A 114,247-nucleotide genomic window follows, 5' to 3' on the forward strand; every position below is an offset into this window, starting at 1 on the left:
GAAGAGTTGATCGCGCGGCTCGCGCAAAAGGCGCGCGCGGCCGGCATACACCTGATCCTGGCCACGCAGCGGCCGTCGGTGGATGTCATCACCGGCCTGATCAAGGCCAATATTCCGACGCGTATCGCGTTTCAGGTGTCGTCCAAGGTGGACAGCCGCACCATTCTCGACCAGATGGGCGCCGAGACCCTGCTCGGTCAGGGCGACATGTTGTACCTGCCGCCGGGCACCGGCTATCCGCAGCGGGTGCATGGCGCGTTTGTGGCCGACGAAGAGGTGCACGGCGTTGTCGAGTATCTCAAGGCGTTCGGCGAACCCGACTACGTGGAGGGACTGCTCACCGGCGAGGCCGAGGCCGACGAGGAGGGCGCCCAGGCGGCGAAAGCCGCCCAGGGGCCGGAAAGCGATCCCTTGTACGATGAGGCGGTGGAAATCGTCATGCGTACCCGCAAGGCATCGATTTCGTCGGTGCAGCGCCACCTTCGCATCGGTTATAACCGCGCGGCCCGGTTGATCGAGGAAATGGAAGCCGCCGGGCTGGTCAGCGCGATGGAAAGCAACGGTAACCGCACCGTGCTCGTTCCGGGGCGGGATTTTTCCTGAGGAGACGCGCTCATGAGCGCCATGCTGGACAATCTGCTCAAACTGATCGACGGACCCCGTGACGGATCCCTGTTGCGTTATGGCATTGCCAACGAGCTTGTGAGGCTTGAGCGGTTCGCCGAGGCGGTCCCTCATCTGGAACACGCCATCGCGAGCCAGCCCGATTACTCGGCCGCCTACAAGCTGCTGGGCAAGGCGAGGCTGTCGGCGGGCGACGAAGAGGGCGCCCGCGATGCTTGGCGGCGCGGCATCGGCGTCGCCATGGACAAGGGCGACGTGCAGGCCGCGCGGGAAATGACGGTGTTCGCCCGCCGCCTGGACAAGCGCCGCGATACCCCGCAGGGTTGAGGGCTAAGCGGGGGCGGCGTCAGCCAAGCCGGCGGGTCTGTCCCGGCCGCAGTACGTAAAACTCGTTCTCGCCGATGCCGGCCGCCGCGCGCGCCCGCGCCAGTTCCCGTGGCGGCTCATCGAGGGATTCATCGGTTAGCTCGAAGGTCCCCCAGTGGATGCCCAGGCTTTCGCGCGAGCGCAGCCGGCGGTGGATGTCCACCGCTTCGAACGGGTTGATATGCTGGTTTTTCATGAACCAGCGTGGCTCGTAGGCGCCGATGCCCAGCGCGCAGAAATCGAAAGGGGCGAAGCGGGCGGCGATGTCGTCTATGTCGCGCGAGTCGCCCAGATCCCCGGAAAAGAACGCTCTCCAATCCCTGTCGCCGATGATCCAGCCGCCCCAGAGCGTGGCGTTGCGGTCGAACGGTGTGCGAGCGCTCCAGTGTTGCACCGGAACAAAGGTCAGTGCCACCTCTCCGATCGCGGCCGACTCCCACCAGTCCAGGGCAATGATGTGATCGGCCGGCAGGAGCGGCAGATTGGCGCGAAACCAGGCATCCATGCCCAGCGGCACGAAAAACCGCGGCGGACCGTCTTTCTGGGCGGCGAGCCGGCGAACGCTGGCGCGGTCGAGGTGGTCGTAGTGATTGTGCGACAACAGCACCGCATTGATGTGCGGCAGCGCATCCAGCGCAACGCCCGGAGGCTGGTGTCGCCTGGGGCCGGCGAACGGCAGTGGTGAACACCGCTCGGAAAACACCGGATCGGTGAGCAGATTGAGCCCGGCGGTCTGCCACAGCAGAGTGACATGGCCGATGAAGGTCACGGCGCGCTCGCCGCGGTTCGCCTGAAGAAAACCGAGATCGGCGGGCAGGCAGGACAGGTCGTCGAGTGGCGGTTTGGGCAGGCCCGCCGCTTTGCGTTCGCGCCGCCAGCGGGCCAGATCGCCCGGTCCGGGTCCTCCGTGAGGGTAGTTGTTGCGAAAGCCGGACGGTGTGTGATGGCCCCGGTCAGGGTTGTAATGGACATTGCGGTGCGGATTGCCTGTCAGCCATTCGGTCAGTGCCGCCAGTCCGTTGCGTAGCGCCATATCGTCTCCTGTTCAACTGACCTGCCACGCTAGCGTATTCATCGGCGCGAGGCAATCGGTTCGCCGCGGCGGGATGCCCGCCGGCTGTTTCGGGGGCGGGAATGCGGTATCCTGCCCGGTACGCTTCACAGGGAAAAAACCATGTTCAGAAAACTGAAGGACAAGGGTACCAGCAAGGCCCTCGCATTGTGGCTGGAGGGCCGGCTGGCGCGCTACGGCGAGCTGGTCGACCTCGATATCGATAGCCGAGAGCGCCGGGCCAGTCTGGTACTGCGCCCTCTGGGCGAAGCGGGCGAGGTGGTGTTCACCGTAACGCGCTACGAAATCAGGCGGGACGACAGCGAGTGCCGGCTGGTCGTTTGCGCCGTGGACAGCACCCGGCCGTGGCTTGCCAATCTGGCCGAGGACTGGCTCGTCGGGCGCGAGTTCGCCATTCCCCCGCTTGCCGCCCTGGCCCTGTGAATCAGTCGATCAGGCGCATCTTGACGTTTTTGCCCTTGATCTTGCCCGCCAGGCGGCCGATGACGCGCGGGGCAACGCGGCGGTCGATCGCGACGTAGCTGGCGAAATCGAAGACATTGATCTTGCCGACTTCTTCGGCTTTGAGTCCGCCGTCGCCGGTGAGGGCGCCGAGAATGTCGCCGGGACGGAGCTTTTCCTTGCGGCCGGCATTGATGTTGAGCGTGATCATCGGCGGCACGAGCCGGGCGTCCGGCGCGGGCGCGAATTCGCTGGTGTCGCGCCAGACGACTTTGTTTTCCTGATAGGACTCAATGAGTTTGACCCATTTCAGATCGGCATCGGCGGCCAGGGTGACAGCCAGTCCTTTCTGTTCGCCGCGTCCGGTTCGGCCGATGCGGTGCACGTGGATTTCCTGATCGCGCGACACGTCGACATTGAGCACCAGATCGAGCTCCTTGATATCCAGACCCCGCGCGGCGACATCGGTCGCCACCAGTACCGAACAGCTGCGATTGGCGAACTGCAGCAGGATTTCGTCACGGTCGCGCTGTTCGAGATCCCCGTAGAGGGCGAGCACCGAAATGCCTCGTTCCCGAAGCGCGTCGGCCAGCTCCCGGCAGTGAATCTTGGTGTTGCAAAATGCCAGCGTCGAAGTCGGGCGCAGGTGGAGCAGCAGATCGGCGACGGTTTCGTTGCGGCGCCCGGCATCGACTTTATAGAACCGTTGTTCGATCTTGTCCGGATTGTGCAGGGACTCGACCCGGATCTCGACCGGCCTGATCAGCAGCGGGGCGGCCAGCCGTTTGATCGAATCCGGGTATGTCGCGGAAAACAGCAGGGTCTGGCGCCGTTTCGGGCAGGCCCGCGCGATGTTTTCGATATCGTCGTAAAACCCCATGTCAACCATGCGGTCGGCTTCGTCCAGCACCAGGATTTTCACGGTGGACAGATCGAGCGTGCCTTTGCCCAGATGGTCGCGGATGCGCCCGGGGGTGCCGACCACGATATGCGCGCCGTGCTCCAGCGAACCGATCTGCGGACCCATCGGCACGCCTCCGCACAGTGTCAGCACCTTGATGTTGTCCATGTAGCGCGCGAGGCGGCGCAGTTCCTTGGCAACCTGATCGGCAAGCTCCCGGGTCGGGCACATCACAAGGCCCTGCACGGCGAACCAGCGCGGGTTGAGGGCATGCAGGACACCCAGGCCGAACGCGGCGGTTTTGCCGCTGCCGGTTTTGGCCTGGGCGATCAGGTCGCGGCCTTCCAGCGCGGCGGGCAGGCTGGCCGCCTGAATCGGCGTCATCTCCAGATAGTCCAGCGAGGCGAGGTTGGCCAGGCAGTCGTCGCTCAGGGGCAGCGAGGCAAAATCTTTCGTGTTCACAATGACTTGGTGTCCATTTCAAAGGGCGCACAGTGTATCACAGGCCGGGCGCGGGGCCTAACGTCCCGACAGGTAATGGCGCAGGGCGTCGATGGCGTGGCGTACACGGGCCGGCAGTTCGCGGGTGCGCGTCACCGCGAAAACGCCGAGCGCCGGCGCCCGCCAGTCGGGCAGCACGGGCAGCAATCGGCCGGATGCCAGCTCCTGCGTGATTTCCTGCGTCGGTTGCAGCGAGACACCCAGGCCGGCGAGCGTGAAGCGCCGTGTGGCGATGATGCTGTTGCTGCGCAGGCGGGCGACCGGACGGCAGGTTTCCGTACGCCCGTCGGCATGTGTCAGTGTCACGGCGCGTTCCTCGCCCAGCGCCAGCCACTGGGCCTTCTCCAGATCGCGCGGGTGGCGGATGGCGGGGTGGGCGGCCAGGCAGGCCGGCGCCGCGCACAGCATCATGCCGGTGTCGGCCAGATGACGCGCGATCAGACCCGGCGTCTGCTCTCCCAGACGAACGGCCAGGTCGATGCGATGCGCCACCAGATCGATCTGTTCGTCATGCAGCAGCAGCTCGAGGCTCAAGCCCGGGTTGGCGGCGAGCAACGGGGCCAGGGCTTCGGGCAGGATCATGCCGCCAAAACCGACCGGCGCGGAAATGCGCAGTTCCCCGACCGGCGCATCGCGCATTTCGTCGAGGCGCTGGCGGACCTCCCGGGCGGCCTCGAGCATCTGACGGCAGCCGCGGTAATACGTCGAACCCGCCGTGGTGAGGGTGAGCTTGCGGGTTGTCCGGTGCAGCAAGGCCACACCACTGTCCGTCTCCAGGCGGCGGATGTGTTGGCTGACGGCCGAAGGCGTGATGCCCAGGCGCTTGGCCGCGCCATTCATCGAGCCTTCCTCGACGACCATGGCGAAAACCGCCATGCGCCGCAATTCTTCGTAGACAGGGATCATTGTTAAGTAAAACTACATTGTTAAAGCCATTTTAGACGGATTATCAAGAAGGACGCCAGTCCGTACACTGTGCTTCATGGATAGCGGCATCGGCCGCTTCGTCACCGACCAGATACAGAAGGAGTCACCATGAATATCGCTTTGATCGGCGCCACCGGCTTTGTCGGCTCGGCCATCCTGGAAGAGTTGCTTTCCCGCGGTCATCGGGTCACCGCCATTGTCACGCGTCCCGAGCGTGTGCCGGTCCGCGACGGTGTCCGCGCCTTGGCGGCCGACGCCACCGATGCCCGCACGCTGGCGGCGGCGCTCGCCGGGCACGATGTCGTTGTCAGCGCGTTCAATCCGGGCTGGGGCAAACCCGATATCCGGACCCTGTTCGTCCAAGGCAGCCGCGCGATTCTCGACGCGGCCCGTATTGCCGGCTTGCGGCTGATCGCGGTCGGCGGCGCCGGCAGCCTGGAGATTGCGCCAGGCGTGCAACTGGTCGACACCCCGGAATTTCCCGCCGAATGGAAGGACGGAGCGTTGGGCGCGCGCGAAGCGCTTGAGCTGTTCCGGGCCGAAACGGCCGTCGACTGGGCGTTCGTGTCGCCTCCGGTGTTTCTCGAGCCGGGCGAACGCACTGGCCGCTACCGGATGGGCAAGGATCAGGTTCTGTTCGGCGAGGACGGGCCGGCGCGCATTTCCGTCGCCGACTTCGCCGTGGCGATCGCCGACGAAGCCGAAACACCGCGGCATCGCCGCGCGCGCTTCACCGTCGCGGAAGAGGTCACGGTGGCGCTGTGCCCGCTCGATGGCGCGTGCTGACGGCCCCAACCGGGTTTGGGGTATACTGGCGGGTTCCAGAAACGTCAGGATGCCTTCATGTCCCACTCTCCCGATTCTCCCGCGCGGGTTGCCGTCATCGGTGCCGGCCCGGCCGGCCTGATGGCCGCGGAGGAACTGCTCGCGCTGGGGTGCCGTGTCGATCTTTTCGACGCGATGCCCTCCGTCGGCCGCAAATTCCTGCTGGCCGGAGTGGGGGGCATGAACCTCACCCATTCGGAGGATTTCGAGTCTTTTCTGTCCCGTTACGCCGGACGAGCCGCGCAGTTGCGGCCCTGGCTTGAGGCGCTGGATGGCGCCGCGCTGCGCGAGTGGGCTCACGGACTCGGCGTCGAAACCTTCGTCGGCACGTCCGGCCGGGTGTTTCCGAAGGAGATGAAAGCCGCGCCGCTGCTGAGGGCCTGGCTTGCGCGTCTGCGCGGCGCGGGCCTCGCGATCCATGTCCGTCACCGCTTCCTCGGGTGGGATGATACGGGGGCCTTGCGCCTGGCCGGACCCGATGGCGAGATTGCCCGGCGCGCCGATGCAACGATATTGGCGCTGGGCGGGGCCAGTTGGTCGCGCCTCGGATCGGATGGCCGGTGGGTCGAGCCATTGTCCGCGGCGGGGGTCGAGATCGCTCCCCTCGTGCCGGCCAACTGCGGTTTCGACTGCGCCTGGAGCGAATACTTTTCCGGGAAGTTCGCCGGACATCCTCTCAAAACGGTCGCCGCGCGCGGCACTGCGCCTGACGGCACTTCCGTCATGCGCAAAGGGGAATGTGTGGTCACCGCGACCGGTATCGAAGGCTCGCTGGTGTACGCCGTGTCGGCGCCGCTGCGCGACCGCCTGCTTGCCGGGCAACGGGCGGAACTGGTGCTCGATCTGTTGCCGGATCGCGACGCCGCCCGTCTTGCCGCCGAAATCGCAAGGCCGCGCGGCGCGGCCTCGCTCGCCAACCACTTGCGCAAAACCACCGGTCTTGATGGCGTGAAGGCCGCGCTGTTGCGCGAGTGCGCGCCGCCCGACCGCTTTGCCGATCCGCAGCGCCTTGCCGCCGCCATCAAGTCGCTTCCCGTACCGCTCGTTGCCCCGCGTCCGATCGATGAGGCCATCAGTTCGGGCGGCGGTGTGACCTTTGGGGCGCTCGACGACGGATTGATGCTCAAGGCGCTGCCCGGCGTGTTTTGCGCCGGCGAGATGATCGACTGGGAAGCGCCGACCGGCGGGTATCTGCTGACCGCCTGCTTTGCCAGTGGACGTGTGGCGGCCCGCGGTGTTCACCGCTGGCTGCGGTACAACGAAAAGGTCTGACGCATTTGCCCCGTGCATTCCACGTAAATTGTCTACACTGGCTTTAGGGACAAAAGATGCCGTCCGTGGTATCGGACGGCGCACGGAGGAGAGCGTTATGAAGCTTGCCGAGTTCAATCGTCTGGTCGACAGTCTCGGACTTAACCCGCGTGCCCGGGAGGCGGTTCGCCTGATGGAGATCGAAGGCATGACCTGCCGGTCGGCCGCCTGTCAGCTGGACATCAGCTTGTCCACCGTGTCGCGCGCCCATTCGCGATTTTGCCGGGCCGCCTGCACCTGTGCGGCGCTGATTCCCCTGTTGCACGCCGGGCATGCGCGGCAGCGTGCCCGTCCGCTGCGCTAAGTGGCGCCGCGCGCAATGATATAACTAAAAGTCAGTTATATAATTCTTTTGATAATTTCCGGTAATTAATCGGCGAGGGTAGACTTGCCCTCATGACAGGACAAGTTGATTGACATAACGTCCTGCGTCCCTTACCGAGGATTACCATCATGACTCTTTCCCGACTCGCCGTCCTCGTGGCGGCCCTGTCCACTGTCGCCGGCCCGGTCTTCGCCGATCGGCTCGACGATATCCGTAAAGCCGGCGTCGTGCGTGTCGCCGTGTTCGACAGCAATCCGCCTTTCGGCTTCCTGGATGGTGCAAGCCGTCACCTCAACGGTCTCGATGTCGAGTATGCCCAGGCCATCGCCAAAAAGATCGGTGTGAAACTGGAGCTTGTGCCGACGAATCCGGCCAACCGCATTCCGCTTCTGGTTTCCGGCAAGGCGGATCTGGTCGCGGCCAATTTCACGGTAACCGACGAGCGGCGCAAGCAGGTGGATTTCAGCGTGCCTTATTTCGCCTCCGGCCAGCAGTTCATCGTGCGAAAGGGTACGCTCAAGAGCGCGGCCGGTCTTGCCGGCATCCGTGTCGGGGTGGACAAGGGCACGACCCAGGAAGTGACCCTGCGCGAGAAGTATCCGAAAACCGCTCTGGTCGCGTATGACGATACTCCGCTCGCGTTCGCCGCCTTGCGCAACGGCAATGTCCAGGCCATCAGCCAGGATGGCTCGAAGCTCGCCGCCTTGCTGGCCAACGCGCCGGACAAGCAGAAGTATGAAATCGCGCCGTTCACCCTGACGCGCGAATACCAGGCGATCGGTCTGCCGCGAGGTGAGTCGAAACTCCTGGCGCTGGTGAACCAGACGCTTCACGATCTCGAGAAAAACGGTTCCGCGGCGAAAATCTACGACCGCTGGTTCGGTCCGTCCGCCAAGGCGCCGTTGCCGCGCGACTACCGGATCGGCGACAAGCTCTGAGCATGACCCCTCCCGCATGGCTCGGGCAGGGTTGGCTCCCTGCCCGGCAACTGGCATTTCTGGCGGACGGCCTCGCCCTGACGGCGACGCTGTCCCTTCTGGTTTGCGTGGCGGCGACGTTCCTGGGCACCGCTCTTGCCGCGGCCGCCGGCTCGCGCGTTGTCCTGCTGCGTTATCCGGCGCGCGCCTTCGTGCTGCTGCATCGCAATACCCCGCTGATGGTGCAACTGCTGCTGTGGTATTTCGGCGCGCCGGGGCTTCTGCCGGAGAAGGCGATGTTCTGGCTCAATACCCCGCATACGCTTGAAACCCCGGGAGGCGTGTCGTTGTCCTGGCCCTCCTTCGAGGTGCTCGCGGCGTTTCTGGCTCTGACTTTCTACGCGGCGAGTTTTATCGCCAAGGAGGTGGAGGCCGGACTGGCGGCGGTCGCCAGCGGCCAGCGCGAGGCGGCCCGGGCATTGGGACTCGATGCCTGGCAGGCGTTTCGCTGGGTGGTGCTGCCCCAGGCGCTGGCCGTCATCCGCCGGCCGTTGATCGGACAATACACCGGAGTGATCAAGAATACTTCGCTGACCATGGCGATCGGGGTGGCCGAGCTGTCCTACCGCTCGCGTCAGGTCGAGAGCGAGACGCTGCTGGCGTTTCAGGCTTTCGCCGTGGCCACCATGCTGTACCTGGCGCTGATCCTGGCCTGGCAATGGCTCGGGCGGGCGCGGGAACCGCAATGGAGGGGCGGGCGATGATGTTGTCCCTGATTCGAGACAATCTGGATTTCTTCCTGCTCGGCAGCGGCCCCGGACCGGGCGGCTTCGTACTGACCCTGCTGATGAGCCTTGCCGCGGGTCTGGCCGCCAGTGTGCTGGGGCTGGCCGGCGGTATCGCGCTGACAGTCGGCGGGCGTTCTGTCGTGATGGCGCTGGAGGCGGCCACCGCGGTGCTGCGCGCCATTCCGGTGGTGATGCTGATTTTCTGGTGTTATTTCCTGCTGCCGGTGGTGTTCGGCATCGATGTGCCGGGCATCGCCACGGTGATCGCGGCGCTCGCCCTGATCAGCGGCGCCTACCTTGCGCAATCGGTCAGGGCGGGGATAGCGGCCATAGGCCGCGGACAGTGGGAAGCGGGCCGCTCGCTGGGTCTTGGCACGCGCAAGGTGCTGACGCTGATCATTCTGCCGCAGGCGCTGCGCGTGATGCTGCCGTCCTTCGTCAATCAGTGGGTGACGCTGGTCAAGGACACCTCGCTGGCCTATGTGGTCGGTGTCGCGGAACTGACCTTCGTGGCGACCCAGGTCAACAACCGCGAGCAGGTGTACCCCCTCGAGATCTTCGCCTTCATCGGCCTGATGTACTTCCTGCTGTGCTCTTCGCTGTCGCTGCTTGGCCGGCTTGCCGGCAGGAAATGGCCGGTCCGGGCGGCGTAGATTCACGCCGGCGACGCCGGTGGTGCCCGAAACAAAAAACCCGGCCATAAGGCCGGGCAAGAGGGACTGACAAGTGCTCAGATCACCCACAGGTCGGTGAAGGAGTTGACCGGCGTGGCCATCAGGCGCGCGGCGTCGCTGCACAGCGCATAGATCGCGTCCTGCTGGCGCGCCGGGAAGCGCCGCGCGAGATTGGTGCGGAATTTGGCTTCCAGCAGCGGAATGCCGTCGCCGCGGCGGCGCTGGTGGCCGATCGGGTACTCGCAGACCACTTCCGGCAGCACGGTGCCGTCGTTCAGTTCCACGGTCAGCGCGTTGGCGATGCTGCGTTTTTCGGGATCGTGGTAGTCGTGGGTGAACGCCGGATCCTCCACGCATTCGATCCGCTCGCGCAGCGCGTCGATGCGCGGGTCGCGGGCCACCTTGTCCTCGTAGTCCTCCGCCGTGAGCCGGCCGAAGATCAGCGGCACGGCGACCATGTACTGGATGCAGTGGTCGCGGTCGGCCGGGTTGTCCAACGGGCCTTTCTTGTCGATGATGCGCACGCAGGCCTCGTGGGTGCGAATGGTGATTTTCCGGATGTCGGCCGCGGATTTGCCCATCTTGGCCAGCGTGCCGTGCAGGGTCATCGCGCACTCCACGGCGGTCTGGCTGTGGAATTCGGCCGGGAAGGAAATCTTGAACAGCACCTTCTCCATTACATAGCTGCCGTAGGGGCGCTGGAAGGCGAACTCCCTGCCCTTGAACAGCACATCGTAAAAGCCCCAGCCCTTGGCCGTCAGCACGCCGGGGATGCCCATTTCGCCCTTCATCGTGAACAGCGCGAGGCGCACCGCGCGGCTCGTCGCGTCGCCGGCCGCCCAGGACTTGCGCGACCCGGTGTTCGGCGCGTGGCGGTAGGTGCGCAGGCTCTGGCCGTCCACAAAGGCCTGGGACACCGCGTTGACGATGTCGTCGCGGGTGCCGCCCATCAGTTTCGCGCAGACGGCGGCCGAGGCGACCTTGACCAGCACCACGTGATCGAGACCCACCTTGTTGAAAGAGTTCTCCAGCGCGATGCATCCCTGGATCTCGTGCGCCTTGATCATCGCCTCGAGGACGTCCTTCATGGTCAATGGCGTCTGCCCACGGGAGACGCGCTCCCGGCTGACCCAGTCGGCGGTGGCCAGAATGCCGCCTAGGTTGTCGGACGGGTGGCCCCATTCGGCGGCAAGCCAGGTGTCGTTGAAATCCAGCCAGCGGATCATCGCTCCGATGTTGAAAGCGGCCTGAACCGGATCGAGCTGGAACTGGGTGCCGGGCACGCGGGCGCCGTTGGGCACGATAGTGCCGGGCACGATCGGGCCCATCAGCTTGGTGCAGGCGGGGTAGGACAAGGCTTCCAGGCCGCAGCCGAGGGTGTCCATCAGGCACAGGCGCGCGGTGTTCCAGGCTTCGTCCGACGTGATGACGGTGTCGGCGACATAATTGGCGATGTCGACCAGCACGCGGTCGGGGTCGGGACGGACGTTGGGAATGGGGGCAGACATGATGTTTCCTTGTGCGATTGCGGGATAAGTCAACGTTGATCGATCGGCACGAAGCGCTGGTCTTCGGGCCCGATGTAATTGGCCGACGGGCGGATGATCTTGCCGTCCTGGCGCTGCTCGACGATGTGGGCGCACCATCCGCTGGTGCGCGAAATCACGAACAGCGGGGTGAACATGGCGGTGGGCACGCCCATCGCGTGGTAGCTCACCGCGGAGAACCAGTCCAGATTCGGGAACATGGACTTGACCTCCCACATGACCGATTCGATGCGCTCGGCGATGTCGAACATTTTGGTGTCGCCGGCGGTTTTGGAGAGCTGGCGCGCCACCTCCTTGATGACCTTGTTGCGCGGGTCGGATACGGTGTAGACCGGGTGGCCGAAACCGATGATCACTTCCTTGTTTCCGACGCGGGCGCGGATATCGCCTTCGGCCTTGTCGGGGTCTTCATAGCGTTGCTGGATCTCGAAGGCCACCTCGTTGGCGCCGCCGTGCTTGGGGCCGCGCAATGCGCCGATGGCGCCCGCCACCGCCGAATAGACGTCGGAGCCGGTGCCGGCGATGACGCGGGCGGCGAAGGTCGACGCGTTGAACTCGTGTTCGGCGTAGAGGTTGAGGGAGGTGTGCATGGCGCGCACCCAGTCGTCGGACGGACGCGTGCCGTGCAGCAGGTGAAGGAAGTGTCCGCCGATCGAGTCGTCATCGGTCTGCGTCTCGATGCGCCGCCCGTTGTGGCTGAAGTGGTACCAGTAAAGCAGCATGGAGCCGAGCGACGCCATCAACCGGTCGGCGATCGCGCGCGCACCGGCCGTATTGTGATCGTCCTTTTCCGGCAGGCAGCAGCCCAGAACGGATACGCCCGTGCGCATCACGTCCATCGGGTGGGCACTGGCCGGCAGGGCCTCGAGCGCGGCCTTCACGCCGGACGGCAGGCCGCGCAGGGCGCGCAGCTTCGCCTTGTAATGGAATAGCTCGGCGCGGTTGGGCAGGGCACCGTGGACGAGCAGGTGCGCCACTTCCTCGAATTCGCAATGCCCGGCAAGGTCGAGTATGTCGTAGCCGCGGTAATGCAGATCGTTGCCGCTGCGTCCTACCGTGCACAGGGCCGTGTTGCCGGCGGCGACGCCGGACAGTGCCACGGACTTCTTGGGTTTGCCGGTCAGTACCACTTCACTCATGCTGTTTCTCCTCGATGGGTCGCGTTGTCATTCTCGGGGCGGGCCGTCAGGACTCTTTCTGGAACAGCTCGTCCAGTTTGCGTTCGTAGGCGTGATAGTCCAGGTGGTCGTACAACTCCGCGCGGGACTGCATCATCGGCACGACGGCGGCCTGGGTGCCGTCGCGGCGGATCGCGCCGTAGACTTCCTGCGCGGCGCGGCTCATGGCGCGGAAGGCGGACAGCGGATAAAGCACGAGGCCAACGCCATGGCCGGCGAGCTGTTCCGTGGTGTAGAGCGGTGTCGCGCCGAACTCGGTGATGTTGGCGAGCACCGGGACTTTCACGGCATCGGCGAAGCGGCGGTACATCGCCAGATCCGTCATCGCCTCGGGAAAAATCATGTCGGCGCCCGCCTCGACGCAGGCGATGGCGCGCTCGATCGCGGCGTCCAGCCCCTCGACCGCGAGCGCGTCGGTGCGCGCCATGATCACGAAATCGGCGTCGCGGCGCGCGTCCGTCGCCGCCTTGACGCGGTCGACCATTTCATCGCGGCTGACAATGGCCTTGTTCGGCCGGTGTCCGCAGCGTTTTTGCTGCACCTGGTCTTCGATGTGCACGGCGGCGACGCCGGCTTTCTCCAGGCTGCGCACGGCGCGGGCGATATTGAACGCGCCGCCCCAGCCGGTATCGATGTCGACCAGCAAGGGCAGGTCGGTGACATCGGTGATGCGCCGCGCGTCGGTCAGCACATCCTCCAGGGTGGTGATGCCAAGATCGGGAATGCCGCAGGACGAGGCCGCCACGCCGCCGCCGGACAGGTAGAGGGCCTTGAAGCCGGAGTGCTCGGCAAGACGCGCGGCATAAGCGTTGATGGCGCCGACGACCTGCAGCGGTTTTTCTGACTGGACGGCGGCGCGGAAACGTTGACCGGGGGTTGGCATGTGGGGACTCCTCGCGGTGATGACGACGTAATGGCCATGATTCTAGCAAGTGCTTGGTTGGAGTGCAAATGCTCTATCCGGGCGAGGCGCCACCGGCCATTCAAGTTTCCGGCCGATTCTGATAATGTTCCGACTTTCGGGGAACTTCAGGGTTTTTCCCGTTGTCTAGTCCCTGTCCGAATTGAGTGGCCATGCCGCGACGACCAAAGAACAGGACAATCAGGGAGCAAGAATAACGACATGAGTGATCGGGATATCGATCAACAGTTGGTGGAGCGTGCGCAGCGCGGCGAAAAGCGGGCCTTCGACCTTCTGGTCTCCAAGTACCAGAGGCGGTTGGGCCGCTTGTTGTCGCGTTTCGTGCGGGACAGCCACGATATCGAGGACGTGACGCAGGAGGCCTTCATCAAGGCGTACCGTGCGCTATCCTCGTTTCGTGGCGAAAGTGCGTTTTACACTTGGCTTTACCGCATCGGAATCAACACCGCGAAGAATTTTCTCAGCGCCAACGGCCGCCGGCCGGTGATGCAGTCCGAGATCGAGGATGACGAAGGCGAGACCTTCGACATGGGCTCCCAGTTGCCCGACTTCAATACGCCGGAGTCGGAGCTGATGAACAAGGAGATCCTCGCGACGGTGAACGCGGCGGTGGAGCGCCTGCCCGAAGAGCTGCGCACCGCCATTACGTTGAGGGAAATGGACGGTTTGTCCTACGACGAGATAGCCAGCGTGATGGATTGTCCCATCGGGACGGTCCGTTCGCGAATCTTCCGTGCCCGCGAGGCCATTGCGGCAGACCTGCGGCCGTTGCTGGATACGGCCAAAAACAGAAGGTGGTAATCATGAAAGAATCGGTTTCTTCACTGATGGACGGCGAACTTGACCGGCAAGGTGCCGAACGGGTGCTCGCGGCCATGAAAGACGACGAGTCGCTCAGGACGGCCTGGAGGGAGTATCACCTTATCGGCGATTCCCTGCGCGGCAACCGCCTCTCTTCGCTCGACGTGACGCGCCCCGTGTCGGCGCGCCTTGCCGAGGAACCCACCGTTCTGGCTCCCCGCCGCTGGATGCCCCGCCAGGTGCGCAATCATCCGCGCACGGCCGGCGCCGCGCTCGCCCTGGCGGCCAGCGTGTCCTTCGCCGCCGTCGTCGCCTGGCAGCAACTGGGCAACGGCCTCTCCGCCGCGCCCGGCATGTTGGCCGATCGCGGCGTTCCGGTCACCGCGGTCCAGCAGGTCTCGGACAACGAGGATCCGTACTTCCTGGCTCACCAGGAAATGGCCACCGAACAGGATATCGTCAAGGTGTCCTATGGCAATGGAGCGCATCGTTGAGAGCCGTTCTGCTTGCAGCCGGTCTTGCCGCCACGGGACTGGCCCACTCCGCCTTCGCCAGCGACGAAGACTGGCAACTCCTGAAAAAAGCCGAGCTGGCTGGCGGCAGCCAGCCGCTTTCCGCCACCTACCTGCACCAGATGAACGGGATGCTGGAGACGTTCCGGCTGTTCCGTTCCGGCAGCCCTGACGCCATCGTCGAGCGGCGCATCTCCCTTGACGGGGTGCCGCGCGAGGTGATTCGCCAGGGCGACGTGCTCACCTGCTACGCCCAGGACCGCAAGGCGCTCAACGCGGCGAAGGTCAGCGCGATGCGTCTGTTCCCCGACGTGCTGTCCGAGCATCTGGATACGGTGTCCCAATCGTATGCCGTCAAACGCCTGGGCCGGGACCGCGTCGCCCAGCGCGATTGCAATCTTCTGGAGCTGAGGCCGCGCGACCGCCAGCGATTCACCGTAAGGCTCTGTCTCGATACCGCCACCGCCTTGCCGCTACGAATGGTGACGCTGTCGCCCGGCAACGACACCGTCGAGCAATACACCTTCACCGAACTCGACCTGACTCCTCCGCGCGATCGCCAGCAGTTCAAGCCCCAGTACAAGGTGTCGGCGCGCATCAAGGGGGCGGGACAGGCGGCGGCCAGCGCGCCCGCCGCGCGCGAAGCGGCCATGGTCGACGTTCAGGGGCTGCCGCCCGGATTCCGCATGCTGCGGGCCGTGCAGCGCAGCTTGCCGGGCAGCGACAGGGCCGTGCGCCATCTGGTGTTTTCCGATGGGCTGGCGATGCTGTCGCTGTTCATCGAACCGGTGCAGGGCGAAGCGAAGCCGGACAGGGCGATCAACCTGCACGGTGCGATCAGCATGGTGGCGGTGTCCTCCGGCGGACAGCAGATCACTCTGGTCGGGGATCTGCCCGAATCCGCGCTGGCGGCGATGGCGAAAAACATCCGGGTCCAGTCCCGTTAGCGACTCGCCAGCGCGCTGCGATTCTTATACCATTGTCAAATCAAGCTCGAAACAGTACGTAAGGTGAAGAACATGTCGTTCAAAAAAATGCTTTTCACGATTGCGCTGGGCGTTTTTCTGGCGGCGCAGCCAGCCATGGCCGCCATCCCCGGCAACCTGCCCGACTTTACCGGTATCGTTTCCGAAGAGGGGCGGGCGGTCGTGCACATCAGCACGACCCAAACGATCCGCGAGGCGGTCGGCGGCGTGCCCGAACAGTTGCAGGGCGACCCTTTCTTCGAGTTCTTCAAGCGTTTCGCTCCGCCGCAACTGCGTGAGCGCAAGGTCGGCTCGCTCGGATCGGGATTCATCATTTCGCCGGATGGCTATGTGCTCACCAATGCCCATGTCGTGGCGCGCGCCGACCAGATCACCGTGTCGCTGACCGACAAGCGCGAGTTCAAGGCCCGGCTCGTCGGCTCCGATGCGAGAACCGACATCGCCCTGCTGAAAATCCAGGCGGACCGCCTGCCGGTGGTGAGGCTCGGCCGCTCGGCCGACCTGAAGGTCGGCGAATGGGTGCTGGCGATCGGCTCTCCGTTCGGCTTTGACAATACCGTCACATCGGGGATCGTGTCGGCGCTGAACCGGCTCCTGCCGGACGAGACCTATACCCCGTTCATCCAGACCGACGCCGCCGTCAATCCCGGCAATTCCGGAGGTCCGCTGTTCAACCTCAAAGGCGAGGTGGTCGGCATCAATTCGCAGATCTTCAGCCAGTCCGGCGGATTCATGGGTATTTCCTTCGCGATTCCGATCGATACCGCGATGGAGATCACGGCGCAACTGAAGGCCAAGGGCAAGGTCAGCCGCAGCATGATCGGCGTGATGATCCAGGACATGAGCCGCGAACTGGCCGCGTCGTTCGGCCTGTCGTCCCCGGCGGGCGCGCTGATCAGCCAGGTGGGGCAGGGCGGACCGGCGATGAAAGCCGGCTTGCGCTCCGGCGACGTGGTGCTGAAGGTCAATGCGACGCCGGTCAACACTGGCGCCGATCTGCAGCGCGCCGTGACGGCGCTGCCGCCGGGCAGCCGGCTGACGGTGGAGCTGTGGCGCGACAATGCGCGCAAGACCCTGACCCTGGTGACCGAGGAACTGAAGGAAGAGGATCCTCGGCTGGCCGCCCGCGAGTACCGCGGCCGTCAGGATCCCGGCGCGCGTGAAGATCCCGCCGCCAATCGGCTTGGCCTCGTGGTCGGAGAGCTGTCTCCGCAGCAGTTGTCGCGTCTGGGTATCCGCTACGGTCTCGTGGTGCGCGGGGTGCGCGGCCTCGCCGCCAAGGCGGGCCTGACAGCCGGCGACGTGATTATCGGCGTGGGGGCGCGCGACCTGACTTCGCTCAAGGACTGGGACGCGGCGGTCAGCCATGCCCAGAAAGCCGGCGCGCTGGCGCTCAAGGTCCAGCGCCAGGGCCAGACCCTGTTCCTCGCGCTGCCGATGACCGAGAAAGAAGAATGAAGCTGACGCTGTATTTTCGTGAATACTGCAGCCTGTGCCATGCGATGCTGGCCGAGCTGGCTCCCTGGAAGGCCCGCTACGGCTTCGAGCTCGACGTGATCGACGTCGATGCGGATCCGGCTCTGGAGGCGCGCTTCAACGAGCTCGTGCCGGTATTGATGGAAGGTGAGACAGAAATCTGTCATTACCATCTGGATGCGCAGCGCCTGGCTGCACATCTTGGCGAAATCAGCTAAAATCCGCGGCAGTGTGAGTGGCTTGAGGGCACGCGTGCGTGCCCTTCTCTATTTTTGCTGGATACCGATGAAAAACATTCGAAATTTCTCGATTATCGCCCATATTGACCATGGCAAATCGACCCTGGCCGATCGCTTTATCCAGTTTTGCGGCGGCCTCGACGCGCGGGAAATGAGCGAGCAGGTGCTCGACTCGATGGATATCGAGAAGGAGCGCGGCATTACCATCAAGGCGCAAACCGCCGCGCTCAGTTACAAGGCCCGCGATGGCCAGATCTACAATCTCAACCTGATCGATACCCCGGGGCACGTCGATTTCTCCTATGAAGTCAGCCGTTCCCTGTCCGCCTGCGAAGGCGCGTTGCTGGTGGTCGATGCCTCGCAGGGCGTCGAAGCCCAGACGGTGGCCAACTGCTACACCGCCATCGAACTCGGTGTCGAAGTGGTGCCCGTGCTCAACAAGATCGACCTGCCCGCCGCCGAACCCGAGCGTGTCTGTCAGGAGATCGAGGACATCATCGGCATCGAGGCGGTCGACGCGGTGCGGGCCTCGGCCAAATCCGGCATCGGCATCGAGGACATTCTGGAGACCGTGGTCGCCAAGATTCCGGCTCCGACCGGTGACGCGGAGGCGCCGCTCAAGGCGCTGATCGTCGACTCCTGGTTCGACAACTATGTCGGCGTGGTGATGCTGGTGCGCATGGTCGACGGCAGCCTCAAGCCCAAGGACAAGATCCGCTTCATGGCGACCGGTGCCGAGCATCTTTGCGAACAGGTCGGCGTGTTCACGCCCAAGTCCGTGCAGCGCAAGGAACTGAACGCGGGCGAAGTGGGCTTCGTGATCGCCGGCATCAAGGAGCTGAGTTCGGCCAAAGTGGGCGATACCATCACCCTGGCCGCGCGTCCGGCCCAGTCGCCGCTGCCCGGCTTCAAGGAAGTGCAATCCCAGGTGTTCGCCGGGCTTTATCCGGTGGAAAGCCACGATTACGAGTCGCTGCGCGACGCCCTGGAAAAGCTGCAGCTGAACGACGCGGCGCTGCGCTTCGAGCCGGAAGTCTCCCAGGCGCTGGGATTCGGTTTCCGTTGCGGCTTCCTGGGGCTTTTGCACCTGGAGATTGTCCAGGAGCGCCTCGAGCGCGAATTCGACATGGACCTCATCACCACGGCGCCGACCGTGATCTACGAGGTTCTGCTCAAGGACGGCACGATGATCGAGGTGGAGAATCCCTCGCGTCTGCCCGATCTTGGCAAGATCGCGGAAATCCGCGAACCGATCATCACGGCGACCATTCTCGTGCCGCAGGATTATGTCGGCTCGGTGATGACCTTGTGCAACCAGAAGCGCGGCGTGCAGCGCAATATGCAGTACATGGGACGCCAGGTGATGCTGACCTATGATCTGCCGATGAACGAAGTGGTGATGGATTTCTTTGACAAGCTCAAGTCCACCAGCCGCGGTTACGCGTCGTTGGACTACGAGTTCAAGGAGTTCCAGACGTCGGACCTGGTCAAGCTCGATATTCTCGTCAACAGCGAGAAGGTCGATGCCCTGTCGCTGATCGTTCATCGCGCCACCTCGGTGTACCGCGGCCGCGAACTCGCCTCCAAGATGCGCGAATTGATTCCGCGCCAGATGTTCGACATCGCTGTTCAGGCGGCGATCGGCAGCCAGATCATTGCCCGCGAAACCATCAAGGCGCTGCGCAAGAACGTGCTGGCGAAGTGTTATGGTGGCGACATTACGCGGAAGAAAAAGCTGCTCGAAAAGCAGAAGGCCGGCAAGCGCCGCATGAAACAGGTCGGCAACGTTGAAATTCCGCAGGAGGCCTTCCTCGCCATCCTGCAAGTGGGGGACAAATAAGTGTTCGAAAACATGTTCTGGGTGTTTGTCGCACTGATCGTCATCGGTGTCGTGCTGATGCTGGTGTCGGGTAAAAAGGCTCCGGGAGCCAAGGAACATCCCGCCGCCATGCAGTGGGGGTCGCTCGCGGTGCTCGTCGGGGTGTTCGGCGCCCTGACCGATTACTGGAGCATCACCGCCGTCATGCTGCTTCTTGTTGTGGTGTGCGGTATCGCGACGGCCTGGGACAAGTGGGTGGCCGAGCCGCGCCGCAAGGCCGAGGGCGCCGAGCCGGGCTTTTTCGCGGAAAACGCCCGGGGTTTTTTTCCGGTGCTGCTCGCGGTTTTTCTGCTGCGCTCCTTCGTGGCCGAGCCGTTCGTCATTCCTTCCAGTTCGATGCGACCGGGGCTCGTGGTCGGGGATTTCATCCTGGTCAACAAGTTCACCTACGGCATTCGCGTGCCGGTGCTCAATAACGTGCTGATGCCGGTCAACAAGGTCGAGCATGGCGACGTGATGGTGTTCAATTTTCCGGTCGATCCGAAAAAGAATTTCATCAAGCGCGTGATCGGTCTGCCGGGCGATGTCATCGAATACCGCGACAAACACCTGTCGGTCAACGGCAAACGCGTCGCCGATACCCCGGATGGCAGCTACGAGTACCGCGAACCTGCCGGCTCCTTGCACGCCGACCGCCTGGTCGAAACTTACAACGGCAAGAGCTATGCCATCCTCAATATGGCCGACAAGGCGCCGGTCCTGTTGTACGGCGTGAGGGATTTTCCCGCGCGCGACCAGTGTCAATACGACGAAAACGGCTTCATCTGCAAGGTTCCCGAAGGCAAGTATTTCATGATGGGGGACAACCGCGACAACAGTGATGACAGCCGCTACTGGGGATTCGTCGACGACAGCCTGGTGGTGGGCAAGGCTTTCATGATCTGGATGAACGTCAGCGAGCCTTCCCGTATCGGAACCCTGGTCCGCTAACGCCTTTTGGCGCAGTGTGACATGACAGCCTGATGTTCCGTGTCGTGGCGGAGCATCAGGCGCAACTTTTTTGGCAAAACCGTGACACAGACTGACAATCGCTTCCGTCGCCTGCTGGCCGCGCTCGACCATGAGTTCGCGCGGCCGGAACTTTTGCGTCAGGCGCTGACGCACCGCAGCTTCGGTACACCGAACAACGAACGCTTCGAATTCATCGGCGACAGCATCCTCAACTACACGGTGGCGCGCATGCTGTTCGACCGCTTCCCCGCTCTGACCGAGGGGGAACTGTCGCGGTTGCGCGCCAACCTCGTCAATCAGGGGACGCTCGCCGAAATCGCCCACGAGCTGGCGATCGGTGATTTCCTGTTCCTCGGCGAGGGCGAGCTCAAAAGCGGGGGCTTCAACCGTCCATCGATTCTGGCCGATGCGGTGGAGGCCACGTTCGCGGCGATCAGCTTCGACGCGGATTTTCTGGAAGCTGAGCGGGTGGTGCGCCGTCTGTATGCAAGCCGGGTCGAATCCATCGATCCGAAAAGCCACGCCAAGGACGCCAAGACCCGGCTCCAGGAAGCCCTGCAGGCCAGAAAACTGCCGCTGCCGCGCTACCGTATTCTGTCGCAGAACGGCGAGGCGCATGAGCAATGGTTCGTGGTCGCCTGCGACCTTGGCGATATCATGATCGAAACCCACGGCGAGGGCGGCAGCCGCCGCGCCGCCGAGCAACAGGCGGCCGAGAAAGCGCTGGCCGAGCTGGAGCAGAAGGCCCTTCCGGGGCGGAAGAAAAAATGAACGATACCCACGATTTTCACTGCGGCTTCGTCGCCATCGTCGGACGTCCGAATGTCGGTAAATCGACGCTGATGAATCACCTGATCGGGCAGAAGGTCAGCATCACCTCGAAAAAAGCCCAGACCACGCGGCATCGCGTCAATGGCATCCATACCGAGGCGGATGCGCAGTTCGTTTTCGTGGATACGCCGGGTTTTCAGACCTTCCACCGCAACGCGCTCAACGATGTGCTGAACAAGAGCGTGAAGGACACGCTCTCCAATGTCGATTGCGTGCTGTTCGTCATCGAGGCGATGCGCTGGACCGGCGCCGACCGCGAACTGTTGCCGCTGTTGCCGCGCAACACGCCGGTGCTGCTGGTGATCAACAAACTCGACAAGGCGAAAGACCGCGCTGCGCTGTCGGCGTTCATCGCCGAAGTCGAAGCGGAGTTCGCCTTCGCCGGCGCCGAGGTGGTCAGCGCCAAGCATGGCCAGCGCCTCGTCGAATTGCTGGACCGTGTCCGGCCCCATTTGCCCGAATCGCCGCCGCTCTATCCCGAAGACATGGTGACCGACAAGAGCGAACGCTTCCTCGCCGCCGAGATCGTCCGGGAAAAACTGTTCCGCTACCTCGGGGAAGAGCTGCCCTATTCGATGAACGTCGAGGTCGAGCTCTTCGAGACGGAAGAGAGCGGCATGCGGCGCATCCATGTCGCGATCCTAGTCGACAAGGAAGGGCAGAAGAGCATCGTCATCGGCAAGGGCGGCGAAAAACTCAAAAAAATCTCCACCGAGGCGCGCCTCGATATGGAAACCCTGTTCGACGGCAAGGTGTTCCTGCAGACCTGGGTCAAGGTCAAGAGCGGCTGGGCGGACGATGTGCGCTTCCTCAAGCAGTTCGGGCTTGACTGACGCCGGGGGCGCGGTTTCTCCATGAGTAGTCACGCCAGCAGCGGCAAGATCGATCGTCAGCCCGGTTATATCCTGCACGCGCAGCCGTATCGCGAGACCAGCCTGCTTCTGGACGTGTTCACGCGCGATCACGGCCGGGTGGCGCTGGTGGCGCGCGGCGCGCGGCGCCCCCGCGCCGAGCTGCGCGGTCTTTTGCTGCCCTTGCAACCGCTGGAGCTGTCCTGGTTCGGCAAGAACGAAGTGCGCACGCTGCACTCGGCCGACTGGACCGGCGGAGTCCCACAACTGGCGGGGCTCGCGCTGATCAGCGGTTTTTACCTCAACGAGCTGGTGGTCCGCCTGACCGCCCGTGACGATCCCCATCCCGATTTGTGGCCGGTGTTCGACCGCGCGGTGCGCTCGCTCGCCGGATCGCGTCCGCTTGCGGAAACCTTGAGGGTTTTCGAGCTGGGTTTGATTTCGTCACTTGGCTATGCTCCGGAGCTCAGGCAGGATTGTCACGGAGCGGCCGTGCGTGCGGACGCCGTCTATGTCTGCCGTTCGGGGCATGCCCCCGAGCCCGGGACAGACATGCCTCCTCCGCCGCAATCGGCCGAAATCGCCGGTGCCACTTTGCTGGCGATGGCCAATAATGATTTTTCCGATGAGCTGACGCGCCGTCAGGCGCGCGGCCTGATGCGTCTGATTCTGTCCGATCTGCTGGGCGGAGGGCGCCTGGCGACGCGCGATTTGCTGCAGGCGCTCAGCTTTTCCGGTGAACCCAACGATATAAAGGAATGAGCATGATTCTGCTGGGCGTGAACATCGACCATGTGGCGACACTGCGCAACGCGCGCGGAACCCGTTATCCGAGTCCGATCGAAGCGGCGCTGGTGGCCGAAACGGCCGGCGCCGATCTGATCACGCTGCACTTGCGCGAGGACCGTCGCCATATCCGCGATGCCGACGTCGCGGCCATGCGCGCCGTCATCAAGACCCGGATGAATCTGGAAATGGCGCTGACCGACGAGATGCTGGCCCACGCGCTGTCGGTCAAGCCCGACGATGTCTGCCTTGTCCCGGAAAAGCGCGAAGAAATCACCACCGAGGGCGGGCTTGACGTGTTACGCTATTTCGATCGCGTGGAGGCCTTCACCCGACGCCTCAATGAGGCCGGTATCCGTGTCTCGCTGTTCATCGATCCGGACCGCGCCCAGATCGAAGCGGCGCACAAGGCCGGCGCGGGTGTCATCGAACTGCACACTGGCGCTTACGCCGATGCCAAAACCCATGACGAACAGGCTGCGGAGCTGGAGCGGGTGCGCGAGGCGGCGGTTTTCGGCGCGGAGTTGGGCCTCGTGGTCAATGCCGGTCACGGCCTGTCCTATCATAATGTCAAGCCGGTGGCCGCGATTGCGCAAATCCGTGAACTGAACATCGGCCACGCGATCGTTGCCCAGGCGCTCTTCACCGGCTTTGCCGAGGCGGTGCGCCAGATGAAGGCCCTGATGATCGAGGCCCGTTCCGGCCGCGACGCATGATCCTCGGCATCGGCAACGATCTGGTCGAGATCGCCCGGATGAACGCGCTCGTGACCCGCTGGGGGGAGAAGGCGGGACGCCGCCTGCTCGCTCCGGTCGAAGAGGCGGATTTTCGGGCTGCCGCCGATCCGGCGCGTTTTCTGGCCAAGCGTTTCGCCGTCAAGGAAGCCTTTGCCAAGGCGATGGGCACCGGTCTGCGCGATCCGGTGCTGTGCACCCGCATCGGTGTCGTGCACGACACCATGGGCAAGCCGCAGTTGTGGCTGTCCGCCGAGGTCGCGCGCTTTGCCGCCGAACGCGGCGTGCTGCGCCACCATGTTTCGATCAGCGACGAGCGCCTGTACGCGCTGGCATTCGTCGTTCTGGAAGGAAGCCCCTCATGACCGATACCCTGTCCCTGCCGCGCGGCCCCGTGATGGTCGATGTGGCCGGCCTCGTCCTGACCGAGGAAGAGCGCCGCCGTTTATCCCATCCGCTGGTGGGCGGCGTGATCCTGTTCCGCCGCAATTTCGCCTCTGTCGCACAACTGGAGGCGCTGACCCGCGAGATTCATGCGATCCGCTCGCCGGCGCTGCTGATCGCCGCCGATCACGAAGGCGGACGTGTGCAGCGTTTTCTTGACGGATTCACCCGCTTGCCGCCGATGGCGCAGTTGGGCCGGATGTGGCACAGCGATCGCGAAGCGGCGATCGCCGAAGCGAAGAACACCGGCTACGTACTGGCCGCCGAGCTGCGCGCGGCCGGCGTTGACCTGTCGTTCACCCCTGTGCTGGATCTGGATCACGGCCGTTGCGCGGTGATCGGCAACCGCGCTTTCGATGCCGACCCCGCCGTGGTGGCCGAGCTTGCCTCGGCCCTGCTCGAAGGGCTGGCCGAAGGCGGCATGGGCAGCTGCGGCAAGCATTTTCCCGGACATGGCTGGGTCGAGGGGGATTCGCACCATGTCATCCCGAGCGACGAACGCGCGTTCGATGATCTGATGGCGCAGGACATCGTGCCATTCTCGAAGCTCGTCGCGGCGGGCCTGACCTCCGTCATGCCGGCGCACGTCGTTTATCCTTCCGTCGATCCGCTGCCGGCGGGGTTTTCCGCATTCTGGCTCAAGACCGTGTTGCGCGGACGCCTGGGATTCGACGGAGTGATTTTCTCCGATGACCTGTGCATGGAGGGCGCCGCGGGCGCCGGCGATATCGTCGATCGCGCCCGTGCGGCATTCTCCGCCGGCTGCGACATGGTGCTGGTGTGCAATCGTCCGGATCTGGCCGACCAGTTGCTCGCGCGGCTCGACGCCGATATCGCCCCGGAACTTGCCGGCCGCCTTGAGCGGATGGCGGGCAAGGATACGGCCGAAGTCTGGCGGGCGCGCATCCGGGATGCCGCCTTCGACGCCGCCCGCGAACGGGTTCGGCGCCTTGGCATGCCGGACGGGGCGCTTGCCGGTCCGGCGGTCGGCGAGGCTGTCTGAGTCAGGCGCGCCACAAGGTCGCGAGGAAACCGCTGCGCACGCCGCCCGCCGCGGCGTCGCTCGGTTCCTCGATACGATAGGCCGACTGGCGTGTCTCCCTGATCAACGGTTCGCCATATGGCGGACCGTCGTTTTTTCTCAACGCGGCCACGCGCGGTGCGTTCGGCTTGCTGCCGCGCGCGATGACCACACCGATTTCCCCGTTAGCGAGCCGCACGAAGCTGCCGGGCGGGTAGATGCCCATGCGCCGGATCAGTAATGTGGTGAAGGCGCTGTCGAATTCCGCATCCTTGCGCTGGTAAATCTGCCCCAATGCCGTGGCGGGCAGCATGGCCGCCCGGTACTTGCGTGGCGTGAGTTTGGCGCAGGCGATGTCCGCCATGTGCAGCAGATGCGCGGGTGGCAGTATCGCTTCCCGGGACAAACCAAAGGGATAGCCCCGGCCCGACCAGGATTCATGATGCGTTTGCACCAGGGTATGCCAGAATTCGTCCTGTACCCCGGCTTCGCGCAGGATGGCCGAGCCGAGCAGCGGATGGCTGCGCACGCTTTCACGCTGATCGTGGCTGAGCGTATCCGACTGGGCGAACAGCGCGTTCTGTTCTTCGACCTGGGCGATGTTCATGGTGAGCGCCGCGGCGATCAGGGTCTGCCGGTGATTGTCGGGCAGGCTCATGGTGTCGGTCAGGACCGCGAGCAGGCTGGCGGTATGCAGAGCGTGGGCCGGGGCGTATTCGCCGAAGGGAACCAGAAAAATCGAGGCGATCAGGGCGTCCGGCTGGGCGCGGGCAAGGTGGCGCAAGGTATCGGCCAGTTCGCGGACGGCGGATTCGAAGCGCGGCATGGCCAGCGGATGGTGAAGCAAGCCGCGGGTGCGTCGCAGCAGATAGCGCATCTCATCGAGAATATAAACCCGTTCGCCGCCATTTTCGGTCCACACGCGGGGGGGCGGAAGCTCCTCCTCCGGCGCTTCGACATAACCCAGGGTGGCCAGACGGGCTTTCTGCTCGGACGTAAGCACGTAATGGCCGCGCTTGAGCAGCAAAAAGCCGTTGCGGGCATAAACATCGACCGGCAAGGAGCGGCCGACTTCCAGAAGAGAGGCCTCGATGCGGGCCGTTTTAAGGGGTGGGGCGTCGTCCTGGCTCATTGAACTGTATTTTTCCGACAATTTTGGTGAATCCGCTGTCGTGGACATCCTAGAATGTCATTATCGTGAGATACGCGCGCGCCGACAATGCCGCGATGAACCGTCAATGCAAAGGAGTCTCGTCATGTCTCTCTTCACGGGAAAAACCGTCGCCCTGGTGGTGTGCCTGGCGTTGCCGTTTTCCGCTTGCGCGCTGGATAAGCCGGTGGGCAAACCGGTCCTGACCCTCAGCGGCAAAATCACCGTCCGCAATGAAACGGACAAGGCGGTGTTCGATATGGCCATGCTGGAAAAACTCCCTCAACGCAGTTTTTCCACCCATACCCCCTGGCACAAGGAAGCGCATACGTTCACCGGCCCCTTGCTCAAGGATGTGCTGGCGCAGGCCGGCGCGGAGGGGAAAAACCTCAAGGCTCTGGCGATCAATGATTACAAGACGCTGATTCCGGTCGAGGACGCCATGCGTTTTGACGTGATCATCGCGCGCCTGATGGACGGCAAACCGATGCCGGTTCGCGAAAAGGGGCCGCTTTTCATTATCTACCCGTTCGATTCGAGTGAGATGCTGCGTTCCGAACTTTACTACGGACGCTCCGCATGGCAACTGAAGGCTCTGATCATCGAATGAAATTGCGTATTCCGGAGGGTGGGCTGCACTTCCGGAGTTTCCGCCGCTGGGTGATCGCGATCGTTCTTGCGCTGGTCTCTGTGTTTGTCGCCATCACCTGGCTGCAATTCCGCCAGTTCGGCCTGCTCAGCGGCACCGCGCAATTCAGGGATGACAATACCAGCTGGAGTTTTTACCAGCTGGAAAACGAAGCGCTGAAATTCCTGATCACCTCGCGTGAAGCGCTGGCAAGCCCCGATGAGCCCGATATCGACGCGCTGACGGTGCGTTACGATATTCTGTATTCGCGGGTCGGTGTCGTTCAGCAAGGGCCGGGGCACCTGCTGATGGCCGGCGATGCCGCCTACGAGGGTACGATCGCCCGTCTGATGGCGCTATTGGATGCCGAACAGGCGTATTTTGCCGAGCAGGGCGCCAAACGCCTGACACGCGCCCAGTTGGCCGGAATGACCGAGCGGCTCGCGGCGATGGGCGAGGAAATCCATGATCTGACCCTGTCGGCGACCGCGCGCGCGGCGGCCCGAATCGACGAGCGCAATACGGCGATCCGCGATCAGGTCAAGGCGAGCCTCGCCCTGACTATTGTCCAGTGCCTGCTGATTTTCCTGTTCGCCTGGATCGCCATGCGGCAATTGCGCATGCTGACACGCCGCCAGGAGCAACTGGAGACCCTGGCGCGGGAACTGGAGGAAAAGGGGCTTGAGGCCCGTCTCGCCAATCGCGCGAAAACCGCTTTCCTCGCCAATATGAGTCATGAGATCCGTACGCCGCTCAATGGCATGCTCGGCATGCTGGCACTGCTCAAGGACACGCCAACCAGCGCCGAGCAGGATGATCTGATCGATACGGCCCGGGAGGCCGCCGAACATTTGCTGTCGTTGCTGAACAATATTCTCGATTTGTCGCGCATGGAGTCGGCCAAGCTCGAGGTCGTGCCGATACCAACGGATCTGCCGCTGCTGATCCGTCAGGTCGAGGGACTGATGACCCGTCAGGCGGTCGCCAAGGGGCTGATGATGACGGTGTCGGTGGACGGGAGTGTGCCGCAATGGGTGCAGGTCGATCCGACACGTCTGCGCCAGATCCTGTTCAATCTGCTGCACAATGCCATCAAGTTCACCGAGCGTGGCGCGGTCATGCTCAATGTCGAGGCCTCGAAGCTCGGTGACGGGCGAGACGAAGTCCGGCTCATCGTCGCCGACACCGGAATCGGCATGGACGACGCCACGCGCCAGAGGCTGTTCCAGCGCTTCACCCAGGGCGATTCCTCGACCATGCGCCGGTATGGTGGCAGTGGCCTGGGACTGGAGATTTCCCGCAGTCTTGCGCGGCTGATGGACGGGGACATTATTGTGCAAAGCGAAGAGGGGAAGGGCAGTGTGTTTACGGTGGCATTGCCGCTTTCCCATGCCGACGCTCCTGTATTCACCGATGTCCAGCCCGATGACAGTCCGCTTCCGGTTCGCGGGTTGTCGATTCTGGCGGCCGACGATAATCCGGTCAATCGCAAGTTTCTCGCCGGCATCCTCAAGAAACTCGGCCATCGGGTCCAGTTCGCCCAGCATGGCGCGGAAGCCGTGGCGCTGGCGGCCTGCGAGCCGTTCGATGTCATCCTGATGGATCTGCACATGCCGGTGATGGACGGCATGGAGGCGCTGGCGGAAATCCGCCGGTTGCCGCCGCCGCTGTGCTCCGTGCCGGTGGTGGCCGTGACAGCCGATGCCTTCGCGGAAACGCGCGACCGGGTCATGGCCGCCGGAATGGACGGTTTTTTGAGCAAGCCCCTCGACGTGGAGGCGTGTCGGCGGGTTCTGGCCGAGTTGTGTTCCGCGGGCAGGGATGTCATGGACGTGGTCGACGCGCAGCCCGGTTCCTCCGATGGCGATGCGCCGCCGGCCTGGCTGGATGCGGCGACGGCCGGGGAGTTGCTGGAAGTGCTGGGGCGCGACAGCTATGCGGATCTCCTGGAGACGTTTTTCCGGGTGGAGAACCCGACAGCGGAGCTGGGCGAGGCTTTGTCCGGCGGCGACGTTGTCCGGCTCAGGGACAGGGCCCACGCGCTCAAGGGATCCGCGCTAAATCTTGGCTTGTCGGATATCGGAAATCTGGCCCGGGATATCGAGCAGGCGGCGCGTCAGGGCCGGATCGACGGAATCGAAGGGCGAATCGTCGCGCTCGGGGCGGCCTGGGATGACACCCTGGCCGCCGCCCGGCGCGACGGATGGATCGGCGGCTAGCGCGGCAGATCGTTCCAGACCTTCTGCAATCGCTTGAGCGACACCGGGTAGGGGGTCTTCAGTTCCTGGGCGAACAGCGAAACGCGCAGTTCCTCTATCTGCCAGCGGAACGCCAGCAGGGCTTCGGACGGCGTGTCTTCGCTGTTGACTCGGGCTTCCCAGCTATCCCACAACTGGCGGATCTCCTGAGCGCGCTGGCCATCCCGTTGCGGATTGGCCGGTTGCTTGTCCATGCGCAACGCCATCGCTTTCATGTAACGGGGCAGTTGCGACAGCTGCGCCCAGGGCGTCGCCGCCAGGAATCCCTTGTAGACCAGGCGGTCAAGCTGCAGCTTCAGATCGGCGCCGATGCGGTGGCGCGGCAGTTTCTGGCTTAGCGCATGGTATTCGGCGGCGATCTGCGCGAGATATTGCGTCACGGCCTGGGTCACCGCCGGCAGGCGGGTGCGGGCCCGGGACTTCTGGTCGTTGAAGGACTTCTCGTCGCGCGGCGGCTCGTCCTCGCCGATGAAGGCGCGGTCGCAGATGGCGTCCAGCGCGTCGCGCATCAACTCGTCGGCATTGCACACCCCGCGCAGTTGCAGGGCGATCTGGGTGATGCCGGGCAGACCTTTCCCAAGCTGTTTCATCTGCTCTTTGAGCTGCAGCTGCAGCAGCCTGACCACGCCGCGCCGATGCGCCGCGTCCGCCGCCTCGCGCGTATCGAACAGGCGGATGGCGACCCGGTCGTCCTCCAGACTCAGCGCGGGGTAACCTGTCAGTTGCTGCCGTCCTCGGGCGAACTGCAGGCTTGCCGGCAAGGCTCCGAAATCCCAGGTTTTGACATCGTCGCGCTCGATATCGAGCGTGGTGTCGCGGAACGTCAGTTGGGCGGCCTGGCCGAACTGGCGCTGCAGTGCGCCAAGGTCCCGGCCCATGCCGATTTCCTGCTTGCCGTCGTCGATGACGCGGAAATTGCAACGCAGGTAGTCGGGCAAGCCATCGTCGGAAAAGTCGTCGATGGTGACTTTCTGCCCGGTTTCTCGGCGGACGAATTCGGCCAGTTGCGGCAGCAGCGGCGCCGCGCGATCCGGTTCGGACGACAGAAAACGCGTGATGAAATCCGGAACGGGCACGCAGGCGCGGCGCAGTTCCTTGCGCAGCGATTTGACGAGCGCCTGAAGTTTCTCCCGGAGCATGCCCGGCACCAGCCAGTCGAATGTCGCTTCGTCAAGCCGGTTGAGGATGGCCAGCGGCACATCGAGGGTCACGCCGTCCAGCACATGCCCGGGTTCGAACCGGTAGCGCAGGCGCAGTCGGCCGTCCACGTGCTCGAGCCATTCCGGGAACTGGTTTTCCGTGACGTGCTGCGCGGCGTGCCGCATCAGCTCTTCGCGGGTCATGAACAGCAGGCGCGGTTCGGTTTTCTCCGCCTCGGCGCGCCAGGCTTCGAAACCGGCCGCATCGACCACGTCCGCCGGCACGCGTTCGTTATAGAAGGCGAACAGCGCCTCTTCGTCGACCAGCACGTCCTGGCGCCGGGCCTTGTGCTCGAGCTGCTCGACATCGCGGATGAGCTGCTGGTTGCGCTGGAAGAACGGGGCGCGGGTCGCGTAGTCCATGGCCACCAGCGCGCCGCGGATGAACAGTTCGCGCGCCTCTTCGGGGGCGATGCGCCCGTAACTGACCGGGCGGCGAGGCACCAGCGTCAGTCCGTACAGGGTGACGCGCTCGCTGGCGACCACTTCGCCGCGGCTCTTTTCCCAGCGCGGCTCGAAGTAATGGCGCTTGATGAGGTGCGGCGCGAGCGATTCGATCCATTCCGGTTCGATCCGTCCGACACAGCGCGCGTAAAGGCGGCTGGTTTCGACCACCTCGGCGGCGACCAGCCACTTGGGCTTGCCTTTTTTCAGTCCCGAGCCGGGAAAAATCAGGAAATGGCTGCCGCGCGCGCCGAGGTACTCGTCGCTTTCCTGGGTTTTCATGCCGACATTGCCGATCAGGCCGGTCAGCAGCGCCTTGTGCAGGTTTTCGTAGTCGGCCGCCTCGCGCGCCTGGCGCTGTTTAGGGGTCAGGCCGGACAGATCGGCGGCGGGCGCCGGCGCGGTTTTCAGCCCCATCTCGTTGGCGATCTCGCGCAATTGCCCGTGCAGTTCGCGCCACTCGCGCATGCGCAGCCAGGACAGGAAATGCTCGTGACAGAGATTGACCACCTGACGGTTGGAGCTCTTGTGACGCAGCGCGTCGTCGAAGAAGTGCCACAGGTTCAAGTACCCGAGAAAATCCGAGCGCTCGTCGGCGAAGCGCGCCTGGGCCCGTTCGGCGGCGTCGCGCGCTTCGAAGGGGCGCTCGCGCGGATCCTGGATGGACAGCGCCGAAGCGATGATCAGCATCTGGTCGAGGCAGCCGCGCTCGGCGGCGGCGAGCAGCATGCGGCCCACGCGCGGGTCGACCGGAATGCGCGCGAGCTCCTTGCCGACCGGTGTCAGTTCGTTCTTGTCGTTGACGGCGCCCAGTTCGGTGAGCACCTGATAGCCGTCGGCGACGAGGCGCGAGGAGGGCGGTTCGATGAAGGGGAACTCGTCGACGCGCCCAAGGCGTAGCGATGCCATGCGCAGGATCACCGCCGCGAGGTTGGAACGGACGATTTCCGGGTCGGTGAACGCCGGGCGGGCGGCGAAGTCCTCTTCGCTGTAAAGGCGCACGCAGATGCCGGCCTCGACGCGGCCGCAACGGCCGGCCCGCTGGCGCGCGGCGGCCTGGGCGATCTTTTCGATCTGCAGCTGTTCGACCTTGGCGCGCGGGCTGTAGCGGTTGATGCGCGCCAGGCCGGTGTCGATCACATAGCGGATGCCCGGCACGGTCAGGGAGGTTTCGGCGACGTTGGTGGCGAGCACGATGCGCCGTCCGCCCGATGGCCGGAAAATCTTCTGCTGGTCCTCATGGCCCAGGCGCGCGAACAGCGGCAGGATCTCGTAGCCGTTCAGGCGCGCCTTGCGCAGCTTTTCCGCGGTTTCGCGGATTTCCCGCTCCCCGGGCAGGAAAACCAGGATATCGCCCGGACCCTGGCGCGAAAGCTCGCCGGCCGCGTCGACCACGGCGTCTTCCATTTCCATTTCCCGCTCGTCCTCGTCGCGCTCTTCAAGCGGGCGATAGCGGATTTCCACCGGATAGGTGCGTCCCGAGACTTCGATCACCGGAGCGTTGTCGAAGTGTTTCGAGAAGCGTTCCGCATCGATCGTGGCCGAGGTGATGATGATTTTCAGGTCGGGGCGGCGCGGCAGCAACTGCTTGAGGTAGCCCAGCATGAAGTCGATATTGAGGCTGCGCTCGTGCGCTTCGTCGATGATGATCGTGTCGTAGGCTTCCAGATAGCGGTCGGTCTGGGTTTCCGCCAGCAAAATGCCGTCGGTCATCAGTTTGACGACGCTGCGTTCGGACAAGCGGTCGGTGAAGCGGACCTTGAAGCCGACGTGTTCGCCGAGCTCCGAGCCGAGTTCCTGGGCGATGCGCGCCGCCACGGAGCGCGCGGCAAGGCGCCGCGGCTGGGTGTGGCCGATCAGCCCATGAATGCCGCGTCCCAGTTCCAGGCAGATTTTGGGCAGCTGGGTGGTTTTGCCCGACCCGGTTTCGCCGCACACGATGGTGACCTGATGCCGGGCGATGGTATCGCGGATCGTTTCGCGTTTCTGATTGACCGGCAGATCCTGATCGAAAGTGGGGACGGGCAGGGCGGCGCGGCGCGCCTGAACGCGCGAAACCGAGCGCTCGATGCGCGCGGTGATGTCGGCGAGCAGCCGGTCGTGCGGAGCGTTCTTGCGAAGTTTGTCCTCAAGATCCCGGATCAGGCGCCGGATCGGATGGCGATCGCGCAGCAGGCAGTCCGCGAGGGCGGACTTGAACGCGGCGACGGGGTGGGAAGCGGTCATGGAAGTCTAAAGAGCGGTGCGTTCGTAAAAGCCGAAGTATACCACTGTCCGGCCGGGTATTTCTTGGGGTATCGGGAGCTGGAAGGCTACACTGGCATTATGGGAGACCGTGTCCGCCCGCTGCCCTGATCGAGGAGCCCGACCATGATGACGTTCCTGACCGGCCGCTGTCTGTGCGGCGCCATCCACTATCGGGTGTCCGGGCCGCCCCTGACGGTCGACCATTGTCATTGCGCCAGTTGCCGCAAGGCCAGCGGCGCCCCGTTCGTCACCTGGTTCACGGCGAGGGCGTTCGATGTGGACTGGCGCGGCGCGCCGCTCGCCTGGTATGTCTCTTCAGTGGGGGCGGAAAGGGGGTTTTGCGGGCGCTGCGGCTCCACGCTGGCTTATCGCCATGACGCGGAACCCGAGGAAATCGACATCACGGTCGCCACGCTCGATCATCCGCAGTCCCTGACTCCTGAGCACCACCTTTGCTGGCGCGAACACCTGCCGTGGGTCGAACCGGACACGCTCGGGCGACTGCCGCTGTTCGAGGGAACCAAGGACAACGCCATCTACCGGCAGACCCGCCGTCACAGCAGGGGTGACTCCGACGTGACGATGCCGTCCTCGTCGGCGTAGAGCCAGTGCCCGGGGACGAAACGGACGCCGGCGAACACCACCTGAACATCGCTTTCCCCGCCGCCGCGCTTCACGGATTTGAGCGGATGGGTGGCCAGTGCGCGCACGCCAAGCGGCAATGCGGCAAGCGCGACCGAGTCGCGGATGCAGCCATTGATGACCACGCCCGCCCAGCCATTTTTCACGCCAAGCTCGCCCAGCTGGTCGCCCAGCAGCGCGCAGCGCAGCGAACCGCCTCCGTCCACCACCAGCACGCGTCCGCGTCCCGCTTCGGAGAGCCGTTCGCGCACCAGCGAGTTGTCCTCGAACAGCTTGAGCGTGGCGATCTCGCCGCAAAAGCGCGGCCGTCCGCCAAAACGCAGGAAAACCGGACTGGCGATACCCAGCTTCTCGGAGAAGGCATCGCACAGATCGCTGGTCATGAATTCCGTCATCGTTACCTCCTCCTTGCCGTCACCGGGTCAGTTCAGCCGCAGCGGGACGAACAGGGTATTGTCCATGCGCCGCACGAGCAGCGCGATATTGCCGCGCGAGTCGGCCAGCGCCTTCTCGAACTGCTTCACGGTGGCGACCTTGGTCTGGTTGACACCGATGATGATGTCGCCGTGCTGCAATCCGGAACGCGCGGCCACGCCTTGCGCCTTTTGCACCAGGAGTCCGCCGGACAGGCCGAGCTGCTGGAGCTGGGCGGCGCCCAGTTCGGCCACGGTGAGTCCGAGTTTGCCGAACTGATAGCTTTGCCCCTGCGGCCCATCGGCCGGCATATCCTGGATGGTTTCCTGCGACAGTTCGCTCAGGACCGCATCGAGATTCTTTTCCTGGCCCTTGCGCCAGACGAGCAGGCTGATCTTGTTGCCCGGTTTCATCGTTCCGATCACCACCGGCAGCTCGCGCGAACTCTCGATGGCCTTGTCGTTGACCTTGAGGATGATGTCGCCGGCCTGGAGTCCCGCCTTGTCGGCCGGTCCGCCCGGTTCGACCCGTACCACCAGCGCGCCGTGCGCGCCGCCAAGGCCGAAGGATTGCGCGAGCGGCTGGCTGACTTCCTGGACATTCACGCCCAGTTGCCCGCGGCTGACCTTGCCCTTGGCCTTGATCTGGTCGGCCACGCCAATGGCGAGGTCGATGGGAATGGCGAAGGAAATGCCCATGAAACCGCCCGAACGGCTGTAGATCTGCGAGTTGATGCCGACCACTTCGCCTTTCAGATTGAACAGCGGGCCGCCCGAGTTGCCGGGGTTGATCGCGACGTCGGTCTGGATGAAGGGCACGTAGTTCTCGTCGGGCAGGCTGCGGCCCTTGGCCGACACGATGCCGGCCGTCACCGAGTTCTCGAAGCCGAAGGGCGCGCCGATCGCCGCGACCCATTCGCCGACCTTCAGCTGGGTGGGGTCGCCGATTTTCACGGTCGGGAGGCTCTTGGCGTCGACTTTCAGCACCGCCACATCCGTACGCTTGTCAAGACCGATGAGCCGCGCCTTCAGTTCGCGCTTGTCCGTCATCATCACCTTGATTTGCGGACTGCCCTGCACGACGTGTGCGTTCGTCATGATGTAGCCGTCCTCGCTGATGATGAAGCCCGAGCCGAACGATACGCCTTCGTTCGGACCGTCCTGGGGACCCGGCTGTTGGGGCTGCTGCGGGATCAGCCGACGGAAGAAATCGTAGAGGGGGTCGTCCTCGGGAATCGAGAAGGGCAGTTCCGGCTGGGGTTGTCCGCTCTCTACCCGGTTCGCCTGGATGTTGACGACCGCCGGACCTTCGCGGTCGACGAGCTGGGTGAAGTCCGGCAGCAGCATCGCGACACGGCCGTTTTCCTGGGCGGGAATGGCGACCGGCGCGGGCTGTTCCTTCTTGAAGAAGCGCTCGACCTTGTCGCAGCCCGTCAGGGCCGAGGCGGTCAACGTTGCCACCAAGAGAGTGCGAAGACAGATATTCACCAGATCGTCCTTTTTCCGTGGAGCCAGGAGAAACTACGTGGTGGCATCCTTCCGGTGTTTCAAGTTTGCGAAGTTAGCCTGATTGTATCAGAGCCTTCATCATAGCGGTTTGGCGGGATATTCACACAGGGCGCTGATCGGGCAGCGCTCGCACTCCGGACGACGCGCCTTGCAAATATACCGGCCGTGCAGGATCAGCCAGTGGTGCGCGTCGAGACGGAACTCCGCCGGCACCACCTTCATCAGTTTGTCCTCGACCGCGCGCACATCCTTTCCCGGTGCGAGCCGCGTGCGGTTCGCCACCCGGAAAATGTGCGTGTCCACCGCGATCGTGGGTTGGCCGAACGCGGTGTTGAGCACGACGTTGGCGGTCTTGCGTCCGACCCCGGGCAGCGCTTCGAGCGCTTCGCGGTCGGCGGGCACTTCGCCGCCATGCTTTTCCAGAAGCAGCCGGCAGGTGGCGATGACATGGCGCGCCTTGGAGCGGAACAGGCCGATGGTCTTGATGTATTCGCAAAGGCCGTCCTCGCCGAGCGCGAGGATGGCCTCGGGCGTGCCCGCGACCGGAAAGAGCCGTCGCGTCGCCTTGTTGACGCCGACGTCGGTGGCCTGGGCGGACAACAGGACCGCGATCAGCAGCTGGAACGGGGTGCCGTATTCGAGCTCGGTGGTCGGATGCGGATTGACATCGCGCAGAATGCGAAAAATGGCCTGGCGTTTTTCCGGGTTCACTCGGGGTCCTTCGGTGAGGTGCGGGCCGCGTCGCGCTCCGCCCGCAAGGCGGCGGCGCGTTCCATCGCGGCGCGGATCAGCGCGGTTTTGTCATCGGCGGCCGGCGCCGCGCCGCGCGCTTCCCGGGCGCGCTCCATCGCGCGGCGGATCACTTCGTCGCGGTCGGCCGCGGCCGGCGCGACCGCAGCCGGGGCGGCCACCCGGGGGGCCGCCGGAGGCACCGCGGCTCGGCGGGCCAGGCGGAGGGCTTTTTCTTCCCTGTCGCGCGCCTGTCGCCGCTGCCGGTATTCGTAGCGGTATTCGGCCTGGCGGGCCCGGGCGAGCAGGCGCTCCCGTGTTTCGTCGTTCGGGTCGTCCACCGGCACAAGATCGATGCAGTCCACCGGACAGGGGGCGATGCATAATTCGCAGCCGGTGCACTCGGCGGCGATGACCGTGTGCATTTTCTTTGCGGCGCCGACGATGGCGTCCACCGGACAGGCCTGGATGCACAGTGTGCAGCCGATACAGGTGTCCTCGCGGATCACCGCCAGCGCGCGCGGCCTGGGTTGGGGCCCGCCCGGGTCGAACGGAATCGCCTCGACGCCGAGCAGCCCGGCCAGCGCGCGGATGCCCTCCGTGCCTCCCGGTGGGCAACGGTTAACGGCCTCGCTCCCTTGCGCCAGCGCTTCGGCATAGGGAAGACAGCCAGGATGCCCGCACTGGCCGCACTGGGTCTGCGGCAAAAGGGCGTTGATCCGGGCAACGAGGCTGGGGTTGGCTGACATGGCGGACGGTTCTGTGTCGAAACCTGTCATTATCCGTGCTGGAGGGACGCCGTTCAACTCCCGGATCCGCGCGTCAGTCCAGCAGCGTTTGCGACAGGTGGGTCTGCAGTTTGCGCGCCTGGCGCAAGGCCTCGCGCAGGATACGGTGCTCCAGCGCAGTGAGGGCATCCGGATCGATGAGGTTATCGGGTGTCCGATCGTTTTCCAGCTGCCCGATCTGGTGCCTCAGGCGCATTTCCTGGATGAAGCGGAAGCTGTCCGCCCAGGCTTCCGCGTCCCGTTCCGGGAGATCCAGTATGCGCGAGGCCTGCGCCAGCCGGTCCAGGGTGCGGGTGGCGGGGCAACTGGCCGACAAGGCGAGAATGCGCGCGCCATCGACGAAAAACCGCGCAACGTCGTCCTTCAGGTCGAGCAGGCCGCGGCTGGGCTGGATGCGTCCCATCCATCCGAGCGGCGGGCGGCGGCGCAATACCAGATCGGCCATGCCGCGGATACAGCGCGTGGTCCGGTGAAAATCGCCCTGGATGCGTTCGCGCAGCTGGTCGGCAAGGAGTCCGTCGCCCCATACGGCGCGCAGATCGAAATAACCGTTGGCCGTGTCGATGGTTTCCGGAGAGGGATGGTGGATCCAGTCGCCGAACGCGCGCTGCCATTCCTCGACGGTCAGGCAGTGGTTGTCCGCGCCGGCCATGGTGCCCTGCGGACACAGCGGTATGCCGCAGCGCGACAGCATGGCGTTGATTTCCCTGGCTCGCGACATCGCCCAGCCCCGGTGCTCGGTGAGTTTGGCCGGTTCGTCGACGGCGATGATCAATCCGTTGTCCTGGTCGCTGGCGAACGTTTGTTCGAGTCGTCCTTCGCTGCCGAAGGCCAGCCAGCAGATCCGGATGCCGAGTTCCTCCGCCCCGGCGAAGCCCAATTCACACAATCGGCCGGTCAGACGGTCGGTGAGCGTGGCGACCAGCCGCGTGACCGCGTCGGCCTCCATGCCCTGGCGCAACAGCACAAGGGCGAGCTGCCGGATATCGCGGGCGATGCCGATCAGTTCCTCTTCGTCCCGGCTTGCCGCCAGCCGCGCCAGCAGTTCATGAAAATCCAGCCGGGTCAGGCGGTAGAGGTCCTGTTCGGTGACGATGCCGGTCAACACGGCGTCATCGCAGACCATCAGGTGCCTCGCCCGGCCCCCGGCGAAATGCAGGACGGCTTCGGAGGCGAGCGTGCGGTCGGGAAGGAGGGTAATGTCGGTGCGCATGACGCGCGACAGCGGGGTGGTCAGCGGGGTCGATGTCAGCATCAATTCCGGGAGCTGTTCCTGGCAGACCAGTCCGACCGGATTTCGCTTGGCATCGACAATGCCCACCGCGCCGATGCGATCGCGCCTGAACAGTTTGAGCGCGTCGGCGAGGCTGTCGTGCGGCGCGAGACATGGCGGCGGTCCGTCGAGCAGTTGGCGCAACGGGCTTTGCAGCGCGGCCTGCAACGCGGCCCCCGGCCGCGACAGTTCGCGCGAGCGGGTCAGCAGGCTGGCCAGCCGCCGCGTGCAAAAGTCGCTGAAGGCCGGAACGCTGGTCATGACCTCCCTGAACGCTTCCACGGTCAGGCCGGCCAGCCGCGTGTCGCATTCGGCGACGTAGCGGTTGGAAGCCGCCCGCTCCGCCAGGGCCGCGCCAAGGGGAAACATCTCGCCGCCGGTGAGGGTGGCGAAGCGCTGGTGCCGGAGCGCGTCCTCGGCCTGCACCACGCCTTCGAGCACGATCCATACCGTATCGGGTATTCCCGAGTCGGGAGACAGGATGCATTCTCCGGCGCGCACGCGCCGCTCCCGGAGCCGGACAAGCAATGCGCCGAGCGCCTCCTCGGGCATGCTGGCGAACGGCTCGTGCGGGGCGAGAAGGCGCCGCCAGGCGGGATGGATGTCGCTATCGGCAACCTGGGTCATGAACGTGTCTCGCGAAACGTGATGTTTTTATCATAGCCGCCCGCCGGCAAAGGGCCAGCGGGCCGACGGCTTCATTGGCCGAAGGTGAAGGCATAGGCTTCCAGACCGGTATCGTCGGTGCGGATGTCGAGCACACCGGTTTTGGCGGTTTTCTGGTCGATGAGCTCATAAAGCGCGTGGCGCGCCACCGTCAGCCTGCCCCCGGGCGCATCCTTGCCGGCAAGGCTCCCCACCGGAAATCCGTTGAGTGTCAGTGTCGCGCGCACCGGAGTTCCCTTTCTTGAGCCGAGCACCAGAAACACTTTGCGTGCCTTGAAATTGAGCCTCAGCACCGCCCCCTTGCCCGCGGAGGCTAGGTTTTCCGGGCCGCTGGACCAGACGCCGCCCAATGCCCAGTTGTCGTGCGGCAGGATGTCGGGCAGCCGGTAATGTCCCTCCCTGTCGCGCGCCAGGGATTCCGTGCCGCCGAACCGGTTGGTGCGCTCGTAACCCAGATAGGTTTCCGGTGTCTGGTCCTGCGAATAGGATGGCGGCTCGGGTTTTGCGCCGGGGTCGGGTTTCAGGCCCAACTGGGCGCGGATGGCGTTTTCCGTGACATCGTAGCGCCCCTCGCCAAAATGGGTGTAGACCACCCGGCCCGCGCGGTCGATCAGGTAGTGCGCCGGCCAGTAACGGTTGCCGAAGCGGTTCCAGGTCTCCATGGAGTTGTCCAGCGCCACCGGATAGCGGATGCCATACTGCGACAGGGCGGCGCGCACATTGTCCGGCTGTTTTTCGAAGTCGAATTCCGGCGAGTGTACTCCGATGATCGTGAGCCCCTTGTCGCGGTATTTTCTGTCCCAGGCGGACAGATAGGGCAGGGTGCGCACGCAGTTGACACAGGAGTAGGCCCAGAAGTCGATCAGCACCACCCGTCCGCGCAATGCCTGCAACGTAAGGGAGGGGCTGTTGAGCCAGGTCGATAGGCCGGCCAGTTCCGGGGCGGAGTAGGGGGCGACCGCGCCCGCCGGAGCCGCGGCCGGGGCGAGACACAGGACGAAGGCAAGGCTCAGGGCCGGGATCGGCCGGAAGAAAGCCATCATGGCATTGTCAACTTTTTGTCCGGAACAAAGTTCAGGGTAGCACCGTTGTTGCCGTAACGCAGCCCCGATGGCGGGGGCCATCGTCGAAAATATGCCCCTGGTGCCCGCCGCAGCGGGCGCAGTGGTACATCCCTTTGCGCTTTTCCCCGATCAGCGGGCTGGTGTACGGCGGTTCCGTGCCTTCTTCGCGCAGTACATGGTATTGCGCGGGCGTCACCGTTTTTTCCATTCCTCGTCGCTTAACGCCAGGCGGCCGACGTTTTACGCCGGGTCGTCGGACAACAGGGCGGGAGCGGGCAGCAGACCCACGCCGCCAGCCATGCGCGCCAGGAAGCGCCTCCTGTTCATGTCATCGCCCTCCTTGTCGGCTGTATAGGCGAGCCCGCCTGGCTGAAACCCGGAAAAAAGCCCGGCGCATGGCCGGGCAGGGACAGGTCGTTTCCGGTGGGAAGCTCAGTTGGCGGCTTCCTGCAGCTGGGCGAGGATTTGCGGATTCTCCAGCGTGGAGACGTCCTGCACGATTTCCTCGCCGCGCGCCAGCGAGCGCAACAGGCGGCGCATGATCTTGCCCGAACGGGTCTTGGGCAGGTTCTCGCCAAAGCGGATCTCGTCCGGTTGGGCGATTTTGCCGATCTCGTGCGCCACCCACTGTTTCAGGTTGTCGGCGACCTTGCGCGCCTCGTCGCCGGAAGGTCGGGATCCCTTGAGCACCACAAAGGCCACGACCGCTTCGCCCTTGATGTCGTGAGGTTTGCCCACCACGGCGGCTTCGGCGACCAGCGGATTGGCAACCAGCGCCGATTCGATTTCCATGGTGCCCAGCCGGTGTCCGGAAACGTTGAGTACGTCGTCGATGCGGCCCATGATCCAGAAATAGCCGCTCTCGTCGCGATGCGCCGAATCGCCCGCCAGGTAGTACTTGCCCTCGAATTCGTCGGGGAAGTAGGTTTTCCGGAAGCGGTCGGGGTCGCCCCAGATGGTGCGCACCAGACTCGGGAACGGTTTTTTGATCACCAGGAATCCGCCCTTGCCCGGTTCGACCGGCGCGCCGGACTCGTCGACGATGTCGGCCATGATGCCCGGCAGCGGCAACGTGCAGGAGCCCGGTTTGGTCGGTACCGCGCCCGGGGTCGGGGCGATCATCGCCGATCCGGTTTCGGTCTGCCACCACGTGTCGACAATCGGGCAGCGGCCGCCGCCGACCACTTCGTAATACCACATCCAGGCTTCCGGATTGATCGGCTCGCCCACCGTGCCCAGCACGCGCAGGCTCGACAGGTCGTATTTCGCCGGCAGGTCGGCGCCCAGCTTGATCAGCGAACGGATGGCGGTCGGCGCGGTATAGAAGATCGACACCTTGTGCTTCTCGATCATGCGCCAGAATCGGCTGGCGTCCGGATAGGTCGGCACGCCTTCGAAAATCACCTGAGTCGCGCCATGTCCGAGCGGGCCGTAGGTGATGTAGGAGTGCCCGGTGATCCAGCCCACATCCGCCGTGCACCAGTACACGTCGTTGGGCTTGTAATCGAAAATCCAGCGGAAGCTGTTGAGCGCCCCCAGCAGGAAGCCCGCGGTGGAGTGCTGGATGCCTTTGGGTTTGCCGGTGGAGCCTGAGGTGTAAAGGATGAACAGGGGGTCTTCGGCGTTCACCCATTCGGGCTCGCATTCTTCGGCCTGGCCTTCGATCAGCTTGTGCCACCAGACATCGCGGCCTTCCGTCCACTTGGATGCGCCGTTGTTGGTGCGCTGGTAGACCACCACACTGGAGACCGATTCGCAGCCGCCAAGCTCGAAGGCTTCGTCGGTGGTCGCTTTCAGGGCCACGGTCTTGCCGCCGCGCAGTCCTTCGTTGGCGGTAATGACCACCTTGGCGCCGGCATCCTGCACCCGGTCGCGCAAGGCGCCCGCCGAGAAACCGCCGAACACCACCGAATGGATGGCGCCGATGCGGGCGCAGGCCTGCATCGCGACAATCGCTTCGATGACCATCGGCATGTAGATCACCACGCGGTCGCCCTTCGCGACGCCAAGGCTCTTGAGGCCGTTGGCGAACTGGCAGACGCGCCGGTGAAGTTCCGAATAGGTGACACGGGTCACCTCGCCGTCGTCCGCTTCGAAAATCAGCGCGATCTTGTTGGCGTTCAATGGCAGGTGACGGTCAAGGCAGTTGTAGGAGACATTGAGCACGCCATCGTCGAACCATTTGAAGAAAGGGGCGTTGCTGTCGTCCAGTACCCGTGAGAACGGTTTTTTCCAGGCGATCAACTCGCGCGCCAGATCCCCCCAGAACGACAGATAGTGGTCGTCCGCCTGTTCGCACAGGGCGTTGTACGCTTCCATGCCGGAGATCTGCGCCTTGCGGCGGAAATCGTCGGATGGCGGGAAGCTGCGGGTTTCCTTGAGGATCGACTCGATGGTGGACATTGACATCTCCTTTGTTGCTATCGTGTTGGCGGCCCGTCCGCCTACCGCCGGACGGGCTCGATACGTTTAATGCTTGGAGGCGCCGGTTGCGCCGATGCCGGTCATGGCTCGGACGAACTGTGCCGTGAAGCGGGATTTCTCTTCTTCGGCCTGGCGCGAGGTGTCCAGAACCGAAATCAGCCAAGTGCTGACGAACGCCAGTGTCATGGAAATGATGGCCGGGTTCTTGTACGGGAAGAGGGGGGCCTTGTTGTGCAGGACATCGACCCAGACCGTCGGACCCAGCACGATCAGCACCACCGCGCTGATCAGACCGATAAAGCCGCCGATCACCGCGCCGCGGGTTGTGAGACCTTTCCAGAACATCGACAGGAAAAGCACCGGGAAGTTGGCCGAGGCGGCGATCGAGAAGGCGAGGCCGACCATGAAGGCGATGTTCTGCTTCTCGAACACCAGTCCCAGCACGATGGCGACGACGCCGAGCACCAGCGTGGTGATTTTCGACACGCGGATTTCATCAGCCTCGTTCGCTTTCCCTTGCTTGAAAACCGAGGCGTACAGGTCGTGGGACACCGCCGAGGCGCCGGACAGGGTCAGACCCGCGACCACCGCGAGGATGGTGGCGAAGGCCACGGCGGAGATGAAACCCCAGAACAGATCGCCACCCACCGCATGGGACAGGTGGATCGCCGCCATGTTGTTGCCGCCGATCAGTTGGGTGACTGTTTTGCCATCCTTGACGATGGTTTCGGTGAAACCCGGCTGATTGAGAACCAGCATGATGGCGCCAAAGCCGATGATGAAGGTCAGGATGTAGAAGTAGCCGATGAAGCCGGTCGCGAAGAATACCGATTTGCGGGCTTCGCGGGCGTCGGCCACGGTGAAGAAGCGCATCAGGATGTGGGGCAGGCCGGCCGTACCGAACATCAGGGCCAGTCCCAGCGAAATCGCGTCGATCGGATTGGAGGCCAGTCCGCCGGGCGACATGATCGCCGCGTGTTTCGGATGCACTTCGGTGGCGGTGCGGAACATCGTTTCAAGGCTGAAACCGGCGCTCTTGAGCACCATGAACGCCATGAAGGTGGCGCCGGAGAGCAGCATGACCGCCTTGATGATCTGTACCCAGGTGGTGGCCAGCATGCCGCCGAACATCACGTAGAGCACCATCAGCACGCCCACGGAGATCACCGCGGTGGAGTAGGGCATGCCGAACAGCAGCTGGATCAGCTTGCCGGCGCCCACCATCTGGGCGATCAGGTAGATGGACACGGTGACCAGCGTGCCGGTGGCCGCGAACGAGCGCACCGGTGTCTGCTGCAAGCGATAGGAGGCCACGTCGGCGAAGGTGAATTTGCCGAGGTTGCGCAGCCGTTCGGCGACGAGGAACAGGATGATCGGCCAGCCGACCAGGAAGCCCATCGAGTAGATCAGGCCGTCGTAGCCTTTTTCATACACCATGGCGGAAATGCCCAGGAACGAAGCGGCCGACATGTAGTCGCCGGCGATGGCCAGCCCGTTCTGGAATCCGGTGATGCCGCCGCCGGCCGCGTAGAAGTCGCTGGCCGAACGGGTGCGCCGGGCCGCCCAGTAGGTGATGCCCAGCGTGGCGGCCACGAAGAGCAGGAAGATCACGATCGCGGTGGTATTCACCGGCTGTCGTTTGACTTCACCGGCGACGGCATCCGCGGCCGCGGCGAAAACAGGGAGCAGTGCCAGGGGCATGCCCCACCACAGGGAGCGGGTTTTCATCAGCGCGACTCCTCGATGATTTGCTGGTTGAGCTGGTCAAATTCGCTGTTCGCCTTGCGCACGTACACCCCGGTCAGGGCGAAGGCGGCAAGGATGATGAAGATGCCGACGGGAATACCCAGCGTAATGGCGGATCCCTGGAAGAGCGGAGTGCCCAGGGTCTTCGGCGAAAAGGCCAGTGTCAGGATGAATCCGTAATAGACAACCAGCATGATGATGGACAGTTTCCAACCCAGACTTGTCTTCTTGTGGACAAGTTCGATGAACTTGGGATTGGACTGTACTTTCTTGAGCACATCCTCGTTCATAGCATCCTCCTTTTGTAGTCAGCGCCGCTGCGGGCCGCTTGTCATGAAACATAATGGAGCGCGAAAGTCCGTGGCTAATCGCATTTTTTGATCGGAATAATTTGTGAATGTAATGATGCGATGCAAAAATTGATCAAATACAAGCCTTTGCGATGGTGTTTGTGCTCTATTTGTGTTTGCCAAACCGGGGATTTTTCAACTGTTTTAATGGACAGGGGGCTTGTAAATGACACCGGACTCGTCCGAGAATGGGAGGGCGGCCGGATAATAAAAAGACTTGGGGCGCGACCCCCTTGTCATTGCATCGAGGACAGCAGTCTGGATGGAAATCTATCAGTTGAGAACCTTCGTCACTGTCGCGCAGCAGGGGCACCTGACCCAGGCGGCGGAGCTGTTGCATTTGTCTCAGCCGGCGGTGACCGCGCAGATCAAGGCGCTGGAGGAGGAAATCGGCATGCCCCTGTTCGAACGCACGACCGGGGGCGTTACGCTGACTCTGGCCGGCCAGGAGCTGCTGCCGCGCGCTCAGTCCATCCTGGCTTCGGCGCGCGACATCCTCAATCATGCCCGCGGTCTGAAAGGACAGGTGGCGGGCAAAGTGCAGATCGGCATCACGCTGACGCCCGAAACCCTGCGTATCGGACCGTGGGTGGCCTCCCTCATCGCGCGCTATCCGCTGCTTGACCTGCGTCTTCAGCACGGAGTGACCGGCGACATCCTCAATCTTGTGCGCAAGAAAGAACTGGACGGCGGTTTTTTTCTTGGCAAGAACCCCTACGTCAATGTCCACACGCTCAGGCTGGGCGTTTTGTCATGGGTATTGGCGGCGCCTCCCGACTGGGGCGCGAAGGTGGAGGGGGCGAATGCCAGGGAGCTTGGCAAGTTGCCGTGGATCGGCATTTCGCAGTTTTCCAGCCTGTCGCGCATTACCTCCGAGCTATGGCGCGACATGAATATCTCGCCGCGCAAGGCGGTCGAATGTGACCATCTCGCCTCGATCCAGGCTCTCGTATCGGCCGGCGTCGGCCTGGCGCTGGTTCGTGAAGACGAGGCCATGACCAGGGCGGCGGCGGGCGATCTGTGCATCGTTCCGGGCTACCGGCGCGAATCGGACCTGCAGTTCGTTTACCCGGCGGATCGGGAAGGCGACCCTCTGCTGGCCATCCTCCTCGACGAAATGGCGCGAGTCTGGGAGATGTCCCCCGCGCCGGCATCCGGACGCTAAGCGGAGCACACCATGGACAGAATCCTGTGCGGCAAGAGCTGGGAAAACTATTGGCAATCGGTCAGGCACACCCATCAGCGCTGGTTGTCGGCGCAGCAGGACATGTTCCGGACCTGGACCGCGGCCTGGCATTCCGGTATGGCCGGCGAAGGGGAGGCGATGAATCGCCATCTGGACGGGGGGCTGACCGCCGGGATGGCGCTGGTGCAGGCTCAGGCCGATGCCCAGCGGGATCTGATGTTGCTGGCGGAGAAGGCGCTGGCCGAGTTTCATGCGCGTATGCTGTCGTCGTGGCAGCCCGCCGACCATCCCCCTCTCGACGCGGTGCGCGCCGCCATGCGGGTCGGTCAGGTTTCGTCGACGGCGGTGTCGCGCATGTCGCGCCAGGTCGGCCATTTCGCCGCCACCAACCTTTCCCAGGCGACCCTCAACGCCACGCGCCAGATGCAACGCGCGCTGCACCCTTCCCGGCGCGGCAAATAACCCTTTCCGCTACCGGGTGTATCGCCGGCCGGAGGGCGGCTATCATCCGGGTATGACCCCTTTTGCTTCCGTGAACTTCGGACGGCGCCTCGAGGCGCTGCCTGGCGAAATGCTGCGCCGCGTCCGGCCGCAGCCGTTGCCGGACCCGTATGCCATCGCGATCAACCGCCCGTTGGCGCGCGAGCTGGGCATCGACCCGGACAGTCTGCTGCTGCCCGACGCGCTGGCGGTGCTCGCCGGCAACCGAGTCCCCGACGGCGCGCAACCGCTGGCGACGTGCTATTCCGGTCACCAGTTCGGCCAGTACGTGCCGCAGTTGGGCGACGGCAGGGCCTTGCTGCTGGGAGATACGCCCTGGCGCGGCGAAAGGGCCGAATGGCAGCTCAAGGGCGCGGGCATGACGCCGTTCTCGCGCATGGGCGATGGCCGCGCCGTGCTGCGCTCGAGCGTCCGCGAATACCTGTGTTCCGAGGCGATGCACGGGCTCGGGATTCCCACGACCCGGGCACTTGCCCTGGTCGGCTCGCCCGAGCGGGTGATGCGCGAGATGCCGGAAACCGCCGCCGTGGTGACGCGCATCGCCGAAAGCTTCCTGCGTTTCGGCCATTTCGAAGTCGCCTATCATCGCGGCATGACCGACGCCACCCGTGCCCTCGCGGCATTCCTGATCGAGCACCATTACCCCGAATGCCGGGACCGCGAAGAGCCGGTCCTGGCCCTGTTCGAGCGGATCGTTGAGCGCACGGCGGGGCTGATGGCCGCCTGGCAGAGCGTGGGGTTCTGTCATGGCGTGATGAACACCGACAACATGTCGCTGCTCGGCCTGACGCTCGATTACGGCCCTTTCGGATTTCTCGACGATTTCGATGCCGGGCATATTTGCAACCATTCCGATCACAGCGGGCGCTACGCCTTCGGCGAGCAGCCGAGGGTCGCGCTGTGGAATCTTTATTGCCTGGGGTCGGCGTTCCTGCCGCTGGCGAGCGAAGCGGCGCTGGTCGGTGTGCTTGAGCGGTACAGCGCGATGTTCGAGACCGAGTGGCTGGCCCGCCTGCGTCAGAAGCTGGGGTGGCGGGGGGAGGAGACAGGCGATGTGGCGCTGATCGAGGCGCTGTTCGCGCTGCTGCAGGAGGGTCGCGCCGACTACACGCTGTTTTTCCGGACACTGGCCGATGTCGATGAGCCGGGGGGCGCCGACCGGCTGGCCGGGCTGTTCGCGACGGGGGCCGACATCGGCGGCTGGCTGGAGGCGTGGCGGCGTCGCGCGGCATCGGACGGGCGCGGCATGGACGAGCGTAAGCGCGCGATGCACGGCGTCAATCCGCGCTTCGTGCTGCGCAATCACCTGGCGGAGCTGGCGATCCGCGCGGCTCGCGACGAAGGGAACTTCGCCCCGATCGCCCGTCTTGCCGAGTGCCTGGCCCGTCCGTTCGACGAGCAACCGGAAAACAGCGATTTGGCGGGGCGGCCGCCCGAATGGGCGCGCGAGATTTCCGTTAGCTGTTCGAGCTGATCAACCGAGCGGGTGGGCTGACAGTTCCCCGCCGTCAAGCTTCAGAAAACCGCCCTTGCCGTCGTGCCAGTCGCGGATGACCCAGCGCTCGGCCGTGCGCCCGTCCTTCGCATGGCGGTGTGTCGCGGGGCGGTGGGTGTGGCCATGGATCAGCGTCGGCCAGCCATGGCTATCAAGCAAGGCTTCGACGGCGTCGGCGGTGACATCGGAGATCTCGCTCATTCCGACGGCGGCTTTGTTGGCTTCGCTCATGCGCCGGGCATGTTCGGCCATCGCGCGCCGCTCCGCCAGCGGCCGCGCCAGCATCGCCGCTTGCCAGGCGGGGGAGCGGCTTTGCGCGCGGAACGCCTGGTAGGCGGTGTCGGCGGTGCATAGCGCATCCCCGTGCGTCAGCAAGAAGCGTGCGCCGGCCTGCCCGATCAGGGCCGGATCGGTGATGATCCGGGCTCCGCTGCGCGCTTCGAATCCCTTCCCCATCAGGAAGTCCCGGTTGCCGTGCATGACATGCAGCGGCGTGCGCCGGCTGAAATCCTTCATCGCCGCAAGCAACGGCTCGAGCGCCGGCGTGTCGTCGTCGTCGCCGATCCAATACTCGAAAAGATCGCCCAGAATGTAGAGCGCGTCGATCCGTCCTTGCCAGGCGTCGAGCGTATCGACGAACAGCCGGTCAAGATCCGGCGTGCCATCGGACAGGTGCAGATCGGAAATGAAATGGATGGGCATGGTGTCAATGGCGGCCCGCGGTCCGGGCCGCCCTGTCCTGGCGGAGTGGAACGGGGGTCAGATGATCTCGGCTTTTTCGATCACGACCGGCTCGAGCGGCACATCCTGATGCATGCCGTTGCGGCCGGTGCGTACCGTCTTGATGCGATCGACCACGTCCTGGCCTTGCACCACGGCGCCGAATACGGCGTAGCCCCAGCCTTGGGCGCTTTCCGACGTAAAGTTCAGAAAATCGTTATCGGCAACGTTGATGAAAAACTGGGCCGAGGCGGAATGCGGATCCATGGTGCGGGCCATGGCGATCGTGTAGGTCGCATTGGAGACACCGTTGTTGGCTTCGTTCTTGATCGGTTCGCGAGTGGACTTCTGCTCCATGTCGGCCGTGAAACCGCCGCCCTGGATCATGAAACCGTTGATGACACGGTGGAAGATCGTGCCGTCGTAGTGGCCGCTCTTGACGTACTCTTCGAAGTTCGCGGCGGTGACCGGAGCCTTGTCGGCGAAAAGCTCAAGTACGATTTCGCCGAAATTGGTAGTCAGTTTGATCATGTCGGGTTTTCCTTGGAGTAATGGAGGTGGCGTCAGCGCTTCAGTATGACGGCTTTTTTCAGGACGACGGGTGTGAGGGGCACATCGGGCATACCTTGGCCGACGCCGGTGTCGACGCGGGAAATGCGCTTGACGACGTCCATGCCGCGGGTCACCTTGCCGAACACGGCATAGCCCCATCCGCCCGGTGTGGGCGCTTTATAGTCCAGGCGGCTGTTGTTGGCAACGTTGAAGTAGAACTGGGATGTCGCCGAATCCGGCGCTTCCGTGCGCGCCATGGCGATGGTGCCTTCGAGGTTCGACAGCCGGTTCGCCGATTCGTTGGGAATCGGCGCGCCGGCCGGCTTTTCGGTCATCTCGGGCGTAAAGCCCCCACCTTGCACGACAAAGCCGGGAATCACCCGGTGGAAGATCGTGCCGTCGTAAAATCCGGATTTCACGTAACCGAGAAAATTGGCGACCGAGCGCGGCGCCTTGTGCTCGTCAAGCGTCACCTCGATGGCGCCAAGCGTCGTCTCGAATCGCACCACGGGAGCCGCGCAAGCGAGCGAGGACGCCAGCGCGAGCGGCAGCAGCAGCCAGTTTGTCAGTTTCATCATGAAGCGCCTTCGGGCGTCCGGCAGGTTGACAAAGTCGCGATTCTAGCACAGCCACCGGCGCCGGCGTGACGTTCCCAAACCAGAGGCTGGGTTCCCGGGTCGGGAACGAACACGCGCTTGACGTCCGAGCTGCGCGCATCGCCCTGTCGTGAGACGGGTAAACGCCGGGCGTTATGATCGGTTGGGCTGTAAGTCACACCGGCGCCATGGTAGCCGGTAACCTCCGCGTGATCAAAGCCTTCCTTGCGCAGCGCCCTGGCCAGCGAGAGCGCGAACGGCTCCTTGCGTACGGCGCTTCCCCATAGGCCGAAGAGTCCCGGTTTTTTCTGTTGCGGCAGCGCCGCCGCGTCAAGCTCCCGCTTTTCGAAGGTATGGGCCAATTCCTCACGCAACGCCTCCATGGTTTTCCTGTCCTCGTCGTGGCGGGTGATGAGGGGCATCAATGGCTTGTTCCTGACTGCGCGTGTCTGATTCTTGCCGAGCGCCTGCTCCACCTGATCGATGTGCGCGAATGGCGCGTTAGAGAACCGCGCGCGGCCTCGTCTCGGCGTGTTGGCGACCGTGAGCGGGCGGTTCGGGCCGACTGGCGAGGGACCGCCGCCTCCGGATGAGGCGGGTGGCGTGGCGGAGATGGGGGGCATGGGAATCCTGATTCTGCCGGGAGCGATGAGTGAATGGTGATTTCGTACTGTAGAGTGCGAGCCGTCTTTTCCCCGCTTTCACAAATCGGGCAGCAATGCGCCTCCCGGTATGAATCCCCTCTTGCCGACAGGGTGGGCTGTGCGTAGGCTTAAGACCAAGGACATCGAATTTCGGCTGGATACCGCATACCGTCATGATCTCGCTTCCTTTTCGCCCCCGCTCCCTGGAACTTCTCACGCATTACGACCGCAAGCGTTTCCGTCTGGATCTGATGGCGGGTCTCACCGTCGGCGTTGTCGCCTTGCCGCTGGCGATGGCGTTCGCGATGGCCTCCGGCGTGCCTCCCCAGGCGGGGCTGTTCACGGCGGTGATAGCCGGGTTCCTGACCTCGCTGCTGGGCGGGACGCGGGTGTGCATTTCCGGGCCGACCGGCGCGTTCATCGTGGTGTTGTACGGCATCGTCGTGAAATACGGTGTGGCCAATCTGTTGCTGTGCACCTTCATGGCCGGCGCGATGCTGGTGTTGATGGGCGTGTTGCGGCTTGGTCAAGTGATCCGTTTTTTTCCGATGCCGCTGATCACGGGGTTCACCAACGGCATCGCCGTACTTATCTTCCTTACGCAGCTAAAGGATTTCTTCGGCTTGCCCATCGTTTCGATGCCGGCAGGATTTTTTGCGGTGGTCAGCGTGATCGTTCACCGGCTTGGCGAGTTCGATGCGCCGACGCTGGCGCTGTCGGGCGGTTCGCTGTTGTTGATCCTGCTGTGGCCCAAGGCCCTCAACAAGCACCTGCCGTCCCCCTTCGTGGCGCTGGTGCTGGCCACCCTGGCGGCCTGGCTGTTTCATTTGCCGGTCCAGACGCTGGGCAGCAAATTCGGCGGCATTCCCCAGGGATTGCCCGAGTTTCGCATGCTGAGTCTGGACTGGCGCCATCTCTCGGAATTGATGGCGCCGGCTTTCACCATCGCGCTTTTGGGCGCTATCGAGTCGTTGTTGTGCGCGGTGGTGGCGGACGGCATGACCCAGGACAGGCATGATGCCAATCAGGAACTGATTGCGCAGGGCATCGCCAATATGGTGGTGCCGTTCTTCGGCGGGATTCCCGCAACCGGGGCGGTCGCGCGCACGGCGACCAATATCGGCAACGGCGGGCAAACACCGATGGCGGGGATCGTGCACGCCATGGTGCTGCTGCTGGTTCTGCTGATCGCGGCGCCGTTGGCGGCCTATGTGCCGCTCGCGGCCTTGGCGGCGATTCTCGTGTCGGTGGCGATCAAGATGGGCGACTGGAATTTCGCGCGCCTGCGGCAGTTTCCACTGCATGACAGCGGTGTGCTGATCGCGACGTTCCTGTTGACGGTGATGTTCGACCTGACCGTCGCTGTCGAAATCGGCCTTCTTGCCTCGGCGGTGTTCTTCATTCAGAGCATGGCGCGCAATACCAGCGTCAATGCATTGCGGCCGGAGCATGCGGCGCTGTTCGAGCGCCACTCCATTGCCGGCAAGACGCTGCCCATGGGCTGCGCGGCCTTCCGTATCGAGGGGGCGTTGTTTTTCGGGGCGGCGGACATTGTCGACGACATCGTGAACGCGTCGCCGCAGGCGCGGGTGGTGATCCTGCAATTGCACCGGCTGGTGATGCTCGACGCGACCGGTCTTCTCGCCCTTTCCCAGTTGAACCGCACGCTGGCCGAGCGCGGCAAGGTGCTGATTCTGTGCGGCGCGGGCCGGGAGGTGCTGCAGTTGCTCGATCAGTCGGCGCTGGAGGAGGAGATGGGCGAGCGCAATCTGCAGCCCGATCTGGCCGCGGCGATCGAACGCGCCGAAGAGCTGCTCATCAGCGGGGTGGTCTGGGCCTGATGAACAAAGCCGGGCCCGGAACGGGCCCCGGCTTCACTCGAAACGGTCGATGATGGTTTCGTCGGCGTTGAGCATGCGCGCCGGCGCGCCAACGAGGAGCGCGTCGGCCGGGCCGATCAGGCGCTCGTCCTTGTCGGGATAGGGAAGCTGGTGCAGGAAATGGCGGATGCAATTGAGCCGGGCGCGTTTCTTGTCGTCCGACTTGATGACGGTCCAGGGCGCGTCCGCCGTATCGGTGTGGAAGAACATGGCCTTCTTGGCCGCGGTGTAGTCGTCCCATTTGTCCAGCGACTGGATGTCGATCGGCGACAGTTTCCAGTGCTTGAGCGGGTCGTCGCGGCGCGAGATGAAGCGGCGCAGCTGTTCTTCGCGGCTCACGGAAAACCAGTACTTGAACAGACGGATGCCGCTGTTGGTCAGCATGCGTTCCAGTTCCGGAGCCTGGCGCATGAACTCCAGATACTCCGTGGGATTGCAGAAACCCATCACGCGTTCCACCCCCGCCCGGTTGTACCAGGAGCGGTCGAAAAACACCATTTCGCCGGCGGTCGGGAAGTGCTGGATGTAACGCTGGAAATACCATTGGCCAAGTTCGGCCTCGCTGGGTTTTTCCAGGGCGATGACCCGGGCGCCGCGCGGATTGAGGTGTTCCATGAAGCGCTTGATGGTTCCCCCCTTGCCGGCCGCGTCGCGGCCTTCGAACAGCACGACAATGCGCTGGCCGGTTTCCTTGACCCAGTTCTGCACTTTCAGCAGCTCGATCTGCAGCGGCGCTTTCATGCGTTCGTAGTCGGGGCGGCGCAGGCGGCTGCGGTAAGGGTAGCTTGCCGGCAGCGGGGCGGTGGTGCTGTCCTCGCTCGTGCCGCGCGGGGCGTTGGCGACATGCAGGGCGACCGGCTCGTGGCTGACCGCCTCGATCTCTTTGGCGGCCTTGGCGCGGGCCGCGCGCGCACGGGATTTGCGGCCGGCCGCCGGGGGCGGTTCCGCGCCATCCGGGGCATCATGGACGGACGGCGAAGGGATCCGGTCGTCGTCGGAAGGATGTGTCATGCGATGGCTCCGTGGGCGTTGTCGTCGTTTCATGCTACGCCGCAAACCGGCCTCAAGTCGACATGACGAAAGGGATTTTCTGATCTTTGTCAGATGCCGCGAAACGGCGGGGCGGGGGGAAAACGCGGGGGGGAAAACGCGGCGGAAATCAGGTACAATCGCCTGTCGATCTGAAACAGAACATCCCGCAAAAATGAGTACGGAAAACAACGCACCGGTTGTCAGCAATTTCATTCGCTCCATCATCGATGAGGACCTGGCATCGGGCAAGCACAGCACCATCGTGACCCGCTTCCCGCCCGAACCCAACGGCTACGCCCACATCGGCCACGCCAAGGCGATCTGTATCAACTTCGGCCTTGCCGACGACTACCGGGGCAAGTGCAACCTGCGCATGGATGACACCAATCCCGAAAAGGAATCGGACGAATTCGTGCAGGCGATGAAGGAAAACATCGCTTGGCTGGGGTATACCTGGGACGGCGAGGTGCGCTTCGCTTCCGACTATTTCGACCGCCTGTTCGGCTACGCGGTCGAGCTGATCAAGGCCGGCAAGGCCTACGTCGACGATCTCTCCGCCGACGAGATGCGCGAATACCGCGGCACGCTGACCGAGCCGGGCCGTGACAGCCCGCATCGCAATCGCGCTGTCGAGGAAAACCTCGACCTTTTCATGCGCATGAAGGCCGGCGAGTTTCCGGACGGCAGCCGCACGCTGCGCCTGAAGATCGACATGGCGTCGGGCAACATCAATCTGCGCGATCCGGTCATCTACCGTATCCGCCGCGTGCATCACCACCGCACCGGCGACGCATGGTGCATCTATCCGATGTACGACTACACGCATTGCATTTCGGACGCGATCGAGGGCATCACCCATTCGCTGTGCTCGCTGGAATTCGAATCCCATCGTCCGCTGTACGACTGGGTGCTCGACAACATCAGCATCGGTTGCCATCCGCGCCAGTACGAGTTCTCCCGTCTCGAACTCCTGTATGCGCTGACCTCCAAACGCAAGCTGCAGCAGCTGGTCAATGACGGCCTGGTCGGCGGCTGGGACGATCCGCGCATGCCGACCATCGCCGGGATGCGCCGCCGCGGCTACAGCCCGGCCGGTATCCGCCTGTTCTCCCAGCGTTGCGGTGTGTCCAAGAGCGAAAACATCATCGACATGAGCGTGCTCGAAGGCGCCGTGCGCGAAACCCTGGAGAACGAGGCCCCGCGCGTGATGGCCGTCATCCGGCCGCTCAAGGTGACGCTGACCAATTATCAGGATGGTGTGACCGGCTCGCGCAGCGCGCCGTTCCATCCGCATCACCCGGAATTCGGCGAGCGCGACGTGCCGCTGTCCCGCGAGATCTGGATCGACGAGGACGATTTCGCCGAAACCCCGCCGGCCGGCTGGCAGCGGCTGACCCTGGGCGGCGAAGTGCGCCTGCGCTATTCCTACGTGATCCGTTGCGACGAGCTCGTCAAGGACGAAAGCGGTCGGGTGGTCGAGCTCAAGTGCTCGATCGATCACGAGACCCTGGGCAAGAATCCGGTCGGCCGCAAGGTCAAGGGTGTGATTCACTGGGTGGCCGCTGCCCACGCCGTCGAGGCCGAGGTGCGCCTCTACGACCGGCTCTTCACCGTGCCGCGTCCCGATGCCGTGCGCGGCGAGGATGGCGAATACCTGGATTTCCGCCAGTTCGTCAATGCCGATTCGCTGACCGTGACGCGCGCCCTTGTCGAACCCGTGGTGCTGAATGCCGCGCCCGAAACCCGCTATCAGTTCGAGCGTGTCGGTTACTTCGTGACGGACCGCCATGACCATGTTCCGGGTTCGAAGCCGGTGTTCAACCGGACCGTGGGCCTGAAAGATTCCTGGAGCAAGTGAGCATGCTGACGCTTTTCAATACCCTGACACGGCGCAAGGAAGCGTTCCGGCCGATCGAGCCGAACAAGGTCAGCATGTACGTCTGCGGCATGACCGTGTACGACTACTGCCACCTCGGGCACGCCCGGGTGATGGTCGTGTTCGACATGGTCGCCCGCTGGCTGAGGGCTTCCGGTTACGACCTGACCTATGTGCGCAACATCACCGACATCGACGACAAAATCATCAAGCGCGCCGCCGAGAACGGTGAATCGATCGAATCGCTGACCGGCCGCTTCATCGCGGCCATGGACGAGGACAGCGCGGCGCTGGGCGTGCGCCGTCCCGACCATGAGCCGCGCGCCACGGCGTTCGTGCCGGGCATGGTGGCGATGATCCGACGCCTGATCGACAACGGCAAGGCCTATGCCGCCGGCAATGGTGACGTGTACTACGCGGTGCGCGAGTTCGCCGGCTACGGCAAGCTCTCCGGCAAGAGTCTCGAGGACCTGCGCGCCGGCGAGCGGGTCGGCGTGGATCCTTTCAAGCGCGATCCGCTGGATTTCGTGCTGTGGAAGGCCGCCAAACCGGGCGAGCCCTCCTGGCCGTCGCCGTGGGGCGAAGGCCGTCCGGGCTGGCACATCGAGTGCTCGGTGATGAGCGAGCATCATCTTGGCGAGCATTTCGACATCCATGGCGGCGGGGCGGATCTGCAGTTCCCCCATCACGAAAACGAGATCGCGCAGTCCGAGGGCGCGCACAATCACGATTTCGTCAATTACTGGATGCACAACGGCTTTATCCGCGTCGACAACGAAAAGATGTCCAAATCGCTGGGCAACTTCTTCACGATCCGCGAAGTGCTGGAGAAGTACGACCCGGAAGTGGTGCGCTTCTTCATCCTGCGCGCGCATTACCGCAGCCCGCTGAATTATTCGGATGCGCATCTGGACGACGCGCGCGGCAGCCTGACCCGCCTGTACACCGCGCTCAAGGGCGTCGACGCGCAAGAGGCGGCGCCGGATTACGGCACGGATTACGGCCGGCGCTTCAAGGCGGCGATGGACGACGACTTCAATACCGTCGAAGCCGTTGCCGTGCTGTTCGAACTCGCGGCGGAAGTGAACCGGACCGGCTCGGCGGCCCTCGCGTCCGAACTGAAGTCGCTGGCGGGCGTGCTCGGCCTTCTGGGGCGCGATCCGCAAGCCTTCCTGCAAGGGGGCGCCGACGATGCGTCCGAGATCGAGGCGCTGATCGAGGCGCGCAAGGCCGCGCGCGCGGCGAAGAACTGGGCGGAGTCGGATCGGGTGCGGGACGAGCTGGCGGCGCGCGGCATTGTCCTCGAGGACGGCCCGCAAGGAACGACCTGGCGCCGGGCCTGAGCCGACAGACTTGTCAAGCGGCGTAGTTTGGCCGCATAATGCGATGTTTCCAAAGCGGTACAGGCAAAACCCCTGTACCCGATTTTTTCAAGGACGAGCAATGAAAACCGATATTCACCCGAATTATCACGATCTGAGCGTGACCTGCTCCTGCGGCAACAAGTTCACGACCAAGTCGACCATGAGCAAGGAAAGCTTCACGATCGAAGTCTGCTCGCAATGCCATCCGTTCTACACCGGCAAGCAGAAGATCGTTGACACCGCCGGCCGCGTTGACAAGTTCAACCAGAAGTTCGGTGGTTTCTTCAAGCGCTAAGCCGCTACGAAGCACTGAAAGGGCAGCGTTCGCTGCCTTTTTTTATTTGGGCCTGAGAGTATGCTGACTTACACCCCGGATTCCGCGTCCAAGCTTCCCGTTCCCACGGAAAAACCCTGGCTTTTGCTGCTGCTCGCCTTCCTTTGGCTGTGGCCCGGCATTTTCGGTCATGACCCGTGGCGGCCGGACGAACCGTATACCATGGCGGTTGTCAGCGAAATGCTGCGCACCGGGAACTGGATGCTGTTGTCAATCCAGGGCGAGCCCTATCTGACCTATCCCCCGCTGTACTACTGGGTGAGTTCGGCGTTTGTCTCGGGCCTGTCGCCATGGCTGATGAGCCCCGTGGATGCCGCGCGGCTAGCCACGCCGTTCTTCATGGCCTTGTCCCTGCTGTTCGCCGGCTGCGCCGGCCGCGAGCTGATTGGCCGTCGTCATGGCCGCAGCGTCGTGCTGATCATGATGGGTTGCCTGGGGCTGATGGATACCGGGCATCAATTGACGCCGGTGGTCGCCGGTTTCGCGGGTTTCTCCGCGGCCTTTTATGCGTTGATCCTGGCCTTGCGCTCTCCGGCCCTGGGCGGCGTGCTGCTGGGGGCCGCCAGCGTCGTGCTGTTCCTTTCCTCGAGCTTGCTGGAGGTCATGCTGGTGTGGGCCGTGGCGGTCATGCTGCCGGCCTTTGCCGCGTGGCGCACCCGCCGTTACGTCATCACGCTCGCCATGGCCCTGCTGTTCGGCTTGCCCCTGGCGCTGATCTGGCCGATGAAACTGGCGGCCAGCCATCCGGCCATGTTCGATTTGTGGTGGTCGGCCCATGCCCTCGGACCGCTGGAAGGCTTCAGCCATCTGGGACTGTTCCACGATGTCGGCTACTATTTCATCACTTCGATCTGGTACGCCTGGCCGGCCTGGCCGCTGGCCGCCTGGACCCTGTGGCGCAGCCGCCGTTACGATGAGCCCTTGCTGCAACTGCCCCTGATGTTCTTCGCGATCATCATCCTGCTTTTGACGTTTTCCGATCGGCAGGCCACCGAACATGCCATGCCGCTGCTGTTGCCGATGGCCCTGCTTGCCGCCATCGAGCTCGATTCGGTCAAGCGCGGCGCGGCCGCCTTTCTTAACTGGTTCGGGTTGATGACGTTCGGTTTTTTCGGGCTGGTGCTCTGGTTGGGGTGGTTCGCCCTGCACTTTGGCTGGCCCGGGAAACTTGCCGAGCGCGCCGCCTACCTGAGTCCGTTTTACCGGCCCGAGCCGGCGGTGATTGCGCCGATGGTCGCTGTCGTCGCCACCTTGGTGTGGGGATGGGCGGTGACCCGGCGCAATCTGCGCGGGCGGCAGGCCGTCACCAATTGGGCCGCCGGACTCACCTTGTTCTGGGGATTGGCGGCGACACTCGCCTTGCCGTGGGTGAACTCCTTCAAGAGCTACGGTCCGGTGGTGGAGCGCATGGAGGCGCAATTGCCGGTCGGGGTGGACTGCGTGGGTGTGGCAAAGAAAAACATGATGGCGCGCATCAGTTGGGACTACTATGCGCATCGCACCTTGAAAGCCTTTGACACGGATCAGGATTCCTCGTGCAGTTACCGGCTGATCATGAGGCCGCGCGATGAGGCGACTGTCGACGTGCCTGGCTGGAAAGACATCTGGGTCGGCAGCCGTCCTCGCGAAAAGCGCGAGATTTTCGTGCTGCAGCAGCGGGTTGCCGTCCCCGCGGCCGGCAAAGCGCGGGACATGCCGGACAGCACAAAAGATTTCGTCATCGATTGACCCCCTGAAAAACCTTGCCCGAACCGGCGAGGTTTTTTTTTCGGGTGGTGGGCATGACCGTTTCTTGAAAGCCGGGACCTGCCCGGAGGGGTAGAGTTGGAATCTCCTTCATCATTTGGCCGATAGACCATGCCTGCTATCCGTGTTCCTCCTTCTTTTTCACGGTTGACGCGTTGCGACGCGTTTCGCGCTCCAGCGGACGGGGCGCGGCGCTATATGTCCGCGCGCCGCTGCGAAATCCAACCAACTTGTGTCGAGACCAGGCCCGCGCTGAAAAGCCGTCTACTCGCCTCGCTGCAACGTGTGACAGGATGGTTGCGTCCTGGGGCGCGTCATCGCGATCTGTATTCGGCGCCTCCCGGCGCTTACAACCCTGTCGTGCGAGCCCAATCCATCGTCGCCCGTTTTTTCCGGGATATGGACCGGATGGAAACGCTTTTCTCCCGGTTGACGGAGGGGGGCGGTGACTGTGACCAGAATCGGCTGCTGGATTTCAGTGAGGAGATCGCCGCCAAAATGGAGTCGGCTTGCCGGGCGTTAAGTGCGCTGAGGCCTTCCGCCATGGCGCGTCTTCGCGGTGGATTTTCGCTGTTAACAAGCCGGGACAATGCGCTGCTCGTCGAACATATCGACCTTTCCCTACAAAAAGTGCGCGAGAGAGCCGATGCGGCTGCGCAGGAAAATTGGCGCTGTTTGTCCGCTGAGGGTTGATCGCATGGCCGAGGATGGACGATGCGGATGGAACGGAATGAAGGCTGGTCCGGCAAGACCTGAACTTGTCGCGGCAAGGCAGGGTCGAGGGCAGGTCTGAAACGGGTGAAAACGCCACGCGCGTGATCATGTGGTGGATCGCGCCGGGTTTTGACCGATCAGGCTGGCACCATCCTGACGGGCGTTCTTTATGAAGGGCGGGAGTGGAGGAGCATGGCGTGCCGCCTCCATGTCCTGGTCTGTAATCAGCCCGCAGTGCCACGCACGCTTGTCGTCATCGGTGCGCAACGGTGTGGTGTGGGCTTCAGCCCCCAGCGGTGGGGATGAGGTTGTTGAGGCGTGGCCTGGGTCAGATTTGCGCCGGTGGTTTGGTGGTGCATGCCGTTGTTTCTTCGATGGTTTTTGGGCAGCGCCATTGTGGTTCGTGGTTGAGTCGGGCCGAGGCATCGGCGCTGTGGCGTTGTCGAGCTTTGCATGCTGTCCGTTCTTTCGTTGAGTGAAGGGCTTCCTGGAGTATGTCGGGGGTGCGGGGGGATGGCTTGCAAAAAACGGTCATGCGGCGGGGAAGAGGGACGCCATGCGGCGCCCCGGATTTCAGACTTGCAGCTCGGGCCGGTTGCGGAACAGTTCCAGTGCCTCGGGGTTGGCGAGCGCGGTGATGTTGAGCACCGGTTCATCGTGGATCACGTTTTTCACCGCCAGTTCCACAATCTTGCCGCTCAGAGTGCGGGGAATGTCGGTGACCTGGACGATGCGCGCCGGCACATGGCGCGGCGTGGCGCCCTTGCGGATCCGGTCCTTGATGTGCAGGGTCAGTTCCTCGTTGAGTACCCGGCCTGGTTTGAGGCGCACGAACAGCACCACGCGCTCGTCGTCTTCCCAGCGCTGGCCGACGGCGATCGACTCCACCACGTCGTCGAAGGTTTCCACCTGACGGTAGATCTCGGCGGTGCCGATACGCACGCCTCCCGGATTGAGCACGGCATCCGACCGCCCATAGATGATCACGCCATCGTGTTCGGTGATTTCGGCGAAGTCGCCGTGGCACCAGACCCCCTCGAAGCGTCCGAAGTAAGCGCTGCGGTAGCGCGAACCGTCCGGGTCGTTCCAGAAGCCTACCGGCATGGACGGGAAGGGGCCGGTACAGACCAGTTCCCCCTTTTCCTTGCGTAGCGGCCGTCCCTGCTCGTCGACCACGTCGACCGCCATGCCAAGTCCCCGGCACTGCAGCTCTCCGCGCCATACCGGCAGGTTGCCGCAGCCCAGGGCGAAGCAGGAGACAATGTCGGTGCCGCCAGAGATCGAGGCGAGGTTGATGTCCTGCTTGACGGACTGATAGACCCAATCGAAGCTTTCCGCCACAAGGGGGGAGCCGGTCGAGAACATCGTCCGGAGACTGTCCAGCCGGTAGTGCTCTTTCGGAATCAGCCCCTGCTTTTTCAAGCCATCGATGTATTTGGCCGAGGTGCCGAAATGGGTGCAGCCCTGATCCTGGGCATAGTCCCACAGAATATGGCCGTTGGCGGCGAACGGCGAGCCGTCGTAGAGCATCAGCGTAGCGCCGCTGGCCAGTCCGCTGACCAGCCAGTTCCACATCATCCATCCGCAGGTGGTGAAGTAGAAGAAGCGGTCATTTTCGTGAAGGTCGGCGTGCAGCTGGTGTTCTTTCAGATGCTGCAGCAAAGTGCCGCCCGTGCCATGGACAATGCATTTGGGTTTGCCCGTGGTTCCGCTGGAATAGAGGATGAAGAGCGGATGGTCGAACGCCACCCGCTCGAACACCGGCGCGGCCGGCGCGAACGGCGCCACGAAGTCGGCTAACGTCACGGCGCGCGGCACAGTGCGCGCGAAATCGTCGGTTTTGCCGACATACGGCACGACCACGATGCGTTCGACCGAAAGCAGGCTGTTGGAAAGATCGCGGATCTTGTCGCCGATCTCGATGATCTTGCCGTTGTACCAGTAACCGTCCGGGCAGAACAAGAGGCGCGGCGCGGTCTGGCCGAAGCGGTCGAGCGCGCCTTCGAGTCCGAAATCCGGCGAACAGCTGGTCCAGATCGCGCCCAGGCTGCTGGCCGCCAGCATGGCGGCGAGGGTGGCCGGCATATTGGGCATGAAGCCGGCGACGCGGTCGCCCTTGGCGATGCCGTGGGCGCGCATGGCCTGCTGCAGTCGGGAAACCTCCGCGCGCAGCTGATCGTGCGTCAAACTTTCTTCCAGCTGGTCTTCGCCCAGAAAGGTCAGGGCGGTGCCGTCGCCGGTGCGGCGCAGCAGGTTTTCCGCATAGCTTAACCGCGCCTCGGGAAAAAACCTCGCGCCGGGCATCGCGTTCGCCTCGGCGAGCGCCACATTTCCCTTGTCGCCGATCACACCGCAATAATCCCAGACCAGGGACCAGAACGCGCCGGGGTCCTCGATGGAGGCTTGCCACAGGCTCGGGTAATCGGGCAGCGGCGTCCCCCAGTGGGCACGGGCCAGTTTGGTGAATGCGGTCAGGTGCGAGGCGGCGAGGCGCGCCGGCCCGGGGCGCCAGAGCGGCGCCGGTGTGTTGTTCATAGGTTCTCCTGGCTATCTCGCAGTGGCTGCCGGCTGTCATGCCGGCTTGTTTTTCGTTGGGTCAGCTCGCCGCTGCCGGCGCGCCGAACGCCCGGGCGACCTTCGAGGCCGGTTCCCGGCCGAGGGCCTGGCTGACGAAGCCCGCCGCGTCGAGCAGGGCCGGCAGGTCAACGCCGGTGACGAAGCCTTCCCGTTCCAGCATCCATGCGACATCCTCTGTCGCGACGTTGCCGGATGCCCCTCGAGCATAAGGGCAGCCTCCCAATCCCGCAACCGAGGCGTCGAAGGTGCGAAGGCCCGCATCCAGCGATGCGCGGATGTTGGCGATCGCCATGCCGTAAGTGTCGTGGTAATGACCGGCCAGATGCGCGACCGGCACCATGCGGCTCACGGCGTCGAGCATCGCCAGTATCCTGCCGGGCGTGCCGGTGCCGATGGTGTCGCCCAGCGAGATCTGGTGGCAGCCCAGCTGGAACAGCTTGTCGGCCACTTCGGCCACCGTGCCCGGGGCGATATCGCCCTCGTAGGGGCAGGCCGCCACGCAGGAGACATAACCGCGGACGCGGATGCCGGCGCCGAGCGCTTCGCGGATCACCGGCGCGAAGCGCTCCAGGCTCTCCTCGATGCCGCAATTGATATTTTTCCGGCTGAAGGTTTCGCTGGCCGCGCCGAATACCGCGATATCCCTCGCTCCGGCGGCCATGGCGGCTTCCAGTCCTTTCAAATTGGGTACCAGTACCGGATAGCGGATGCTCCCGCCGGTGTCGAGGCGCGACAGCAGCTCGGCCGATCCGGCCATTTGCGGAACCCATTTGGGCGAGACGAAGGCGCCGGCCTCGATGTCCTTGAGTCCGGCGGCGGCGAGTTTGCGAATCAGTTCGTGCCGGATATCGATGCTCAATTCCCGGGACTCGTTTTGCAGGCCGTCGCGCGGCCCGACTTCAACAAGCGTGACCTGTCTCATGGGCTTACTCCGCTTCGAAATCGATCAGGTCCGCACCGTCGTCCACCTGATCGCCCGGCGCGAAATAAAATGCCTTGACCACGCCATTGGCGGGCGCCGCCAGGGTGTGCTCCATTTTCATGGCTTCCAGAATCATCAGGGGGGTGCCTTTTTCCACCCGGGCGCCAACGGGCGCGCAGCAGGTGACAACCCGTCCCGGCATCGGCGCCTTCAGATGCGTTTCGCCATGCGGCGCGCCATCTCCGGCAGCGAACGGATCGATCAGGCTCGCCTCCACGCGACGACCGCCAACGAAGAGCGTGCGCCCCTGTCCCCGGCTCAGATACGTGGCGGCAAGTTTTCTGCCCTCCAGATCGGCGTGCAGCATCGTCCCGTCAAGTGTGCCGCGAGCCGTCATGCGCCGGCCGCGCACCTCGATGGTCAATGCCGGGAGGGCGCCTTCCAGTGTCAGCGATTCGATCGCCTCGCCAATCCGGATCTCCAGATGCCGCGTCCTGCGGCCGTTGAGCCGCCAGTCGCGGCGTGTCAGCCAAGCCTCGTCGCCGGGTCGATGTCCGGCCAGCGTCTCGGCCAGTGCGATGAGCGCGAGTTCTTCATCGGTGGCGGGGGCTTCGGCGGCAAACAGCTCGTTCTGATGGCGTTCGATCAGGCCGGTGTCGACCTTGCCGGAGGCGAAGGCGGGGTGACGGACAATCCGCCCGAGAAAACGCAGATTGGTGGCGACGCCCGCCACGCGGTAATCGTCGAGGGCGCGGGCGAGGCGGGCGAGGGCGGCTTCGCGGGTTTCGTCCCAGACGATCAGTTTGGCGATCATCGGGTCGTAGAACGGCGAAATGCTGTCGTTTTCCTCCACCCCGGTATCGATGCGCACATGCGGCCCGCAGGCCGGTGCGGACAGATGCGTCAGGGTGCCGGTGGATGGCAGAAAACCGCGCTCCGGGTCTTCGGCGTAGACTCGCGCCTCGATGGCGTGCCCGCGCGCGCTGATCTGCGACTGCGCGAGCGGCAGAGGCTGGCCGCTGGCGACGCGGATCTGCCATTCGACCAGATCGAGTCCGGTAATCATTTCGGTGACCGGATGTTCCACCTGCAGCCGCGTGTTCATCTCCATGAAGTAGAAGTCGCCATGGCGATCCATGATGAATTCCACGGTGCCCGCGCCGACATAACCCACGGCGCGGGCGGCCGTGCAGGCCGCATCGCCCATCGCGCGGCGCACGTGGGCCGGCAGATGCGGCGCGGGCGCCTCCTCGAGCACTTTCTGGTGACGGCGCTGCACGGAGCAATCCCGCTCGAGCAGGTAGACGCACTCGCCGAATGTGTCGGCGAATACCTGGACTTCGACGTGGCGGGGCGCTTCGAGGTATTTCTCCACCAGTACGCGGTCATCGCCGAAGCTCGCTTGCGCTTCGCGCTGGCAGGAGGCGAGCGCGGCGGCGAAGTCTTCCGCCCGCTCGACAATGCGCATGCCTTTGCCGCCGCCGCCCGCGCTCGCCTTGATGAGCACCGGGTAACCGATGGCGGCCGCCTCGCGTTCGAGACGCGCCGGATCCTGATCCTCTCCATGGTAGCCGGGCACCAGCGGCACGCCGGCTTGCGACATCAGCGCCTTGGCCGCGGATTTGGAGCCCATCGCGGCGATGGCGGAGGCCGGCGGTCCGATGAAGCGCAGGCCGGCGGCCGCGCAGGCATCGGCGAAGGCTTCGTTTTCAGAGAGAAAACCGTATCCCGGATGCACGGCGCAGGCGCCGGACGCACGGGCTATGTCGAGAATCCGGTCGGCGCGCAGATAGGACTCCGCGGCCGGCGCGGGGCCCAGGCGCCAGGCCTCGTCGGCCAGGCGCACGAACCGCGCGTTCTCGTCCGCGTCCGAATACACGGCGATGGTGCGGATGCCGAGGCGCTTGGCCGTACCGATCACGCGGCAGGCGATTTCGCCGCGGTTGGCGATCAGGATCGATCCGATCAGGGCCGGCGCGGCCCGCTCGTGCGGCGTCGGCGGGTTGGCCTGCCGGGCGGGGGATGTCGTTTCGGGCAAGGGATAGCAGTGCATGGCTTACTCCCGGTTCCAGTTGGCCGGCCGTTTCTCGAAAAAGGCATTCAAGCCCTCGCGCGCTTCGGGGGTCACCCGGATCGCCGCGATGCGTGAGGCCGTGTCCTCGAGGAGACCGTCATCCCATGGCGAGCCTTGCGCGAGTGTTTCCAGCAGTTCGCGGCATTCGCGCTGGGCGTAGGGGCCGCCACGGACCAGTTCGCCCGCGATCGCGGCGACGGTGTCGTCCAGCGCCTCCTCGGCGACCACTTCGTGAACCAGGCCAAGCTGTCGCGCCCGCTCGACGTCGATGCGTTCCGCGCTCAGAAAATACCGCCGGGCCTGGCGCGGTCCGATCGCTTCGGCCACATACGGGCCGATGGTGGCCGGGATCAGTCCGAGGCGCACTTCCGACAAACCGAAAACGGCCTTGTCGGTGGCGATCACGATATCGGCGGCGGCGGCCAGTCCCGTGCCGCCCGCGATGGCCGGGCCGTGGATGCGCGCGATCACCGGCTTGGGCGAGCGGTAGAGTGTCCTGAAGAGCAACGCGAGCGCATTGGCGTCGCGCCGGTTTTCCTGTTCGGTGAATTCCGCGGCGCGGCGCATCCAGTCAAGATCGGCGCCGGCGCAAAAGCTTTTGCCGCGCCCGGCCAGCACGATCACGCGAACCGATTCGTTCTTTTGCAAGGACTCGACCGCGTGGGTGAGTTCGCCGATCAGGATGTCGTTGAATGCGTTGTGCACGTCGGGCCGGTTCAGCCACACCGTGGCCACCGCGCCGTCACCGGTCAGTTCTAGAGTCTGGAATGTCATTGAGATAGCCTCGCTCACATACGGAAAACACCGAAACGGGTGGCTTCGATGGGGGCATTCAGGCTGGCCTCGAGCGCCAGCGCCAGGATGTCCCGGGTTTGCGCCGGGTCGATGACGCCATCATCCCACAGTCGGGCGCTGGCATAAAAGGGGTGGCCCTGGCGTTCGTACTGTTCGCGGATCGGTGTCTTGAAAGCCTCTTCCTCTTCGGCGCTCCATGCCTCTTTTTGCTGGTCGCGCTTGACCTGGGCGAGCACGCCGGCGGCCTGCTCGCCGCCCATCACGGAAATGCGGCTATTGGGCCACATCCACAAAAAGCGCGGCGAGTAGGCGCGTCCGCACATGCCGTAATTGCCGGCGCCGAAGCTGCCGCCGATCAATACGGTGAATTTCGGCACGCGCGCGCAGGCGACGGCGGTGACCAGTTTGGCGCCGTCACGGGCGATGCCGCCATTTTCGTATTTGCGGCCGACCATGAAGCCGGTGATGTTCTGCAGGAAAATCAGCGGAATGCCGCGCTGGCAGCACAGTTCGACAAAATGCGCGCCCTTGAGCGCCGATTCGGAAAACAGGATGCCATTGTTGGCGATGATGCCGACGCGGTAACCGTCCAATCGCGCGAACCCGGTGACCAGGGTGGCGCCGTAATTTTGCTTGAACTCGTCGAAGTCCGAATCGTCGACCAGGCGCAGGATGATTTCGCGCACGTCGAACGGTTTTTTCGGGTCGGCCGGGATGACGCCGTAGAGTTCCTCGGGGGCGTGGCGCGGGGGCAGGGGAGCGGCGCGGTCGAGCCGCCCCTCTTTGCGCCAGTTCAGATCGCCGACAATGCGGCGCGCCAGCGCCAGCGCATGACCGTCGTTCTGCGCCAGGTGGTCGGCCACGCCGGAGATGCGGGTGTGCACGTCGGCGCCACCCAGGTCCTCGGCGCTGACCACTTCGCCCGTGGCGGCTTTCACCAGCGGCGGTCCCCCGAGAAAAATCGTCCCCTGGTTGCGCACGATGATGGTTTCGTCGCTCATGGCCGGCACGTAGGCGCCGCCCGCGGTGCACGAGCCCATCACCACGGCGATCTGGGGAATGCCTTGCGCGGAGAGGTTCGCCTGATTGAAGAAAATTCTGCCGAAATGGTCCCGGTCCGGAAAGACTTCGTCCTGCAGTGGCAGGAAGGCGCCTCCGGAGTCGACAAGGTAGAGGCAGGGCAGGCGGTTTTCCCGGGCGATCTCCTGCGCCCGCAGGTGTTTTTTCACGGTCATCGGGTAATACGTGCCGCCCTTTACCGTCGCATCGTTGGCCACGATCATGCACTCGATGCCGTGGATGCGGCCGATGCCGCTGACCATGCCCGCGCCCGGCGCCTCGTCGCCGTACATGCCCCAGGCGGCCAGTTGCGAGAGTTCCAGGAACGGCGAGCCCGGGTCCAGCAACAGGTCGATGCGTTCGCGCGGCGGCAGCTTGCCTCGTGCCGTGTGCTTCGCGCGGGCGGCATCGCCTCCGCCGGCCCGGTTTTTTTCGACCGCGGCGTTCAGTTCATCCACCAGCGCGCGCATCTGCCGCGCATTGGTCCGGAAATCGTCAGAGCGGGTCGACAGCCGGGATTCGAGTATCGTCATGCCGGATCTCCTGGTTCAGCGGGTTTCTGCCGCCAGTTCGCGACCGATCAGCCAGCGGCGGATTTCACTGGTGCCGGCGCCGATCTCGTAAAGCTTGGCGTCGCGCAGCAGGCGGCCGGTCGGGTAGTCGTTGATGTAGCCGTTGCCGCCCAGGCACTGGATGGCGTCCAGCGCCATGCGCGTGGCGTTTTCCGCCGCGAACAGGATCGCGCCGGCGGCGTCCTTGCGGGTCTTGCGGCCGGTCTCGCCGCGGTCGAGCGCCTGGCCTACCGCGTACACGTACGCCCGCGACGCGGACAGCGTGACGTACATGTCCGCCAGCTTGCCCTGCATCAATTGAAAGTCCCCGATGGGCTGGCCGAACTGGGTGCGCTCGTTCAGGTAGGGCACCACGATGTCGAGGCAGGCCTGCATGATGCCAAGCGGTCCCGCCGCCAGCACGGCGCGCTCGTAGTCCAGGCCGCTCATCAGTACCCGGACGCCTTCTCCGACGCCGCCGAGCACGTTCTCCTCGGGCACTTCGCAGTCGTCGAAAAAGATCGGATAGGTGTTCGAGCCGCGCATGCCGAGTTTGTCGAGCTTGCTGCCGGCGCTGAAGCCCTTCATGGTCTTCTCGATGAGGAAGGCGGTGATGCCGCGCGGGCCGGCTTCGGGGTCGGTTTTGGCGTACACCACCAGCACGTCGGCGTCGCCACCGTTGGTGATCCACATCTTGGCGCCGTTGAGCACGAAACGGTCGCCGCGGCGCTCGGCGCGCAGCTTCATGCTCACCACATCGGAACCCGCGTTCGGTTCCGACATCGCCAGCGCGCCGATCTTCTCGCCGCTGATCAGTCCGGGCAGGTAGCGGGCTTTCTGTTCCGGGGTGCCGTTCTTGCGAATCTGGTTGACGCACAGATTCGAGTGGGCGCCATACGACAGGCCCACCGATGCCGAGGCGCGGCTGATTTCTTCCATGGCGATCATGTGCGCGAGGTAACCCATGGCGCTGCCGCCGTCCTCCTCGTCCACCGTGATGCCGAGCAGACCCAGCTCGCCCAGCTTGCGCCACAGATCGGCGGGGAAGAGGTTGTCCCTGTCGATGTCGGCGGCGCGGGGGGCGATTTCCCGCGCGGCGAAATCCTGGACCGTGGCGCGCAGCATGTCGTAGGTGTCGCCATGGGCGAAATTCAGGCTGGTGAACATGGTGTGGTATCTCCGGTGGCTGTCGGGCTGATGAGGTATGTTGAATTACGCTTACGTTAACGTCAATACGAAAGCCAAGAATATTGTCATGAAAATTGGCTGTCAGTGATGAGCGGTCATGGTGTCGAGCACTTGGCGGCAATGTGTTTCCAGCTGGGTGATCTCGTCGAGCACCGCATCGATGTCGCGGCGTTGTTCGAGCAGCCGGTCGCGCCGCTCCGTCAGCAGATGAAGGAGCTTGAGCGACTGGCTGGCCTCGTCGCGCGCCAGTTCGTAAAGATCGAGAATCTCCCGGATTTCCTGCAGGGAAAGGCCGATCCGCTTGCCGCGCAGGATCAGTTTCAGCCGGGCCCGGTCACGTCGGGAAAACAGCCGCTGGCGGCCCTGGCGGGCAGGTTCGATCAGTCCCTGTTCTTCGTAGAAACGCAAGGTTCGCAGGGTGACGTCAAATTCGCGGGCCAGGTCGGAGATGGAAAAGTGGTCGTGTCGGGGCATGATCGCCGTTTCAGTGTTCAGGACAGTGTGTAGCGTTTTTTCCACGCATAAGGACATTGTATTGAGTTTACGTTTACGTAATAGTAATTTAGCTCGAAAACCTCAAGACCGGGCAAGCGAACCCGGCTTTTTTATGTGGATGTGTTGCATATAACGGACGGAGAAAACATCATGACGCAAACAAGTTACGTGCATGGCGCGCACGAAACGGGGTTGATCGGCCGGACCATCGGGCAATTCTTCGATACGGCGACCCGCGAGCACGGCTCCCGCGACGCCCTGATCGTCAGGCACCAGGCCGTGAGGATGACGTATTCCGAACTGCGCGAGCAGGTCGACCGTCTGGCCTGCTCGCTGATGCGTCTGGGACTCGCGCCGGGCGACCGCATCGGCATCTGGTCGCAGAACAACGCCGAATGGGTGCTCACCCAATTCGCCACGGCCAAGGCGGGACTCGTGCTGGTCAACATCAATCCCGCCTACCGTCGTTCCGAGCTGGAGTACGCGCTGAACAAGGTGGGATGCCGGGCGCTGATCCTGTCCCCGAGTTTCAAGAGCAGCGATTACGTGGCGATGGTCCGCGATCTCGCGCCGGAACTGGACGGCGCGCTGCCCGGGCAACTGAAGGCGGCTCGCTTGCCCGCGCTTGAAACCGTCATCGTCCTCGGACGCGAGCCGGTCGGGGGAATGCTGCCATTCAATGCGCTGCTGGGCGAACCCTCCTCCGAAGAGCGCGCGGCGCTGGAGGTGTTGGGCGAGACCCTGCAATTCGATGATCCGATCAATATCCAGTTCACCTCCGGCACCACCGGCCACCCCAAGGGCGCGACCCTGTCGCATCACAATATTCTCAATAATGCGTATTTCTCCGGGGCGGCGATGCGGCTGACGCCGGAGGACCGTCTTTGCATTCCGGTGCCGCTGTACCACTGTTTCGGCATGGTGCTGGGCACGCTCGCCTGCCTGTCGCACGGGGCCGCGATGGTGTTTCCGTCGGAGAGTTTCGACGCGCTCGCCGTGCTGGAAACGGTGGCCGCCGAGCGTTGCACGGCGCTGCACGGTGTGCCGACCATGTTCATCGCCGTTCTCGATCATCCGGAGTTTGCCCGGTTCGATGTGTCGGCGCTTCGCACCGGCATCATGGCGGGCAGTCCGTGCCCGATCGAAGTGATGAAGCGCGTGGTGGCGCAATTGCACATGAAGGAAGTCACGATCGGCTACGGCATGACCGAAACCAGCCCGCTGAGTTTCCAGAGCGCATTTGATGATCCTCTGGAAAAGCGCGTGTCGACGGTCGGACGCATTCACCCGCATGTCGAAGTGAAAGTCGTCGACAACGAGGGCAAGGCCGTGCCCCGCGGCGAAACCGGCGAGCTGTTGACGCGCGGCTATTCGGTGATGCTCGGCTACTGGGACGACGATGCGAAAACCCGTGATGCCATCGATCCCGCCGGATGGATGCATACCGGCGATCTCGCGGTGATGGACGAAGACGGATATTGCAATATTGTCGGCCGGGTCAAGGATATGGTGATCCGCGGCGGCGAGAACATTTATCCGCGCGAGATCGAGGAATTCCTGTACCGGCATCCGAAAATCCAGGATGTGCAGGTGATCGGCGTGCCGGACGACAAATTCGGCGAGGAACTGTGCGCCTGGATCCGTCTGCGCGATGGCGAAATGTGCTCGGAGGAGGATATCCGCGAGTTTTGCCGCGGGGAAATCGCCCATTATAAAATTCCGCGCTACATCGAATTTGTCGACCTCTTTCCCATGACAATCACCGGAAAAATCCAGAAATTTGTCATGCGTCAGCAAATGAAGGAGAAATTGGGGCTGCGGGAAGCCAAAACCGCCTGACGGGGCTATTCTCTCATTGGTACAATGCCTGCCAGCAACCATCTAGAGGATTCGATCATGAGCCAAACCGTCTTTACCGATGACGATCTGATGCGTCTGGACGAACTGCTTGGCGGGTTCGCCGAGGCGGGCAGTACCATGCGGGTGGACGAAGCGCAGGCTTTTTTCACGGCGCTTATTACCGGGCCGGATGCCGTCGATCCCGACCTGTGGTGGGAGGAAGTGATCGGGGACGCCGTTTTCGAGAACGACGAGGACGAGCAGACAGTGCGCGCGCTTCTCGAAAAACTCTGGACTTCGACGGCCGACGAGCTGGCCGACGGCGACGGCGTGGATCTGATCCTCTATCCGGACGAGAACGACCAGGACGATTACTGGACCTGGTGCAACGCCTACCTGTACGCGCTGGAAGTGGTGCCGACCGACTGGTACGACGTCGAGGACGAGGGCTTCGACGAGATGATGTACCCGATCTTCGCGCTGGGCGGCCTCTTTGACGAAGAGGACGGCAAGGAGCCATTGGTCAGCTTCACGGCCGCGGAAATCGAGGCCATGAAGCAGGAGTTGCCCGATGCCATCGCCGCCGCATGGCGCTACTGGAACGCGAAAAAACAGACGCCGGACACCATCCGCCGCGAAGGCGACAAGGTCGGCCGCAACGATCCGTGCCCGTGCGGCAGCGGCAAGAAGTACAAGGCCTGCTGCGGCAAGTCCTGATTCGCGGCATGCAGTGATCATCCGGCCCGGAGCGAAAGTTCCGGGCCGGTTTTTTTGTCTCGCGGTCCGGCGCGTTACCGGCTCAGCGCGCGCAGCACCTCGCCCAGTTTTTTGACGGCGTTTTCCATTTCGTTCGGGGTGTGGGCGGCGAATCCCATGAGAAATCCGGCGGCGGGCGAGGCCGACAGATGCAGGGCGGACAGCCCCTGCAGATCGATGCCCGCCCGCGCGGCCGCGGCCACGGCTTCGCGTTCGGGAGTGTCGCGCTTGAAGAGGCATGGCATCTGCATGCCTCCGGACGGCACCACCGGTTCGAGAAACTCCGTCAGGTACGCGCGCACGAGTTCGGCCAGGATGTCGCGCCGCCTGGCGTAGACGCCGCGCAGGTTTCGCACGTGCGCGCCGAAATGGCCACCCTCGATGAAACGCGCGAGCGTCAGCTGCGGGATCGGCGCGCTGTGCCCGTCCAGCAGGGTCCGCGCCACGGTCATGGGCGCCACGAGCGGCGCGGGCAGAATCATGTAGCCGATGCGCAGCCCGGGAAACAGGGACTTGCTGAAGGTGCCGATGTACAGCGTCCGGTCGTGAGGGTCGAGCCCCTGCACGCAGGCCACCGGTTTGCCCGCATAGTGGAACTCGCTATCGTAGTCGTCCTCGATGATCCACCCCTGCCGCTCCCGCGCCCATTCGATGATGGCCAGCCGCCGCTCCAGGGACAATGTCGTTCCGGAGGGAAACTGATGCGAGGGCGTGAGAAATACGGCCTTGGGCGCTTGGGAGCTATCGCGCAATCGCTCGACCATCATGCCCTGGCGGTCGACCGGCACGGGCACGCACTGCAGACCCGCCGCCTCGAAGGCTTTGCGCGCGCCATGATAGCCGGGGTCTTCGATAAAAATCCGCTCGCCGGCATCCAGCAGCACCGTGGCGCACAGGGTCAGCGCCTGTTGCGAGCTGGTGAGCACCAGCACCTGGTCGGGCTGCGCGCGCGCGCCGCGTTCAAGATTGACGTAGTCCGCTATCGCGCGCCGCAACGGTTCCATTCCCTGCGGCGGGCTGTGCAGCAATGCCCTGGCGCCATATTCTTTCACCACCTGTCTTTCCAGACGTTCCCAGGTCTGGATCGGAAATCCGCGCGTTTCGGGGACGCCCGGGGCGAACGGGCGCGGTGCCAGAAAATCGCGCACTCCGCCGCCTTGCAGCATGGCCGTTCCGCGCCGGCTGAGCATCGCTTCGGGGCTTGGCGCGGCAGAAGGCCGAAGGGCGCGGCGCGGAGGCGAGCATTTCACCCGGTCCGAAACAAAGCTGCCGCTGCCGGTACGCCGTTCGATGAATCCTTCCGCATGCAATTGGCCGTAGGCGGTCTCGACGGTATCGCGCGAGACGCCCAGCGATTTCGCCAGCGCGCGCGAGGCGGGCAGCGGTTTGCCCGCGGCCAGCGCCCCGTCGAGAATCAATTGCCGGATCGCGCGCTGAATGCGCGCGTGCCTTGGCAAGGCGCCGTGCGCCGGGTCGGCCATCCAGGCTTTGACGGATTCGAGTTGGGCGTGCTTGAACAATTGGTCTGTATCTCTTGATGAAAGTGGCAGGGCTTTGCCGGCCATTTTAGCGGTATAAATCCGTTTATCAAACGATCTCGCCCGCGCATCCAGGAGCCGCAAACCCGCCATGTCGTCCACCGTCCCTTCTTCGTCCATTCGCCTGAGCGACCTTGTCCATCCCGTCGTGGCGGGCCTGATCTCGGTCATCGTCAATTACGGCGGCACCTTCATTCTCGTCTTTCAGGCCGCCAGGGCGGCCGGCCTCGAGCCCGCGCTGACGGCTTCGTGGGTATGGTCCGTGTCGATCGGCGTGGGAACGACGGGGCTTGTCCTCAGCGTGCTTTCCCGGGAGCCGGTCATCACCGCCTGGTCCACCCCCGCGGCCGCCTTTCTCGTTACGGCGCTGGCGACCACGCCCTATGCCGAAGCCGTGGGCGCTTATCTGGTCTCGGCGGCCGCCTTCGTCGCGCTTGGCCTGTCGGGCTGTTTCGAACGGGTGATCCGGCTGATTCCGCCGGGCGTGGCCTCGGGATTGCTGGCTGGCATCCTGCTGCAATTCGGCATTGGAGCTTTTGGCGGCATGAGCGTCGATCCCGCGCTGGCCGGCATGCTGATTGCCGCCTACGTGACGTTCAAGCGTTTCACGGCGCGTTACGCGGTGGTCGGCATTCTGACGCTGGGGCTCGCTTACCTGCTTATCCGGGGACAGGTCGATCTGTCGGGGCTGGCGCTGAAGCTTGCCGCTCCGGTGTTCACCATGCCGGCGTTTTCGTTCAACAGCCTGCTGAGCGTGGCGTTGCCGCTGTTCCTGATCACGCTGACCGGCCAGTACATGCCCGGCATGCTGGTGTTGCGTAACGACGGCTTCAAGACCAGCGCCAATCCCATTGTGGCCGTGACCGGACTGGGCTCGCTGCTGATGGCGCCATTCGGGTCGCATGCTTTCAATATCGCCGCGATCACCGCGGCGATCTGCACCGGCCGCGAAGCGCACGAAGATCCATCCCGGCGCTGGATCGCCGGCGTCGCGGCGGGCCTCTTCTATATCCTCGTCGGCGTGTTCGGCGTGACGCTCGCCGCGGTTTTCATGGCGTTTCCGCCGACCTTCATTACCACCCTGGCCGGCCTCGCCTTGCTGGGCACCATTGGCGGGAGCCTCGCCAATGCGCTGGCCGATGCGAAGACCCGCGAGGCGGCGCTGATCACATTTCTTGCCGCGGCCGCCAACATCACGCTGTTCGGCGTCGGGGGGGCGTTCTGGGGGGTGTTGATCGGTCTGGCGGCCTACGCGGGACTCAACGGCCGTTTGCCGCGATTTGCCCCGCGACCCGTTACTGTCAGGAAAGGAGCCGATTCATGACTATTTCGTCCATCACCCAGACTTCACACGACCGGCATGGCCGTTATCCGCAAGCGCTTTGCGTCGAGGATTTACGGCGCAATCTTGACACGGTGCGGGCGCGCATCGCCGAAGCCTGCCGGCGCGCCGGCCGCGACCCGGGCGACGTGCGCTTGCTGCCGGTCAGCAAAACCATCGACGAGGCGCGTATCCGCCTGGCTCATGCTGCCGGCTGCCGTCTGCTGGGCGAGAACAAGGTGCAGGAAGCTCACCGCAAATGGGAGGCGATGGCCGACCTGACCGATCTGCGCTGGTCGGTCATCGGTCATCTGCAAACCAACAAGGCAAGGCAGGTGGCGCGCTTCGCCGCCGAGTTCCAGGCTCTGGACAGCCTGCGCGTCGCCCGGGCGCTGGATCGCCACCTGCAGGCCGAGGGCCGCGCGCTCGATGTCTTCGTGCAGGTCAATACCTCCGGGGAAGCCAGCAAGTACGGTCTCGCGCCCGACGATGCGCCGGCCTTCATCGCGGCCTTGCCCGACTTCTCCTCCTTGCGGGTGCGCGGACTGATGACCCTTGCGCTGTTTTCCAGCGAGGCCGACCGTGTGCGTGAATGCTTCGCGCGATTGCGCGAGCTGCGCGACCGGTTGCGCCAGTGCGCCCCGGATGGCATCGGGCTGGATGAACTGTCGATGGGCATGTCCGGCGATTTCGAGATCGCCATCGAAGAGGGCGCCACCGTGGTGCGGGTCGGCCAGGCGATTTTCGGAGCCAGGGCGTTGCCGGACAGTTATTACTGGCCCGCCGGCGGCGATGCATGAACGACCTTCGCCGCCCGACCCGCCCGGGAGCCGCGGCGGCCGGGATTCTCTGATTATCAGGATGACTGAACATGCATGAAACAGACGCAATGCTTGCAACATTCGATCCGGAGCTGGCCGAGGCGATCCGGCGCGAAGCGCTACGCCAGGAAGAGCACATCGAATTGATCGCTTCCGAGAACTACGCCAGTCCGTGCGTCATGGCGGTCCAGAATTCGGTATTCACCAACAAATACGCGGAAGGCTATCCCGGCAAGCGCTATTACAGCGGCTGCGATAATGTGGATATTGCCGAACGGCTGGCCCTTGAGAGGGTCAAGGCGCTTTTCGGCTGCGATTACGCCAATGTCCAGCCCCATGCCGGCGCTCAGGCCAACGCGGCGGTGTTTCTGGCGTTGACCCGCCCAGGCGATACGGTGATGGGCATGAACCTGGCTCAGGGCGGTCACCTGACCCATGGCAATCCGGCCAATTTTTCCGGGCGGCATTACACGATCGTGCCCTATGGCCTCGATGCCGGCACAGGACTCATCGATTATGACGCGATGGAGCGCACCGCGCTGGCGTGCCGCCCGAAATTGCTCATCGGCGGGTTTTCGGCGTACTCGCGCTTCGCCGACTGGGAACGCATGCGCGCCATCGCCGACAAGGCCGGCGCGATGTTCTGGGTGGACATGGCCCATGTGGCCGGGCTGGTGGCGGCGGGCGAGTATCCGGATCCCCTGCCGCATGCCCATGTGGTGACCAGTACGACCCACAAGACACTGCGCGGGCCGCGCGGCGGCATCATTCTGTCGCGGGGGCAAGCGCCGGATTTCTATAAAAAACTCGATTCCGCGGTGTTTCCCGGCACGCAGGGCGGGCCGCTGATGCATGTGATCGCGGCCAAGGCCGTGGCCTTCAGGGAGGCGCTGGCTCCGGAATTCAAGACCTATCAGAAACAGGTTGTGGCCAATGCCCGCGCCATGGCCGCCGTGCTCCGGCAACGCGGCTACCCGATTGTCTCCGGCGGCACCGACAACCATCTGATGCTCATCGATCTTTCGGCGAAACCCTATACCGGCCGGGATGCGGACGAGGCGCTGAGCCGCGCCGGCATGACTGCCAACAAGAATTCGGTACCCGACGACCGGCGCTCGCCGCAGGTCACGTCCGGACTGCGCATCGGCACGCCGGCCGTGACTACCCGGGGCTTCGGTGTTGCCGAGTGCGAGCAGGTGGCCGGCTGGCTGTGCGATGTGCTGGATGCGCTTGAGGAAGGTGGCAGCGGCACGGTGACGGCGCGGATTCGGGAACAGGCCGCGTCGCTGTGCCGGCGTTTTCCCGTTTACGTGTGACCGGCTGGCGGCGCGGATCAGTCCGCGCCGGTCTGCCAGCGCCACAACGGGCCCAGCGACGAGGGCAGCATGGCGTCGCCGCTACCGCGCAAATGGCGCATCGCGAGCTTGCCCTGAGCGGTTCGGATCAGCCCGTAATTGTGCAGATGGCGCGAAGTCAGCATGTTGTCCTGAAAGGCCCAGATCTGCCGGTGCTGGGTTGTACATGGGGCAAGACGCGGCGGACTCTGATCCGCTTTGTCCGGCATCGTCAGGCACAGGCCGGGAGCCGCGTCCGTCCGGAGACGGAATTGGGCATCCCAGCGCCAGCGCGGCGTGTCCGGTTCGCAGCGGACCAGAGCGGGAATCGGCGTCGAGGTCCCCGCCGCCAGCCCGAGGCAAGCCTCGCCGCCCGGCGTGGTCAGTGCGCCCGCTTGTCCCTCGCGAGGCAGCGAGGCGTCTTTCGCCCGGCGCGCGGCGCCGGGGTACAACGATGCCAGTTGCGCCACATCCCCGTCGGACAGCCATTGCGGATGGTAATGAGGCGCCGTCGACACGGAGCGCAGGTCGAATCCGGCGCGCAGGTGAGGGTCGTAGTGCATCACTGATTCGAGGTCGTAACCCGGCCTCGCCTTGCGCGCTTGCGCGAGGTGGTCGCTTTGCCAGTCGATGGCCGATGCAAGGTCCATGGATCCTTCCCTGAGGAACGGTGGCGCGGCAGGTGAGGCGGGACGCTGGTGCGCATGCTGCAATCCCAGCGTATGGCCGAGGTGGTGCAGGGTGTCGGTCAGCGAAACCATGCAGTCCGCATTCATGGTGATGGCTTGGGCTCCGCCGACCTTGCCCAGGCGGGAGACGCATTCGCCGCCGCCGCGTTCGAACCGGACGTAGTGGTTTTCCTGACGGCGCGGGACGAAGCGGATGCCGGTTTGCAGCCGGTAGAGCGCCATGGCCTGGCGCACCACGCGCCGGCCCTCCTCGTTGTAGCTGTCGTCGAACGCGTAGGGGATGCTGTCGCCGTGCCAGAGTTTGGCCGGCGCATTGCCGCCGGGCGCCGCGCGCTTGCCTTTCACTCGCTCGGGCCGCCAGCCTGAGAGCCCTTGCGCTTCAATGCCGTGCCATTGCCCGAGCACGATGTCGTCGATGAGCGCCATCCCGTCGACGATGCGTACCGGGACGTCGCGCAAGGTATCGTTGTCGCGGACCCAGGCGGGATGTTCGCCGGACAGGGCGGTGCCGGCGAGCGTGAGGCACAGCAGACCGGCCAGTGCCGTGCGGTTGCCAGAAGATGTCATCATGAGCTGATCGGGTATGAACTGAAAACCCCGTATTTAAGCTTGGGGTCCCGGATCTGATCAGTCAGTATCTTCCGGTTGTTTCGCAGGATGATTCCCGGAGGCGCGCGCCGTCAGTCGCCGTACATGCTGATGGCGATCCGGTTGAGCGCGTTCATGAAACCGATGGTGACGGTCAGTTCGGCGATGTAGGCATCGCTGAAATGCGCCTTGAGCGGCAAAAATACGCTGTCGGGCACACCGTCGACCAAATGCGTGATGCACTCCGCGTACTCCAGGGCGGCCTGTTCGGCGGGCGTGAATGCGTCGCTGTCGCGCCATTGGGCCAGCGTGGCGATGCGTGCCTCGGCTTCGCCGGCCTCGCGCGCTTCCCCGGTGTGTTTGGCGATGCAGAAATGGCAGCCGTTGATCTGCGAGACGCGCAGCCAGATCAGCGCCGAGAAACCTTGTCCCAGGTGGCCGTTGAACAGCACTTTCTTGGCGGCCAGCAGCAGGTTGAACGATTCGGCGGCCAATTGATGGTAAGGCAGTCGCGGAGTTTTCATGGTGGGTTCCTTGGTGAGGGTTAAACAAGATCGCGGGAAAATCGCATGACATGCGGCAGCATGCCGTTGCGGAAATAAAAGCGTTGCGCCAGAACATTGTCGCGACGCGTGTCGAGCACCAGTTTCCGGCATCCCCGCCGCGCGGCTTCCTCCTGGCAGGCCGCGAGCAGGCGCGCGCCCAGACCCGCGCCGCGCAGCGAGGGAAGGGTGACCAGATCGTCGATATACAAAAATCGTCCGTAAACCAGGTTTTCCTGTTCGCGGTAGCCGGCCAGCCCGGTTACCACGCCATCGCGCCAGGCCAGCAGGAGGTGGTATCCCGAGGCCTGTTGGCGCAGGATTTGTTCTACATACTCTTCCGGGGTATTCAGATGGGGGCGGAGCTCGCGCATCAGCGGGAAGCTGGCGGCGATGCCTTCGTGGCTCTCGGCATGGGCCAGCACGGTTTCGTCAAGGGACATGAACAGGCTTCCTTCCATGGTGTTCGGGTGTGCCTATCATGGCCGATGGATGTCATAATGCTAAGTGACATAATCGATTCAATTGACTGGGACATGATATGCCGAATTCCCTGGCCGGAGCCGAGCTGACCGCGCGGCTGGATCGGGCCGCCCCCGAGCCGTTGGGTGTGCAGATCGCCCGGCGTTTGCGCGAAGCGATTCTTTGCGGCGATCTTTCTCCCGGCCAGCGTGTTCCGTCGATCCGTGCGCTGGCCAGCGAACTTGGCGTGGCGCGTGGCACCGTCGAAACGGTCTATGCGCAGTTGATCGGCGAAGGCTTTCTGGAGGCGGGAGGGCAGGCCGGTACCCGTGTCAGCGCGGCGATCATCAAGGGAGGGGCGAGGCATGGCGCGGACGCCACGCCGGTGGCCGCGCGGCAAGCGGTTTGCATGACACTGCCTTACCAGCCCGGACTGCCGGCGCTGGACGCCTTTCCCCGCAAGCTCTGGAACCGCATCGCCCTGCGCGCGATCCGGCGGCAGGGCGCCGATGCGTTCGCCTACCCCGATCCGTGCGGATATGAACCGCTCAGGCGGGCCATCGCCGGCTATCTGCGTGTGGCGCGCGGCATTCCCTGTTCCGCCGATCAGGTATTCGTCACGGCGGGGTATCCGTTGACGCTGGCCTTGCTCGGCCGTCTTCTTCTGTCGCCGGCGGATTCGGTGTGGATCGAGGATCCGGGCTACCCGCCGGTGGGCGCGGCCATTACCCGCGCGGGTGCGACGGGTATCCCGGTGCCGGTCGATGACGAGGGGATGCGGGTCGATCTGGCCATCGGACTCGCGCCCGACGCGCGGCTGGCGGTGGTGACGCCAAGCCAGCACAGTCCTCTTGGCATGCCGTTGTCCGCGGCGCGGCAAACCGCGCTGCTCGACTGGGCGGCGAGCCACGGCGCCTGGATCATCGAGGACGATTACGAAGGCGAGTTCCGTCACCGCGGCCAGACCTTGCCGGCGCTGGCCGGGCTGGATCGCGGCGAGCGGGTGATCTACGCCGGCACCTTCAGCAAAACCCTGTATCCCGGATTGCGGCTGTCCTATTTCGTTGCCCCGCCATCGCTGAGCGAGGCCTGCGCCGCGGCCTGCCGGGCCTGGAGCGGACCCGCGCCGACGCTCATTCAGAGCATGGCCGCCGCGTTCATCGAGGAAGGGTATTTCGCGCGGCACCTGAAAAAAATGCGCGCGCTGTACCGGACTCGCCGGGCGCTGTGCGAAGACGGTTTGCGCGAGGTGTTCGGGAGTCGCGTGCGGATTTCTCCCCAGCCGGGCGGAATGCATCTTGTCGCGAGTTTTGACGGCATGACGGATGATCGTCTCGCCGCGGCGCGCGCCCGGGAGGCGGGGCTCGCGGTCATCGCGCTATCGAACTGGACGCGGCGCGCGCGGGAGGAGGCCGGGCTGATGCTGGGGTTCGCCAATATCACCTCCCGCGACATGTCGGTTGACCTTGCCCGGCGCCTCGCGCACGCCATCGGTCAGTCGTCGGGCGTGCAAACGCGCAAGCGGTGACCGTCCGGATCCAGGGCGACAAACGTTCTGCCGAACACCGCGTCCATGGGCGCTTGTTCGACAGGAACGCCGAGCCGCGTCCAGGCGGTGTGCAAGGCATCCACGTCCTGGTCGCCCGCCACCATGAAGGCCAGCTCCGAGCGATGCCCCGTGCCCGACGAGACAAAGTCGCGGGCCGTGGTCGACCATAGCCCGAGATGGCGGCCGTCGCCAAGATCGAACGCGGCGTAAGTGGGGTACAGGGTGGAGGGTGGCCGTCCGAGCAGCGCTTCGTAGAAGCGGGCGCTCGACAGGGGATTGTCGACATACAGAATCGTCAGATTGGGCACGATCATCGGGATTCATCCTGTTTGATGGGGAGCCATGATCGTAATGGACGATGCTGACAAAAATTGGCAGTATTGGCGGATGGCGCGCTCAGAACGACTTCTTTGTCTCATGCAAATTCTGCGACGGCACCGGTTCCCGGTGAGCGGCAACGCGCTGACGTCAGAGTTGGGCATCAGTTTGCGGACACTCTACCGGGACATCGCGTCCTTGCAGGCGCAAGGCGCCGATATCCGTGGCGAGCCCGGAGTCGGCTATGTCTTGCGTCCCGGTTACCTGTTGCCGCCGCTCATGTTCACTCCGGCCGAACTGGAGGCACTGACGCTCGGCTTCCGCTGGGTCGCGAAATGGGCCGACCCGTCTTTGACCGGGGCCGCGGCCGACGCGCTCGCCAAGATTTCCGCCGTTTTGCCCGAACCATTGCGCCATGAGCTGGACTCCGTGACGCTGCTGGTCGGACCGCGCGGTGCCACCGATACGGAAGTCGTTGAACCGGGTGTGCTGCGCGAGGCGATCCGGACGGAACGCAAGATCAGGATCGCCTACCGGGATGCGCATGGCGGCGACTCCGAACGGATTGTCTGGCCTTTCGCGCTCGGTTATTTCCAAACCTCGAGAATCCTTGTGGCGTGGTGCGAGCTGCGTAACGATTTCCGGCATTTTCTGACCGGCCGCCTGCGTTCCATGACCGTGCTGGACGAGCGCTATCCCCGTGCGCGGATGGCGCTTGTCCGAGAATGGCGCAACAGGCGGCTGGATCTGCGCCATCGTCCCGATGCCTGATTTGCCGCGATCTCCATCCGGATAAAAAAAACGGCCCCCGAAGGGGCCGCGCAAGCCATGTGGATGGCCGAACCGGTCAGAAGAAGTGCTCTTCCTTCAGCGTCATCAAGGGGCCCGCGCCCGCCTTGATGCGCGCGATCAAGGTGTGAACCTCGGGGAACAGCTTCGTGATGTAGAAGCGGGCCGTCTCGATTTTCGCCTGATAGAAGCCATCCTCGTCACTGGCCAGACGGGCAGCGGCCGTTTGGGCCATGCGGGCCCACAGCCAGGCGTAGGTCAGATGGCCGATCAGGCGCAGGTAGTCGCTGGCCGCCGCGCCGGCCTCGTCGCGGTCGCGCATCGCCGCCATGCCGATGTGCATCGTTACGTCGCCCACGTCCTTGAGCAGTGCCGCCAGCGGTTCGGTAAAAGGCTTGAGCTGGCTGTTCTCGGCGTGTTCCTTGCAGAACAGATGAATCAGCCGGGTGAACTTGCGCAGTCGCTGGCCCTGGTCGAGCAGGACCTTGCGGCCGAGCAGGTCGATCGCCTGAATGCCGTTGGTGCCCTCGTAGATCTGGGAGATGCGGCAATCGCGCACCAACTGCTCCATGCCCCATTCGCGGATGAAACCGTGACCGCCGAACACTTGCATGCCAAGGTTGGTCGCCTCGTAGCCGTTATCGGTCATGAAGGCCTTGGCCACCGGGGTGAGCAGGGCGACCAGATCCGCCGCGTCCTGACGGGTTTCCGGATCCGGGTGCTTTTCTTCGATATCCAGTTGCAGCGCGAGCAGCGCGGTCAGCGCGCGGCCGGCCTCGGTGTAGGCCTTCTGGGTCAGCAGCATGCGGCGCACGTCCGGGTGGACGATGATCGGGTCGGCCGGCTTGTCGGGGCTGTGCGGCGCATTGAGCGCGCGCATTTGCAGACGCTCGCGCGCGTAGGCCAGCGCACCCTGATACGACGCTTCGCCAAGACCCAGACCCTGCATGCCGCAGCCCAGGCGGGCGGCGTTCATCATGGTGAACATGCAGGCGAGACCGCGGTTGGCCTCGCCGATCAGGAAACCTTTGGCGCCGTCGAAGTTGAGTACGGCGGTCGCATTGGCCTTGATGCCCATCTTGTGTTCCAGGCTGCCGCAGTGCATGGCGTTGCGGCTGCCGTCGGCGAGGAATTTCGGCACGATGAACAGCGAAATGCCCTTGACGTCCTTGGGAGCGTCGGGCAGACGGGCCAGCACCAGGTGGATGATGTTGTCGGCGAGGTCGTGTTCGCCCGCCGAAATGAAGATTTTGGTGCCGGTGATGGCGTAGCTGCCGTCGCCGTTCGGTTCCGCGCGCGATTTGAGAAGGCCGAGGTCGGTGCCGCAATGCGGTTCGGTCAGGCACATGGTGCCGGTCCAGCTGCCGTCGACCAGATGCGGCAGGTAGGTGTCTTTCTGCTCGGTGGTGCCGTGCGCGTGGATCGCCGCGTAGGCGCCGTGCGACAGGCCAGGATACATCGACCAGGCAACGTTCGCCGAACAGAGCATTTCCATGACCGGGAAGGCCAGGGTGCGCGGCATGCCAAGCCCGCCATACGCCGGGTCGCAGTCAAGCGCGGTAAAACCCAGTTCGCAGTACTGACGGTAGGCGTCGCGGAAGCCTTCCGGGGTGGTGACGCTGTGCGTCGAGGGGTCGAATTGGCAACCGGCCTCGTCGCCGCTGCGGTTGAGCGGAGCCACTTCGTTTTCGCAGAACTGGGCCGCGGCCTCGAGGTAGGATGCGAAAATATCTTCGGTGGCCTCTTCGTAACCGGGCAGTTTGCCGATGACATCCTGGACCTGAATCAATTCGTTGAGCACAAAGTGCAAATCACGCAGCGGTGCCTTGTAGGCGGGCATAGTGTTTCTCCTCGTGAGGCGTGTGTATCGGGCGGGTGGTCCTCTCATTCAAACGCTTGTTTAAATTATTCTGGAGTAGTTGGCAACCCATTTCGTTATGACATCGAGGATTGGTGGCGTGGATACGACAATTGCATCGGGCGGCTTGCGCGCCTGCCGATTACGGGGTAGCGCGGGAAGAAACGGCAAGGTGACGGAGTCATGACGGAAGGAAGGGAGGCGGGTAGAATGGACTCGCGCCGCACCAGGCGCGACTCGCCGCTTACGAAGGGATGACCGTGGATCTTCAGGAAAAGACACTCGAACAGACGCTGGTGTATGAAGGGGGCTTTCTCAAGGTGCGCCGCGATACCGTGGCCTTGCCCGACGGCAAGGAGGCGATACGCGAATTCATTCTGCATCCCGGCGCGGTGGCGGTGCTCGCCCTGACCGAGGACCGTCATCTGGTGCTGGAACGCCAGTACCGTTATCCCGCCGGCCGCGAGTTCCTGGAAATCCCCGCCGGCAAAATCGATCCTGACGAGGCGCGCGAGGCGACCGCCCGCCGCGAACTGTTCGAGGAAACCGGTTACCGGGCCTCGCGCTGGACTTACCTGGGCACCAGTTGGCCATGCATCGGCTACGCCAATGAACAGATCAGCTACTTTCTTGCCGAGGAACTGCAAAAGGGCGAGCGCCGGCTCGACGAAGGCGAGTTTCTCGAAGTGGTGACCCTGCCGCTCGAGGAGGCGTTCCGCCTGTCGCTCGAAGGCGGCATTTGCGACAGCAAAAGCCTGGTGGGACTGTATTGGCTGCGCGCCTATCTGGAGGGAGGGCTGAAAGGTGCCGCCCTTTGACGCCCGACACGACCGCCGCACGTCGCGCCGCATTTCCATGGGATGCAAGGCGCGGATCAAGTCGTTGAATACCGGTGAAACGCACTACGGCGAGTGCACGGACCTGTCCGTCGACGGACTTGCGCTGCGCTCTTCCTTTGTTCCGCAGCACAAGGAGCGGCTGCGCGTGATCGTGCTGGCTCCTTCGGTTGGGGGCATGCCGGGCCAGCCGCTGGAAGCCGAGGTCGAGGTGCGCCGCTGCAATGAAATCGAGCGGGGGCGTCTTTACGAGATCGGCACGCGCATCATCGTCCGTCACCGCTAGGCTCGTCGCCGGCTTCGCGCCGTCCGCCGCGCGCCCCTGAGCGCGCGCGCAAGCCGGGTTTGCCGCGGGGACCGGTTACACGCGCGGCCTGCGCCGGCCAGACCGGCTGTCCGGTCACGAGCAATGCTCCTTGCGGGGTTCCCCTGGCGGCGAAGCCGTTTTTCCAGAGCCGCAGCTCGGAGCCGGTTGGCGCCTCGACGCGGGAGACCGGGCAAATGGCCGGTCCGTGCTTGATGTGCATGGTGTACTCCCGATGTGAACACACCGGGAGTATGCGGCAGGGCACGGTCCGCCGCTTGCCGTTTTCGCTCACGAGCCGGCGCGCTGTTTCCGCAGGGCCGACGCCACGCCGACCATGCGGCGCAAGGCTTCCTCCACTTCTTCCCTGCGGCGGGTTTTCAGGCCGCAATCCGGATTGATCCACAGGCGTTCGGCGGGAATCACGGCCAATGCCCGTTCGAGTAACTCCCGCATTTCCTCCTCGCGCGGCACGCGCGGGCTATGAATGTCATAGACGCCGGGACCGATCGCATTGGGGTAGCGGAAATGGCCAAAGGCGTCCAGGAGCCGCATCGCCGAGCGAGAGGTTTCGATGGTGACCACATCGGCGTCCATGGACACGATGGCGGGCAGGATGTCGTCGAATTTCGAGTAGCACATGTGGGTATGGATCTGGGTGAGATCGCCGACGCCTCCCACCGCGATGCGGAACGCTTCCGCCGCCCATTCCAGATAACCGGCCCGCTCTCTGACGCGCAACGGCAGGCCCTCGCGCAGCGCGGGCTCGTCGATCTGGATCACCCGGATGCCGGCGGCTTCCAGGTCCCGTACTTCTTCATTGAGCGCCAGCGCCAGCTGGCGGGCGACATCGCGGCGCGGCAGGTCTTCGCGGACAAAGCTCCAGTTGAGCAGGGTGACCGGGCCGGTCAGCATGCCCTTGACCGGCCGGTGCGTCAGGCTTTGCGCATAGCGCGCCCAGTCGACGGTCATCGGCGCCGGCCGGGATACGTCGCCGAACAGGATGGGCGGTTTGACGCAACGGCTGCCGTAGCTTTGCACCCAGCCCGCGCGCGTGAACACATAGCCGTCCAGCTGCTCGCCGAAGTATTCCACCATGTCGTTGCGTTCGGCTTCCCCATGCACCAGGACATCCAGTCCCAGCGCCTCCTGCAGGCGGATGGTTCCGGCGATCTCCTCGCGCATCGCCGCTTCATAGCGCGCGGTGTCGACTTCGCCGCGCCGCCAGGCGGCGCGCACCGAGCGGATGTGCGCTGTCTGGGGGAACGAGCCGATCGTGGTGGTCGGCAGCGGGGGCAGCGCCAGCGCCTCGACCTGCCTGCGGTAGCGGAGCGCGAATTCCGTAGCGCGCCGTTCGCTGCCGGGGGTGTGTTCGGCAACCCGGGCGCGGATCTGCGGCACATGGGCGGAGGCATCCTGAGCGCGCGACCGTTTGGCGCTCTGGCTGGCCGCCAGTTCTCCGGCCACACTGTCCGGGCCATCGCGCAGCGCCTTGCCCAGCGTGGCCAGTTCATTGAGCTTCTGCTCCGCGAAGGCCAGTTGCCGGCGGACCGCGGCATCGAGATCCACCTCCTGCGCGGCGTCCATCGGGCAATGCAGCAAGGAGCACGAGGTGGACAGCCACAGGTCGTCACCCAACCTGGCTTTCAGCGGCAAGAGTGCCTGAAGCGCCGCCTCCAGGTCGGCGCGCCAGACATTGCGGCCGTCGACGATGCCGACGGACAGGATCCTGCCTTCCGGCCACGCCGCCAGCCAGCGCGCTGCCTGGTTCGGTGCGCGCACCAGGTCCAGGTGCAAGCCGTCCACGGGAAGGCGGTCGATCAAGTCCCGGTGATGCTCGACGCCACCGAAATACGTGGCGAGCAGCAATTTGACGGGCGCGTCTCCCAGTGGCCGGTAGGCCTCGGCGAAGGCGTTGCTCCAGGCCGCGTCCAGATCCAGAGCCAGGACGGGCTCGTCGATTTGCACCCAGGATGCGCCTTCCCGGGCCAGTTCGGAAAGCAGCGAACCGTAAGCCTCGACCAGCGAGGGCAGCAATGACAGACGGTCGAAGGCCGGTTCGTGCGTCGCGCCAAGCCACAGCAATGTGACCGGACCGATCAGCACCGGCTTGCCATCGATGCCCAGGGCGCGGCATTCGCGCAACTGGGCGAGCAAGGCGGATGGATCGGGACGGAACACGGTCGACGCGCTCCATTCCGGGACAAGATAATGGTAATTGGTATCGAACCATTTCATCATGGCCAGTGCCGGCTGATCGTCGCGTCCCCGGGCCGGTTCGAAATAGGCCGACGGGTCGCTCCAGTCCTTTTCTCCGAATCGGACGGGGATGGCGCCGAGCCATACCAGATGATCCAGGACGTGATCGTAAAGAGATGCGTCGCCGACAGCGATGCGCTCGGCGCCGGCCGCGCGCTGTTGCAGCCAGTGGCGTTGGCGCAAGGCTTGCGCGGCTTGTGTCAGCGTGTTCGCATCGCTGTTTCCGGCCCAGTAACTTTCCAGGGCGAATTTGAGTTCGCGGCGTTGGCCGATGCGGGGAAAACCCAGTGTGTGCAAAGTGGTCATGAGGGTGATGGCAGGTTGTGATAATGCCAATAGACTAAGTGCGGAATTTTTATGATACAAATTCATTGTTTTGAATCATTTCATGAAAGCGATTCATGTCACGATCACCCCTGGAACGACGTCATTGGCACACGCTGTCCGCCATCGCGCGCACCGGCTCGCTGACCGATGCCGCCCGCGAGCTGTTCCTTACCCAGTCGGCGCTGTCACATCAGGTGAGAGCTCTGGAATCCTCGTATGGCGTGACGCTGTTCGAGCGTCGCCGTGGCCGCGGCCTCACGCCCACGGCGGCGGAGCGCCTGATACGCCTGGCCGCCGATATCGAAGCGCGTATCGCCGAGGCCGAACGCGATCTTGCGCGTATGAAAGAAGGGGAGGCGGGCGAGTTGCGCGTGGCGGTGGAGTGCCACACCTGCTACGACTGGCTGATGCCGTCGATGGATGTGTTCCGGCCCTTGTGGCCCGGGGTCGATCTCGACATCGTCTCGGGTTTTCAGGCCGATCCGGTGGGGCTGCTGCTGTCGGGACGCGCGGATCTGGCGATTGTTTCGGATGCCGAAGAGGAGCCCGCCGTCCGTTATTTTCCCTTGTTCAGCCATGAAATGGTGGGGATCGCGGCGCGGGATCATCCGTTGGCGCGCGAGCCGGAATGGAGCGCCGAGTCGTTCCGTGACACCACCCTGATCACCTATCCCGTCCCCGACTCGATGCTCGATCTGGTGCGCCGCGTATTGCGACCCGCCGGTGTCGATCCGCAGCGCAGAACGGCCGAGTTGACCGTGGCGATCATTCAATTGGTGGCCAGCCGGCGCGGCGTGGCGGTGTTGCCGTATTGGGCCGTGGAGCCTTACTTGCGCAAGGAATATGTCGTTGCCCGGCCGATTGCCGGAGGGTTGAACGCCTCGCTTTGCGCCGCAGTCCGGTGCGAGGACGAGAGCCGGCCGTATCTGGCCGATTTTATCGGAATATTGCGCAAGACCAGCCGGGACACCTTGCCGGGCATTCGGCTGTTGTAAGCGATGTCCTTATTCAAAATGAGGATTTATAAGGCATGCATTTATCCTTGATGTACGGATTGCTGTGCTATACCCAAGAAAAGAGAACCGAAGTCGTGACAGCAACTCTAATACAGCAAGGGGGCCCGTGAATGTACCGCGCATTCGCGAGGCCTCCCTGCAACCCGTCAGGAGAGAGCCATGCACCCGGACATCTTCAGTCAGTATTCCTCCCGCTATGACCGGACCCGCGAAGAAGAATACACCATCCAGGAGTACCTCGAGTTATGCCGGAAGGATCCGGGCGCCTACGCCACCGCGGCCGAGCGCATGTTGCTCGCCATCGGCGAACCGGAGCTGATCGATACCCGACACGATTCGCGGCTGTCACGCATTTTCAGCAACAAAATTGTCAAGGTCTATCCGGCGTTCCGCGACTTCTTCGGCACCGAAGAGGTGATCGAGCAGGTGGTCGCCTATTTCCGCCACGCGGCGCAGGGTCTGGAAGAAAAGAAACAGATTCTCTATCTGCTCGGCCCGGTGGGCGGCGGTAAATCGTCGATCGCCGAGAAGCTCAAGGAACTGATGGAAGTCGTGCCGTTCTATTGCCTGAAAGGCTCGCCGGTCAACGAATCGCCTCTGGGGCTGTTCAATTACGAAGAGGACGGCCCCATCCTCGAAGAGGAGTTCGGTATCCCGCGCCGCTACCTCAAAACCATCCCGAGTCCGTGGGCCGTGAAACGGCTGCATGAATTCAACGGCGACATCAGCCAGTTCCGCGTCGTCAAGCGTTTCCCGTCCGTGCTGCGCCAGGTCGCCGTGGCCAAGACCGAGCCTGGCGACGAGAACAATCAGGATATCTCCTCGCTGGTCGGCAAGGTCGATATCCGCAAGTTGGAGAAGTACGCCCAGGACGATCCGGACGCCTACAGCTACTCGGGCGGTCTGTGCCTGGCCAACCAGGGTCTGCTCGAATTCGTGGAAATGTTCAAGGCGCCGATCAAGGTGCTGCACCCCTTGCTGACCGCGACCCAGGAAGGCAACTTCAAGGGAACGGAGGGGTTTGGCGCGATCCCGTTCGAAGGCATCATTCTCGCGCACTCCAACGAATCGGAGTGGAAGCAGTTCCGCAACAACAAGAACAACGAGGCGTTCCTCGACCGCATCTATATCGTCAAGGTGCCGTACTGCCTGCGGGTCGCCGACGAGATCAGGATCTACGACAAGCTGATCCGCAATTCCTCGCTGGCCAGCGCGCCGTGCGCGCCGGGAACCTTGCGCATGATGGCGCAGTTCGCGGTGCTCTCGCGGCTGAAAGAACCGGAAAACTCCAGCCTGTTCAGCAAGATGCAGGTATATGACGGGGAGAATCTCAAGGACACCGATCCCAAGGCCAAATCGCTGCAGGAGTACCGCGATTTCGCCGGAGTGGACGAGGGCATGAGCGGGTTGTCGACGCGCTTCGCCTACAAGATCCTCTCCAAGGTGTTCAACTTCGATCACAGCGAGGTGGCGGCCAATCCGGTGCACTTGCTCTATGTGCTCGAGCAGCAGGTCGAGCGCGAGCAATTCCCGCCCGAAGTCGAACAGAAGTACCTGACCTTCATCAAGGAGTACCTGGCGCCCAAATACGTCGAATTCATCGGCAAGGAGATCCAGACCGCTTACCTGGAAAGTTACTCCGAATACGGGCAGAACATCTTCGACCGCTATGTGACCTTCGCCGACTACTGGATCCAGGATCAGGAGTACCGCGATCAGGACACCGGCGAGATTTTCGATCGCACCTCGCTCAACGCCGAACTGGAGAAGATCGAAAAGCCGGCGGGCATTTCCAATCCGAAGGACTTCCGCAACGAGATCGTCAACTTCGTGCTGCGCGCCCGCGCCAACAACGGCGGCAAGAATCCGGCCTGGACGAGTTACGAGAAACTGCGCACCGTCATCGAGAAAAAGATGTTCTCCAACACGGAGGAGCTGTTGCCGGTTATCTCCTTCAATGCCAAGGCGAGCGTCGAGGATGCCAAGAAGCACGAGGATTTCGTCAACCGCATGGTCGCGAAGGGCTACACCGCCAAGCAGGTCAGGTTGCTTTGCGAATGGTATCTGCGCGTCAGGAAATCCTCCTGACCGGTGCCGCGGCGCGGCACCGACCGCCGCGCCGCGCTCCCGATACGGACCAACGAGGCTGCCATGTCCCATATCATCGACCGCCGGCTGAACGGCAAGAACAAATCCGCAGTCAACAGGGAACGTTTCCTGCGCCGCTTCAAGGCGCAGATCAAGGAGGCGGTATCGCGCGCCATCAAGGGGCGCAGCATCACCGACATCGATAGCGGGGAAAAGGTGTCGATTCCGGTGAAGGACATTTCCGAGCCGAGTTTCCGTCACGGGCGCTCGGGGCAGTGGGACCATGTCCATCCGGGTAATCAGGATCACCTGCGCGGCGACCGGATCGCCAGGCCGCAAGGGGGCGGCGGAAGCGGCGGCGGCAAGGCGAGCCAGGATGGGGAGGGCGAGGACGATTTCGCTTTTCAGTTGTCGCACGAAGAGTTCATGAATGTGTTCTTCGACGATCTGGCTCTGCCCAATCTGGTCAAGACCCAGCTGATGGGCATCGAGGAGTTCAAACCGGTGCGCGCGGGCTACACCAATGACGGCACGCCCGCCAACATCAATATCGTCCGTTCCTTGCGCGGCGCGCTGGCGCGGCGGGTGGCGATGGCGGCGCCGACGTTGTCGCGGTTGTCCGACGAGGAAGAGGAGCTCGATTCTCTGATCGAGGAGGACGACGAATCGGTGCTGGAAGTCCGGGAGAAGCGGCGCCACATCCATCAGCTTCGCGAGAAGCTCGCCGCCATTCCGTTCATCGACCCGTTCGACCTGCGTTACAACAACCGGGTGCGCCAGCCGCATCCGACCAGCCAGGCGGTGATGTTCTGCCTGATGGATGTGTCCGGATCGATGGACGAGGCGAAGAAGGACATGGCCAAGCGGTTTTTCATCCTGCTGTACCTCTTCTTGCAGCGCAATTACGAAAAGATCGAAGTGGTGTTCATCCGGCACCATACCAGCGCCATGGAGGTGAACGAGGAGGATTTCTTCCATTCGCGCGAATCGGGCGGCACCGTGGTGTCGTCGGCCCTGAACCTGATGAAGGACATCATTCAGAAGCGTTATGCCGGCAGTCAGTGGAACATCTATGCCGCCCAGGCGTCCGACGGCGACAACTGGGACAGCGATTCGGCCAATTGCGCGAAACTGCTCGAAGAAGCGTTGCTGCCGTTTTGCCAGTATTACGCCTACATCGAGATCACCGAGGGCGAGCCGCAGAATCTCTGGTATGAATATCTGCGGGTGAAAGAGCGCAACCGCCATTTCGCCATGCAGAAAATCCATGCGGCGGCCGACATTTATCCGGTGTTCCGCGAGTTGTTCAAACGTCAGCCCGCTGCGGCGATGGCGGGCAGGAGCGCGCCATGAATCCGATTTCCACCGGTTCGGAATGGACCTTCGATCTGATCACCGCCTACGACAAGGCGATCCGCACGGTGGCGGTGGACGAGTTCGGCCTGGATGTCTATCCGGTCCAGCTCGAAATCATCACCGCCGAGCAGATGATGGACGCTTATTCTTCGGTCGGCATGCCGGTCAATTATCATCACTGGTCGTTCGGCAAGCATTTCGTCGCAACGGAAAAGAGTTACAAGCGCGGCCAGATGGGACTTGCCTACGAGATCGTCATCAATTCGAGCCCCTGCATCGCCTATCTGATGGAGGAGAACTCCATGACCATGCAGGCGCTGGTGATCGCCCATGCCGCCTATGGTCACAATTCGTTTTTCAAGGGCAACTATCTGTTCCGCACCTGGACGGACGCCTCGGCGATCATCGATTACCTGGTGTTCGCCAAGAGCTACATCGCCCGGTGCGAAGAGCGTTACGGCATCGACGAAGTCGAAAACCTGCTCGATTCGTGCCATGCGCTGATGAATTACGGCGTGGACCGCTACAAGCGGCCGCAGCGGCTGTCGCTGGCCGAGGAGCAGGCTCGCCAGGCCGAGCGGGAGCATTATCTGCAGTTGCAGGTCAACGACCTGTGGCGCACCATTCCGCGCCGCGAAAAGGACGGAGGCGGCAAGGAGGCGCCGCGTTTTCCGTCGGAGCCCCAGGAAAACATCCTCTATTTCATCGAGAAGTCCGCCCCGTTGCTGGAGCCCTGGCAGAGGGAGATCGTGCGCATCGTGCGCAAGGTCGCCCAGTATTTCTACCCGCAGCGCCAGACCCAGGTGATGAACGAGGGATGGGCGACGTTCTGGCATCACACCATCCTCAACCGGCTGTACGACAAGGGGCTGGTGACCGACGGTTTCATGATCGAGTTCCTGCAGTCGCACACCAACGTGGTCTATCAGCCGCCGGTCACCGCGTCGTGGTACAGCGGAATCAACCCTTATGCGTTGGGTTTCGCCATGTATCAGGACATCAAGCGCATTTGCGAAGCGCCGACCCGGGAGGATCGTGACTGGTTTCCCGACATCGCCGGCGGCAACTGGCAGGAGGTGCTCGCCTTCGCGATGAAGAACTTCAAGGACGAGAGCTTCATTTCCCAGTACCTGTCACCCAGGTTGATCCGGGATTTCCGGTTCTTCTCGGTGCGCGACGACGATCGGGATGACAAGCTGGAGATCTCGGCGATCCATGACGAGGCCGGTTACCGGGAAATTCGCCAGATGCTGGCCGAACAGTACAACCTCGGCTCAAGGGAGCCGAACATCCAGGTGTGGTCGGTGAACATGCGCGGCGACCGGTCGCTGACCTTGCGCCACACGATGCACAATCGCCGCGCGCTCGACGAAGGGACGGCCAGCGAAGTGTTGCGCCATGTGGCAAGGCTCTGGGGGTTCGATGTCCGTCTGGAGAGTGTGGCCGACGACGGTTCGGTGGTGCGCCTCTTCGAGGCGAAAGCACCACCGCATGAGTATGCGGTGGTGTGAGACGCGGCGTTATTTGAAGCCGAGGACGTCCTGCATGTCGTAAAGGCCGGTACGGCCATCCAGCCACCTGGCGGCGCGCACCGCGCCGTTGGCGAAGGTCGCGCGGCTGGAGGCCTTGTGGCTGATTTCGACCCGTTCGCCAAGCGCGGCGAACAGCACGGTGTGGTCGCCCACCACGTCGCCGCCGCGGACGGTGGCGAAGCCGATGGTGGACGGGTCGCGTTCGCCGGTCACGCCTTCGCGGCCGTAGACGGCCACCTCGGCAAGATCCACTCCGCGCGCGGCGGCCACGACTTCGCCCATGCGCAAGGCCGTGCCTGACGGCGCGTCGACCTTGAAGCGGTGGTGGGCTTCGATGATCTCGGTATCGTAGCCTTCGTCGAGGACACGGGCGGCGATATCCAGCAGCTTGAACGTGAGGTTCACGCCGATACTGAAATTCGGCGCGAAAACGATGCCGATGCGGGAGGCGGCCTCGCGGATCGCGTTCTTGCCGGCCTCGTCGAAACCGGTGGTGCCGATGATCATCGCCACGTTGCGCGCCTCGCAGGCCGCCAGGTGCCGCAAGGTGCCTTCGGGGCGCGTGAAGTCGATGAACACGTCGGCGCCCTCGAGCGCCGCATCCAGGTCCGTGGTGACGGACACACCCGTTTCGCGGCCCATGAACAGCCCGGCATCCTGTCCCGCGAGGGGACTGCCCTCGCGTTCGAGCGCGCCGGACAGGGTCACGCCGGCGGTGTCAAGCACCGCTTCGATCAGGCACTGGCCCATGCGGCCGCCCGCGCCGGCGGCGACGATGGAAAGATCCCGTTTCATCGTTACGGCGCCTTGTTCGCGACCACCGGTGCCGAGGCGTCGGTCAGCGTCGGCTTGTCGGAGGGCAGGGCATCGCCTTCGAAACGTTCGAGCGCATCGCCCTTGAACCAGACGGTGAACAGGAGGTTCTTCACTTCCTTGCCGTTCTGGTACAACTGATATTTGTAATCCCAGCGATCGGCGTGGAACATGTCGGCGACCATCGGGGAGCCCAGTACGAAGCGGACCTGGGCGCGGGTCATGCCGGGTTTCAGACGCGCGACGTTGTCGGCCGTGATGGCGTTGCCTTGCTGGATTTCCATGTGATGCGGGGCGACCCACGTCATGGGGTTCATCGAGGTGCAGCCTGCCAGGGCGACGACGGCGGCAAGAGTCAGGAAGCGCATGTTACTCCGAAGCTTGCAAATTAATGACTGTGAAATTAGGCAAAGCCGGCAAAAGGCTTTATCATGGCTTTTGAACCGTTTTCACTTTATATCACGATGAGTAAAGCCAGTCACCTCAAAGATATCGGCCTGAAGGCAACCGGTCCGCGCCTGAAGATCCTCGACCTGTTCGAGTCTTCCGACGACCGTCACATGTCGGCCGAAGATGTCTACCGCAAATTGCTTGCGGAGCACATCGACATCGGACTTGCCACCATCTACCGCGTCCTGACCCAGTTCGAGCAGGCCGGCATCCTGGTTCGCCACCATTTCGAGAGCGGCAAGGCGGTCTACGAGCTCAACAAGGGCGGCCATCACGATCACATGGTGTGCGTGAAGTGCGGCGACGTGGTCGAGTTCTTCGACGAGGAGATCGAGGCCCTGCAGGACCGCATCGCCCAGCAGCACGGTTTCCGGATCGTCGAGCACGCCCTCTACATGTACGGCGAGTGTGCCACGTGCCTGGCCAAGTCGGGCGCCGCTTCCCGCACGTGAGATGATTTCCTGGCTTGGCCGGGAGCCGGTGTTCCCCGCTCCCGAAACGGCCCTGTCCAATCCTGACGGACTGCTCGCCGCGGGCGGCGATCTGTCGGTGCCCCGGTTGCTTGCCGCTTACTCCAACGGAATTTTTCCGTGGTACTCCGATGAGGACCCCATCCTCTGGTGGTCCCCGTCGCGCCGCATGGTCATGTTTCCCGAACGCTTGCGCGTGACCCGCTCCCTCGCCAAAACCCTGCGCAACAAATCCTATGAAGTGACGATGGACCGTTCGTTCCGCGATGTGATCGAAGGCTGCGCCGCGCCCCGGGACGGCGCGGGCGGAACCTGGATCGTGCCGGAGATGGTCGAGGCGTACTGCGGGCTTTTCGAGGCCGGGCACGCCCACAGCGTCGAAGTGCGCATGGACGGGGAACTCGTCGGCGGACTCTACGGCGTGGCGCTGGGACGGATGTTCTTCGGCGAATCGATGTTTTCCCGTGAGCGGGACGCGTCGAAGATCGCCTTCGTGCATATGGTGCGGCATTTGCAGCGGCACGGTTTCGCGATGATCGATTGCCAGATGCACACGCCCCACCTGGAAAGTCTTGGCGCGAATCCCGTGCTGCGCGCGCCATTTCTTGCTACGCTAAGAGAGCAGATCCGCTACCCCCAGGCGGATGCCATGTGGACGTACCACTACACGAATGACCCATCGTGACGCCGGCCAGTCGGTGGCCATCCATTTTTACGCCACGGCGCCTTATCCGTGCAGCTACCTTGACGGGAGGCAGGCACGCTCGCAGGTCGCCATCCCCGCCGAGGCGATCGACGCGCGAGTCTACAGCCAGCTTGTGAAGCTGGGTTTTCGTCGCAGCGGTCACTACACCTACCGCCCGTATTGCGACAGTTGCCTCGCCTGCGTGCCGGTGCGCATCCCGGTGGCGCGTTTCGCGCCCAATCGCAGTCAGCGCCGGGCGTACGAACGTCACGGAAATCTCGAAGCCGATTTTTTGCCGCTGGCCTACGACGATGAGCACTACGCGCTTTACCGCCGCTATCAGGCTCACCGCCACTCCGGCGGCGGCATGTCCGAAGACAACCCCGAGCAGTACACCGAGTTCATCCTCAAGAGCAGCGTGGAAAGCTACCTTGTCGAATTTCGCGAGGCGGGGCGTCTGGTCATGGTCAGTCTGATCGATCGCCTCGACGATGGCATTTCGGCGGTGTACACCTTTTATGAGCCGGATCGTCCCGGGACGAGCTATGGCGTTTACAACGTGATGTGGCAGATTGATCAGGCGCGGCGCCAGGGTCTGGCCTATCTGTATCTGGGCTACTGGATCGGGGATTGCCGCAAGATGGCCTACAAATCCGGCTACCGCCCGCTGGAAACGCTCAAGGACGGTCGCTGGGTCGAATTCCGCGACTGAGTGGGCGCGCGACGCGACCGCTGATACTCATCCTCTCTTTAATCCTTCCCTCGACCACCGACTGACAGGACTGTCTTGTCCGGTTTTTCCTTTCCTTGGCGCGCCGCCCGCCGGCGCGACCATTCCCCCTGGCACGGCGTGCCGAATCCCGGCCCGTCTGTTCTGGTTGTCACATGGCTTTTGTGAATATTTACAATGAATTGATTGCCAAAATAAGTATTTGCACTGATTTATCTGGTGGATTGTGTGAACAAAATAGCGGCTATTCAAAATGGATTATGAATGATCGATGCCGAATCGCCTCACCGTTGCCGCCCTGCTGGCGTTGTCCGCGCCGGCGCTGTCCGCCCCGGTGGCGGCGCCGTTCGTCCCCGACCAGTTTCAGCGCGACCAGCAGCACAAGCTCGACGAGCAGCGCCAGGAACTGCTCAAGCGCCCCGACGTGACGCTGCCGCGGCCCGCGGCGGCCCGGCCGGCCGGGCCGGAGGACGAGGCCGGGCGGTGTTTCCCGATCCGCGAGCTCGCCTTCGCGGGCGCGCCCGAGGACTGGCTGCCCTGGCTGCGCGACGCCGCGGCCGCGTACCCGGGGCGTTGCCTCGGGGAAGCGGGGGTTCGCGCGGTGGTGGCCGATCTTAGCAACGCCATCGTCGCCCGCGGTTTCGTCACCTCGCGGGTGTACCTGCCGGCGCAGAACCTGCGCGCCGGGCGTCTCGCGCTGACGGTGGTGCCCGGACGGATCGGCGCGATCCGGCTCGCCGACGGCGGCACCGACCTGTCGCTGCGCGCGGCGTTTCCGACCGGGCGCGGCGAGATCCTCAACGTGCGCGATCTCGAACAGGGGCTCGAACAGCTGTCCCGTCCCCGCTCGCAGCGGGCCACGATGGACATCCGGCCGGGGGCGCAGGAGGGCGAGTCCGAGGTGGTGGTCAGCCGCCAGCGCGGCGTGCCGGCCGGCCTCGCCTGGCGCGTCGACGACTCGGGACAGCGCGCCACCGGCCAGTCGCAGGGCACGGTGGTCGCGAACCTGGACAATGTGCTCGGCGGCAATGACGTGCTATCGGTGAACTGGAGCCAGGAACTGGCGCACCTGCGTCAGCCGCGCTCGCGCGCCGGCACGGTGTCCTGGCTGTTGCCGTGGGGCTACTGGACCGGCCTCGCCAGCTACAGCGAGTCGGCCTACCGCCAGTGGATCGCGGGGCAGATCCAAACGTTCCGCGCCTCGGGCCACAGCCGCAACACCTTTCTGTCGCTGTCGCGCACCGTGGCGCGCGACGCGGTCGGCAAGACCGAGCTGGCGCTGCAGGCGACGCGCAAGGCGTCGCGCAGCTTTGTCGCCGACACCGAGCTGCAGCAGCAGCGGCGCGACCTGACCTTGCTGGGGCTCGAAGTCACCCATCACCGCCGGCTCGGCGAATGGCAGCTCGACGGCACGCTGGGGTACACCCGCGGCGTCGGGGGGTGGGGGGCGATGCCGGACACCCTGGCGGGCCGGGGCGGGCCGAGCGCGCGGCCGGAACTGTACACCACGCGGCTGGCGCTGAACGGGCCGCTGCGCGTGGCCGGCCAGCGCCTGCGCCTGAGTAGCGAGCTGCGCGGCCAGTACAGCCCCGACCTGCTGATGAGCTCCGAACAGTTCAGCATCGGCAGCCGCTATTCGGTGCGCGGCTTCGACAGCCGGGGCCTGAGCGGCCAGGACGGCTACTGGTGGCGCAACGAACTGGCCTGGTCGGCGCCGGCCACCCCCTGGGGCGGCGTCGAACCGTTCGTCGGCCTGGACGCCGGCCAGGTGTCGCGCCCCACCGGCCCCGACGAAGCGTGCCGGACGCTGTCCGGCTGGGCGGCCGGCGTGCGGGTCAGCCTGCGCGGCGGGGTGAGCGCCGAACTGGTGCACGAACGCGCGCTGCATCAACCGGCGAGCTGGCCGCGGCCGGCGCTGACCCATTTCCGTGTGACCCTCCAGTACTGACCCCCGACAGGATCCCCGCTCATGAACGCCTTGTGTTATCGCCTCGTCTTCAACCGCCATCGCGGCACGCTGATGGCCGTCCAGGAAACCGCCGCGTCGTGCCGCAAACCCGGCGCGCGCGGCCCCGGCGGCGCACCGCGCCGGTGCGGCCGGGCCCGGGTGCGGACGCTGGCGTTCTGCGTGCTGGCGGGGTTCGGCGCGGCGGCGCTGGCGCAGGGACCGGAGGCGGCGCCGGGCGGGCCGACGGTGAGCGCGGCGCCCAATGGCGTGACGGTGGTGCAGATCGCCGCGCCGTCGGCGGGCGGCGTGTCGCACAACCGCTACGAGCGCTTCGACGTGCCGGAACGGGGGGTGATTCTCAACAACAGCGCGGGGATCGCCGCGACCGGACTGGCGGGATTCATCGACGGCAACGCCGCGCTCAAGGGCGGGGCGGCGAGCCTGATCCTCAACGAAGTGATCGCGCCCAACCCGTCGCGACTGGCCGGTTACCTGGAAGTGGCCGGGCAACGCGCCGAAGTGGTGATCGCCAACCCGTGGGGCATCACCTGCGCCGGCTGCGGCTTCATCAACGCCGAGCGCGCGACGCTGACCACCGGGCGGCCGGTGCTGGACAACGGACTGCTGGCGGGCTACCGGGTGGAGGGCGGCACGCTGCGCGTGGACGGGCAGGACCTGGACGTGTCCGGGCTGGACAGTTTCACCCTGATCGGCCGCGCGCTGCAGCTTAACCGCGGGGTATACGCCAAACGGCTGGAGGTGGTGCTGGGGCGCAACGAGGTCGACAAGGCGACGCTGGCGGCGAGGCCGCTGGCGGCGCAGGGCGGCGAAGGGGTGGCGCTGGACGTGGCGGCGCTGGGCGGGATGTACGCGGGAGCGATCCGCCTGACCAGCAGCGAAGCCGGCTTCGCCGTCAACAGCCGGGGCCGGATCGCCGCGACGGCGGGCGCGGTGCATCTGAACAGCGCCGGCGACATCACGCTGGTCGAGCGGGTGGAAGGGCGTGACGCCGTTGCCGTGCGCGCGGCCGGCACCTTGACACAGCAAGGCGATGTGCGCGGCGGCAGCGTGTCGCTCGAGGGCGCGCAGCGGGTGCGCGTCGACGGCGGCATCGTGGCGCAAGGCGCGCTGACGGTGACGGCCGGCGCGGTGGACGGCGCGGGCGCGTGGGTGGCGGGGGCCAAAGAGGACGGCACGCTCGATGCCGGGGGGCTGCTGACCGTGCAGACGTCCGGCGCGCTGGCGTTCCGCGGGCAATGGCGCGCCGGCGGCAGCCTCGCCGTGTCGGCCGGCTCGCTGGAGCTGTCCGGCATGCAACTGCTCAGCGCCCATGGCGACCTGACCCTGTCCGGCCGCGGCGATGCGCGGCTGGCCGGGGCCTCCGCCGTGGCGGCGGGGACGGCGCGGCTCACGGCGGGCGGACGCCTTGACCTCAGCCGCGGAGTGCTTGACGGCGCCGGACTGGCGCTCGCCGCGCACGAGGTGGTGAACGACGGCGGCACGCTGACCCAGCGCGGCGCCGGGGAGGCCCGGGTGAGCGCGACAGCGGGGTTCGCCAACCGGGGCGGCCGGCTGGCCGTGGCGGGTGACCTCACGCTGGACAGCGGCGGCACCCTGAACAATGACGACGGCACGATCGAGGCCGCGGGGCGCCTCACCCTGACCGGTGCCGAGCTGCTCGCCCGCCATGGCCGGATCGCCGCGCTGGGCGAGGGCGCGGCCCGTCTGACGTTTAGCGGCGCCATCGACGCCAGCGATGGCCGGATGGGCGGCAATGGCGATGTGCACCTCCGGGCCAACCGCATCGACAGTTCGCGCGGCGCGTGGAGCAGCGACGGCACGCTGACGCTGCAAAGCGGAGACTGGACCAACCAGGACGGCACGGTGACCGCCCGGCGCCTGACGCTGACGGCGGCGGACGTCGACAACCGCCGGGGCACGCTCGCTCAGAGCGGCGCGGGCCTCGCGGAACTGGCGTTCGGCGGCCGCTTCGACAATAGCGGGGGCACCGTGACGAGCCGCGGCGCTCTCGCGCTGCGGGCCGGCGACTGGACCCAGCTTGCCGGGCGCTTCCAGACGGCGGGGGCGGCAACGATCAAGGTGGCGGGCCAGGTGCGCTCCACGGACAACAGCGTGATCGCCAGCGGCGGCGACCTGGCGCTCGGCGCGGGGGGCGTCGACAACCGCGCCGCCGCGATCGAATCCGGCGCGGCGCTCGCGCTGGAGGTCGGCTCGCTGTCCAACGGCGCCGGCCGCATCCAGGCGGTTGGCGGCGGCGCGAGCCGCCTGACGGTGAGCGGCGCGCTGGATAACCGGAGCGGCGCCATCCTGAGCGCCTCGGCGCTGTCGCTGGCCGCCGATACCGTGCGCAATGACGGCGGCAAACTGGCCAGTGGCGGGCGGCTGACGCTGACAGCCGGGGACGTGGCCAACGCCGGCGGCCTGCTGCAGGGCGCCGCGCTGAGCGTATCCAGCCGGAGCTTCGCCAATAGCGGCACGGTGCTGGCGTCCGGCGGCGAAGACAGCCGGCTGGACGTCGACACCGACTTGCAGAACCGCGGCGGCCGTATCCACGGCGCGGGCACCTTGCGGGTCACCGCGACCACCCTGGGCAACGGCGGCGGAGAGCTGGTGGGCCGCGAGAACCTGGCGGTCCGTAGCGAGCGCCTCGAGGGCGCGGGCGTGCTGGGCTCGGACGGCGATGTGTCGCTCGCGGTGACCGGCGATCTTCAGCTCGGCGCCAGCGAACGCTGGGTGGCGGGGCGTGACCTGACCCTGGCCGCCGGCGGACACACCGTCAATGACGGTACCCTGGTGGCCGGCCGCGCGCTGCACTGGCAAAGCGGCGGCGATATCGCCAACCGCGGCGGCGCCCAGGGCGTCGGCGAACTGGACGTGCGCACCGGCGGCACCCTCGCCAACGACGGCTCGCTGGCCGGGCGGGGCGTGCGGCTCACGGCGTCCACGCTCGACAACCGCGGACTGATCGCCGGCGAAACGATCGCGTTTGGTGGCGATCGCCTGACCAACCGCGGCGCGGGCGCGGCGATCGCCGCCGGCGGGGACATGCAACTGTCGCCGGGCCTGGAACTCTCCAATCTGGACGGCGCCTGGATGTCGGCCGAGGGCCGGCTGTCCGTGGGCGAGGCGGCCCGCCCGGTGGGGGCGATCCTGAACCGCCAGTCGACCATCCAGTCGGGCGGGGCGATGACGGTCTTCGCTGGCCAACTGGTCAACGACACCACGGCGCCCGCGCTGACGCGGGTCCGGCAGACCGCTCCGCAGTCCGTGATGAATCTTTACTCGTTGCCCAGAGCGCACGAGTTCTGGTACGACTGCGGCAGCGGCGGCCGCGACATGTGTGAGCTGAATTTCCCCTATGTCGGCAAGGTGACATTCACCAACGGTGTTTATCAGGACAGTTACACCAAGGCTGGCGTGACGGGAACTGCGGAAATCCGGCTGCTGAAGGATGACACCAAGCGCCGCGTGCTTACCGTGCAGATGGCCGAGAACGGCAAACCGGCGGGGGTGCGCGAATTGCCGTATTTCCAGGCCGAGAACGGCAGCTATTTCTATCTGGATGGGTATGATCCGGCGCGCGACATTCTGCCAACCCGTCTGGTCGATTCGCTGGTGCTCACCCCGGCTCGCATCGCGTTCCATCACACGTTCGGTGCGGCTTGGCGGAATACTGGTCTGCTCTTCGAAGGCGAAGTGGTGGAGGTGTTCCCGAAATTCGCCCCGGTGGCGGGCCGCGACACGGTGTTTCCCAAGGCCGCGCCCGGGCCGCTGACGGTGACCACCACGATCGCGACCGACACCCTGGCCGGGCCCCTGGCGTCCCGCGCCAATCTGTTGGCGGGTCAGGACATGACGCTGACCGTGGACTCGCTCACCAACCGGTACAGCACCATCGCCGCGCAGGGCGATCTGACGGTCACCAGCCGCACCCCTGTGGCAAACCTCGGCCAGGCGCTGAACCGCATCACCACGCGCACGATCGTGCAGGGCGCGAACACGGAAACCGAAGAGAGCGCCGAGCAGATCGGATCCGTCGACGCGATCATGGCGTCGCGGCAGACGCTCGGCATCGCCGCGCCGGCGATCCGCAACATCACCCACGACGCCGCGGTGCCGGCCGCGCCGGCGGCCGAGACGCCGACCGGCGCCGGGTCGGTGCCGCCAGGGAGCGTGGGCGCGCCATCCCGGATGGCCGGCTCGATCCGGATCGGCCAGACCGTGCCGGACGATTACCTGCCGCCGCCGGGCGGCCTGTTCGCGGTGCATCGCGCGCCGGGACAACGCTACTTGGTGGAAACCGATCCGCGCTTCACCTCCTACGCCAAGTTCGTGTCGTCCGACTACATGCTCAAGCAGCTCGGGCATGACCCCGCGCGCCTGGAGAAGCGCCTGGGCGACGGCTATTACGAGCAGCAGCGCATCGCCCAGACCATCACCGGCCTTACCGGGCAGCGCTTCCTGGCCGGCTACGCCGATGCCATGGAGCAGTACCAGGGGCTGATGAACAACGGTGTCGAGTTCGCCCGGCAGTTCCAGCTGACCCCCGGAATCGCCCTGACGGCCGACCAGATGCGGCAACTGACGCGCGACATGGTGTGGCTGGAAGAACGGGTGGTGAACGGCGAGACCGTGCTGGCGCCGGTGGTCTATCTGGCCGGGGCGCAGAACGCGCCGGCCGGACAGGGCGCGGTGATGTCGGGGCAGCGCGTGGCGTTGCTGGCCGATGGCGAGCTGGTCAACCGTGGCGCGATCGAGGGAGGCGAGGTGCTGGCGCAGGCCGGTACGATCGCCCTGGCGGGCGGCCGGGTGCAGGCCGCCGGCACCGTGGCGCTGAATGCCGCGGAGACCCTGACGCTGAGCGGCTCGGCCACGCAGGAAGGGCGTGGCGCGGCGATTCACGGCGGCGCGGTGTGGTTGGGCGCCGGTCGCGACCTGGCGGTGAGCGGCTCGACCGTCACGGCCAGCCAGGCTCAGCACTGGAAGGCCGGCGGGGCGCTGTCGCTGGAACGCGCCGCGATCCATTCGGACGGCACCTTCGCGGCCACGGCGGGCGGCGACATGACGTGGTTCGTGTCGTCGCTGTCCAGCGCCGGCGACGCCGCGCTGGCCGCCGGCGGCGCGCTTGCGCTGACCGCCAGGCAGTGGAGCAGCCGTTACGGCGAGACGCTCAGTGGCGGCAACACCCGCAGCCGCTACGCCAGCAGCGAAATGTGGACCGAGGGCAGCCGCCTCGAGTCGGCGGCCGGCCTGTCGCTGACCACCGGCAAGGACCTGACCGTGGAGGCGTCGCGCCTCGCCGCGGGTTCCGCCCTGCAGGCCACGGTGGGCGGCGACCTGCGCATCCGCAGCACGGTGGACACCCGCACCGAACGGCGCGACGTGGATGTCGGCAGCAAATCCTACGGCTTCGACTCGCGCCGCGATTTCCTCAATCTGGCCAGCATGACCGGCGCATCGGTGGATCTGGCGGTGCGGGGCCGCGCCGAGCTGACCGGCGCCGAACTGGCCGGCCAGAACGGCGCGGTGACGGTGCGCGCCGGCCAGGACGTGACGCTCAACGCGGTGGCGCTGACCCGGTCGTCGTTCGACTATGCGAAGAACGGCAGCTACACCCGCAGTCGCGATGTGGTGCAGCAGGGTAGCCGGCTCGACGGTCGGCAGGCGGTGTCGGTGCTGGCGGGACAGGACATCGAGACACACGCGGCCACGCTCAAGAGCGACGGGCGCGCCGAACTGGCCGCCGGCCGCGACGTCCGTCTCGACACCGCGCTGAATGAGCACAGCGACGAGCGCAAGACCACCGGCAGCAAGCGCGGCACCTTCAGCTCCACCAAGACCGTGGATATCGCCATCAACCGCTCGGCGAGCGAAGTGGGCACCCTGGTGTCGGCCGATTCGATCGGCGTGGCCGCCGGGCGCGACGTGGCGATCCGGGCCGGTCAGGTCGCGGGCACCCAGTCGGTCGGCCTCGAGGCCGGGCGCGAACTGACCCTCCAGGCCGGCACGGTGAAAAACCAGGTCTACCAGCTGCATAACGAAAAGACCTCGGGAGTGTTCAGCGGTGGCGGCATCGGCTTCACCTTCGGCAGCAAGGAACTGACGCAGACGCTGGACGGCAAGGGCGTGAGCGAAAGCCAGAATCGCGCGCTGGTGGGCAGCGTCAACGGCGACCTGACACTGCGCGCCGGCGACGCGCTGACGATCCGCGGCAGCGATGTCACGGCGGGCAAGGATGTCCGGGTGGACGCGCGGCGCCAGGCCCTGGAGGCGGGCGTCGACACCTGGCATAGCGAACAGAAAACCGTCAGCCAGTCCAGTGGCCTGACCGTCCAGTTCACCAGCCCGCTGATCAACGGACTGCAGGCCATGGCGTCGGCGGCCCAAACGGCGACCGAGACCAAGGACGACCGGGTCAAGGCCTTGTCGGCGGCGACGGCGGCCTTCGCGGGGTACAACAGCTATGCGGCCTACCAGCAGGCGATGGCCGGCCAGAACGGCCATGCCTCCAATGGCCTGAAAATCAGCATCACCGTCGGCGGCAGCCACAGCGAAACCGTCACCAAGAACAGCAGCACGACGCTCGCGGGCAGCCTGCTCAAGGCCGGCGGCGACCTGACCCTGTCGGCCACCGGCGGCGGCGCCGACAGCTCGATCCGCGCGACGGCGGCGCAACTGCTGGCCGGCAGGGACGCCACCCTGGGCGCGGACAACGCCATCGAACTGCAGTCCGGGCAGAACAGCTCGGAACAGCACACCACCAATCGCAGCGCGAGCGGCGGCTTTGGCGTGGCCATCGCCTTCCAGGGCGGCAAGCCGGCCTTCGGGTTCACCGCCAACGGCAGCGTGGGACGCGGTCACAGCGACGGCAAGGACAGCCGGCAAGTCGACACCACGCTGAACGCCGCGGGCACCGTGAACCTGACCAGCGGCGGCGACACCGCGCTCAAGGGCGCGGAAGTGTCCGGCACGACCGTGGTGGCCAAGGTCGGCGGCAACCTGGACATCCAGAGCCGCCAGGACACCAGTACCTTCGACAGCAAGAACGAAAACCTGAGCGCCGACGTCACCGTGGGCTTCGGCTTCTCCGGCAGCGCCAACTACAGCTACCAGCGCATCAAGGCCGACTACGCCAGCGTGCAGCGCCAGTCCGGCATCAAGGCCGGCGACGGCGGCTTCCAGGTGACGGTGGGCGGCAACACCAACCTGACCGGCGCGGTGATCGAAAGCCATCGCGCGGCCATCGAGGCGGGGCGGAACAGCCTGACCACCGGCAGCCTCAGCGCCTCGGACATCCGCAACCATGCGGACGTCTCCGCGGTGAGTATCAGCCTCGGCGTCGGCGGCTCGATGGGCGGCTCGCCGGGCGGTTCCGGCCCGTTCGGCAGCAGCTCGATGGCGTTCCAGAACGGCGCGAGCGGCTCGGGCGCCGCGGCCTTCGCCGACAGCCACCAGAGCTCGACCACCACCTCCGGGGTCAGCGCCGGGGCGCTGACGATCACCGGCGGGCAGGGCGCGCCGGCGATCGACCGCACGGTGAGCACCGAGACCGACAGCACGCACCGGCTGACCAACGACTTCGACCAGGCGAAAGTGCAGAACGCGCTGGACGTGACCATGGCCTTCCAGCAGCAGGCCAGCACCTTCGTGGCGAACCAGATCGCCAAGGAAAAGACCGCGCAGCTGAACCTGGAAAAAGCGCTGGCCGAGCAGACCCGGGCCCGGGACGGCGCCGACGCGGCCCAGCAGGCCCGGGCCGAGGCCGCGGTGGCCGAAGCGTGGCAGGACTATTCCGAGGCGTATGACACCGCGAAAGCCTGGGGACCGGGCGGCGGCAAGGGCCAACTGTTTACGGTGTTGAGCGCCGGTTTCGGCGGTAATGCCGCCGGAGGCATGGCGGACGTGATTCAGAATGGCGCGGTCGCCTACCTGCAAGGCTTGGGCGCCCAGGAGGTCAAAGCGCTCGCGGCGAAACTGGAAGCCAGCGGCCTGAGTCAGAGCGCAGCGGAAACCGTGCGCGGGGCGTTGCATGCCCTGACCGGATGCGTTGGCGCGGCGGCCAGTGGTCAAAATTGTGGCGCCGGCGCGATGGGCGGCGCCGCCGCCGTAGTGCTGAACACGGTACTGGGTGGCGACACGGCCAGGATGACCCCGGAAGAGAAGCGCAACCGGGAAGACATCGTCTCCGCGCTGGTGACCGGCATCGCCCTGGGCAGCGGCCAGGCGGCCAGCGCGGGCACCGCCCTCCAAGCGGCCAAAACCGAGATGGAGAACAACGGCTTCAGCGACTCGCACTTCCCGGTGCGGGGCGACAAAACCATTCAGGAGATCGTCAAGAAAGGCGAACAGGTCGGCAGCGAAAAAGCGGTGCGCACCGCACTGGACATGTTGCCGGTCGTGGGTTTCCTGCTGTCGATCAACGATGCCAAAACGGCTGCGGATGTCTTGCTGGCCCTGCCCAACCTCGTCCCGGAGCTACAGTCGCTACGCGCGTTGGCGCGTGAGGTTCAGATGGCGCTGGAAGCGGGCAATCTGGTCAAAGCCAATCTGGTGCTGAGCAAGGCGAGACAGGAAATCACGCGGGTGTGTTCGGCGGGCGCCTGCTTCGTGGCCGGCACCCCGGTGTGGACTGATCAAGGACTCAAACCGATCGAAGCCTTCGCGGGTGGCGAGCGGGTCTGGGCGCGCAACGACGAGACCGGGGAGTTTGCCTTCCGTCCGGTGGTGGCGCACAAGGCCACGCCCGATCAAGTCATCTACACCGTGACCATCGCGGATCAGAACGGTAACGAAGACCTGCTGCGCACCACCGCGGAACACCCCTTCTGGGTGCGGGACTGGGGCTGGCGCAAAGCCGCGCTGCTGCAGGCCGGCATGACCTTGCTGGATGGCCGTGACCGCCCTCTGACCGTGGTGAGCGTGGCGCAAGAGCCGTACACCGACGTGGTATACAACATTCAGGTGGAGGCGTTCCATACCTACCACGTGGGCGAGCTCGGGACATGGGTGCATAATGCGAACTGCTGCGGTGTCCGGGGTGGCAGTGCATCGCAAGTGGGGAAAGAGGGAGAGAGTCGCAGCAGTGTAGTACAGGTTAGATCATCCTCAGAGAAGTTGCTAAATGCATTAGCTGATTTCCATTCTCAACGCTATCAGTTCGGGAATAATGTTTATCAATTGGATAAGGCTGGATTGAAGCATGTATTGGAGCGTCATCATCCGGGGTATTGGGGAGGTGAGGCAAAGTCAGTCCAAACTTTTCTTGACCCGAAGATGACTATTGTAGATGTTCAAAATGTAATTAAGGAAGTTATGGCTCAAAACAGGGAATTGCTATCTAGCATGCACCCGTATGACACGAAACAGATAAATGGAAAAGTTGGTGGTGTTGAGTATGTCCTTGGTTTACGCAGGGGTAGAATTGGACAGTTATATCCAAAATAAAAAAAGGCTAATGTTTATTTTAGTACATGGCTGCAGGAGATTATTATGCTGAAAGTGGATACTTATTTTCGAGTGGATAACAGTTTTGTAAAGGCTGAAGACTATGATGGAGATCTTCATGATAAAAATTATATTGAAGGGTCCTTGTCAATCTCGGCAAATGATTTTCAGGTGGTTGATATGCATACATGGGACTATATAGATCAGTTGTGGAGTTATGTGGTTGACGGTGTCTGTGAGGTCTCGTCGGGTAAATCTTGTTTTTTCCATTTCCCTGATCAGCCTATAAAAGTTTCTTTTGATGTAATGGGGGAGGGGCTGGTTAAGATTAGTATTGATTTTGATGGAGGTAGATGCGTGGAGGTTGATAAGGATGAGTTCGTTTATAGGTTTACTGAGGCCGGTGCTAGATTTTTTTGCATAATGAAAGAAAAAGACCCAGAAAGTAATGATTGTTGGGATTATTATTTGGAAAAATTAAGTCAGCTGCACTGATGCATAGAGCTTCCGGTGTGGAAGGGCTTTGTTGCAAAAATCACGTTCCGAGCCGGCGAAGTAGAATGATGACATAAGCAAGCCCGCCCCGCCAAAGTACAAGACCACGAACGGGAAGACCTACAACGCAGCGCTCAAGGTGCGCGGATCGTTGATGATCTGGCTGGATCGCTACATGTGCTGGCACCCCGAATTCAACAGCTAATCACGTAAGCCTTTGATTCTTCTATAGTGGTGTTCAAAACGCTCCACTACAGAAGGGGCAATTGCTTGCTGGCAGTCGGTTTTTTGACCTTCAGCGCAGACAGAATGCGCATTTGTAACTGGCTAATGGATGAGATTCCTGTGACGGATTGGGTGTTCATGGTGACGCTGTGATGCTGGATACGTCGCAGTTGCTCCAGCGCCCGTTCGGGCGACAGACCGCTCTGGCTGGCATGCAGCCGCTGACGCATCACCCGGTACAGAATCAGTGCCATAAAGCAGATTGCCGCATGGGCGCGGATCCGGTCCGGCAGGCGGTGGTAAACCGGCCCGATTTCAATCTCCGATTTCAGAATATGGAAACCGCGCTCAATATCGGCGAGCGATTTGTAGCGTGCGATGACCTGTTCTGGCTTCAGGTCGGTGACATTCGTTACCAGCAGCAGTTTGCCATCCATCAAGCGCGCGTGAGTCAGTGCCTGCTCATCAATGCTGTAGCTGAACAGCTCGCTTTTCAGGTCGACCTTGATGATGCGCGCCATGTGGGCCTCTTTGACCTCATGGTAGAAACGAGCGCGCGCGCCGCCATCGGAGAGCTTGCGGCCCCGTCCGCGTTGACCAGCGTCCTGCGCATCCAGCTTGCCACTCCATTCGGCGGCGTTGCGCTCCAGCTCAGCAATCGTGCGGTCACGCTGAGATCCTTGCTCGGCGGCAGTTTCCGGGTTGTGTGCAACCACCAGGCGAAGCCCCTCCCATTCGAGTTCGCCGGTGATTTCGCCGTGAGCGTCCATGCACTGTTGCTGCTGAAACGGCGTCAGCAATTCAATGAAATCCGAGTAACGCCGTCCCGGCACCGCCAGGATGAATTCCAGCAGCTGGCCGCTGGGCAAGGTGATCGACTGCAATTCGGCCAGGTTATCGGTGGACAGCAGTCCACGGTCCGCCACGGCGATGACCCGTCGGATCGGGAAACGCTGGATCACCTTCTCGATGGTCGGTTTGAGGGTGGTGACCTCGGCAGTATTGCCGTCGAACACCTCGTGATAGAGCGGAATGCCATCGGCGGTTTGCACCACGCCGAGCATGAATTGGCGGGCGATGATGCCTTCCTTGGCCTTGCCGAACTGGCGCACATCGTCTTGCTGTTGCGACAGACCAGCGGCACGGATGGTGGTCATGTCGTAGAACACCACCGCCAGATCCTGGTCCAGCAACGGGCGCAGCAGTTCAGACACCACGCCGTCGACCGCTTCTCGGTGCTCGATCAGCGCATCCATTGCACGCAGCAATTGGTGATGTTCGATGGCGTTGGCGTCGATGCCTGGCAGGCTGACCGTTTCCAGCCAACGCAACACACCCAGCTTGGAATCGGGGTCGCACAACCGATTGATGACCATTACGCGCAACAACGCTTCGACATCGATGCCGTGACGGGTGCGGCGGAACGTCTGGCGCAGACGATCAAAGCCCAACTCGTTCCATAATTCAGTCAAAGCCCATACGTCACCCAGGGCGCGAGCGGATTCGAAGGTCATCGCCGGAGGCTCACCGGGTTCGGGCAATGCCCGGCCAGTCACACGCAGCAAACCCTCGATCACGGATTCCAATTCCGTACCGAGTTGGTCCAGGCGACCCAGCGTAGCAACTGTCCGCTGTTTGGGACGGCCATTCTCGTCGCGATAGGCCTCGACAAGTTGAACGTAGCGGCGCGGGCCGGATGAAGTAACTTTAACAAACATGCCGTTACTTTACACAAGGCATATTGCCTGTCAATACCAACATATCTCTACGTAAACGTGCCATTACACGAGTTTTGACAAAAATCCCTCTGAAACCCGCTTGTTTATTAGAGGGAGAGGGGCAAAAAAGGCGATTTTCGGGGGCGAACTGTCGAACTCGGGTGGCACGGTAGCCCGCTCGGCAAGCCGAAGTTCGACAGTTTGCCCCTCAAAATCGCTGTTTTTTTACCCCTTCGCTCTAATAAACATGCGGCTTCCAGAGGAAATGAGGCCAGCTATTATTGGCAATCACAATTATTCTGGCCATGCGCTGGATCGTATGCAAGATCGCGGATTGATGCCGTCTGTAATTGAAAATACAATCCAGAATGGCATTGCAACTACAAGTCGTGGTGGAACTACCGTTTACTTTGATAGCAAAAATAATTTATCCTCCATTGTTAATAAATACGAAAAATTGTTACTGTAAAATATGGGAAATAATGTGAAAAAATCAGACTTTATAGAGTTGGCAAGGTCTTCTACTGATGAATTGAAAAGCTTTGCCAGCTTTGTGCGGTTAGCAGAAGAGTATTGCACTCATCATAGTCCATTTCTATCTAATGTGGATTTAGATAGGTGTGGCAAGGTTTGGTTTACAATGGAGATTGTAAATGCTAATGCACTTTCTGAATGGGAGGATGATGGCAGACCTGTGCAATGGAGTGAGAGGTGGATTGCTGAATTTCAAGATGATGCAATTGATCTAGTTGGCAATCTAATTGACTTGCTCGAAGGGCGCAATCAGGTAGACTGAGTGGACTTTATTACACGCAGCTCACTTGGCATACTAAGCTCTGCCAAAGTATTGTCACTGGCTGGCATATTGGCACTCGGACTGACGGAAGAACGCCTTCATCAGCCCGGGAGACTTCGGAATGCTCGCGCCAGACGCTTTGAAACCTAGCGCTTCACTTGAGGCGGCGCGCACTTTTCCAGTACGCGAACTCGTCTTCGTAAATCTCGGCGTCCAGGTCCATGACCCGCTGCTGCAGGCGCGCCTGCGCGTCGCGTACCGCCTGGTTGTACACCGTCGGCCCCATCTCTGCGAGGAAGAAATCCAGCAAGGCGCCGGCCTGCAGATTGCCGATGCCTTTCATCGAAATACCGTCCGAGCGAGAGAATTGCCGCCTCTCGCGCCGCCTTGTCCAGTTCGATGGCCATGCCCGCCTCCCTACCGTGACCATCGCGGATCAGAACGGTAACGAAGACCTGCTGCGCACCACCGCGGAACACCCCTTCTGGGTGCGGGACTGGGGCTGGCGCAAAGCCGCGCTGCTGCAGGCCGGCATGACCTTGCTGGATGGCCGTGACCGCCCTCTGACCGTGGTGAGCGTGGCGCAAGAGCCGTACACCGACGTGGTATACAACATCCAGGTGGAGGCGTTCCATACCTACCACGTGGGCGAGCTCGGGACATGGGTGCATAATGCGAACTGCTGCGGTGTCGGGGGTGGAAGTGCATCGCAGGTGGGGAAAGCAGCAAATCCCGGGGTTGCTAGTGCAAGTGGGACTGCGGTTAGCTCCGCCCAAGCTGCTCGATTAAATATGCAGTTGTCTGCAGAGCAAGCGGCTGGAGTGAAAGCGCCAACACAAATTGTAAGTTATTCTGACCATGCGATAGCCCAAATAGCTAGTAGAGACTCTGGGATTGGTGTCAACAAAGCTGCTGTAACAGACGCATTTTTTAATCCTGTGGCAATTCATTATGTTCCAAGTAAATATGGACCAACATTTAAGTATGTTGGACAAAATGCGACGGTCGTTGTAAATTCACAAGGGAACGTGGTTACTGCTTGGGGAACAAGTGCAGCAGGAGTGGCAAAATGATAATTAACCTGACTAGTGAGCAAAAAAAAATATTAATCGCACTCAAATGCAAGGATGATGGTAAAAATGCTGATGCATTTGATAGTGCTCTACAAGGCCGTATTGATATAATCCATATTGATACGCTTTGTGGCTTGATAAATCTAGAATTTATGATGGAAGGAATTGATGAACATTTCGAGCCAACTCAATATGGAATTGAATTGGAAAATCTGCTGGATGCAATAAATAGACCAAGACTTGCTGGGTAGGTGTCGCATCCCGGATGATCATATAAGCAAACGCTTTGAGAAACTTGCCATCGCCCGGGAAGGTATGGGTAGGCTTCTGCACGCCCTACAACAGCAACAACAATGATCGTCAAACTGCACAAACAAGCCCGCACAACGCCGGCTATCCGCGAGGAAATTCGCAACGCAACCGGCACCTTGGCCGAACTGGCGGCACGCTTCAACGTCAGCATCCCCACCATCATCAAGTGGCGGAATCGTGACTCTGTTGAAGACCGCTCGCACACGGCCCATCGGCTGCAAACCCGGCTGACACCGGCCCAGGAGCACATCGCGGTCGAACTGCGCAAGTTGCTCAAGCTCGGCCTGGATGACCTGCTGGTCGTCGTGCACGAGTTCCTGAACCCCGACGTTTCCCGCTCCGGGCTGGACCGCTGCTTACGTCGCCACGGCGTAGGCAACCTGCGTGATCTAGAGTCCTCGTCCGCGCCGGTCAACCGCCTCAGCAAGCCATTCAAGGCGTACGATCCGGGCTACTTTCACATCGACGTCAAATACTTACCGCAGATGCCGGACGAAACATCCCGCCGCGACTTGTTCGTTGCGATCGACCGCGCCACACGCTGGGTCTTTGTGCAGATTAAGTCGAACAAGACGGCCCATACCGCCAGAGCGTTTCTAACCGCCCTGCAAAAGGCGGTGCCGTGCCATATCCGAACGATCCTGACCGACAACGGCAGTGAGTTCACCGACCGGCTGTTCAACAAGCAAAAGCAACCGAGTGGTGAACACGAATTCGATCTGCTGTGCACTGCGCTCGGGATTGAGCACCGATTGACCAAACCGCGCACCCCGCAAACCAACGGGATGGTAGAACGCTTTAACGGCCGGATCAGCGACGTGCTGGCGACGCACCGCTTCGAATCCGGCAAGGACTTGGCCGAGACGCTGGAGCGCTATGTACTGCTCTACAATCAGCACTTACCGCAATTGGCGCTGCAACATCGAACACCGATTCAGGCCATGAAGGAGTGGCAAAAACAGCGCCCTGAATTATTCAAAAAGTGCGTTAGCAATCGTCCGGGACTGGACATCTAATCTGCCAGAAAATACAGTTTAGAACTTAACTATTGATGTGCGCGGACAGAGTATTTCTCGTGGCGAACTCAATCGTATGCTAGAGAGTATCGAGAGAAAATCTGGCGGATCTATTTCTAGGGAAAATATTAATATTCTGCGCTAGTGAGGTATTAAATGACTGTTGGGATTAAGTTGGGTAGTATTATCGATGAAATTGGGAGTGATGATTTTTTTCATTCCTTCTTTTCTACTATTAGTGGAAATCTTGAGTCGGCTGGATGGGGGAGTCGGTTTCCAGTTTTATTGAATAAGCTCTATCAGGGGGAGCTGAGTCAGGAGTGGGCGGCAGATGCTTTGGACGAGCTGGAAGCTATTCGAAAGATGTTTTCAGAGTTGCCTGTTACGGATGTTATATGGGATCTGGAAGATAGAAAAAAAACACCTCCATGGGGTGATGTTATTAGTAATGATATTACTGATCTTTCAAATTACTTTGTCACATCAACTGGTAGGCAGCTTTTCTCAGTGATCAGAGAGTGCCTAGAGGAACTTCGCGATAGTGGCGGTGTCTTGAAGGTGGTTGCGTATTAGAACGTGATGAATATTTTTAATTTACCCACGTTGGATAGAGGCTATTGATATTTGACGGCATGTCATTTGTAGAAGTTCAGACTTGATCTGACAGTCAGGCCTTGCCGGAAGGTGGGGTTACCCGTTTTGATAGAGGTGCGAATCTTCATCAAAACAGCGCGCAAGCGCAGGAGTAACCTCATGGCTAGTTTTAACCAGAACATCATCAAGCACAAGATCGGCTTATTGAAGCTGGCCGCCGAACTGGCGGCACGCTTCAACGTCGCAAATGCTGCGCGCATTGCGGCTAAGCAATCGCCTATCGTCGATGATGTGTGGATCAAGAACTTCCCGGAACATTCTGCGTACAACGGCGAGACTCTAGTCCACCATCACCTGGACTATGGCCCAAAAGCGATACCGCTTCCGGGCACAGTCCATAGCAAGCAACCTGGCTGGGGCATCTGGCACCCAGAGCATTCGGGGAACTAAAGTGATCTTGAAAACGATCGATGATGTGCGGCGGTACACCTATGAAGTGGCCCAGAGATTTCCTGCAATTGCTGGTGAGATCGAGGTGACTGCAGAGGCTCTTGAGCTACCAAAGGGTTTGGTCGCAGAGCTCCAATTACCTCGGGGATATTGTTCTGTTGCCGAAGCAAATAGACTTGCTGGCGTCTCTATAGGGTTCTTTGCGCTTTGGCCATCGTTTGTGC

The 114,247-nt window shown here is 63.8% G+C and carries 102 protein-coding genes and 1 pseudogene (2 of these 103 running past the window's edge); 61 read left to right on the forward strand and 42 right to left on the reverse strand.

What is annotated here, in order from left to right; all coding sequences use genetic code 11:
• Window positions 1–603, forward strand: the final stretch of a protein-coding gene (locus JNO50_RS06490) for a DNA translocase FtsK (protein ID WP_189531103.1). The gene continues 2,313 nt to the left of window position 1, outside the view; only the last 603 of its 2,916 coding nucleotides appear in the window; its start codon lies beyond the left edge, outside the window; it ends in the stop codon at window positions 601–603.
• A gap of 12 nt (window positions 604–615) precedes the next feature.
• Window positions 616–951, forward strand: a complete 336-nt coding sequence (locus JNO50_RS06495) for a tetratricopeptide repeat protein (protein WP_189531101.1) — start codon at window positions 616–618, stop codon at window positions 949–951.
• A gap of 19 nt (window positions 952–970) precedes the next feature.
• Here the strand turns inward: JNO50_RS06495 and JNO50_RS06500 are convergent, their stop codons facing one another.
• The gene (locus tag JNO50_RS06500; RefSeq protein ID WP_189531099.1) at window positions 971–2,023 is read right to left on the reverse strand and encodes an MBL fold metallo-hydrolase; all 1,053 of its coding nucleotides are present in this window, start codon (window positions 2,021–2,023) and stop codon (window positions 971–973) included.
• Between the two features lie 141 nt (window positions 2,024–2,164).
• On the opposite strand from JNO50_RS06500, the gene JNO50_RS06505 reads away from it, so the two are divergent.
• A complete protein-coding gene (locus tag JNO50_RS06505) occupies window positions 2,165–2,485 on the forward strand; it encodes a hypothetical protein (protein WP_189531097.1) in 321 nt (106 codons plus the stop codon).
• 1 nt (window position 2,486) lies between these two features.
• Here JNO50_RS06505 and dbpA read toward each other — a convergent pair whose 3' ends face one another.
• The gene (gene dbpA, locus JNO50_RS06510) at window positions 2,487–3,866 is read right to left on the reverse strand and encodes an ATP-dependent RNA helicase DbpA (protein WP_189531095.1); all 1,380 of its coding nucleotides are present in this window, start codon (window positions 3,864–3,866) and stop codon (window positions 2,487–2,489) included.
• A gap of 57 nt (window positions 3,867–3,923) precedes the next feature.
• Window positions 3,924–4,781, reverse strand: coding sequence for a LysR family transcriptional regulator (locus tag JNO50_RS06515; RefSeq protein ID WP_215796510.1), 858 nt, complete (start codon window positions 4,779–4,781; stop codon window positions 3,924–3,926).
• 159 nt (window positions 4,782–4,940) lie between these two features.
• Here JNO50_RS06515 and JNO50_RS06520 point away from each other — a divergent pair, with 159 nt between their 5' ends.
• From JNO50_RS06520 to JNO50_RS06545, 6 genes are all read left to right on the forward strand, one after another.
• On the forward strand, window positions 4,941–5,618 hold the full coding sequence (locus JNO50_RS06520) for an NAD(P)-dependent oxidoreductase (RefSeq protein WP_189531092.1): 678 nt from the start codon (window positions 4,941–4,943) through the stop codon (window positions 5,616–5,618).
• A 57-nt stretch (window positions 5,619–5,675) separates the two neighbouring features.
• Window positions 5,676–6,929 carry a TIGR03862 family flavoprotein gene (locus JNO50_RS06525; protein ID WP_189531090.1) on the forward strand — a complete coding sequence of 418 codons (1,254 nt, stop codon included), beginning with the start codon at window positions 5,676–5,678 and terminating at the stop codon, window positions 6,927–6,929.
• A 97-nt stretch (window positions 6,930–7,026) separates the two neighbouring features.
• Complete coding sequence (locus tag JNO50_RS06530) at window positions 7,027–7,272, forward strand: sigma-70 region 4 domain-containing protein (protein ID WP_189531087.1); 246 nt, start codon at window positions 7,027–7,029, stop codon at window positions 7,270–7,272.
• A gap of 149 nt (window positions 7,273–7,421) precedes the next feature.
• Window positions 7,422–8,231: an ABC transporter substrate-binding protein gene (locus tag JNO50_RS06535; protein ID WP_189531086.1), complete on the forward strand. Its 810-nt coding sequence runs from the start codon at window positions 7,422–7,424 to the stop codon at window positions 8,229–8,231.
• Window positions 8,232–8,233: 2 nt separating this feature from the next.
• The gene (locus JNO50_RS06540; RefSeq protein ID WP_189531084.1) at window positions 8,234–8,974 is read left to right on the forward strand and encodes an amino acid ABC transporter permease; all 741 of its coding nucleotides are present in this window, start codon (window positions 8,234–8,236) and stop codon (window positions 8,972–8,974) included.
• Entirely contained in the window at window positions 8,971–9,651 is a 681-nt protein-coding gene (locus JNO50_RS06545) for an amino acid ABC transporter permease (RefSeq protein ID WP_189531082.1), read from the forward strand. The genes JNO50_RS06540 and JNO50_RS06545 overlap by 4 nt, the downstream gene beginning before the upstream one ends.
• 77 nt (window positions 9,652–9,728) lie before the next feature.
• On the opposite strand, the gene JNO50_RS06550 is transcribed toward JNO50_RS06545, so the two are convergent.
• From JNO50_RS06550 to prpB, 3 genes are read right to left on the reverse strand one after another with little or no spacing between them, the layout of a single operon-like run.
• Entirely contained in the window at window positions 9,729–11,180 is a 1,452-nt protein-coding gene (locus JNO50_RS06550; protein ID WP_189531079.1) for a bifunctional 2-methylcitrate dehydratase/aconitate hydratase, read from the reverse strand.
• Window positions 11,181–11,209: 29 nt separating this feature from the next.
• Window positions 11,210–12,358 (reverse strand): bifunctional 2-methylcitrate synthase/citrate synthase, encoded by a 1,149-nt coding sequence (gene prpC / locus JNO50_RS06555; RefSeq protein ID WP_189531077.1) that lies wholly within the window; start codon window positions 12,356–12,358, stop codon window positions 11,210–11,212.
• A gap of 46 nt (window positions 12,359–12,404) precedes the next feature.
• Window positions 12,405–13,280: a methylisocitrate lyase gene (gene prpB / locus JNO50_RS06560; RefSeq protein WP_189531075.1), complete on the reverse strand. Its 876-nt coding sequence runs from the start codon at window positions 13,278–13,280 to the stop codon at window positions 12,405–12,407.
• Window positions 13,281–13,520: 240 nt separating this feature from the next.
• On the opposite strand from prpB, the gene rpoE reads away from it, so the two are divergent.
• From rpoE to nagZ, 13 genes are all read left to right on the forward strand, one after another.
• Entirely contained in the window at window positions 13,521–14,120 is a 600-nt protein-coding gene (gene rpoE, locus JNO50_RS06565) for an RNA polymerase sigma factor RpoE (protein WP_189531073.1), read from the forward strand.
• Window positions 14,121–14,122: 2 nt separating this feature from the next.
• Window positions 14,123–14,614 (forward strand): sigma-E factor negative regulatory protein, encoded by a 492-nt coding sequence (locus JNO50_RS06570; RefSeq protein ID WP_189531071.1) that lies wholly within the window; start codon window positions 14,123–14,125, stop codon window positions 14,612–14,614.
• Window positions 14,611–15,579: a MucB/RseB C-terminal domain-containing protein gene (locus JNO50_RS06575; RefSeq protein WP_189531069.1), complete on the forward strand. Its 969-nt coding sequence runs from the start codon at window positions 14,611–14,613 to the stop codon at window positions 15,577–15,579. The genes JNO50_RS06570 and JNO50_RS06575 overlap by 4 nt, the downstream gene beginning before the upstream one ends.
• A gap of 72 nt (window positions 15,580–15,651) precedes the next feature.
• A complete protein-coding gene (locus tag JNO50_RS06580; RefSeq protein ID WP_189531068.1) occupies window positions 15,652–17,076 on the forward strand; it encodes a DegQ family serine endoprotease in 1,425 nt (474 codons plus the stop codon).
• The gene (locus tag JNO50_RS06585; RefSeq protein ID WP_189531065.1) at window positions 17,073–17,312 is read left to right on the forward strand and encodes a glutaredoxin family protein; all 240 of its coding nucleotides are present in this window, start codon (window positions 17,073–17,075) and stop codon (window positions 17,310–17,312) included. The genes JNO50_RS06580 and JNO50_RS06585 overlap by 4 nt, the downstream gene beginning before the upstream one ends.
• A 67-nt stretch (window positions 17,313–17,379) precedes the next feature.
• Complete coding sequence (gene lepA / locus JNO50_RS06590) at window positions 17,380–19,173, forward strand: translation elongation factor 4 (protein WP_189531063.1); 1,794 nt, start codon at window positions 17,380–17,382, stop codon at window positions 19,171–19,173.
• Window positions 19,174–20,142: a signal peptidase I gene (lepB, locus tag JNO50_RS06595; RefSeq protein WP_189531062.1), complete on the forward strand. Its 969-nt coding sequence runs from the start codon at window positions 19,174–19,176 to the stop codon at window positions 20,140–20,142.
• 81 nt (window positions 20,143–20,223) lie between these two features.
• Window positions 20,224–20,934 (forward strand): ribonuclease III, encoded by a 711-nt coding sequence (gene rnc / locus JNO50_RS06600; RefSeq protein WP_189531060.1) that lies wholly within the window; start codon window positions 20,224–20,226, stop codon window positions 20,932–20,934.
• Window positions 20,931–21,827: a GTPase Era gene (gene era / locus JNO50_RS06605; protein ID WP_189531058.1), complete on the forward strand. Its 897-nt coding sequence runs from the start codon at window positions 20,931–20,933 to the stop codon at window positions 21,825–21,827. Before rnc ends, era begins: the two co-directional genes overlap by 4 nt.
• Before the next feature lie 21 nt (window positions 21,828–21,848).
• Complete coding sequence (recO, locus tag JNO50_RS06610) at window positions 21,849–22,607, forward strand: DNA repair protein RecO (protein WP_189531056.1); 759 nt, start codon at window positions 21,849–21,851, stop codon at window positions 22,605–22,607.
• A 2-nt stretch (window positions 22,608–22,609) separates the two neighbouring features.
• A complete protein-coding gene (gene pdxJ / locus JNO50_RS06615) occupies window positions 22,610–23,347 on the forward strand; it encodes a pyridoxine 5'-phosphate synthase (protein WP_189531331.1) in 738 nt (245 codons plus the stop codon).
• Complete coding sequence (gene acpS / locus JNO50_RS06620; RefSeq protein WP_189531054.1) at window positions 23,344–23,730, forward strand: holo-ACP synthase; 387 nt, start codon at window positions 23,344–23,346, stop codon at window positions 23,728–23,730. The genes pdxJ and acpS overlap by 4 nt, the downstream gene beginning before the upstream one ends.
• The gene (nagZ, locus tag JNO50_RS06625) at window positions 23,727–24,812 is read left to right on the forward strand and encodes a beta-N-acetylhexosaminidase (protein ID WP_189531052.1); all 1,086 of its coding nucleotides are present in this window, start codon (window positions 23,727–23,729) and stop codon (window positions 24,810–24,812) included. The genes acpS and nagZ overlap by 4 nt, the downstream gene beginning before the upstream one ends.
• Window position 24,813: 1 nt before the next feature.
• On the opposite strand, the gene JNO50_RS06630 is transcribed toward nagZ, so the two are convergent.
• The gene (locus JNO50_RS06630; RefSeq protein WP_189531050.1) at window positions 24,814–25,962 is read right to left on the reverse strand and encodes an HD-GYP domain-containing protein; all 1,149 of its coding nucleotides are present in this window, start codon (window positions 25,960–25,962) and stop codon (window positions 24,814–24,816) included.
• 124 nt (window positions 25,963–26,086) lie between these two features.
• Here JNO50_RS06630 and JNO50_RS06635 point away from each other — a divergent pair, with 124 nt between their 5' ends.
• Both JNO50_RS06635 and JNO50_RS06640 read left to right on the forward strand, forming a co-directional pair.
• Window positions 26,087–26,590, forward strand: a complete 504-nt coding sequence (locus JNO50_RS06635; protein ID WP_189531048.1) for a putative pterin-binding protein — start codon at window positions 26,087–26,089, stop codon at window positions 26,588–26,590.
• On the forward strand, window positions 26,587–28,827 hold the full coding sequence (locus JNO50_RS06640) for an ATP-binding protein (protein ID WP_189531046.1): 2,241 nt from the start codon (window positions 26,587–26,589) through the stop codon (window positions 28,825–28,827). Before JNO50_RS06635 ends, JNO50_RS06640 begins: the two co-directional genes overlap by 4 nt.
• On the opposite strand, the gene hrpA is transcribed toward JNO50_RS06640, so the two are convergent.
• Window positions 28,824–32,735 (reverse strand): ATP-dependent RNA helicase HrpA, encoded by a 3,912-nt coding sequence (gene hrpA, locus JNO50_RS06645; RefSeq protein ID WP_189531044.1) that lies wholly within the window; start codon window positions 32,733–32,735, stop codon window positions 28,824–28,826. The genes JNO50_RS06640 and hrpA overlap by 4 nt on opposite strands.
• Window positions 32,736–32,879: 144 nt before the next feature.
• On the opposite strand from hrpA, the gene JNO50_RS06650 reads away from it, so the two are divergent.
• Window positions 32,880–33,359 (forward strand): GFA family protein, encoded by a 480-nt coding sequence (locus JNO50_RS06650; RefSeq protein WP_229804468.1) that lies wholly within the window; start codon window positions 32,880–32,882, stop codon window positions 33,357–33,359.
• On the opposite strand, the gene rraA is transcribed toward JNO50_RS06650, so the two are convergent.
• The 10 genes from rraA to JNO50_RS06700 all read right to left on the reverse strand — a co-directional run bounded on the left by rraA (window position 33,311) and on the right by JNO50_RS06700 (window position 44,300).
• Entirely contained in the window at window positions 33,311–33,793 is a 483-nt protein-coding gene (gene rraA / locus JNO50_RS06655) for a ribonuclease E activity regulator RraA (RefSeq protein WP_189531041.1), read from the reverse strand. The two genes, JNO50_RS06650 and rraA, sit on opposite strands and share 49 nt — an antisense overlap.
• Before the next feature lie 27 nt (window positions 33,794–33,820).
• A complete protein-coding gene (locus tag JNO50_RS06660) occupies window positions 33,821–35,299 on the reverse strand; it encodes a DegQ family serine endoprotease (protein ID WP_189531039.1) in 1,479 nt (492 codons plus the stop codon).
• A 99-nt stretch (window positions 35,300–35,398) separates the two neighbouring features.
• Window positions 35,399–36,031, reverse strand: a complete 633-nt coding sequence (nth, locus tag JNO50_RS06665) for an endonuclease III (RefSeq protein WP_189531038.1) — start codon at window positions 36,029–36,031, stop codon at window positions 35,399–35,401.
• Window positions 36,028–36,798: an electron transport complex subunit RsxB gene (gene rsxB, locus JNO50_RS06670; RefSeq protein ID WP_229804465.1), complete on the reverse strand. Its 771-nt coding sequence runs from the start codon at window positions 36,796–36,798 to the stop codon at window positions 36,028–36,030. The genes nth and rsxB overlap by 4 nt, the downstream gene beginning before the upstream one ends.
• A gap of 73 nt (window positions 36,799–36,871) precedes the next feature.
• Window positions 36,872–38,737, reverse strand: coding sequence for a DUF294 nucleotidyltransferase-like domain-containing protein (locus JNO50_RS06675; RefSeq protein ID WP_189531034.1), 1,866 nt, complete (start codon window positions 38,735–38,737; stop codon window positions 36,872–36,874).
• Between the two features lie 71 nt (window positions 38,738–38,808).
• Complete coding sequence (locus tag JNO50_RS06680) at window positions 38,809–39,819, reverse strand: thioredoxin family protein (protein ID WP_189531027.1); 1,011 nt, start codon at window positions 39,817–39,819, stop codon at window positions 38,809–38,811.
• Window positions 39,820–39,850: 31 nt separating this feature from the next.
• Complete coding sequence (locus JNO50_RS06685; RefSeq protein ID WP_215796512.1) at window positions 39,851–40,036, reverse strand: peptide-methionine (R)-S-oxide reductase; 186 nt, start codon at window positions 40,034–40,036, stop codon at window positions 39,851–39,853.
• Between the two features lie 236 nt (window positions 40,037–40,272).
• A complete protein-coding gene (gene acs, locus JNO50_RS06690) occupies window positions 40,273–42,243 on the reverse strand; it encodes an acetate--CoA ligase (protein WP_189531025.1) in 1,971 nt (656 codons plus the stop codon).
• Window positions 42,244–42,309: 66 nt separating this feature from the next.
• Window positions 42,310–43,992: a cation acetate symporter gene (locus JNO50_RS06695; RefSeq protein ID WP_189531023.1), complete on the reverse strand. Its 1,683-nt coding sequence runs from the start codon at window positions 43,990–43,992 to the stop codon at window positions 42,310–42,312.
• Window positions 43,992–44,300: a DUF485 domain-containing protein gene (locus JNO50_RS06700; RefSeq protein ID WP_189531021.1), complete on the reverse strand. Its 309-nt coding sequence runs from the start codon at window positions 44,298–44,300 to the stop codon at window positions 43,992–43,994. Before JNO50_RS06700 ends, JNO50_RS06695 begins: the two co-directional genes overlap by 1 nt.
• Before the next feature lie 322 nt (window positions 44,301–44,622).
• Between JNO50_RS06700 and JNO50_RS06705 the strand changes: the two genes are divergently transcribed.
• From JNO50_RS06705 to JNO50_RS06715, 3 genes are read left to right on the forward strand one after another with little or no spacing between them, the layout of a single operon-like run.
• Window positions 44,623–45,525, forward strand: a complete 903-nt coding sequence (locus tag JNO50_RS06705) for a LysR family transcriptional regulator (RefSeq protein ID WP_189531019.1) — start codon at window positions 44,623–44,625, stop codon at window positions 45,523–45,525.
• Between the two features lie 12 nt (window positions 45,526–45,537).
• On the forward strand, window positions 45,538–46,008 hold the full coding sequence (locus JNO50_RS06710) for a hypothetical protein (RefSeq protein WP_189531017.1): 471 nt from the start codon (window positions 45,538–45,540) through the stop codon (window positions 46,006–46,008).
• Window positions 46,009–46,060: 52 nt separating this feature from the next.
• The gene (locus JNO50_RS06715; RefSeq protein WP_189531016.1) at window positions 46,061–47,521 is read left to right on the forward strand and encodes a protein adenylyltransferase SelO; all 1,461 of its coding nucleotides are present in this window, start codon (window positions 46,061–46,063) and stop codon (window positions 47,519–47,521) included.
• Here JNO50_RS06715 and JNO50_RS06720 read toward each other — a convergent pair whose 3' ends face one another.
• From JNO50_RS06720 to JNO50_RS06735, 4 genes are read right to left on the reverse strand one after another with little or no spacing between them, the layout of a single operon-like run.
• Window positions 47,522–48,244 (reverse strand): UDP-2,3-diacylglucosamine diphosphatase, encoded by a 723-nt coding sequence (locus JNO50_RS06720; protein WP_189531013.1) that lies wholly within the window; start codon window positions 48,242–48,244, stop codon window positions 47,522–47,524.
• A gap of 57 nt (window positions 48,245–48,301) precedes the next feature.
• Window positions 48,302–48,793, reverse strand: a complete 492-nt coding sequence (locus JNO50_RS06725; RefSeq protein WP_189531011.1) for a peptidylprolyl isomerase — start codon at window positions 48,791–48,793, stop codon at window positions 48,302–48,304.
• Window positions 48,794–48,825: 32 nt separating this feature from the next.
• The gene (locus JNO50_RS06730) at window positions 48,826–49,392 is read right to left on the reverse strand and encodes a peptidylprolyl isomerase (protein ID WP_189531010.1); all 567 of its coding nucleotides are present in this window, start codon (window positions 49,390–49,392) and stop codon (window positions 48,826–48,828) included.
• Window positions 49,389–50,033 (reverse strand): hypothetical protein, encoded by a 645-nt coding sequence (locus JNO50_RS06735; RefSeq protein ID WP_189531008.1) that lies wholly within the window; start codon window positions 50,031–50,033, stop codon window positions 49,389–49,391. The genes JNO50_RS06730 and JNO50_RS06735 overlap by 4 nt, the downstream gene beginning before the upstream one ends.
• A gap of 194 nt (window positions 50,034–50,227) precedes the next feature.
• Here JNO50_RS06735 and JNO50_RS06740 point away from each other — a divergent pair, with 194 nt between their 5' ends.
• Window positions 50,228–51,895 (forward strand): SulP family inorganic anion transporter, encoded by a 1,668-nt coding sequence (locus tag JNO50_RS06740; RefSeq protein WP_189531006.1) that lies wholly within the window; start codon window positions 50,228–50,230, stop codon window positions 51,893–51,895.
• A gap of 33 nt (window positions 51,896–51,928) precedes the next feature.
• Here the strand turns inward: JNO50_RS06740 and ppk2 are convergent, their stop codons facing one another.
• A complete protein-coding gene (ppk2, locus tag JNO50_RS06745) occupies window positions 51,929–52,945 on the reverse strand; it encodes a polyphosphate kinase 2 (RefSeq protein ID WP_189531005.1) in 1,017 nt (338 codons plus the stop codon).
• 193 nt (window positions 52,946–53,138) lie between these two features.
• On the opposite strand from ppk2, the gene JNO50_RS06750 reads away from it, so the two are divergent.
• From JNO50_RS06750 to JNO50_RS06770, 5 genes are all read left to right on the forward strand, one after another.
• Window positions 53,139–54,824, forward strand: coding sequence for a glutamine--tRNA ligase/YqeY domain fusion protein (locus JNO50_RS06750; RefSeq protein WP_189531003.1), 1,686 nt, complete (start codon window positions 53,139–53,141; stop codon window positions 54,822–54,824).
• A 2-nt stretch (window positions 54,825–54,826) separates the two neighbouring features.
• Window positions 54,827–56,185, forward strand: a complete 1,359-nt coding sequence (gene cysS / locus JNO50_RS06755; protein ID WP_189531001.1) for a cysteine--tRNA ligase — start codon at window positions 54,827–54,829, stop codon at window positions 56,183–56,185.
• A 100-nt stretch (window positions 56,186–56,285) separates the two neighbouring features.
• Complete coding sequence (gene rpmE, locus JNO50_RS06760) at window positions 56,286–56,501, forward strand: 50S ribosomal protein L31 (RefSeq protein WP_189530998.1); 216 nt, start codon at window positions 56,286–56,288, stop codon at window positions 56,499–56,501.
• A 60-nt stretch (window positions 56,502–56,561) separates the two neighbouring features.
• A complete protein-coding gene (locus JNO50_RS06765) occupies window positions 56,562–58,268 on the forward strand; it encodes an ArnT family glycosyltransferase (protein ID WP_189530997.1) in 1,707 nt (568 codons plus the stop codon).
• Between the two features lie 129 nt (window positions 58,269–58,397).
• Window positions 58,398–58,979, forward strand: a complete 582-nt coding sequence (locus tag JNO50_RS06770; protein ID WP_189530995.1) for a hypothetical protein — start codon at window positions 58,398–58,400, stop codon at window positions 58,977–58,979.
• A gap of 594 nt (window positions 58,980–59,573) precedes the next feature.
• Here the strand turns inward: JNO50_RS06770 and JNO50_RS06775 are convergent.
• The 7 genes from JNO50_RS06775 to JNO50_RS06805 form a co-directional block, all read right to left on the reverse strand.
• Window positions 59,574–61,535 (reverse strand): acetoacetate--CoA ligase, encoded by a 1,962-nt coding sequence (locus JNO50_RS06775; RefSeq protein ID WP_189530993.1) that lies wholly within the window; start codon window positions 61,533–61,535, stop codon window positions 59,574–59,576.
• A gap of 61 nt (window positions 61,536–61,596) precedes the next feature.
• The gene (locus JNO50_RS06780; protein ID WP_189530992.1) at window positions 61,597–62,499 is read right to left on the reverse strand and encodes a hydroxymethylglutaryl-CoA lyase; all 903 of its coding nucleotides are present in this window, start codon (window positions 62,497–62,499) and stop codon (window positions 61,597–61,599) included.
• A 4-nt stretch (window positions 62,500–62,503) separates the two neighbouring features.
• Window positions 62,504–64,552 (reverse strand): acetyl/propionyl/methylcrotonyl-CoA carboxylase subunit alpha, encoded by a 2,049-nt coding sequence (locus JNO50_RS06785; protein WP_189530990.1) that lies wholly within the window; start codon window positions 64,550–64,552, stop codon window positions 62,504–62,506.
• 3 nt (window positions 64,553–64,555) lie between these two features.
• Window positions 64,556–65,347: an enoyl-CoA hydratase/isomerase family protein gene (locus JNO50_RS06790; protein ID WP_189530988.1), complete on the reverse strand. Its 792-nt coding sequence runs from the start codon at window positions 65,345–65,347 to the stop codon at window positions 64,556–64,558.
• A gap of 14 nt (window positions 65,348–65,361) precedes the next feature.
• Window positions 65,362–66,960: a carboxyl transferase domain-containing protein gene (locus JNO50_RS06795; protein ID WP_189530986.1), complete on the reverse strand. Its 1,599-nt coding sequence runs from the start codon at window positions 66,958–66,960 to the stop codon at window positions 65,362–65,364.
• 15 nt (window positions 66,961–66,975) lie between these two features.
• A complete protein-coding gene (locus tag JNO50_RS06800) occupies window positions 66,976–68,145 on the reverse strand; it encodes an isovaleryl-CoA dehydrogenase (protein WP_189530984.1) in 1,170 nt (389 codons plus the stop codon).
• A gap of 102 nt (window positions 68,146–68,247) precedes the next feature.
• On the reverse strand, window positions 68,248–68,640 hold the full coding sequence (locus tag JNO50_RS06805) for a MerR family transcriptional regulator (protein WP_189530981.1): 393 nt from the start codon (window positions 68,638–68,640) through the stop codon (window positions 68,248–68,250).
• 171 nt (window positions 68,641–68,811) lie between these two features.
• On the opposite strand from JNO50_RS06805, the gene JNO50_RS06810 reads away from it, so the two are divergent.
• Together JNO50_RS06810 and JNO50_RS06815 are read left to right on the forward strand one after the other, a co-directional pair.
• Window positions 68,812–70,500 carry an AMP-binding protein gene (locus JNO50_RS06810; RefSeq protein ID WP_189530980.1) on the forward strand — a complete coding sequence of 563 codons (1,689 nt, stop codon included), beginning with the start codon at window positions 68,812–68,814 and terminating at the stop codon, window positions 70,498–70,500.
• Window positions 70,501–70,557: 57 nt separating this feature from the next.
• Entirely contained in the window at window positions 70,558–71,217 is a 660-nt protein-coding gene (locus tag JNO50_RS06815) for a YecA family protein (RefSeq protein ID WP_189530977.1), read from the forward strand.
• A gap of 74 nt (window positions 71,218–71,291) precedes the next feature.
• Here the strand turns inward: JNO50_RS06815 and pdxR (JNO50_RS06820) are convergent, their stop codons facing one another.
• Window positions 71,292–72,776, reverse strand: coding sequence for a MocR-like pyridoxine biosynthesis transcription factor PdxR (pdxR, locus tag JNO50_RS06820; RefSeq protein ID WP_189530975.1), 1,485 nt, complete (start codon window positions 72,774–72,776; stop codon window positions 71,292–71,294).
• 109 nt (window positions 72,777–72,885) lie between these two features.
• Here pdxR (JNO50_RS06820) and JNO50_RS06825 point away from each other — a divergent pair, with 109 nt between their 5' ends.
• From JNO50_RS06825 to glyA, 3 genes are all read left to right on the forward strand, one after another.
• Window positions 72,886–74,118, forward strand: coding sequence for a benzoate/H(+) symporter BenE family transporter (locus JNO50_RS06825; RefSeq protein ID WP_189530973.1), 1,233 nt, complete (start codon window positions 72,886–72,888; stop codon window positions 74,116–74,118).
• Window positions 74,115–74,915, forward strand: a complete 801-nt coding sequence (locus JNO50_RS06830) for a YggS family pyridoxal phosphate-dependent enzyme (protein WP_189530971.1) — start codon at window positions 74,115–74,117, stop codon at window positions 74,913–74,915. The genes JNO50_RS06825 and JNO50_RS06830 overlap by 4 nt, the downstream gene beginning before the upstream one ends.
• Window positions 74,916–74,986: 71 nt before the next feature.
• Window positions 74,987–76,252, forward strand: coding sequence for a serine hydroxymethyltransferase (glyA, locus tag JNO50_RS06835; RefSeq protein ID WP_189530969.1), 1,266 nt, complete (start codon window positions 74,987–74,989; stop codon window positions 76,250–76,252).
• 17 nt (window positions 76,253–76,269) lie between these two features.
• Here the strand turns inward: glyA and JNO50_RS06840 are convergent, their stop codons facing one another.
• The 3 genes from JNO50_RS06840 to JNO50_RS06850 form a co-directional block, all read right to left on the reverse strand.
• Window positions 76,270–77,529, reverse strand: a complete 1,260-nt coding sequence (locus JNO50_RS06840) for a M12 family metallopeptidase (protein WP_189530967.1) — start codon at window positions 77,527–77,529, stop codon at window positions 76,270–76,272.
• A 110-nt stretch (window positions 77,530–77,639) separates the two neighbouring features.
• A complete protein-coding gene (locus JNO50_RS06845; RefSeq protein ID WP_189530966.1) occupies window positions 77,640–78,071 on the reverse strand; it encodes a carboxymuconolactone decarboxylase family protein in 432 nt (143 codons plus the stop codon).
• A gap of 20 nt (window positions 78,072–78,091) precedes the next feature.
• Window positions 78,092–78,532, reverse strand: a complete 441-nt coding sequence (locus tag JNO50_RS06850; RefSeq protein ID WP_189530964.1) for a GNAT family N-acetyltransferase — start codon at window positions 78,530–78,532, stop codon at window positions 78,092–78,094.
• A 98-nt stretch (window positions 78,533–78,630) separates the two neighbouring features.
• On the opposite strand from JNO50_RS06850, the gene pdxR (JNO50_RS06855) reads away from it, so the two are divergent.
• Complete coding sequence (gene pdxR / locus JNO50_RS06855) at window positions 78,631–80,079, forward strand: MocR-like pyridoxine biosynthesis transcription factor PdxR (protein ID WP_189530962.1); 1,449 nt, start codon at window positions 78,631–78,633, stop codon at window positions 80,077–80,079.
• On the opposite strand, the gene JNO50_RS06860 is transcribed toward pdxR (JNO50_RS06855), so the two are convergent.
• On the reverse strand, window positions 80,046–80,414 hold the full coding sequence (locus tag JNO50_RS06860; RefSeq protein ID WP_189530960.1) for a VOC family protein: 369 nt from the start codon (window positions 80,412–80,414) through the stop codon (window positions 80,046–80,048). The genes pdxR (JNO50_RS06855) and JNO50_RS06860 overlap by 34 nt on opposite strands.
• Window positions 80,415–80,517: 103 nt before the next feature.
• Between JNO50_RS06860 and JNO50_RS06865 the strand changes: the two genes are divergently transcribed.
• Window positions 80,518–81,189, forward strand: coding sequence for a helix-turn-helix transcriptional regulator (locus JNO50_RS06865; RefSeq protein WP_229804463.1), 672 nt, complete (start codon window positions 80,518–80,520; stop codon window positions 81,187–81,189).
• Between the two features lie 76 nt (window positions 81,190–81,265).
• Here JNO50_RS06865 and JNO50_RS06870 read toward each other — a convergent pair whose 3' ends face one another.
• Window positions 81,266–83,047, reverse strand: a complete 1,782-nt coding sequence (locus tag JNO50_RS06870) for an acyl-CoA dehydrogenase C-terminal domain-containing protein (RefSeq protein ID WP_189530957.1) — start codon at window positions 83,045–83,047, stop codon at window positions 81,266–81,268.
• 272 nt (window positions 83,048–83,319) lie between these two features.
• On the opposite strand from JNO50_RS06870, the gene JNO50_RS06875 reads away from it, so the two are divergent.
• A complete protein-coding gene (locus JNO50_RS06875; RefSeq protein ID WP_244976382.1) occupies window positions 83,320–83,883 on the forward strand; it encodes an NUDIX domain-containing protein in 564 nt (187 codons plus the stop codon).
• A complete protein-coding gene (locus JNO50_RS06880; RefSeq protein WP_189530953.1) occupies window positions 83,870–84,187 on the forward strand; it encodes a PilZ domain-containing protein in 318 nt (105 codons plus the stop codon). The genes JNO50_RS06875 and JNO50_RS06880 overlap by 14 nt, the downstream gene beginning before the upstream one ends.
• On the opposite strand, the gene JNO50_RS06885 is transcribed toward JNO50_RS06880, so the two are convergent.
• Both JNO50_RS06885 and metE read right to left on the reverse strand, forming a co-directional pair.
• Window positions 84,168–84,428, reverse strand: coding sequence for a hypothetical protein (locus JNO50_RS06885; RefSeq protein WP_189530951.1), 261 nt, complete (start codon window positions 84,426–84,428; stop codon window positions 84,168–84,170). The genes JNO50_RS06880 and JNO50_RS06885 overlap by 20 nt on opposite strands.
• Before the next feature lie 68 nt (window positions 84,429–84,496).
• On the reverse strand, window positions 84,497–86,770 hold the full coding sequence (gene metE, locus JNO50_RS06890; protein WP_189530949.1) for a 5-methyltetrahydropteroyltriglutamate--homocysteine S-methyltransferase: 2,274 nt from the start codon (window positions 86,768–86,770) through the stop codon (window positions 84,497–84,499).
• A gap of 95 nt (window positions 86,771–86,865) precedes the next feature.
• Between metE and JNO50_RS06895 the strand changes: the two genes are divergently transcribed.
• The 4 genes from JNO50_RS06895 (at window position 86,866) to JNO50_RS06910 (ending at window position 92,762) form a co-directional block, all read left to right on the forward strand.
• Complete coding sequence (locus JNO50_RS06895) at window positions 86,866–87,786, forward strand: LysR family transcriptional regulator (protein ID WP_189530947.1); 921 nt, start codon at window positions 86,866–86,868, stop codon at window positions 87,784–87,786.
• A gap of 180 nt (window positions 87,787–87,966) precedes the next feature.
• Window positions 87,967–89,895, forward strand: a complete 1,929-nt coding sequence (locus JNO50_RS06900) for a PrkA family serine protein kinase (RefSeq protein ID WP_189530945.1) — start codon at window positions 87,967–87,969, stop codon at window positions 89,893–89,895.
• Between the two features lie 63 nt (window positions 89,896–89,958).
• Window positions 89,959–91,248, forward strand: a complete 1,290-nt coding sequence (locus JNO50_RS06905) for a YeaH/YhbH family protein (protein ID WP_189530943.1) — start codon at window positions 89,959–89,961, stop codon at window positions 91,246–91,248.
• The gene (locus JNO50_RS06910) at window positions 91,245–92,762 is read left to right on the forward strand and encodes a SpoVR family protein (protein ID WP_189530941.1); all 1,518 of its coding nucleotides are present in this window, start codon (window positions 91,245–91,247) and stop codon (window positions 92,760–92,762) included. Before JNO50_RS06905 ends, JNO50_RS06910 begins: the two co-directional genes overlap by 4 nt.
• A gap of 9 nt (window positions 92,763–92,771) precedes the next feature.
• On the opposite strand, the gene dapB is transcribed toward JNO50_RS06910, so the two are convergent.
• Both dapB and JNO50_RS06920 read right to left on the reverse strand, forming a co-directional pair.
• Complete coding sequence (gene dapB / locus JNO50_RS06915; protein ID WP_189530939.1) at window positions 92,772–93,578, reverse strand: 4-hydroxy-tetrahydrodipicolinate reductase; 807 nt, start codon at window positions 93,576–93,578, stop codon at window positions 92,772–92,774.
• A gap of 2 nt (window positions 93,579–93,580) precedes the next feature.
• Complete coding sequence (locus JNO50_RS06920; protein WP_189530937.1) at window positions 93,581–93,964, reverse strand: outer membrane protein assembly factor BamE; 384 nt, start codon at window positions 93,962–93,964, stop codon at window positions 93,581–93,583.
• A 96-nt stretch (window positions 93,965–94,060) separates the two neighbouring features.
• Between JNO50_RS06920 and fur the strand changes: the two genes are divergently transcribed.
• The 7 genes and pseudogenes from fur to JNO50_RS06955 all read left to right on the forward strand — a co-directional run.
• Window positions 94,061–94,498 carry a ferric iron uptake transcriptional regulator gene (gene fur, locus JNO50_RS06925; RefSeq protein WP_189530935.1) on the forward strand — a complete coding sequence of 146 codons (438 nt, stop codon included), beginning with the start codon at window positions 94,061–94,063 and terminating at the stop codon, window positions 94,496–94,498.
• Window position 94,499: 1 nt separating this feature from the next.
• Window positions 94,500–95,201 carry a leucyl/phenylalanyl-tRNA--protein transferase gene (aat, locus tag JNO50_RS06930; protein ID WP_189530933.1) on the forward strand — a complete coding sequence of 234 codons (702 nt, stop codon included), beginning with the start codon at window positions 94,500–94,502 and terminating at the stop codon, window positions 95,199–95,201.
• Complete coding sequence (locus JNO50_RS06935; protein WP_189530930.1) at window positions 95,188–95,913, forward strand: arginyltransferase; 726 nt, start codon at window positions 95,188–95,190, stop codon at window positions 95,911–95,913. The genes aat and JNO50_RS06935 overlap by 14 nt, the downstream gene beginning before the upstream one ends.
• A 289-nt stretch (window positions 95,914–96,202) precedes the next feature.
• On the forward strand, window positions 96,203–97,879 hold the full coding sequence (locus JNO50_RS06940; protein ID WP_189530927.1) for a ShlB/FhaC/HecB family hemolysin secretion/activation protein: 1,677 nt from the start codon (window positions 96,203–96,205) through the stop codon (window positions 97,877–97,879).
• 21 nt (window positions 97,880–97,900) lie between these two features.
• Complete coding sequence (locus JNO50_RS06945; protein ID WP_189530925.1) at window positions 97,901–107,344, forward strand: hemagglutinin repeat-containing protein; 9,444 nt, start codon at window positions 97,901–97,903, stop codon at window positions 107,342–107,344.
• 45 nt (window positions 107,345–107,389) lie between these two features.
• On the forward strand, window positions 107,390–107,839 hold the full coding sequence (locus JNO50_RS06950) for a hypothetical protein (protein WP_189530923.1): 450 nt from the start codon (window positions 107,390–107,392) through the stop codon (window positions 107,837–107,839).
• 73 nt (window positions 107,840–107,912) lie between these two features.
• A pseudogene (locus JNO50_RS06955) lies at window positions 107,913–108,026 on the forward strand (IS5/IS1182 family transposase); the annotation flags it as partial.
• A gap of 64 nt (window positions 108,027–108,090) precedes the next feature.
• Here JNO50_RS06955 and JNO50_RS06960 read toward each other — a convergent pair.
• Window positions 108,091–109,782: an IS1634 family transposase gene (locus JNO50_RS06960; protein WP_189530921.1), complete on the reverse strand. Its 1,692-nt coding sequence runs from the start codon at window positions 109,780–109,782 to the stop codon at window positions 108,091–108,093.
• 484 nt (window positions 109,783–110,266) lie between these two features.
• On the opposite strand from JNO50_RS06960, the gene JNO50_RS06970 reads away from it, so the two are divergent.
• Window positions 110,267–110,578, forward strand: a complete 312-nt coding sequence (locus tag JNO50_RS06970; RefSeq protein WP_189530917.1) for a hypothetical protein — start codon at window positions 110,267–110,269, stop codon at window positions 110,576–110,578.
• A 154-nt stretch (window positions 110,579–110,732) separates the two neighbouring features.
• Here JNO50_RS06970 and JNO50_RS06975 read toward each other — a convergent pair whose 3' ends face one another.
• Window positions 110,733–110,921 (reverse strand): DUF2164 domain-containing protein, encoded by a 189-nt coding sequence (locus tag JNO50_RS06975; protein WP_215796513.1) that lies wholly within the window; start codon window positions 110,919–110,921, stop codon window positions 110,733–110,735.
• Between JNO50_RS06975 and JNO50_RS06980 the strand changes: the two genes are divergently transcribed.
• The 6 genes from JNO50_RS06980 to JNO50_RS07005 all read left to right on the forward strand — a co-directional run.
• Complete coding sequence (locus JNO50_RS06980; RefSeq protein ID WP_215796514.1) at window positions 110,911–111,651, forward strand: polymorphic toxin-type HINT domain-containing protein; 741 nt, start codon at window positions 110,911–110,913, stop codon at window positions 111,649–111,651. The genes JNO50_RS06975 and JNO50_RS06980 overlap by 11 nt on opposite strands.
• A complete protein-coding gene (locus JNO50_RS06985; RefSeq protein ID WP_189530913.1) occupies window positions 111,648–111,902 on the forward strand; it encodes a hypothetical protein in 255 nt (84 codons plus the stop codon). The genes JNO50_RS06980 and JNO50_RS06985 overlap by 4 nt, the downstream gene beginning before the upstream one ends.
• Window positions 111,903–112,004: 102 nt before the next feature.
• The gene (locus JNO50_RS06990; RefSeq protein WP_215796515.1) at window positions 112,005–112,979 is read left to right on the forward strand and encodes an IS481 family transposase; all 975 of its coding nucleotides are present in this window, start codon (window positions 112,005–112,007) and stop codon (window positions 112,977–112,979) included.
• A 156-nt stretch (window positions 112,980–113,135) separates the two neighbouring features.
• Window positions 113,136–113,552, forward strand: coding sequence for an immunity 70 family protein (locus JNO50_RS06995; protein WP_189535450.1), 417 nt, complete (start codon window positions 113,136–113,138; stop codon window positions 113,550–113,552).
• A 180-nt stretch (window positions 113,553–113,732) separates the two neighbouring features.
• The gene (locus tag JNO50_RS07000; protein WP_189535452.1) at window positions 113,733–114,023 is read left to right on the forward strand and encodes a hypothetical protein; all 291 of its coding nucleotides are present in this window, start codon (window positions 113,733–113,735) and stop codon (window positions 114,021–114,023) included.
• 7 nt (window positions 114,024–114,030) lie between these two features.
• Window positions 114,031–114,247 carry the start of a hypothetical protein gene (locus JNO50_RS07005; protein WP_189535454.1) on the forward strand. The gene runs 374 nt beyond the window's last position, so the window shows 217 of its 591 coding nt (coding positions 1–217); its start codon is at window positions 114,031–114,033; its stop codon lies beyond the right edge, outside the window.

Origin of the sequence: Paludibacterium paludis (assembly GCF_018802605.1) — a bacterium.
Lineage (GTDB): Bacteria > Pseudomonadota > Gammaproteobacteria > Burkholderiales > Chromobacteriaceae > Paludibacterium > Paludibacterium paludis.

Coding starts and splice junctions, on each gene's coding strand:
- JNO50_RS06790 (WP_189530988.1), bottom strand. CDS start 65,347: ATGACATTCCAGACTCTAGAACTGACCGGTGACGGCGCGGTGGCCACG.
- JNO50_RS06945 (WP_189530925.1), top strand. CDS start 97,901: ATGAACGCCTTGTGTTATCGCCTCGTCTTCAACCGCCATCGCGGCACG.
- pdxJ (WP_189531331.1), top strand. CDS start 22,610: ATGATTCTGCTGGGCGTGAACATCGACCATGTGGCGACACTGCGCAAC.
- JNO50_RS06795 (WP_189530986.1), bottom strand. CDS start 66,960: ATGACGATACTCGAATCCCGGCTGTCGACCCGCTCTGACGATTTCCGG.
- JNO50_RS06515 (WP_215796510.1), bottom strand. CDS start 4,781: ATGGCGGTTTTCGCCATGGTCGTCGAGGAAGGCTCGATGAATGGCGCG.
- JNO50_RS06505 (WP_189531097.1), top strand. CDS start 2,165: ATGTTCAGAAAACTGAAGGACAAGGGTACCAGCAAGGCCCTCGCATTG.
- JNO50_RS06815 (WP_189530977.1), top strand. CDS start 70,558: ATGAGCCAAACCGTCTTTACCGATGACGATCTGATGCGTCTGGACGAA.
- JNO50_RS06900 (WP_189530945.1), top strand. CDS start 87,967: ATGCACCCGGACATCTTCAGTCAGTATTCCTCCCGCTATGACCGGACC.
- prpB (WP_189531075.1), bottom strand. CDS start 13,280: ATGCCAACCCCCGGTCAACGTTTCCGCGCCGCCGTCCAGTCAGAAAAA.
- dapB (WP_189530939.1), bottom strand. CDS start 93,578: ATGAAACGGGATCTTTCCATCGTCGCCGCCGGCGCGGGCGGCCGCATG.
- JNO50_RS06845 (WP_189530966.1), bottom strand. CDS start 78,071: ATGAAAACTCCGCGACTGCCTTACCATCAATTGGCCGCCGAATCGTTC.
- JNO50_RS06735 (WP_189531008.1), bottom strand. CDS start 50,033: ATGCCCCCCATCTCCGCCACGCCACCCGCCTCATCCGGAGGCGGCGGT.
- JNO50_RS06895 (WP_189530947.1), top strand. CDS start 86,866: ATGTCACGATCACCCCTGGAACGACGTCATTGGCACACGCTGTCCGCC.
- nagZ (WP_189531052.1), top strand. CDS start 23,727: ATGACCGATACCCTGTCCCTGCCGCGCGGCCCCGTGATGGTCGATGTG.
- JNO50_RS06710 (WP_189531017.1), top strand. CDS start 45,538: ATGGACAGAATCCTGTGCGGCAAGAGCTGGGAAAACTATTGGCAATCG.
- JNO50_RS06995 (WP_189535450.1), top strand. CDS start 113,136: ATGACTGTTGGGATTAAGTTGGGTAGTATTATCGATGAAATTGGGAGT.
- JNO50_RS06650 (WP_229804468.1), top strand. CDS start 32,880: ATGATGACGTTCCTGACCGGCCGCTGTCTGTGCGGCGCCATCCACTAT.
- JNO50_RS06960 (WP_189530921.1), bottom strand. CDS start 109,782: ATGTTTGTTAAAGTTACTTCATCCGGCCCGCGCCGCTACGTTCAACTT.
- JNO50_RS06720 (WP_189531013.1), bottom strand. CDS start 48,244: ATGCCCATCCATTTCATTTCCGATCTGCACCTGTCCGATGGCACGCCG.
- JNO50_RS06530 (WP_189531087.1), top strand. CDS start 7,027: ATGAAGCTTGCCGAGTTCAATCGTCTGGTCGACAGTCTCGGACTTAAC.
- JNO50_RS06840 (WP_189530967.1), bottom strand. CDS start 77,529: ATGATGACATCTTCTGGCAACCGCACGGCACTGGCCGGTCTGCTGTGC.
- JNO50_RS06920 (WP_189530937.1), bottom strand. CDS start 93,964: ATGCGCTTCCTGACTCTTGCCGCCGTCGTCGCCCTGGCAGGCTGCACC.
- JNO50_RS06990 (WP_215796515.1), top strand. CDS start 112,005: ATGATCGTCAAACTGCACAAACAAGCCCGCACAACGCCGGCTATCCGC.
- rsxB (WP_229804465.1), bottom strand. CDS start 36,798: ATGTCAGCCAACCCCAGCCTCGTTGCCCGGATCAACGCCCTTTTGCCG.
- acpS (WP_189531054.1), top strand. CDS start 23,344: ATGATCCTCGGCATCGGCAACGATCTGGTCGAGATCGCCCGGATGAAC.
- glyA (WP_189530969.1), top strand. CDS start 74,987: ATGCATGAAACAGACGCAATGCTTGCAACATTCGATCCGGAGCTGGCC.
- cysS (WP_189531001.1), top strand. CDS start 54,827: ATGCTGACGCTTTTCAATACCCTGACACGGCGCAAGGAAGCGTTCCGG.
- JNO50_RS06730 (WP_189531010.1), bottom strand. CDS start 49,392: ATGATGAAACTGACAAACTGGCTGCTGCTGCCGCTCGCGCTGGCGTCC.
- rraA (WP_189531041.1), bottom strand. CDS start 33,793: ATGACGGAATTCATGACCAGCGATCTGTGCGATGCCTTCTCCGAGAAG.
- lepA (WP_189531063.1), top strand. CDS start 17,380: ATGAAAAACATTCGAAATTTCTCGATTATCGCCCATATTGACCATGGC.
- JNO50_RS06550 (WP_189531079.1), bottom strand. CDS start 11,180: ATGTCTGCCCCCATTCCCAACGTCCGTCCCGACCCCGACCGCGTGCTG.
- JNO50_RS06765 (WP_189530997.1), top strand. CDS start 56,562: ATGCTGACTTACACCCCGGATTCCGCGTCCAAGCTTCCCGTTCCCACG.
- JNO50_RS06675 (WP_189531034.1), bottom strand. CDS start 38,737: ATGACCCAGGTTGCCGATAGCGACATCCATCCCGCCTGGCGGCGCCTT.
- aat (WP_189530933.1), top strand. CDS start 94,500: ATGATTTCCTGGCTTGGCCGGGAGCCGGTGTTCCCCGCTCCCGAAACG.
- JNO50_RS06640 (WP_189531046.1), top strand. CDS start 26,587: ATGAAATTGCGTATTCCGGAGGGTGGGCTGCACTTCCGGAGTTTCCGC.
- JNO50_RS06980 (WP_215796514.1), top strand. CDS start 110,911: ATGCCTTTCATCGAAATACCGTCCGAGCGAGAGAATTGCCGCCTCTCG.
- JNO50_RS07000 (WP_189535452.1), top strand. CDS start 113,733: ATGGCTAGTTTTAACCAGAACATCATCAAGCACAAGATCGGCTTATTG.
- JNO50_RS06500 (WP_189531099.1), bottom strand. CDS start 2,023: ATGGCGCTACGCAACGGACTGGCGGCACTGACCGAATGGCTGACAGGC.
- JNO50_RS06705 (WP_189531019.1), top strand. CDS start 44,623: ATGGAAATCTATCAGTTGAGAACCTTCGTCACTGTCGCGCAGCAGGGG.
- JNO50_RS06740 (WP_189531006.1), top strand. CDS start 50,228: ATGATCTCGCTTCCTTTTCGCCCCCGCTCCCTGGAACTTCTCACGCAT.
- JNO50_RS06725 (WP_189531011.1), bottom strand. CDS start 48,793: ATGATCAAACTGACTACCAATTTCGGCGAAATCGTACTTGAGCTTTTC.
- JNO50_RS06885 (WP_189530951.1), bottom strand. CDS start 84,428: ATGCACATCAAGCACGGACCGGCCATTTGCCCGGTCTCCCGCGTCGAG.
- JNO50_RS06700 (WP_189531021.1), bottom strand. CDS start 44,300: ATGAACGAGGATGTGCTCAAGAAAGTACAGTCCAATCCCAAGTTCATC.
- rpmE (WP_189530998.1), top strand. CDS start 56,286: ATGAAAACCGATATTCACCCGAATTATCACGATCTGAGCGTGACCTGC.
- JNO50_RS06975 (WP_215796513.1), bottom strand. CDS start 110,921: ATGAAAGGCATCGGCAATCTGCAGGCCGGCGCCTTGCTGGATTTCTTC.
- JNO50_RS06875 (WP_244976382.1), top strand. CDS start 83,320: ATGACCGTGGATCTTCAGGAAAAGACACTCGAACAGACGCTGGTGTAT.
- JNO50_RS06525 (WP_189531090.1), top strand. CDS start 5,676: ATGTCCCACTCTCCCGATTCTCCCGCGCGGGTTGCCGTCATCGGTGCC.
- JNO50_RS06940 (WP_189530927.1), top strand. CDS start 96,203: ATGCCGAATCGCCTCACCGTTGCCGCCCTGCTGGCGTTGTCCGCGCCG.
- JNO50_RS06905 (WP_189530943.1), top strand. CDS start 89,959: ATGTCCCATATCATCGACCGCCGGCTGAACGGCAAGAACAAATCCGCA.
- JNO50_RS06785 (WP_189530990.1), bottom strand. CDS start 64,552: ATGCACTGCTATCCCTTGCCCGAAACGACATCCCCCGCCCGGCAGGCC.
- JNO50_RS06850 (WP_189530964.1), bottom strand. CDS start 78,532: ATGTCCCTTGACGAAACCGTGCTGGCCCATGCCGAGAGCCACGAAGGC.
- JNO50_RS06545 (WP_189531082.1), top strand. CDS start 8,971: ATGATGTTGTCCCTGATTCGAGACAATCTGGATTTCTTCCTGCTCGGC.
- hrpA (WP_189531044.1), bottom strand. CDS start 32,735: ATGACCGCTTCCCACCCCGTCGCCGCGTTCAAGTCCGCCCTCGCGGAC.
- recO (WP_189531056.1), top strand. CDS start 21,849: ATGAGTAGTCACGCCAGCAGCGGCAAGATCGATCGTCAGCCCGGTTAT.
- ppk2 (WP_189531005.1), bottom strand. CDS start 52,945: ATGACACATCCTTCCGACGACGACCGGATCCCTTCGCCGTCCGTCCAT.
- JNO50_RS06775 (WP_189530993.1), bottom strand. CDS start 61,535: ATGAACAACACACCGGCGCCGCTCTGGCGCCCCGGGCCGGCGCGCCTC.
- JNO50_RS06780 (WP_189530992.1), bottom strand. CDS start 62,499: ATGAGACAGGTCACGCTTGTTGAAGTCGGGCCGCGCGACGGCCTGCAA.
- JNO50_RS06520 (WP_189531092.1), top strand. CDS start 4,941: ATGAATATCGCTTTGATCGGCGCCACCGGCTTTGTCGGCTCGGCCATC.
- JNO50_RS06495 (WP_189531101.1), top strand. CDS start 616: ATGAGCGCCATGCTGGACAATCTGCTCAAACTGATCGACGGACCCCGT.
- JNO50_RS06860 (WP_189530960.1), bottom strand. CDS start 80,414: ATGATCGTGCCCAATCTGACGATTCTGTATGTCGACAATCCCCTGTCG.
- rpoE (WP_189531073.1), top strand. CDS start 13,521: ATGAGTGATCGGGATATCGATCAACAGTTGGTGGAGCGTGCGCAGCGC.
- JNO50_RS06680 (WP_189531027.1), bottom strand. CDS start 39,819: ATGATGGCTTTCTTCCGGCCGATCCCGGCCCTGAGCCTTGCCTTCGTC.
- JNO50_RS06870 (WP_189530957.1), bottom strand. CDS start 83,047: ATGCCCGCCTACAAGGCACCGCTGCGTGATTTGCACTTTGTGCTCAAC.
- JNO50_RS06585 (WP_189531065.1), top strand. CDS start 17,073: ATGAAGCTGACGCTGTATTTTCGTGAATACTGCAGCCTGTGCCATGCG.
- JNO50_RS06800 (WP_189530984.1), bottom strand. CDS start 68,145: ATGTTCACCAGCCTGAATTTCGCCCATGGCGACACCTACGACATGCTG.
- JNO50_RS06950 (WP_189530923.1), top strand. CDS start 107,390: ATGCTGAAAGTGGATACTTATTTTCGAGTGGATAACAGTTTTGTAAAG.
- JNO50_RS06830 (WP_189530971.1), top strand. CDS start 74,115: ATGACTATTTCGTCCATCACCCAGACTTCACACGACCGGCATGGCCGT.
- JNO50_RS06935 (WP_189530930.1), top strand. CDS start 95,188: ATGACCCATCGTGACGCCGGCCAGTCGGTGGCCATCCATTTTTACGCC.
- JNO50_RS06770 (WP_189530995.1), top strand. CDS start 58,398: ATGCCTGCTATCCGTGTTCCTCCTTCTTTTTCACGGTTGACGCGTTGC.
- pdxR (WP_189530962.1), top strand. CDS start 78,631: ATGCCGAATTCCCTGGCCGGAGCCGAGCTGACCGCGCGGCTGGATCGG.
- JNO50_RS06580 (WP_189531068.1), top strand. CDS start 15,652: ATGTCGTTCAAAAAAATGCTTTTCACGATTGCGCTGGGCGTTTTTCTG.
- JNO50_RS06985 (WP_189530913.1), top strand. CDS start 111,648: ATGATAATTAACCTGACTAGTGAGCAAAAAAAAATATTAATCGCACTC.
- JNO50_RS06825 (WP_189530973.1), top strand. CDS start 72,886: ATGTCGTCCACCGTCCCTTCTTCGTCCATTCGCCTGAGCGACCTTGTC.
- JNO50_RS06810 (WP_189530980.1), top strand. CDS start 68,812: ATGACGCAAACAAGTTACGTGCATGGCGCGCACGAAACGGGGTTGATC.
- metE (WP_189530949.1), bottom strand. CDS start 86,770: ATGACCACTTTGCACACACTGGGTTTTCCCCGCATCGGCCAACGCCGC.
- JNO50_RS06750 (WP_189531003.1), top strand. CDS start 53,139: ATGAGTACGGAAAACAACGCACCGGTTGTCAGCAATTTCATTCGCTCC.
- JNO50_RS06570 (WP_189531071.1), top strand. CDS start 14,123: ATGAAAGAATCGGTTTCTTCACTGATGGACGGCGAACTTGACCGGCAA.
- JNO50_RS06535 (WP_189531086.1), top strand. CDS start 7,422: ATGACTCTTTCCCGACTCGCCGTCCTCGTGGCGGCCCTGTCCACTGTC.
- JNO50_RS06635 (WP_189531048.1), top strand. CDS start 26,087: ATGTCTCTCTTCACGGGAAAAACCGTCGCCCTGGTGGTGTGCCTGGCG.
- prpC (WP_189531077.1), bottom strand. CDS start 12,358: ATGAGTGAAGTGGTACTGACCGGCAAACCCAAGAAGTCCGTGGCACTG.
- era (WP_189531058.1), top strand. CDS start 20,931: ATGAACGATACCCACGATTTTCACTGCGGCTTCGTCGCCATCGTCGGA.
- acs (WP_189531025.1), bottom strand. CDS start 42,243: ATGTCCACCATCGAGTCGATCCTCAAGGAAACCCGCAGCTTCCCGCCA.
- JNO50_RS06715 (WP_189531016.1), top strand. CDS start 46,061: ATGACCCCTTTTGCTTCCGTGAACTTCGGACGGCGCCTCGAGGCGCTG.
- JNO50_RS06695 (WP_189531023.1), bottom strand. CDS start 43,992: ATGAAAACCCGCTCCCTGTGGTGGGGCATGCCCCTGGCACTGCTCCCT.
- JNO50_RS06865 (WP_229804463.1), top strand. CDS start 80,518: ATGCAAATTCTGCGACGGCACCGGTTCCCGGTGAGCGGCAACGCGCTG.
- JNO50_RS06630 (WP_189531050.1), bottom strand. CDS start 25,962: ATGAGCCAGGACGACGCCCCACCCCTTAAAACGGCCCGCATCGAGGCC.
- fur (WP_189530935.1), top strand. CDS start 94,061: ATGAGTAAAGCCAGTCACCTCAAAGATATCGGCCTGAAGGCAACCGGT.
- JNO50_RS06805 (WP_189530981.1), bottom strand. CDS start 68,640: ATGCCCCGACACGACCACTTTTCCATCTCCGACCTGGCCCGCGAATTT.
- JNO50_RS06540 (WP_189531084.1), top strand. CDS start 8,234: ATGACCCCTCCCGCATGGCTCGGGCAGGGTTGGCTCCCTGCCCGGCAA.
- JNO50_RS06910 (WP_189530941.1), top strand. CDS start 91,245: ATGAATCCGATTTCCACCGGTTCGGAATGGACCTTCGATCTGATCACC.